The following is an 86,746-nucleotide window of genomic DNA, read 5'->3' on the forward strand; positions in this document are numbered from 1 at the left end:
TAATTCTTAAGTGGGTCCCCTGGCTTGGAGGGGGTAGTGGTGCATCTGGAATCCGTGCTCTCGCACCTTTAGCGTCAGTGACAAAGGAGTCATCAGCTCCCACTCCGCACTGCGTGCGTCGCGGATGGGTCTGCCAGGGAAACCAAGGGCTTCGTTCATGGGCGGTGGGAGCCATCGGCTTTGCCTCGGCGAGGCGTCTCTGCACTCATGGGCGAGTCCCGCTTCAATGGAGATCTCGATCTGTCACACTCGCAGTGGCGATGCAATGACGAGTTACGGTGCGGGTCAAAACTCGACAGCCCAAACGCAGCGGGCGGTTTTAAGATTTGCTCTTCGGCGCGCGCAGCGCCGCCGGAAGTATGACTGCTTTGTCACGTGCGCCGAATGTGCAAGGGCACAGATTCCAGATGCTCCACTATCCCCTCCAAGCCAGGGGACCCGCTTAAGAGTTAGCGGTTTGAGCCGCTTTCTTTTGCCTACTTTTCTTTGCGGCAGGCAAAGAAAAGTAGGTGCCCGCCCCGCACAGGGGCAACGCTAATAGACCACTAAGAAAACAAGGAAAGGCCAACGCCATAGGCATACAGACAGAAAGCGCCGAGCAGGCAAAAAAACCTTCATCAACTACCCGCGGCAGCCGTCGTAACAGCAGCTGGACATGCCGGCACAACAAAACCAGCCCCTTTCCCGGCGGAGCCACCCTTAGGAGCGGCAGCGGCCATTGCCTGCACAGCAGTTGCAACCTGCAAAGCAATCCGCTGCAACGCGACCCGATGCCCATCAACAAGCGCATCATAGCCGCCGCTAACGGGCTGACTCACCACACTCCGACAGGTCATCACAGCCGTACTGCGCACAGCCCGCACACTCCAAACCGCATCGATCAACGCATGCGACCCCGGCCATGACTCGAACCGCTGCACGTTCATGCTGACCCGGTACACCGGCGTCGTATCCGGATACGACGTGCCATACACATCGATCGTGCCCAGTTGCTGCGTCAGACTGGTCGACAACGCCCGGCGAATCTCGTCACCCGGCAACGAAGCCCAACGCTCATCTTCGAGCACCTTGACCTGTGTTGGTCCCGTCTGCACCACAAGCTGATTCTTCGCCACCTGCGGCGGCACATCGATCGGCGCGACTTCGATCAGCCACGCCGGCGCAGCCGACGTCCGGGCGCTAACCGGCGCCGCGGAGCCAGCAGGCGCACCATCCGCGCCGAGCGTATAAAAGCGGCTGCTCGGCGACGAACACGCCGCCAGCGCCACCAGTCCGGCCAGAGCGCCGACATAAACAGCGCCACGAACAAGCCCGCGCGGCGGGCGGGGGAGCCGGGCAAACATCATGGTTTATCTCCTGGTTTACCGCGCAACAACGATTCCGGATGACGCTCCAGATAATCCGACAGCGCATTCAGCGACTGCAACGTGCGTGTCAGTTCCTGCAACGCCTGATGAACGTCCGACTGCAACGGCGAGTCCTGCTGCAACGTCGCCTCGGCCGAACCAAAGGTCTGCTTCGCCGCGGCCAGAGTGTCGCGCGCCTCCGGCACGACTTCCTTGTCGAGTCGCGTGAACAGCTGGTCGGCATTCTCCAACGCGCTGTTCAGGTTCGAACCGATCTGGTCGAACGGCACCTTGTCGAGTTTCTTCGCAATGTCGGCAACCTGCACCTGCAGTTCGTCGAGCGAGTTCGGAATGGTCGGCAACTCGAGCGGATCGCCCGTTACGTCCACCGTGGCCGGCGGCGCTTTCGGGAAGATATCGAGCGCCACGTACAACTGGCTCGTAATCAGATTGCCGGTGCGCAACTGGCCGCGCAGGCCATGCTTGACGAGCTGTTGCAGCAGGACTTGACCCGCCATGCTGCCCGGCGTCGGTGCGGTTTCGCGGAAGCGCTTGCCGAGGCGGTCCGGATACAGGTTCATCGTCACCGGCATCGTGAAGCTGCGCGTCTTCGGATCGTAGTCGATGCCGATGTTGGTCACCTGGCCCAGCACGATGCCGCGGAAATCGACCGTCGCGCCGACCGACAACCCACGCAGCGACTGATTGAAGTTCATGACCACACGCAACGGCACGCCGTCCGGTTCGCGCATCGCGTCCTGTTCATCCGAGCCGAGGCGGAACGTCATGTTGTTCGGCGCCTGCGCGCCCACGCCCTGGCCCGGCGGGGACTGGAACGACAGGCCGCCGACAATCACCGTCGCAAGCGACTGCGTATTCAGCTTGAAGCCGCTCGAGTCGAGCCGCAAGTCGACGCCGCTCGCATGCCACCAGCGCGAATTGGTGCCGACGTACTGGTCGAATGGCGCCGATACGAACACCTGCATCGTCACGCCGGTGCCGTCCTTGTCGAGCGAAAAGCCGACCACCTGGCCGACCTGCACGCGCCGGTAGAAAATCGGTGAGCCGATGTCGATCGAGCCGAGCGAATCGCCATGCAGGATGAACTGGTGGCCCTTCTGGTCGCCCGTAATAGGCGGCGGCGTTTCGAGGCCGACGAAGTTTTTCTCGGTGTCCGGGGAATGGCCGGCGTCCGCGCCAATGTATGCACCCGAGAGCAGCGTAGTCAGTCCGGATACGCCGCTCGCGCCGATGCGCGGGCGCACCACCCAGAAGCGCGAATCCTTGACGGCGAAGTCTTCGCCTTCCTTGGTCAACTGCACCTGAACCAGCACGTGCGACAGATCCTTCGACAGCGTGATGGTCTTCACCGAGCCGACGTCGACGTCCTTGTACTTGACCTTGGTCTTGCCGGGCTCGAGGCCTTCGGCGCTGGTGAACGTGATTGTGATGGTCGGGCCTCGTTCGGTCACCGACTTGACCACGAGCGCGATGCCGATCAGCGCGGCGATCAGCGGAATCACCCAGACGAGCGAGGGCAGCCAGCGGCGGCGCGGCTCGATGTCGGGGTCTGGCAGTTGGGGCGGCAGCTTCGGTCCGTTCGAATCGTTGCGCGGCGCATCGGATGCGGGCGTCGGTCCTTGCGGGCTAGTCATGGTCGAGGTCCTGAGGTTTTTGAGTACTGCCTTCCACGTTGTCCCAGATGAGCCGTGGATCGAATTGCATGGATGCCATCATCGTCAGAATCACCACTGAGCCGAAGGCAATTGCGCCCGGGCCGGCCGTGATCACAGCAAGCGATTTGAAACGCACCAGCGCGACGGTCAGCGTGACGACGAACACGTCGAGCATCGACCAGCGCCCGATCTTTTCGACCATCCGGTACAGCGTGGTGCGCTGATCCGGCCGCCAGCGCGAGCGGCGCTGCGCGGTGGCGGTGAGCAGCACCAGCACGCTGAGCTTGAGCATCGGCACCATGATGCTGGCGATGAACACGATCACGGCCAAGGGCCAGTCGCCCGAGGTCCAGAAGTACACGACACCGCTCATGATGGTGTCGTCTTCCGAACCGAGCAACGAGGACGTATGCATCACCGGCAGCAGATTCGCGGGAATATACAGCAAGGCTGCGGCGATCAGGAGTGCCCACGTGCGCATCAGGCTATCGGGGTGGCGCGAGTGAAGGGTTGCGCCGCAGCGTCCGCAGTGCTGCGGCGTAACGGAGCGGATACGCGGCTCGACACGTCCGCACGCATGGCAAGCGACCAGACCCGCGCGCTTCGCGGTCACGTATTTCATCGTGCGCTCATCCCTGATGCGGCGCCGGTGGTGCGCCCGGCGGCAATGCGGATTGGGCCGCGCCTTGCACGTCAGGCGGCGGGGGAGGCTCGAGCAGCGAGTTGACGGCCACCGCCGCACTGTCCGCGGAGGTGCGCGGCAGCGGTTTCTGGCTGGGATCGGCCATTTCGTCGGCGAGGTCCCACAGCACGCGCGGATCGAACGTGAGGACCACCGCGATCATCAGCGTCAGCACGCCGAACGCGAATAGCGCTGCTTCGGGAATCACGCGCGCGAGACTCACCATCTTCACGATGGTGATCAGCACGCCGAGCATGAACACTTCGATCATGCCCCACGGCCGCACGAATTGAATCGCGCGCAATACGCGGTTGAAGGCGGGCGGCACGTACCCGGCGCGCAGCGGGATCAGCACGTAGAGCAGCGCGACCAGCTCGGTCAGCGGGAACAGAATGGTCGAGCAGAACACCATGACCGCGACGATCTGCATGTCCTCACCCCACAGCGCGATGAGCGCGCCGAACAGTGTGGTTTGCGAGGTGATGCCGCTGGTTTCGAGTTCGACGATCGGGAAGGCCTGGGCGATCACGAAGGTGATCAGCGCGGCCAGCGTCATCGCACAGATATTGTCGAGCTTGCGGGAGATGCCGCGATAGAGCGTCGCGCCGCAGCGCGGACAGCGTGCGACCGCCCGCCCGACAAGCCGGGGCTTGCGGAACAGCGCATCGCATTCATGGCACGCGATCAGGTTGTCATGTTCCATACGGCAGAAGGGCGAACGACGTGAGGGGAAGCATGCAATGCCGGTTTCAGGGCAGGCCGCGAGAAAGCGTGGAGCAATAGTACCAAACGCGCTTCGCCGCCGGGCCGGCCATTGCACCCGGCGCAACCGGTGAACCGGGCGGCGTCGGAATCAGGACTAGTCTTACACAAAAATGCTCACTTCTGACACCATTCGTCCCCAATTGTTCAATACCATTCTGTGCGCATAAAAACTTTCGGCCGGGCGGCATTCCGGGCAAGCGCTGCCAGCTTTTTCCGCTTGCGGTAGCATGGCGGCCTTGGCGTGTGCCGCAGCCACCACGCTTTCTATCGAGTCGCACGATGCGGCCTGCATGGGCAGCGTGGAATAGCAGGGCCGGCTGCGCCGTTAACCTCTCTTAGCTTGCGTTGACCTGTCATGGCACTCAATCCTTCATTCGGTGGCCGCGAGTCGTATACGCGGACTGCCATCGCCTTTCACTGGCTGATCGCGCTGCTGATCGTGTGCGGCTTCGCGCTCGGTTGGGTGATGACCGACATCCCCGGCTTCACGCCCACCAAGCTGCGCTACTTTTCGTACCACAAGTGGATCGGCGTGACGGTGTTCGCGCTCGCCGTGCTGCGCATTCTGTGGCGCGCCACCCATGCGGGTCCGCCGATGCCGCGCCGCATGCCGGCCTGGCAGCGCGGCGCCGCGCATCTCACACATCTGCTGCTCTACGTGCTGATGATCGTGATTCCCGCCTCGGGCTATCTGTATAGCTCGGCGGCCAACGTGCCGGTGGTGTACCTCGGCCTGATTCCGCTGCCGCGCCTGATCGCACCGGACCCGCATCTCAAGGAACTGCTGAAGAACGTGCATATCGCGTTGAATTACACCTTGCTCGTGCTGGTCGCGCTGCATGTCGCGGCGGCGCTCAAGCATCAATGGCTGGACCGCGACGGCCTGCTGTCGCGCATGCTCCCTTTCATCAAATAAGGACAACCATGAAAATTTCGTTTTATCGCTACATGCTCGCCGCGTTCGCGGCGGCCTCGCTGACCGCGGCCGGCAGCGCGCTCGCGCAGGTCGACGTCACGAAGAGCTCGGTGACGGCAACGTCGAAGCAGATGAACGTGCCGGTGGAAGGCAAGTTCGGTAAATTCACCGCACAGGTGAAATTCGATCCGGCAAAACCGGCCGACGGCAGCGCGCAGTTCAGTATCGACGTCGGCAGCTACGATCTCGGCGACGATAGCTACAACGACCAGGTGCGCGGGAAGGACTGGTTCGACGCGAAGACCTATCCGACTGCCAACTTCGTGTCGAGCGCGATTGCGCCGGCCGGCGGTAATCAGTTCAAGGTCACCGGCAAGCTGACCATCAAGGGTAAATCGCAGACCGTCGTGGTGCCGGTCACGGTCACCCAGCAGGGCGCGACTCAGACCTTCGACGGGTCGTTGCCGATCAAGCGCTCGCAATTCGACATCGGCACCGGCGAATGGAAAGACACCTCGGTGGTCGCCGATGAAGTGGTGATCAAGTTTCATATCGTTGCAGCACACAGGTGACGTTCGCTGCGCGCTTTGGGCGCAGCCGCTTTCCTTCAGGTATTGCAGAAACATAAGGAGCATGAATTGAAAACATCCCTATTGATCGCCGTCGGCGCATTGGCTGCTTCTTTCTCGCTCGGCGCGTTTGCCGCAGCGGACACCTATCAGCTCGACCCGACCCACACGTATCCGAGCTTCGAGGCGGATCACTTCGGTGGCCTCTCGGTGTGGCGCGGCAAGTTCACCAAGAGTTCGGGCTCGGTCACGCTCGACCGCGCGGCGAAAACCGGCACGGTGGACGTCACGGTCGACCCGGCTTCGGTCATAACCGGCAACAGCAAGCTCGACGAGCATCTGAAGACGGACGCGTTCTTCGACGTGACCAAGTATCCGACGGTGACGTATAAGGGCACAGATATCAAGTTCGACGGCGATAAGCCGGTCGAAGTGATCGGCAGCCTGACGATCCGCGGCGTGACCAAGCCGCTGAACCTGACGATCGAATCGTTCAAGTGCATGCAGCACCCGGTGCTCAAGCGCGAAGTGTGCGGCGTGGAAGCGAGCGCGCATTTCAACCGCAACGATTACGGCATGGATTTCGGTGCGAAGTACGGCTTCAACATGGATACCAAGCTGCATATTCAAGCTGAAGGCATCAAGCAATAAGCGCTTTAGCGAGCCTTCTGCATACTCGTATTTCATGCCGCTCATGGCGCGGCCGTTGCGTTGCAACAAAAAAACCGCTTCGTTCGCTTTTGCGATGAAGCGGTTTTTTATTGCGTGCTTGAAGCGCCGGAAGCCCTATGCTGTAGCCATTGCCTATTTGCCGCTCGCCTCGTTTTTATTTTTCAGGTACATAGAGCGCTGACCCCGTATTGGTTGTGCGCGCAACCAGTTCGGCAAAGTCGGGGCGCAAAGCCTACATTAATAATATTTCGCGCGCATTGGAGATCTGCATGAATGCAACGACAGCGGCAAGCCTGGCGGGAAGCCGGCGCAATTCGTGGCGCGCGGTGGTCGCCGCCTCGATCGGCAACGCGCTGGAATGGTTCGATCTGGTGGTGTACGGCTTTTTCGCGGTCATCATCGCGAAGCTGTTTTTCCCGGCGGGCAACGACACCGTCTCGCTGCTGCTGACGCTCGGCACCTTCGGCGTGTCGTTCTTCATGCGGCCGCTCGGCGCGATCGTGATCGGCGCCTACGCCGACCGCGCCGGACGCAAAGCGGCGCTCACGCTGTCGATCCTGCTGATGATGTGCGGCACGCTGATCATCGCGGTTCTGCCGACGTATCGGAGCATTGGCATTGCCGCGCCCGTGATTCTCGTGATGGCGCGTCTGATGCAAGGCTTTTCGGCGGGCGGCGAGTTCGGCAGTGCCACAGCTTTTCTCGCGGAACACGTGCCGGGGCGGCGTGGTTTCTTCGCCAGCTGGCAGGTCGCAAGCCAGGGGCTCACCACGCTGCTCGCGGCCGTCTTCGGTGTGGTGCTGACCGGCAAGCTGTCCCCGGAGCAGATGGCCTCGTGGGGCTGGCGCGTGCCGTTCTTCTTTGGTCTTCTGATCGGGCCGGTTGCGTGGTACATCCGCACCAAACTCGACGAAACGCCTGAGTTCCTCGCGGCGGAAACGACCACCACGCCGCTGCGCGACACCTTCACCAGCCAGAAGCTGCGCCTCGTGATTGCGATTGGCGTGGTGGTGCTCGGTACCGTGTCGACGTATCTGGTGCTGTTCATGCCGACTTACGGCGTGAAGCAATTGGGGCTGGCGCCGTCGGTCGCGTTCGCCGCGATTGCGTTGACCGGTGTGATTCAGATGGTGTTTTCTCCGCTGGTCGGCCATCTGTCGGACCGCCACGGGCGCACCACGATCATGCTGGTATCGGCGCTGTTGCTTCTCGTGCTGATCAATCCGGCGTTCGTGTATCTGGTCGCGCATCCGACCTTCGGCACGCTAATTGCGCTGCAGATCGTGTTCGGCTTTTTGATGACAGGCTACTTCGCGGCGCTCCCGGGTTTGCTCTCGGAGATGTTCCCGGTGCAAACGCGCACGACCGGCATGTCGCTCGCCTATAACATCGCCGTGACGATCTTCGGCGGCTTTGGGCCGTTCATCATCGCGTGGCTGATCAGCTTCACGGGGTCGAAGGCCGCGCCGAGCTACTACATGATTTTTGCGGCGGCCATCAGTCTCGTGGCGCTGATGGCGGCGCGGCGTAAGCTTGGGTTCCGCTAACGCGTTGCCGCGTGGTCCTGCTGTACCTGCTGAGCGATAGCGTTCGGCGAGTGTGTAGGGCGCGCGGAGAGCGCAACAGCGCAGCACGGCAAAGGCGGTAAACGTAAAAGGCCGGTTCGTGAGAACCGGCCTTTTTCATTGCGAGGTCTGCCTACAGCAAGCTCAAACTTGCGCGCCTGCGTTCGGGTCGTCCGGGTCGGTACGTTCCTTCTTGTCCTTTATCAGATCTTCGCGCTTCACGCCGAGCCACATGGCGAGCGCCGCCGCGACGAACACTGACGAGTAGATGCCGAACAGAATACCGACCGTCAGCGCCAGCGCGAAGTAATGCAGTGTCGGGCCGCCGAAGAGGAACATCGACAGCACCATCATCTGCGTACAGCCGTGGGTGATGATGGTTCGCGACATCGTGCTGGTGATCGCGTGGTTGATCACCTCGGTCACGGTCATCTTGCGTTCGCGACGGAAGGTCTCGCGAATCCGGTCGAAAATAACGACGGATTCGTTCACCGAATAGCCGAGCACCGCGAGCACCGCCGCCAGCACCGACAGCGAGAACTCCCACTGGAAGAACGCGAAGAAGCCGAGAATGATGATCACGTCGTGCAAGTTCGCGATCACGCCGGCCACGGCGTACTTCCATTCGAAGCGGAACGACAGGTAGATCACGATACCGATCACCACGCACGCCAGCGCCATCAGGCCGTCGGTCGCGAGTTCCTTGCCGACCTGCGGGCCGACGAACTCGACGCGTTGCAACTGCACCTGCGGATCCTGCCCCTTCAGCGCACCCATTACCTGGTCGCTCTGTTGCGCCGAGGTATAGCCTTGCTTGAGCGGCAGACGGATCAGCACGTCGCGCGAGGTGCCGAAGTTCTGCACTTGCGCGTCGGGATAGCCGAGCTTGTTGAGCGTGTTACGCACCGGATCGAGCGGCGCGGCACCCGGATACTGCACTTCGACGACGGTACCGCCGGTGAATTCCACCGACAGATGCAGCCCGCGGTGCAGCAGGAAAAACACAGCAGCGACGAACGTCAGCAGCGAGATTACGTTGAAAATCAACGCATGCCGCATGAACGGAATGTCTTTGCGAAAACGGAAAAATTCCATGGTCTTGTTCTCCGGGACTCAGCGGGATGAACCCGGTTTCTGCGGCGTATTAGACGCGTCGCGACGGCGCACGGTCGGTTTGGCACGCGCCTGGCCAGCAGCCGCTTTTGCAGCTTTTGCCTTCGGCTTGGCGCTCGCGGCAGCGACGGCTCGTGCGGTGTCGGTCGCAGCGTCGTCGTTACCGAGGTAGGCGGCAGCGCCGTCGATACCTTCCGGTTGCGGACGCCACACCTGACCGATGGCCAGCGACTTGAGCTTCTTCTTGCCGCCGTACCAGAAGTTGACGATACCGCGCGAGAAGAACACAGCCGAGAACATCGACGTCAAGATGCCGATACAGTGGACCATCGCGAAGCCGCGCACCGGGCCGGAGCCGAAGGCGAGCAGCGCGAGGCCGGCGATCAGCGTGGTGACGTTCGAGTCGAGAATCGTCGCCCATGCATGCGCGTAGCCGTTCTGGATCGCCAGTTGCGGCGGTGCGCCGTGGCGCAGTTCTTCCCGAATACGTTCGTTGATCAGCACGTTCGCGTCGATCGCCATACCGAGCGCGAGCGCGATAGCGGCGATACCCGGCAAGGTGAGCGTGGCCTGCAACATGGACAGCACGGCGATCAGCAGCAGCAGATTGACCGACAGGCCGATCATCGAGATCACACCGAACAGCATGTAGTACGCGATCATGAACACGGCGATCGCCACGAAGCCCCACACCACCGAATGGAAGCCCTTATTGATGTTGTCCGCGCCGAGGCTCGGACCGATCGTGCGTTCTTCGATGATGTCCATTGGCGCTGCCAGCGAACCGGCGCGCAGCAGCAGCGCGAGGTCGGCGGCGCCTTGCGGCGTGGCCTGGCCGGTGATCTGGAAGCGGTCGCCCAATTCAGACTGGATGGTCGCCACCGTCAGCACTTCGCCGTTGCCCTTTTCGAACAGCACCATTGCCATCGGCTTGCCGATGTTGTCGCGCGACACGCTGCGCACCGCGCGGCCACCCGCCGAATCCAGGCGGATGTTGACCGACGGACGCTGATGTTCGTCGAAGCCCGCAGACGCGTCGATGATGCGGTCACCCGTGAAGATGATCTGCTTGCGCAGTAGTACCGGCGTCTGGTTGCCCTGCGTGAACAGTTCGTCGCCCGGCGGTACCGGATCCGATGGGTTCGGATGCGTGTTGACCGGATCGGCGAGGCGCGCTTCGAGCGTTGCCGTGCGGCCGATGATGTCCTTCGCCTTCGCCGTGTCCTGCACACCCGGCAGTTCTACGACGATACGGTCCGAGCCTTGCTGCTGGATCACCGGCTCGGCCACGCCGAGTTCGTTCACGCGGTTATGCAGCGTGGTGATGTTCTGCTTGAGCGCGGCGTCCTGCACGGCTTTCTGCACCGCCGGCGTGAACGTGCCGACCAGTTGAACACCGCCGTCCGGGTTGGTTTGCGAGGCCCACTGGAGTTCACTGATGCCGCGGCTCAGTTGCTTGGTTGCCGCGTCTGCCGTCGCCTGGTCGGCGAAATTGATCACCACCGTCTGGTTGACGCGGTTCACGCCGCCGTCGCGGATGTTGTTGTCACGCAGCATGGTGCGTGCATCCGATGCGTCGGAGTCGAGCTTCTTGTTCAGCGCGCCGGCCATGTCGACCTGCAGCAGGAAGTGCACGCCACCGCGCAAGTCCAGACCGAGGTACATCGGCAACGCATGCAGGGCAGTCAGCCAGCGTGGCGACGCGCTTTGCAGATTCAGTGCAACGACGTATTGCGGATCGGTCGGATCGCTGTCCAGCGACTTCTGCAGCAGGTCCTTCACGCGCAATTGCGTGTCGGTGTCAGGCACGCGCACGCGGATGTTCGCGTTGAGCGACGAATTGTCGAACGTGACTTCGTCAGGCTTGATCTGATTGGCAGCGAGCGTCGCTTCGACTGCCGACAGCGTGGTCGAGTCGAGCTTGACCGTTGCCTTGCCGCTCGACACCTGCACCGCCGGCGCTTCGCCGTACAGATTGGGCAGCGTGTACACGAGGCCGATGACCAGAGCCACCAGCATCACGGCATATTTCCAGAGGGGGTAACGATTCATGAGTGGTCCAACGGGAAGGTTGGCTTGGAAGCGATGCGTCCGGCGATGAGCGCGGGCGATTCAGCGTTGTTCTGCGAGAATCGCCGGCGAGGCCGCGCCGGACGCGAGAGAGCAGGCCTTACAGCGACTTGATCGTGCCCTTCGGGAGAATCGTCGTGACCGACGCCTTTTGCACGGTAATTTCCGTGCCTTCCGAGATTTCGACGCCGACGTAAGCTTCACCCACCTTGGTCACCTTGCCGACGATGCCGCCGTTCGTCACCACTTCATCGCCCTTGGCCATCGCGGCGAGCATGTTGCGATGTTCCTTCTGGCGCTTCATTTGCGGGCGAATCATGATGAAGTACAGCACGCCGAACATCAGGATCAGCGGCAAGAAGCTCATCAGGTTCGATTCAATGCCACCTGCTGCTGTGCCTTGGGCGAAGGCATTGGAAATGAACGACACGTTGGTCTCTCCGTTATAAGTCAAAACGATCAAAAAAATCAGCCGGTTATTCTACCACCGGCCAGGCAGGGGTCGGCGCGGCGAATCGGCTTTGCGATCAACCGTTTAAAGCCTTTTTCGCCGTCAACGAAAGTTAATTGTAAGGTTTTCCGCGCGAAGCTGACGGATTCCTCCAGCAAATTCGTCAGCTGATTGCCGACCGCCGTCTAATCGATACCGCGCGCGCGATTCTCGTGGAAGCGCTTGCGGAAGGGCTCGAACAGCTTCGCGTCGATCGCGTCGCGCATTTCCTGCATCAGTTCGAGGTAGTAGTGCAGGTTGTGGATCGTGTTCAATTGCGCACCGAGGATTTCCCCTACACGATGCAGATGGTGCAGGTAGCCGCGGGTGAAATTTCGGCAGGTGTAGCAGCCGCATTGCTCGTCGAGCGGGCGCAGCGAATTCTTGTGCGCGGCATTGCGGATCTTGATGTCGCCGAAACGCGTGAAGAGCCAGCCGTTGCGGGCGTTGCGGGTCGGCATCACGCAGTCGAACATGTCGACGCCGGCGGCGACGCCCGCCACCAGATCTTCCGGCGTGCCGACGCCCATCAGGTAGTGCGGCTTGTCGGCCGGCAGCTTCGGGCCGATATGGTTCAGCACGCGCATCATGTCTTCTTTCGGCTCGCCGACGGACAGGCCGCCAATGGCGAGACCGTGGAAATCCATCTCCGCGAGCCCGGCCAGCGACTCGTCGCGCAGGTCTTCGAACATGCCGCCCTGGACGATGCCGAACAACGCGTTCGGATTGCCGAGGCGGTTGAATTCATCGATGGAGCGCCGGGCCCAGCGCATCGACATGCGCATCGAATCGGCGGCCTCCTGGTGCGAAGTCGGCACGTTGTTGGTCGCGTACGGCGTGCATTCGTCGAACTGCATGACGATGTCCGAGTTCAGCACCTTCTGGATCTGCATGGACACTTCGGGCGACAGGAAGAGCTTGTCGCCGTTGATAGGCGATGCGAACGTGACGCCATCTTCGGTTATCTTGCGCAGATCGCCGAGCGAAAATACCTGAAAACCACCCGAGTCCGTCAGGATCGGTTTCTTCCAGCCCATGAAGCTGTGCAGGCCGCCGTGCGCCTCGATCGTTTCCAGACCCGGGCGCAGCCACAGGTGGAACGTGTTGCCGAGGATGATCTGCGCGTGCATTTCTTCGAGCTCGCGCGGCTGGACGGCCTTCACCGTGCCGTAGGTGCCGACCGGCATGAAGATCGGCGTTTCGACCACACCGTGATTCAGCGTGACGCGACCGCGCCGCGCCTGGCCGTCGGTGCCGAGCAGTTCGAATTTGAGGCCGTTTTCAGGGCGCGAGTGGACGCTGGTGCCGTGGCTGTCGCAGGTATTGCAGGTACCGGTTGTATCGTGAGTATGACCGTCGGTCATGGGTTTACTCCTGTGCTACCGGAAAACAGTCCGGCGCGAATTATGAACGCCGCCGGGTAAGCCACGGCGGCTGGGTCAAGAAAAATCGAGCTGCAGCGCGGATCTGCCGCTGCACGCGGATGCAGGAGGGCAGCAACGGCTGCCGTTACATCAACGCGGCAAGGAGCGGCAGACTACCGCGCGCGCTGCCGGCGCGCAACGCTATCGCACCCTATATCGCCGTGCGACACGGCACGTTTCAGACGTCGCGGCGCGTCAGCAGCATCGCGTCGCCGTAGCTGAAGAATCGGTAACGCTGTTCGATCGCGTGGCGATACGCTTCGCGAATCGTTTCGACGCCGGCGAATGCCGACACCAGCATTAGCAACGTCGACTTCGGCAAATGGAAATTGGTCACCAGCCGGTCGACCACGCGGAATTGATAGCCCGGCGTGATGAAGATGTCGGTTTCCGTGCTGGCGGCGCCGAGCGGGCGTCCTGCGGCGTCCGCGTCGCGCGCGGCGGCTTCGAGCGCGCGCATGGACGTCGTGCCCACCGCGATCACGCGGTTGCCGCGTGCCCGCGTCGCCGCAATCTTGTCGGCGAGCGATTGCGGCAGGTGATACCACTCGCTGTGCATCTTGTGCTCGGCCAGGTTCTCCACCCGCACCGGCTGGAAGGTGCCCGCGCCGACGTGCAGCGTCAGCGTCGCGCGTTCCACACCTTTCGCGTCGAGCCGCGCGAGCAGCGCGTCGTCGAAATGCAGACCGGCGGTGGGCGCGGCCACCGCGCCCGGGTTTTGCGCGAACACCGTCTGGTAGCGGGTTTCGTCAGTCGAGTCGGGATCGTGCTCGATGTACGGCGGTAGCGGCAGGCGGCCGAATTGCTCGATCAGCGTCAGGCAGTCGTCCGGAAAATGCAGCGTGTAGAACGGCTCGACGCGTTCGCCGACCGTCACGTCGAACGCGTCTGCGAGACGAATTGTGGTGCCCGGCTGCGGGCTCTTGCTCGCGCGGATCTGCGCAAGCGCGGTGCGCTCGCCGGTGAGGCGCTCTACCAGCACTTCGATCTTGCCGCCACTGGCCTTCTGGCCGAGGAAGCGCGCTTTCAGGACTTTGGTATCGTTGAAGACCAGCAGATCGCCGGCCGCGATGCACTCGGGCAGCTCGCCAAAACGGCGGTCGATCAGGCGCGCAGCGTCGGTGGCATCGGCCGTATTGGCTACTTCGAGCAGACGGCTGGCGCTGCGCTCGGGCAGCGCCACTTGCGCGATCAGCTCGGGTGGCAGATCGAAATCGAAATCGGAAAGCGTAAACATTGCGGACGACTGGGAGCGAATTGGGACGGAATTGAGCCGAAGCCGGAGCCGGGCGGCTATGATTGCGGGACGCCTGAGCGGCCCGCGAGCCCGCGCGCTATATGGCGGCGACACCTTTGACAGCCGATATTGTACTTGCGAAGCAACCCATGCCTTTGTCCGAACGCCGATTGCCCTCCGTTACCGATGAAGTGAGCGCCGAGCCCAAGCGCCGCGTCTCGCGGGGCAAAGCAGCGGCGGCGGACGTGAACGACCTTGGCGCGGGTGTCGCGCCGGAGAGCGACAAGGCCGCACGCGAAGGTGAAATGGTTGATCCATTCGGTGACAGGCCTGCCGGCAAACCGGGGGGCAAAGCCACCAGGAAGCCTGCGGCCGAAGCCGGCGCCAAGCCCGCCGCCAAACCCGTCGACAAGCTCGCCAAACTCGGTCTCACACGCGACATCGATCTGGTGCTGCATCTGCCGATGCGCTATGAAGACGAGACCTCGCTGACGCCGATCGGGCATCTGCTGCCGGGCGGCATCGCGCAGACGGAAGGCGTGGTGTTCGACAACGAGATCGCCTATCGCCCGCGCCGCCAGTTGCTGGTGAAACTGCGCGACGACGCCGGCGACGAGCTTGTACTGCGCTTTCTGAATTTCTACGGCTCGCAGGTCAAGCAGATGGCGATCGGCGCGCGGTTGCGGGTGCGCGGCGACGTGCGCGGCGGGTTTTTCGGTATGGAAATGGTGCATCCGGCGGTACGCGTAGTCGACGAAGACACGCCGCTGCCGCAGGCGCTGACACCGGTGTATCCGAGCACCGCGGGCGTGACGCAGGCGTATCTGCGCAAATCGATCGACAACGCGTTGTCACGCACCGCCCTGCCGGAGTTGCTGCCGGAGCCGATTGCGCAGGCGTATATGCAGCCGCTCGGGGTGCCGGCGCTGATGGACGCGGTGCGCACGCTGCATCATCCGGGCGTGCAGGCCGATGAAAACGCGCTGATGGACGGCACGCATCCGGCGTGGGTGCGCATCAAGTTCGAAGAACTGCTGGCGCAGCAAATGTCGCTGAAGCGCGCACATGACGAGCGCCGCACGCGTGCGGCGCCCGCCATGCAGCGTCGCAAGGAAGGCGATGAGTCCGCGCTGGTGGCGCGTTTGCTGAAGGCGCTGCCGTTTTCGCTGACGGCCGCGCAGGAGCGCGTGGGCGGCGAGATCGCGCTCGACCTCACGCAGCCTCATCCAATGCAGCGGCTCTTGCAGGGCGACGTCGGTAGCGGCAAGACGATCGTGGCCGCGCTGGCCGCTGCGCAAGCAATCGACGCCGGCTACCAGGCGGCGCTGATGGCGCCGACCGAAATTCTCGCCGAACAGCACGCTCGCAAATTGCGCGGCTGGCTGGAGCCGCTGGGCGTGAGCGTCGCGTGGCTGGCCGGCAGTCTGAAGACCAAGGAAAAGCGCGCTGCGATCGAAGCGGCCGCGCTCGGCACGGCCCAACTCGTGATCGGCACGCACGCGATCATTCAGGACGCGGTCGAGTTTGCGCGGCTGGGGCTGGTGATCGTCGACGAACAGCACCGCTTTGGCGTGGCGCAGCGGCTTGCCTTGCGCGGCAAGGCGCGCAACGCCGCCGACGGCGCGCGCGATTTCCAGCCGCATCAATTGATGATGTCCGCCACGCCGATTCCGCGCACGCTCGCGATGACCTATTACGCCGACCTCGACGTCTCGACCATTGATGAACTACCGCCCGGGCGCACGCCGATTCTGACCAAGCTGGTCTCCGACGCGCGCCGCGAAGAGGTGATCGGGCGTGTGCGTGAGGCGGCGTTGACGGGACGGCAGGTGTACTGGGTGTGTCCGCTGATCGAGGAAAGCGAGACCTTGCAGTTGCAGACGGCGGTGGAGACGTACGAAACGCTGGTGGCCGCGTTGCCCGAACTGAACGTCGGACTGGTGCACGGGCGTCTCGCGCCGGCCGAGAAGGCGGCGGTGATGGATGCGTTCACGCGCAACGAGGTGCAGTTGCTGGTCGCGACCACGGTGATTGAAGTGGGGGTCGATGTGCCGAACGCGTCGTTGATGGTGATCGAACACGCGGAGCGGTTCGGGTTGGCGCAATTGCACCAGCTGCGGGGGCGGGTGGGGCGCGGCAGTGCGGCGTCGGTTTGCGTGCTGCTCTATACCGGGCCGTTGTCGATGACTGCACGGGCGCGCTTGCAGACCATGCGGGAGACGACTGACGGGTTTGAAATCGCGCGTAGGGACCTAGAAATTCGCGGCCCAGGGGAGTTTCTGGGCGCGCGGCAGTCGGGTGCGGCCATGCTGCGCTTTGCCGACCTCCAGAATGATCAGTGGCTGATCGAGCCTGCCAGAGAGGCCGCCGCAGCTCTGCTCGAGAAGTATCCCGAGGTCGTGATGCAGCACCTCGCCCGGTGGCTTGGGGCGCGGGAGCAGTATCTGAAGGCTTGAGGCTGCGTAGCCGGCGGGACGTCCCGCCGGGTGCGCGCCGCGAAGAAGACCAAAAGGTTGGCGAACCGACCCTATAGGTGTATAACTAGAACCTATCAATATCATTGCTCTGATTGGTCCCCCAATGACGCTCACCGAATTGAAATACATCGTCGCGGTAGCGCGCGAACGGCACTTCGGCCGGGCCGCCGAAGCGTGTTTCGTCAGCCAGCCGACCCTGTCGGTGGCCATCAAAAAGCTCGAAGACGAACTCAACGTCCAGATCTTCGAACGCGGCACCAGCGAAGTCAGCGTGACACCGATCGGCGAGCAGATCGTCACGCAAGCTCAACGCGTCCTCGAACAAACGCTCGCCATCAAGGAAATTGCCAAGCAAGGCAAAGATCCGCTGGTCGGGCCGCTGCGCCTTGGCGTCATCTATACGATCGGGCCGTATCTGCTGCCTACGCTCGTCAAACAGATGATCAAGCGCGTCCCGCAGATGCCGCTGATGCTGCAGGAAAACTACACGGTCAAGCTGATCGAACTGCTCAAGCAAGGCGAAATCGACGTCGCCATCATGGCGCTGCCGTTCCCGGAAACGGGTCTGATGCAGCGCCCGCTCTATGACGAGCCGTTTGTTGTCGCGCTGCCGTCCGGTCACGAGTGGGAAAACCGCCCGAAGATCGACGCTGAAGATCTGAAGCAGGAAACCATGCTGTTGCTCGGCAGCGGCCACTGCTTCCGCGACCATGTGCTGGGCGTCTGCCCTGAATTGATGCGTTTCTCGCAAAATGCGGACGGCATCCAGAAGACCTTTGAAGGTTCGTCGCTGGAAACCATTCGCCATATGGTGGCGAGCGGCGTTGGGATTACCGTGCTGCCGCGCATGTCGGTGCAAGAAGTCAAGCCGCACGCCGGCGGCATCGACGCGGGCCTGCTCAGCTATGTCGCTTTCGGTGAGCCGGTGCCGGATCGCCGCGTCGTGCTCGCCTGGCGCAAGAGCTTCACGCGCATGCCGGCCATCGAGGCCATCTGCGACGCCATCAATGCCTGCGATCTGACGGGCGTCAAAAAGCTCGATCTGCCTGTCGCCGTCAACTAGGCGGCACGCTGCACCCAGGCCGACCGTCGCACACCCCGGCGGTCGGCCGGGCGACCGCCCAAAGTGGCGATAGTCGCCGTCCCTATCGAATAGATAAAATTAATCAAACACGTTAATTCGATAGGATTGTTATAGTTTCCTCCATGGATCGCCCGATCCCATAAGACCTGGAGGAAATCATGACGCAATCGAACTCGCAGCAAGTCCAAACCGTCGTCACTCAATCCGCTCGCGTGACCGCCGGCTCCTTCGCAGCCTCGGTGCAGAGCATGCGTACGGTCGCGTTTTCCTTGCTGGTCGATCGGGCCTTGTCCGCATGAGCTGCGGGCATCAGCGCGCCGCGCCTCTCCCCACAATCTGTTTCCGATAAAAGCCAACCAGGAGTCACGCATGTCCGAACGTAAGCTCACCAATGCAGCCGGCGCACCCATCGCCGACAACCAGAACTCGATGACCGCCGGCGCGCGCGGTCCGGTCGTCCTGCAAGACGTCTGGCTGCTCGAAAAACTCGCTCACTTCGATCGCGAAGTGATTCCGGAACGCCGCGTTCACGCCAAGGGTTCGGGTGCATTTGGCACGCTGAAGGTCACCCACGATATCTCGCGTTTCACGAAGGCGAAAGTGTTCGCCCAGGTCGGCAAGGACACGCCGCTCTTCATGCGCTTTTCGACGGTGGCCGGCGAGCGCGGCGCCGCCGATGCGGAACGCGACGTGCGCGGTTTCTCGATCAAGTTCTACACGGAAGAAGGTAATTGGGACGTGGTCGGCAACAACACGCCGGTATTCTTTATCCGTGATCCGCTGAAGTTCCCGGACTTCATCCACACGCAAAAGCGCGACCCGTACACCAACATGCGCAGCAATGTCGCGGCATGGGATTTCTGGTCGCGTCATCCGGAGTCGTTGCATCAGGTCACCATCCTGATGAGCGATCGCGGCATTCCGCAGAACTACCGTCAGATGCATGGCTTCGGCTCGCACACGTACTCGTTCATCAACGCGAACAACGAGCGCTTCTGGGTGAAGTTCCACTTCAAGTCGATGCAAGGCATTGAGAACTTTACCGATGCCGAAGCGGCGCAAGTGGTGGCACAGAACCGTGAAAGCGCGCAAAACGATTTGCTCACGAACATCGAAGCAGGCAATTTCCCCAAATGGCGTTTCGCCATCCAGGTGATGCCGGAGGCGGAAGCAGCGAACTATCGCTTCAATCCGTTCGACATCACGAAAGTGTGGTCGCAGAAGGATTACCCGCTGATCGACGTCGGCACGATAGAGTTGAACCGCAACGCTGCGAACTATTTCTCGGATGTGGAGCAGGCCGCGTTCACGCCAGCCAACGTGGTGCCGGGTATCAGCTTCTCGCCGGACCGTCTGTTGCAAGGCCGTTTGTTCTCGTATGGCGACACGCAGCGCTACCGCCTCGGTATCAATCACCATCAGATTCCGGTGAATGCACCGCGCTGCCCGGTCCATCATTCGTTCCATCGCGATGGCGCGATGCGCACGGACGGCAACCTCGGCGGTAACGTGAACTACGAGCCGAACCGCTTCGGTGACTTCGCGCAGGACAGCAACGCAGTGGAGCCCGCGCTCGCAGCAGGTACGGTCGATCGTTACGATCATCGCGTGGACGAGGACTACTACACGCAGCCGGGTATGTTGTTTGCGCTCTTCGATACGGCGCAACGCCAGCGTCTGTTCGGCAACATCGCACGCCATATCAACGGTGTGCCGCACGAGATCGTTGCGCGTCAGATCGAGCATTTCCGCCGTGCCGATCCGGCCTATGCGGAAGGCGTGATCGCCGCGCTGGCCGAGCTCGCTGAAGGCGGCAAGAAGTAAGCAGTTGAAGTGAAATGATGCAGCAAAGCGGGGCGCATCTGCGCCCCGCTGGTTTAGATACGAATCAAGGGAGCTCGATCATGATCCAGATGATGATGTCCGCCATCGGCGGATCGTCGGCCACACGCCGCGCGCAACAGCAGCAAGCATTGATGCTGCGCAAGGTCGTGGGATTTGCGATCGTCTCGAGCGGCCTGACAGTGATCGTTGCGCAAGCGCTGCAACACTTGCTTGGTGTGTGATTGAGCGCGAGGCCGTGGGTGCGGCAAGTGACCACGCGTCACACGAACGCAGCTATTTTCTAAGCTAAACTGTCGAGCGTTCGATGTGCAGGGTCTGCTACCCGCACGCCGTCACCTTATCGACCGGTTCGTATCACTCTTCAAAGGAGTCATCATGGCCAAGAAAGAAGCCGTACAACACGTCAACATCGGGATCAGTGACAAGGACCGCAAGAAGATTGCGGAAGGTCTGTCGCGATTGCTCGCCGACACCTACACGCTGTACCTGAAGACCCACAACTTCCACTGGAACGTGACGGGTCCGATGTTCAACACGCTGCACCTGATGTTCGAAACGCAGTACAACGAACTGGCGCTCGCGGTCGATTCGATCGCTGAACGTATCCGCGCGCTGGGCGTGCATGCGCCGGGCAGCTACAAGGAATTCGCGAAGCTGTCGTCGATTCCGGAAGCGGACGGCGTGCCGGCCGCGGAAGACATGATCCGCCAACTGGTGGAAGGTCAGGAAGCGGTGGTGCGTACCGCGCGCGCGATTTTCCCGTCGACGGAAGCTGCCAACGACGAGCCGACCGCCGACCTGCTGACGCAACGCATGCAAACGCATGAAAAGACGGCGTGGATGCTGCGTTCGATGCTGGCTTAAATAGTTTGCGTGTTCCGGACGTTGAGTCGGGATTTCAGCGCGGTGCTTCGGTGCTGGCGTTGAACTGAATACAAACACGGCCTCCCTTTTCGGGAGGCTTTGTTTTTTGCGGCACCAGCGTGCGGACGCTGCGTTGGTTCAGGACCCGGCTGCAGTCGTGGCCTCGGTTTTGCGCCCAGCATGATTGCCTCGCCGGCCTGAAGGATGACTGTCGCCCGCATCCCGTAAAATAGCGGCACCGCCTGCACTTCACCGAATCCGCCCATGTTCGCCCGACTACCTCTATATCTGCGCCTCGTCCGCATGGACAAGCCGATCGGCAGCCTGCTGCTGCTGTGGCCGACGCTCAATGCGCTGTGGATTGCGTCCGACGGCCACCCTTCATGGCCGCTACTGGTGATCTTCACGGTGGGTACGGTGCTGATGCGCTCGGCCGGCTGTGCGATCAACGACTACGCGGATCGTGATTTCGACCGCTACGTGAAGCGCACGGAAAACCGGCCGATCACGTCGGGCAAGATCAAGGCATGGGAAGCGGTGGCGCTGGCGGCCGGTTTGTCGCTGCTGGCCTTTCTGCTGATCTTGCCGCTGAATACGCTGACCAAGGAGCTATCGGTGGCCGCGCTGTTCGTCGCCGGGTCGTATCCGTTCACGAAGCGCTTCTTCGCGATTCCGCAGGCTTATCTCGGCATCGCGTTCGGCTTCGGCATTCCGATGGCGTTCGCCGCGATCCAGGATCACGTGCCGATGCTCGCCTGGGTCATGCTGCTGGCCAACGTGTTCTGGTCGGTGGCGTACGACACGGAATACGCGATGGTCGATCGCGACGACGACATCAAGATCGGCATCCGCACCTCGGCGCTGACCTTCGGCCGCTTCGACGTGGCGGCGATCATGCTCTGCTATGCGGTGACGCTGGGGATCTACGTCGGCATCGGCGTGATGCTGGGTTTTGGCGTGTTGTACTGGCTGGGATGGGCGGCAGCGGTGGGTTGCGCGATCTATCACTACACGCTGATCCGCAACCGCGAACGGATGGCGTGCTTTGCGGCGTTCCGTCATAACAACTGGCTGGGTGGCGCGCTGTTTGTCGGCATCGCCGCGCATTACGCAGTGGCTTCGTTTTAATTCTTCCGCGCAAACCCACCCGCCAGACCGCGCTTACAGCTTGCCGAACTCGTCGCCCATTTCCTTGGCGCGCGCATCGGCGGCGAGCACGCCGCGCACGATCGCATCCTTGATCCCACTTGCGTCGAACGACGCCAGCGCGGCCGCCGTGGTGCCGCCCTTCGACGTCACACGTTCGCGCAACAGACCCGGCGGCTCGTCAGAGTTCGCCGCCAGTTGCGCCGCGCCGGTGAAGGTTGCGACAGCCAGCGCACGGCCTTGGGCTTCATCCATGCCGAGTTGGCGCGCGGCTTCCTGCAACGCTTCGATGAAATAGAACACATACGCCGGCCCGCTGCCCGAGATCGCGGTGACGGCGTCGATCTTCGCTTCGTCGTCGAACCAGACGGTTTCGCCGACGGCGCCGAGCACCTGCGACGCGAGCGCGCGGCCTGCTTCGTCGACGCTGCCGGTTGCAACGAGGCCCGTCACGCCCATACCGATCAGCGCCGGCGTATTCGGCATCACGCGCACGATGCGGGCGTGGCCGTTCAGCCAGCGCGACATGTCGTCCATGCGAATGCCCGCGACGATGCTGATTGCCAGTTGCGTCGCCTTCAGATGCGGCGCCAGTGTCTCGGCGACGCTCTTCAGGATCTGCGGCTTCACTGCCAGCACGACAGCGTCGTACGACGCGAGCGCGGCGTCCGCGGCCGCGCCGGTCTTGATGCCGAATTGCTGCTCATTGCGCTTGCGCGCCTCTTCGTTGGGGTCGATCGCGTACAGGTCGGTGGGCGCGATGCCGCGCTTGATGAGGCCGCCGATCAACGCGGCGGCCATATTGCCACCGCCGATAAAAGCAATTTTCATGATGTTCCGTGAGGCGTCAAGAAAGGAAAGGTCTGAAACGGTCAGTGAGAGTAATCTCGTGCGCCGAAGATCGCCGTGCCGACGCGCACGATCGTCGCGCCTTCCAGCACGGCGGCTTCGAGGTCGCTCGACATGCCCATCGAGAGCGTATCGAGTTCGAGGCCGTCATTGCGCAGACGCTCGAACAGTTCACGGAGTTGCCGATGCGGCACGCGTTGATCTTCGATGCTGCCGGCGGGTTCGGGAATCGCCATCAGGCCGCGCAGATTCAGCTTCGGCAGCGCGGCGATTGCCTGCGCGACTTCCACCGCCTCGGGAATGCCCACGCCGCTTTTCGACGCTTCGCCGCTAATGTTGACCTGCAGGCACACGTTCAACGGCGGCAGGTTGTCCGGACGCTGCTCCGACAGCCGCTGCGCGATCTTCAGCCGGTCGACCGAATGCACCCAGTCGAAACTTTCGGCAACCGGCCGCGTTTTGTTCGATTGCAATGGTCCGATGAAATGCCATTCGAGCGACGCGCGCAGATCGGCCAGCGCTTCGATCTTGGTGATGGATTCCTGCACGTAGTTCTCACCGAACGCGTGTTGACCGGCTGCGTAGGCGGCGCGCACGTCTTCGGCGGGGAAGGTCTTCGAGACCGCGAGCAGGGTGATCGAACGCGGGTCGCGTCCGGCCACCTGCGCGGCGAGGGCGATGCGCTGCTGCACCGCTTCGAGATTGTGAATCAGATCGGGCATGGAACGGATCCGGAAGTCCAGCGAAAGGCGATGGTCCGGATTATACGGACAGCATGTGCTCGACCAGTTCGATCCAATGCGCGACCGGCGTCGACGTGCCGCTTTGCAGATGCGCAATGCAGCCGACGTTCGCCGACACGATTACTTGTGGCTCCTGCGCCTGTAGCCGATCGAGCTTCTGATCGCGCAGTGCGTACGAGAGCTTGGGCTGTGTCAGCGAATAGGTGCCGGCCGAGCCGCAGCACAGATGGCTGTCGGCGGGCAGGCGGACTTCGACGCCGAGCGCCGCCAGCAGATGTTCGACTTTGCCGCGCACCTGCTGACCATGCTGCAACGTGCACGGTGGATGGAATGCCACCGTATGGATCGCGCGGCGGCGGCTCACGGCGACGAGCGCCTCTTCGAACTCCGGCAGGATCTCCGCGATGTCGCGCGTCAGTTCGGTTACGCGGCGCGCCTTCTCCGCATACGCGGGATCGTTGCGCAGCAGATGCGCGTATTCCTTGACCGTCGCGCCGCAGCCCGACGCGTTCATCACGATCGCTTCCGCACCTTCTTCGATATACGGCCACCACGCGTCGATGTTGGCGCGCAGGTCGTCGAGCGCTTCGTCGTTGTAGCCCAGGTGCAGACGGATCGCACCGCAACAGCCTGCTTCGGGCGCGATCAACGTTTCCACGCCGATCGCGTCCAGCACCCGCGCCGTAGCGACGTTGACATTCGGCATCATCGACGGTTGCACGCAGCCCGCAAGCATCAGCATTTTGCGCGGATGTTTCGCGGTCGGCCATTCGAGCGGACGCTGACGCGCGGGCACCTTGTCGCGCAGTTTTTTAGGCAGCAACGGGCGGATATGCTGACCGATACGCATGGCCGGCGTGAACAGCGCGCTATTCGGCACGAAGCTCGCGAGCAGTCGGCGCACCATCCGCTGACCGAGCGGACGCGTGACTTTTTCCTCGGTGATCTTGCGGCCGATCTCGACCAGCCGGCCGTATTGCACGCCGGATGGGCAGGTGGTTTCGCAGTTGCGGCAGGTGAGGCAGCGGTCGAGATGGACCTGGGTGCTGCGCGTGACCTCGGCGCCTTCCACCATCTGCTTGATCAGATAGATGCGGCCACGCGGGCCGTCGAGTTCGTCGCCGAGTATCTGATAGGTCGGACAGGTCGCCGTGCAGAAACCGCAATGCACGCAATTGCGCAGAATGGCATCGGCTTCGTCGCCATCAGGCGTGTTGCGAATGAAGTCCGCGAGGTTGGTTTGCATCGCGTTGCTCAGAAATCGGGGTAGAGACGGCCGCGATTGAAAATGCGCGCGGGGTCGAAGGCGGCTTTCAGGCCACGATGGATTTTCATCAGCGGTGCGGGCAGCGGCGTGAAGACACCGGCGCTGCGGTCGTAGCCATGGCCTGTGCGGAAGATGGTGGCGTGGCCACCGGCCTGCTTCGCGCTCATGCGCACGGTTTGCGCGTCGGTGTCGGTGATCCACCAGCGCTGGCCGCCGCCCCATTCCATCAGTTGCGCGCCGGGCAATTGCAGCGGCTCGGTGATCGACGGTAGCGCGAGGCGCCACAGCGCGGCCTTCGGCGGGATGGCCGCAAAGAACGAATCGGTCTGTTCGCGCAACCCGGCCCAGAAGCGCTCTGCCTCGACCGCATCGACGACTTCGCCGCCGAGCGCCGTGCGCGCCGCTTTGACCGCGGCTTCCGCGCCGGCCATCCGCACGGCCAGCGTCCCGTGACGCCATGCGCTTGCCGTGATCGGCAGCGGTCGGCCACCCCATTCGTTGAGCTTGCGGACCGCGTCTGTGCCGTTCATTTCAAATTTGAGCGTGGTTTCGGCCTGCGGCAGCGGCAGCACTTTGATCGACAGTTCGAGGATCAGCCCGAGGGTGCCCAGCGAGCCCGCCATCAAACGCGATACGTCGTAACCGGCGACGTTTTTCACCACCTGGCCGCCGAAATGCAGCGTCTGGCCCTGGCCGTTCATGATGACCGTACCGAGCACGAAGTCGCGCGCCGCACCGGCGGACGGGCGGCGCGGACCGGCGATGCCCGCTGCGACACAGCCGCCGAAGGTGGCCTGGGGCCCGAAGTGGGGCGGTTCGAAGGCGAGCATCTGATCGTGTTCGGCCAGCGCGGCCTCGATCTCCAGCAAGGGTGTGCCCGCACGCGCGGTTATGACCAGTTCGGCCGGATCGTAGGCGATGATGCCGCGATAAGCGCGCGTGTCGAGGATGTCACCTTCCAGCGTCTGACCGTACCAGTCTTTGGTGCCGCCGCCACGGATGCGCAATGTGCGCCCTTCGGCGCTGGCTGAACGCACGCGTTCAGACCAAACGGCGACGATGTCGTCCTCTTCCATGGTGCCCTGCTTCGTTGTGTTTCGATTGATTGTACCGGGCGGGGGCTCGCTGGCAACCCGGAGCGGACCCGCATCGGGTAATCAGGGTGGGAACTGGGAAGCGCTGTGGGCGCGGGCCATGCGGAATGCGTCGGCGACGAGGAGTCGTGCGGGGTGGCGGGTTGGGAAGCGGGCGGCTGGAGTGTGGGCGTCCCGCTATGTAGGCAAGCTGAGCCGCATGGCGGCCGCGCCATGTAACGCTGCATGCCCGCCGTGGGCGAGCAGCGTCACAAGCCGCCTTAAAACCGCGGCAGATCCGGATGGGGCAACAAGCCGCCGCGCACATGCATCTTGCCGTACTCGGCGCAACGCGCGCGGGTGGGAATACCCTTGTCGGGGTTCAGTAAGCCGGGCGGGTCGAAGGCGCGCTTGACCGCGTGAAACGCGTCGCGCTCTTCAGGCGAGAACTGCACGCACATTGAATTGATTTTCTCGATGCCGACGCCATGCTCGCCCGTCACCGTGCCGCCCAGTTCGACGCACGTTTCGAGAATGTCGCAACCGAACGCTTCAGCCCGATGCCACTCGTCCTTATCGTTGCCGTTGAACAGGATCAGCGGATGCATGTTGCCATCGCCGGCGTGGAACACGTTGATGCAGCGCAGGCCGTATTTCTTCTCCATCACTTCGATGCGCGCCAGCAGCGGTCCGATACTGCGGCGCGGCACAGTGCCGTCCATGCAGTAGTAGTCAGGCGAAATCCGGCCTGCCGCCGGAAACGCGTTCTTGCGCCCGGACCAGAAGCGCAGGCGTTCGTTTTCCGAACGTGAAATCTGGATGCGGGTTGCGCCCTGTTCGCGCAGCACCGCGGTCATGCGCACGATTTCGTCGGCGACTTCTTCCGGCGTGCCGTCCGATTCGCACAGCAGGATCGCCGCGGCGTCGAGGTCGTAACCCGCGTTGACGAATTCTTCGACGGCGCGTGTGGCCGGTTTGTCCATCATTTCCAGACCCGCTGGAATGATGCCCGCTGCGATGATGCCGGCGACCGCGTCGCCGCCTTTCACGACGTCGTCGAAACTGGCCATGATGACCTGGGCCGTTTGCGGTTTCGGAATCAGCTTGACGGTGACTTCGGTGACGATGGCGAACATGCCTTCGCTGCCGATCAACACCGCGAGCAGATCGAGGCCTGGCGCGTCCGGTGCGAGTGAACCGAATTCGACGATTTCGCCTTCCATCGTCACGGCGCGCACACGCAGCACGTTGTGTACGGTGAGGCCGTATTTGAGGCAGTGCACGCCGCCCGAGTTCTCGGAGACGTTGCCGCCGATCGTGCAGGCAATCTGCGACGATGGATCGGGCGCGTAGTAAAGGCCATACGGCACGGCGGCTTCGGAAATCGACAGATTGCGCACCCCCGGCTGGACCGTTGCGGTTCGGGCATACGAGTCCACTTCGACGATTTTCCGGAAGCGCGCAAGCGATACCACCACGCCGTGACGAATCGGCATCGCCCCACCGGACAAACCTGTGCCCGCACCGCGTGGCACGATCGGCACGTCAAGCCGGTGACAGATCTGCACGATGCGCTGCACCTGCGATTCCGTCTCGGGCAATGCGACCGCTAGCGGCAGACGCCGATAAGCGGCGAGGCCGTCGCACTCATAGGCGACGGTGTCTTCTTCGCGATACAGCAAACAGTGGGTTGGCAGCACGGCCATCAGCGCCTGCACGACTTCGCGCTGGCGCTGGGCGAGAACTTCGGCCGTCAGTTCGACGGGTGCGTTCATATGACTTGTCTCCTCGTGTCTTTCACCGTGCGTGCCAGGTCAAGCCTGGTTGTGCGGCAGCAGGCGTTGCCGCTGCTGCCGCCTCTGTCGCAACTGAGTTAAGCTTAGCGGAGCGCCGATGACGCCTCAAGCCGCCCAGGAAAAGATCTTGCCCGGGTTCATCAGATTGTGCGGATCAAGCGCGTGCTTGATGGAGCGCATCGTGTCGACAGCGACTTCACCGTGTTCTTCGAGCAGGAAGTTCATCTTGTGCAGACCGACACCGTGCTCGCCCGTACAGGTGCCGTCCATGCGCAGCGCGCGTTGCACGATGCGCTGGTTCAGACGCTCGGCTTCGGCGAGCTCTTCCGGCTTGTTCGGATCGATCAGGATCGCGACGTGGAAGTTGCCGTCGCCGACGTGGCCGACGATCGGGCAGGGCAGCGGCGACGCCTTCAGATCCTGCTCCGTTTCCACCACACATTCCGCGAGGCGCGAGATCGGCACGCAGACATCGGTCGTGACGGCGCGGCAGCCGGGCTTCAGTTGCAGCATCGCGAAATAGGCGTTGTGGCGCGCGTTCCATAGACGGCTGCGATCTTCCGGGCGGGTCGCCCATTCGAAGCCTTCGCCGGCATTCTGCGCGGCGATTTCCTGCACCAGCTCGGCTTGCTCCTTCACACCGGCTTCGGTGCCGTGGAATTCGAAGAAGAGCGTGGGCGCTTCACGCAGCGTTAGATTCGAATGGCGATTGATCGAGCGGATCGCGAGCGAGTCAACGAACTCGACGCGCGCAATCGGCACGCCCATCTGAATCGTTTCGATGACGGCGCGCACCGCGTCGCCCATCGACGGGAACGTGCAGACCGCAGCCGAGACCGCCTCCGGCTGCGGATACAGCCGAACGGTGATTTCGGTAATGACGCCGAGCGTGCCTTCAGAGCCGACGAACAGACGCGTGAGGTCATAACCCGCGGACGACTTGCGTGCGCGCGTGCCGGTTTTGATCACGCGGCCGTCGGCGAGCACCACCGTCAGTCCAAGTACGTTTTCGCGCATCGTGCCGTAGCGCACGGCATTGGTGCCCGAGGCGCGCGTGGCCGACATGCCGCCGATGCTCGCGTCAGCACCCGGGTCGATCGGGAAAAACAGGCCGGTGTCGCGCAGCGCTTCGTTCAACTGCTTGCGCGAAATGCCGGGTTCGACCGTGACGGTCAGGTCTTCGGCGTTGATCGACAGCACGCGGTTCATTTCCGACAGGTCGATCGACACGCCGCCTTGCACCGCCAGCAGATGTCCTTCGAGCGACGAACCGTTGCCGTAGGGGATGATCGGTACGTTGTACTGGCCGCACAGCTTGACGATGGTTTGCACGTCTTCCGTATTGCGCGCGAATACGACAGCATCGGGCAGTTGGGGATCGAACGGCGATTCATCGCGGCCATGGTGCGCGCGTACAGCCTCTGCTGTGGACACGCGTTCGCCGAAAGCGGCTTTGAGTCCGGTCAGCAACTCGGCGGGAAACGGCCGGCGCAGTGGGGCCGGCGGCACGGGATGGTTCACGCATGTCTCCTGATATTGGGACGGAACTGTTCTACAGCTTGTGCTTCATTTTACGCCGATCACCCGCGGACCGGCGTCGGGAGCGGCTGTCGGTCCCCGCCGCTCCCTGCCGCTCCTATAATGGCGGCGACCTCACGATGCGCGCAATATGGGCAAACGCGGTGATCAACCGGGTGGCTCACGTACCGGATTCGCCGGACGGACTCACCGGCGTCGCGCTAACGCATCGTCACTGAATGAATGCATGGGAGACATCATGGGCAACCGCTTGAGCAAGATCGCCACCCGCACGGGCGATGACGGCACCACAGGTCTCGGCGACGGCCGGCGCGTGCGCAAAGACAGCGCGCGCATTGCCGCAATTGGCGACGTCGATGAACTCAATTCGAATCTCGGCGTGTTGCTGTGTGAAGCGCTGCCCGACAACGTGCGGGCGGGGCTGGTCGCGATTCAGCACGACCTGTTCGATCTTGGCGGCGAGCTCTGCATCCCAGGCCATACGATGATTACCGATAAGCACCTTGGCCAACTCGACGATTGGCTGGTCGACTACAACGCGACCCTGCCACCATTGAAGGAATTCATTCTGCCCGCTGGCTCGCGCGCGGCAGCGCTTGCGCATGTGTGCCGTACGGTGTGCCGGCGCGCCGAGCGGTCGATCGTCGCCCTGGGTGAAGGCGAGGCGGTCAATGAGGCGCCGCGCCAGTATGTGAACCGGTTGTCAGACTTGTTGTTCGTGCTCGCGCGCGTGCTCAATCGCGCGGACGGCGGCAGCGACGTGTTATGGCGGCACGATCGTAGCGCCGGCTAACAGCGCGCTTCAGTCCCCGCTTCGGTCCCTTTTAGCACTGTGACAATCTGTCAGGTGCAAGACTTCTCCTTAAAGATGTATTGTAAATGCATCTTTAAGGAGAAGTTGTTATGCCCGCTCTCACCGCCGACCAGATCGCTCGCGTCAAAGCCACCGTTCCCGTGCTCGCCGTACACGGCACGACCATCACCCGACACTTCTACAAGCGCATGTTCGCGCACCATCCTGAGTTGAAGAACGTGTTCAACCAGACGCACCAGAAAAGCGGCAGTCAGCCGGAAACGCTGGCGAAGGCGGTGTATGCGTATGCTGCCAATATCGATAATCTCGGCGCGCTGGGTCCGACCGTCTCGCGAATTGCGCACAAGCACGCGAGTCTGAATATCCGGCCGGAACAGTATCCGATCGTGGGGCGCCATCTGTTGGGCGCAATCGTCGATGTGCTCGGCGACGCAGTCGATCAGGAGACGCTCGGCGCATGGGAGCTCGCGTATGGGCAACTCGCGGATATCTTCATCGGCGCGGAGGCAAAGCTCTACGAAGGTGCGGCGTGGAGCGGTTTTCGGCCGTTCAAGGTGGCGCGCAAGGAAGTGGAGAGCGATGAGATTACGTCGTTCTATCTGACGCCAGCCGACGGCTCGCCGGCCTGTGGCTTCGAACCCGGTCAATATCTGAGCGTGAAGCGTTTCGTGGATCAACTCGGCGTCGATCAGCCACGGCAGTACAGCTTGTCGGATGCGCCGAACGGTAACTGGCTGCGCATTTCGGTGAAGCGCGAGGCCGGCCGTGAAGACACTGCGCCCGGCCATGTATCGAACCTCATGCACGACGGTGTGGAAGTGGGCGCGGTGGTGCATGTCAGCGCGCCAATGGGCGAATTCACGCTGGACCGCAAGAAGGCGACACCTGTGGTGCTGATGAGCGGCGGCGTAGGCGTGACCCCGATGACGTCAATGCTGTCCACGTTACTCGCCGAGCAGAGTGACCGCAGCGTGACCTTTGTACATGCCTGCCGCAATAGCCGCGTGCATGCGTTCCGGCAGTGGCTTAACGATACGCTCGCAGCGCATCCCAACGTTACGCGTGCGGTGTTCTACGAGGCCGCTGACGCGTGCGATCGCGCCGGCATCGACTACGATTTCGAAGGCCGCCTCGACCTCGCGAAAATCGCCGACAAGGTGATCGTTCCCGACGCGGATTACTACATCTGCGGGCCGGTGCCGTTCATGCACGCGCAATGCGAGGCGTTGGCCGCGCTCGGTGTGGATGCGGCGCGGATTCACACCGAAGTGTTCGGTTCAGGCGTGGTGCAGTGAAGCGAGGGCGCATGGCAAGCCGGGTGTGAAAGCACGCGAGGGGCGTGCGCCTTACCCAACCGCCAGGGTGACCGGCTTGCCGATCCGGCTCATCATTTCGACCAGGGTATCGATAGTGAACTTGGTGGTCTTCTTGTTGACCACATCCGACACGCGCGGGCGCGACACCATCAGAATCTCGGCCGCCTCGGCCTGCTTCAGATGATGCTGTTCGATCCAACTGGACAGCTCGGTCATCAACTGTTCCTTGAGTTGCCGCGTGTCGTTGATCTGTTTCTGCGACGCGGCGTGCAAGCGCTTCGCTTCTTCGGCGGAGAAACCGAGTTCGAGGAACAGGTTTGCGCCAGGTTTTGTTACGTGACGGATTTTTGTGTCGATCGTCATTTGTTAAGTTTTCCTCATCATTGATGATGGCGCGGTACCGCATCTCGGCAATCTTTCTATCCTGCGGCCCTAGCTTCTGCGTTTTCTTCTGGAAGCAATGCAGTACATACAACGCTTCTACAAACTTGGTGACATACATCACGCGGTAAATACCGTCAGCTTCCCTGATGCGAATCTCGCGCGTACCGGCGCCGATCGAATCGAATGGCTTCCAGTCGTCAGGGTCCAGTCCTGCCTGAATCTTGCCAAGCTGAAATCCGGCCCTGCGACGCGGCTCTTCGGGAAAGGCGAGTAAATCGTGATAGCTGGAGCCCATCCAGCGAATTTCTTTTTCCTGCTCCATAGCCGTCTTTCATGTACAAAATCTTATACGCAACACCCAACCAGGTCAAGTCGTATCCGACCCGGCAAACGAGTTGTTACGGTACAGAGGCGGCGCGTGGCGCACCATTCGTCCGTTTGGCTAACAAAAAACCCGGCTGAATGAGCCGGGTTTTCGTTGAGCCAACTACAGCAATCGCGCAGAGGCGCGTCGCGATTGTTTAGTTGCCGCTGCCGCGCGCCACACGCCGTTGCTTGACCGCGTCGGCGAGACCCTCGAGCACGCCGACGCTTTCATCCCAGCCGATGCACGCATCGGTGATGCTCTGGCCGTACGTCAGTGTGCAGCCTTCCTGCAGGTCCTGACGACCCGCGACCAGATGCGATTCCACCATCACGCCGACAATCCGTTCGTCGCCCGAAGCAATCTGGCGGCCGATATCCGCGCACACCGGAATCTGGTTCTCGTGTTTCTTGGAGCTGTTTGCGTGGCTTGCGTCGATCATCAGACGTGCCGCGAGACCGGCCTTGCCGATGTCGGCGCAGGCCGCATTGACACTGTCCCCGTCGTAGTTCGGTGTCTTGCCGCCGCGCAGGATGATGTGGCAGTCCTCATTGCCGGCGGTCGAGACGATCGCCGAGTGGCCGCCCTTCGTGACGGACAGGAAATGGTGCGGCTGCGAGGCGGCCTTGATCGCGTCGACGGCGATCTTGACGTTGCCGTCCGTGCCGTTCTTGAAGCCGACCGGGCACGACAGTCCCGAAGCCAGTTCGCGATGCACTTGCGATTCCGTAGTCCGCGCGCCAATTGCGCCCCACGAGATCAGATCGGCGATGTATTGCGGGCTGATCATGTCGAGGTATTCGGTGCCGGCCGGCAGGCCGAGTTCGTTGATACGCAGCAGCAGTTCGCGCGCGGTGCGCAGGCCGTCGTTGATCTTGAAGCTGTTGTCCATGTGCGGGTCGTTGATGAGACCCTTCCAGCCTACCGTCGTACGCGGCTTCTCGAAGTACACCCGCATCACGATTTCGAGCTCGCCGGCGAAGCGCTTGCGCTGCTCGACCAGACGCCCGGCGTATTCCATCGCGGCCTTCGTATCGTGAATCGAGCACGGTCCGATGATGACGATCAGACGGTCTTCCATGCCGTGCAGGATGCGATGCATTGCATTGCGCGAGTGGTAGATCACGTCGGACACCGTTTCGTCGCAGGCGAATTCGCGGATCAGGTGAGCGGGCGGCGTGAGTTCTTTCAATTCGCGGATGCGGACATCGTCGGTGTTGTGCGGGGGCATGCTTGTTCTCCTGAATCGGGTCGTAGCGTGTTCGCGCGGGCAACGAAGGCTGCGATCGGACAGCAATCAGGCAGCGATGCCAGGGCGGACAACAATCAAAAAGATTTCAACGGCAAAGGTTTCAAAGGCGTGAGGCGAAAAAAAACCGCCAGGCTAGCTGGCGGTTTTCGTGAATTCTGGGTGTCTTGCGTGCACTAACACCCCTCTCGATCCGCCAGCGGTCTGAGATGCCAAAAAAAGTAAAAGTAAAACTTGGCGGACATGGCGAAATAGGTCGCTGGTCAAAAAGGGTGAGTGACTTTATAACCCGTGCTGGCGTGGCTGACAAGCTGCGGGGTATAAAAATGCGGCAAATCCGCATACTTCGCGCTTTGCATGCACGAAGTATGCGTCTGCATCAAAATCAGGCCGTGCCGCCAACCGTCATCCGGTCGATACGCAGCGTCGGCTGACCGACACCGACCGGCACGCTCTGGCCTTCCTTGCCGCATACGCCGACGCCCGAATCGAGCTTCATGTCGTTGCCGATCATGCTGACGTACTTGAGCGATTCCGGGCCGCTGCCGATCAGCGTCGCGCCCTTGACCGGGTAGGTGACCTTGCCGTTTTCGATCATGTACGCCTCGGAGGCCGAGAACACGAACTTGCCATTGGTAATGTCGACCTGGCCGCCGCCGAAGTTCACGGCGTACAAGCCGTTCTTCACCGAAGCGATGATTTCCTGCGGGTCTTTGTCGCCGTTGAGCATGTACGTGTTGGTCATACGCGGCATCGGCAGCGCGGCGTACGATTCGCGGCGCGCGTTGCCGGTGATCGGCATCTTCATCAGGCGCGCGTTCAGCGTGTCCTGGATGTAGCCCTTCAGGATGCCATCTTCGATCAGCGTCGTGCACTGAGTCGGATTGCCTTCGTCGTCGATATTCAGCGAGCCGCGGCGATTCGGCAGCGTGCCGTCGTCGACCACCGTCACGCCCTTCGCCGCAACCCGCTCGCCGATTTGACCCGCAAACGCCGAGGATCCCTTGCGGTTGAAGTCACCTTCGAGGCCGTGGCCGATTGCTTCGTGCAGCAGCACGCCAGGCCAGCCCGGTCCGAGTACCACGGACATCGCGCCGGCCGGAGCCGGACGGGCGTCGAGGTTCACCAGTGCCGCATGCACGGCGTCGTCGACGTAGCGCGACAGCACTTCGTCAGTGAAATAGCCATAGTCGAAGCGGCCACCGCCGCCGCCGCTGCCGATTTCGCGGCGGCCGTTCTGCTCGGCGATCACGGTGACGGACACGCGCACGAGCGGACGGATATCGGCCGCAAAGCCGCCGTCGCTGCGCGCGACCAGCACCACGTCGTATTCACCGGCGAGGCCAGCCATCACCTGCTGGATGCGCGGATCGCGGCCGCGCGCCATCTTTTCGATGCGCTCGAGCAGCTTGACCTTGGCGGTTGCGTCGAGGGAGTGCAGCGGATCGGACGGCAGGTACAGATCGCGTCCGGCGATGCCGGTCAGCGACGAGGCCACCTTGATCTTCTGCTTGCCGCCGCCCACCTTGGCAATCGAGCGGGTGGCGAGCGCTGCCTGGCGAATCGCTTCGGGCGACAGATCGTCCGAATAGGCGAAAGCCGTGCGGTCGCCCGACACGGCGCGCACGCCGACGCCCTGGTCGATGCTGAAGCTGCCCGACTTCACGATGCCTTCTTCTAGACTCCACGCTTCGCTGCGCGTGTACTGGAAGTACAGGTCGGCGTAGTCGATCTTGTGCGTGAAGATTTCGGCGAGCGTGCGGGTGAGCAGGGCTTCGTCGAGACCGTAGGGCGTCAGGAGGATGTCCTTGGCGGTGGCGAGATTACGGATACCGGGTTCGATGATGTTCATGCGAAGTATGTTCTGCTCGATACGAAGGATTCGGTTAGCGCCTGCGTCACTATATGAGTGACAGACGCCGCACTTTCAATGTCAGGTAACAAATCAGCAACTCAGCACGCGGTGACGCCAGGCGGGCAGGCTCTGCCGCACTTCGTCGATACGCGCGCGCTCGAGATTGCCGGCCACCACGCCGGCGCCTTCGTCGCGTACCGCGACGACTTCGCCCCACGGGTCGATCAGCATGCTGTGGCCCCATGTCCGGCGGCCGTTTTCATGTTTGCCGCCTTGCGCGGCGGCCAGCACGTAACACTGGTTTTCGACCGCCCGGGCGCGCAGCAGCATTTCCCAATGCGCGCGGCCGGTGGTGTAAGTGAACGCCGATGGCACCACGATCAGCGCGCAGTCGCCCATGCGCCGGTACAGCTCTGGAAAGCGCAGATCGTAGCAGACCGACAGGCCGACCCGGCCGAACGGCGCTTCGAAGGTACGGACCTCGCCGCCGGGGCAGATGGTGCGTGCCTCGTCGAACGACTCCTCGCCCTTTTCGAAGTTGAACAGGTGGATCTTGTCGTAGCGCGCGGCCTCGTTGCCCCGCGGGTCGAACACCAGCGTGGTGTTGAGCACGCGCGACGGTTCCTGCGACATCAACGGCAGCGTACCGCCGATCAACCACACCTTGTGGCGGCGCGCGGCGTCGGCGAGAAAGCGCTGGATCGGGCCGTCCTGGTAGGGCTCGCGCATGGCGAGCTTGTCCGTGTCCTTGAAGCCCATGAAGCAGAAGTACTCGGGCAGCAGGACAAGTTGCGCGCCGTCGGCGGCGGCTTCGGCGATCAGGCGTTCCGCTTCGGCCAGATTGCGTTCGCGGTCCGGCGTGGTCACCATTTGCAGCGCGGCAACGCGGAAGGCGCTTTCGAAAGACCCGCTGGACGCCGCGGTGGGCGAGGCAGGGGACGAAGCGGTGGACGAAGATGAAGAGACGTGTGTTTCGCTCATGAGCGTTTCGAAAAACTCCCGGCAAGGCGGCGGCTCGAACCGCTGGGCGCCGCATACGTCGTTCAAGGCTGGCTTGGCCCGGCGGTGCGGCACTCCGCTTTTGCGGTCAAACAAAGGGGCGAATCAAGCTCAGTGCGCTTCCACGGTCGAAGCCGGAGCGTCCATCTTACCGCGATCGCTCTTCACCCGCTCGATGTGCGGTTTCGACCACGGACCGGTGATTGCGTACTCGCGTGCAAACGCCGTCGAGACCGATTTGCTGAACGCCAGATCGGCCACCAGCGCGCCCAGCCCGAGCAGCGGATTGATCACGGTCGCGGCGATCACGGCAGCGCCGGCGCTGACGGTCGGCACGATCTGCACGTGCAGATCCTGGGTTTCCTGCGCCAGATCGACCGAACCCTTCATTTCAGCGCGGGCCGGCGCCGTCACCATCTCGAAGTTCTCGGTGCGGCCAATGCCATTGTTGATCTGGCCCGTGCCGGTGACATGTTCGAACGGTAGTCCTTCGCCGATCACATCGCGGAAATTGAGCGTGGCGAAACGCGCGAGGCTTTGCAGGCTGAGCACGCCCAGCAGTTTCGCGACGCCCGGGTCGACCTTGAGAATCTGCCCATGGCGCAGATCGACGGCCAGATTGCCGTTGAGCGTCGGATAGTCGATCGTAGTCGGGCCGCCGCGCCACACCACCTTGCCCGACAGCGTACCGTTGCCGGCCTTGATCGTGTGCGGCTGGCCGAAGCGCTCCAGCAGCGCGCCGGCGTCCTTGATGTCGAGTTTGAAATCGAACACCGTACGGCGCGGCGTCGCTTCGTCGGCGGTATTGCCGAGACCCGTCGACGTGCGCCAGTTCGCGGTCGCGGTCAGCGTGGCGGCGGGGTTGGTGATGTCCAGCTTGTCGAGTTGCCAGACCGGCACACCGTCTTCGTCGAAGTTGTGCGCGTCGACTTCGAGCCGGCCAATGTCGCGATCGCGCACGATCAACTCATTGACCACCAGATCGATCGACGGCATGTTCTGCGCCGGCGCGGAAATGGCCTGGCCAAGCAGGTTCTTGTCGGTGGCCGACGGAATCACCACGCGGGCAAAGCGCGCCTGCAGCGTGCCGGGCGACTCCTTGTTGGCGCCCGGCAACCATGAAACGTGACCCGACACCTGGTTCGACGCGATGTTGGCCTGCCATTTGCCGTCCGCATGCGACGCGCCGACGATCACGCTGTCCCAGTGCCGCTTGAGGAGCGTCAGCGTACCGATGTGCAGCGCGAAGCGGTTCGGCAGGAGTTGTGCGAGGGTCGGATTCGGCGTAGCCGGCGCGGCGGCGGGCGCAGGCGATGGCGCGTCCTTGTTGCGCATCTGCGTGACGAGCGCGCGCCAGGCGTCGGCGTCGAACGCCTCGACGTCGACGGCGGCGATCACGCCATCGGACGGCAAGTCGGCGGGCTTGTTGACGCCGATCGCGCCGCGTATGACCGTCGGCGGCGTTTTCGGCTCGTAGCGCAGCACATAGGTGGCGGCAATCGGACCGAAGGTGAGGTCGGCGCGTTCCAGACCGGCTTCGCCCGCGTCGTTGGAGGGGCTGACCGCGAAGCGCAGCGGCATCGGTGTGCCGACCGGTTTGTTGAAGGGCGCGGGGAAGTCGAGCGCGAGGCCGGTCAGATCGGAGTTCGCCGTGACTTCCGGCAACCGCCCTTTGGCGCCGCGGACGTTGAGCGCGTAGGGCGCGCTGCCGCTCATGCGCGTCAGTACCTGCGCGGCCGGTCCATGCAGATTCAGGCCGCGCGCGGCATCGACAGCAATGTGGCCGCCAAGGTTGAGTGCATACGTGCCGTCCTGCTTCAGGCCGCCATTCGCGTGCACATCGCCGCCGAGAAACTGGCCCGAGAGCCGGTCGACCTGCGCAGTATGTTCGGTAAAGCGCACCTTGCCGTTCAGTTGCGACAGCGGCGGCACGTTATCGACCGTCAAACGATTGTTCTGGAAGCCCACCGCGCCTTCTACGCCGATATGCGGCTTCGGCGTGCGTGGCACGGTCAGTTTGAGCGCCAGCGCGGCGGGCCCTTCGGCGCGCACTTTCGCGGTCGCATGTTTGGACATGATACCGAGCGAGCTCTCGTCGACGTAGTCGAGCATGTCGGCAAGCGGCCCACGGCCGTTGCCCGTAATGATGAGGTCGGACGCTTTGGTGCCGAGATCGTCGATCCTGCCGTTCACCTTGTTTAAAGCGACCCGCTTGTAATGGGCGCGGTCGATATCGAAGCGCAGCACGTTCTGCTTGAGTTCGAACACACCGTCGATGCCGTCCAGCGGCGGCCACACGTTCGGCGTGCCGTTCTTCATGTTGCGCGGCGGGTACGGCGAAGGGTCGAACTTGCCGCCCTTGAAGGGCGCGACGATATGAAAGATCCCGGCCTCCGGGGCGCGGGAGTAGGGGAATTTGGTCAGATCGCCGTGTATTTCGATCGATCCGCCGCGCGAGACGCCCGCTTGCAACCCATGGCCGAGGTAGATGCGCAGCTTTTCGCTGATGCTGGTCGGCAAATAGCGGACGATGCGCGTGACCTGCGCGCGCTGGAACTCGGCTTTGAGGTCGAGCGAGCCGCGCCCATGGCCGGGGTTGCTGTAATCGGCCGTGGCGGTGGCGTCCGCGTCCGCGTTCGAGATGCCGAAGTCGGCCAGTTTGACGGCGAAGGCACGGTGATTCTCGCCCGGCGCTTTCGGCGAGATGGTCCAGTCTGCCCGGCCATGCAGGCGGTCGAGTTTCAGGCGCGGGTCGTCGAACACGCCCGGCAGCGTAATGGCGACATTGGATGTGTTGAGCGTAGCGGTGCCGTGGTTTTCGTCGGCGTCGACACTGCCCCACAGGTTTTCGATACCGGGAATGCCCGCGCGCGGGTGATTCAGCGGGGTGAGACCCGGTGGCGGTTCCTGAGCGGCGAAGCTGATGCCTTGCAGGTCACCCTTGAAGCGATAGCGTTCGATCGGTTCGGCGCCGCTCGGCCGGTGGTCGCTGCCCGCTTCGCCGGATTCGGGTTTGCCGCGCTCCATTTCGATCACATAGTTCGCCACCATGCCGCGCGGATTGAAGCGCACCAGATTGTTCAGCAACGGCCGCGGCAACGGCAGCGCGCGGCTGAATTCGGCGAGGATGCCCAGGTCGACGCGGTCGCCGCTGACGCTGACGAGTTGTCCATGTTGTAGCGAGGCCGTCCGGAAGCGTCCGTTCAGCGTGGATAGCGCCAGGGTGCGGGTGAGCGGCGTGCCGTCGTCGAGCGGCGGCTGGCCGAGTTCGGCGCGCAAGTCGTTCAGTTGCAGCGTGTAGTTGCCCGGGTCGGCTTCGACGCGCCACGAGAAATTGGCGATCGGCACGTCCAGCTTGGGTTGGGTCGGGCGCACCCGCATGGAAACATCCGTGCCGGCCAGTTGCCCGCTCGCGGACGTCATACGACCATCGGCGAAGTCGGCCCAGATCGCATTGTCGATGCGGCCGGCGAACATCTCGATCGGGAAATTGATATAGCCCGCGAGAGTCGGCAGATCGACCGGACCGGTCGACATATAGACCTCGCCGGCCCAGTTGACCGGCTTGCCGATCGCGGAGAGGCGGGCGTGTTTGAAATGCGTACGGAAGTCGATCGGGCCGTGCAGGACATGGCCGTCGGCGGGCGCTTGCAACGCGAGCCGGTGATCGTAGCCGTCGTTGAGAATCGCGATCCGGATGTCGCGCAGGGCAAGCTCAGGCGCGTTATGCTGCGCGTCGCGCCAGCGCAGCACGCCGCCGCGCACCACGATTGCCTGTTGCCGCAATAGCCAGGTGGACAAGGTGTCGTTGCCGCTGTGCCGGGTTGGCACCGGGACGCCCGCCACCGAAATGACGCCGTCGCTGCTGCGCGACACCAGCACGTCGGGTTGGTCGACGATCAGGCTGGAAAGCGCGGGATGGAACTGCCAGAGTGACTTCCACGAGAGCGTGGCGGTGGCGTGCGGAATGGTCAGCGCCGCTTTGCCTTCAGGGTCGCGGATGACGATATCGGTGACATCGAGCCCTGGCTGAAAACCGCTCCAATGCGGCGCCAGCTTGCCGATGGTGAACTGCGTGTGCAGCTTCTCGGAGACGGTGGCTTCGATGCGCGGCCGGAACGAGTCGACACGCGGCAGCAGCACGTAACGCAAACCGAGAAACAGGCCAGCCGCGATGAAGTAGAAGGCGAGTGCGAGCGCCAGCAACACGTGCGACGTCCGATGCAGCACCACATGGGCGCTTCCGCTCGCGGGCCGGACCTGCCTGGTTTCGTGCGGGTCGGCGGATTCGTTTCGCTCGGACATGCTGCGGCGGGTGGGCGTATGGTAGTTTTGCGAATTAACGACGAAATGTAACACACGGGAAAGCGTCGGCGAACTTCCGGCAAACCCTTTCTCCATGCCGTCTCGCGACCTGCGCGAGGCTGCCGGATTCCCGCAGGGACCCGTGTGCTGCAGCGAACTGAACAACGCTGATCAAGCAACGAGCGAGCCAGACCCTTGATGACTGACGCCATACTCCTGAGTTCCAGCTATTCACATTACGCGGCGCGCGCCGCGGCGGCTCGTCCGCACATCGTGGCGCAGGTGGCGGCGCTCGCGTCCGCGCCGCTCACACGCGAGCGGATCGACGCGCGTTTTGACGTGTTGTGTGCCGAGGCTGCCGGCGCGGGCGGCGGCCCGTTGAGCGAGGATGCACTCAAACGAGCCTTGCGCCAATTGCGCACCGAGGTATTTTGCGCCGTGATGGAGCGTGATCTCGCAGGGGAGGCGGATGTCGCCGAAGTCACCGGCGCGATGACCGATCTCGCGGAGACGACGATCCAGCGTGCGCTCGCGGTCGTGTCCGCCGAGCTCGAAATCCTCTACGGCGAACCGCGCGGACCGCAGGGCGAGCGGCTCGCGCTCGGCGTGGTCGGAATGGGCAAGCTGGGTGGCCGCGAGCTGAATGTGTCGTCGGATATCGACCTGATCTTCGTCTATGAAGAGGACGGTGAGACCGCAGGCGCCCAGCGTTCGCCGATCGCGACGCAGGACTTTTTCACGCGTCTGGGTAAGCGCCTGATCGGCGCATTGGCCGAGGTGACCGCCGACGGGTACGTGTTCCGGGTCGATATGCGCTTGCGGCCGAACGGCGATTCGGGACCGCTCGTGTGCAGCCTTGGCATGCTCGAAGAGTATTTCTACGTGCAGGGCCGCGAGTGGGAGCGCTATGCGTGGATCAAGGGCCGGCTCGTGTCCGAAGGCGCGAGCGAGGCGGCACAGCGGCTGCAGAAGCAGTTGGACGCGATCGTCACGCCGTTCGTCTACCGGCGGTATCTCGACTTCGGCGTGATCAGTGCGATTCGCGCGCTGCATTTGCAGATTCGCCAGGAAGCGCAGCGGCGCGCCTCGATGCGGCCCGACAAGGCCGACGACATCAAGCTCGGCCGCGGTGGCATCCGCGAAATCGAATTCAGCGCTCAGGTTTTTCAACTGATCCGGGGCGGCCAGGACGCCGGCTTCCGGGTGCGGCCGACGCTCGCCGTCTTGCGGCACGCGGCCACGCACGGGCTGATCGATACCTCGGTCTGCGTGAAGCTTTCGCAGGCGTACCGCTTCCTGCGCGAACTCGAGCACCGTCTGCAATACCGCAACGACGCGCAAACCCACGCGATGCCGGTTGATCCTGAGGAGCGGGTGGCGCTTGCGCGCGCCATGGGTTGCGACGACTATGCCGCGCTGATGCTCAAGCTCGACGTGCATCGCGAGTTCGTCGAGCAGCAGTTCGACCAGATTTTTGCCGACAAGGTGAGTGGCCGCGATGGTTGCGGCGCACCGGAAGACGGTGCGGCGGCGTGGGTCTGGAGTAGCGCCCTCGCCGACGACAGTGCTGACGACGCACTGCGCGCGCGCCTGATCGAACTGGGCGTGCCCGAGCCAGACGAGCTGGTGGCGCGCTTGCGCGCGGTGTGGCAGTCATCGCGTTATGCGGGGCTCGCCGAGCGGAGCCGCCAACGCTTCGATATCGTCGCGCAGCGTGCGCTGGAAGCCGCGCGGACGTTGGAGCCGCCCGAACGGCGCGGCGATACGGTGGCGCGTTTCTTCGACCTGCTCGAAGCCGTGAGCCGGCGCGGCGCGTACCTCGCGCTGCTGACCGAATATCCGCAAGCGCTGCATCGGGTGCTCTCGGTGCTGGGCGGTTCGCGTTGGGCCGCCGGCTATCTGATTCGCCACCCGCAATTGCTCGATGAACTGCTCGACGACGAGGCGATGGACAGCCCGTTCGACTGGCCTGAATTCAAGCGCACGCTGCGCTTGCGTCTGGCCGCGGCGGATGGCGTCGAGCAACAGATGGACCTGCTGCGCCACGCGCACCAGGCCGAGGTGTTCCGCATCCTGCTGATCGATCTGGCTGGCAGGCTGAGTGTCGAGCATGTGAGCGACCGCCTGTCCGAGCTCGCCGACGCCGTGCTCGACGTCACGCTCGAAGCGGTCTGGAAGCAACTGGCCAAGCGCCATCGCGAGGTGCCGAAGTTTGCGGTGATCGCATACGGCAAGCTGGGCGGCAAGGAACTCGGTTACGCGTCTGACCTCGACGTGATCTTCCTTTACGACGATCCGGACGATGCCGCCGCGGACGTCTATGCCACCTACACCCGCCGCCTCATCACCTGGCTGACGACGGCGACCGGCGCGGGCACCTTGTTCGATGTCGACTTGCGGCTGCGGCCGAACGGCGAGTCGGGCCTGCTCGTTACCGATCTGGACGCGTTCCGCCGTTATCAACTGCGCGAAGGCGATGCCGCTAATACCGCATGGGTGTGGGAGCATCAGGCACTGAGCCGCGCGCGCTACTGCGCGGGCGACCCCGAAATCGGCGCGAAATTCGAGCAGATCCGCGAACAGGTGCTGACCACGCCGCGCGAAGCCGCGCCGCTCGCGAAGGAAATTGTCGAGATGCGCGAGCGCGTCGAGGCGGGGCATCCGAACCATACGGCGCTGTTCGACCTGAAGCACGATCGCGGCGGCATGGTCGATATCGAATTCACCGTGCAGTACTGGGTGCTGCTGCATGCGGCGAGCGATCCTGAACTGATCCGCAATACCGGCAACATCGCGCTGCTGCGTGAAGTGTCGCGCTTTGGCTTGATGAGCGAGGCGGAAGCGGAGACGGTCGGCGCGGCTTACCGTATCTACCGGAAGTTGCAGCACAAGCTGCGGCTGGACGGGATGGAGAAGGCGCGGGTCGATCCGGCGCTGGTAGTGAATCAGCGTGAAGTCGTGCTGCGGCTTTGGGAGCGGGTGTTTGGGGAAGGCTAAATAGTGCCGGGTGCGAGGTGCGTTGCGCACCTCGCGTTCGCCGATGGTCGCGATGATTTCCAGCCCGAGTTCCTACGCCGCCAGCATTTCCTTCGCATGCTTGCGCGTCGTCGCAGTGATCTCCAGTCCGCCGAGCATCCGCGCAACTTCTTCGACGCGGCTTACGCGGTCCAGCGAGGTCACGCTGCTGACCGTGCCGCCCTTGCCGTTGCCTGCCTTCGCGACCTGGAAATGATGGTCGCCGCGGGCGGCGACCTGCGGCAAGTGCGTGACGCACAGCACCTGACGCGCCTGTCCCAGTTGATGCAGCAGGCGTCCAACCACTTCAGCGACGCCACCGCCGATCCCCGTATCCACTTCGTCGAAAATCAGGGTGGGTGTCGGGCTCGCGGCGCTCGCAATGACAGCCAACGCGAGACTGATCCGCGCCAGTTCGCCGCCTGATGCGACCTTCGCGAGCGGCCGCAGCGGCACGCCGGCATGGCCGGCAACGCGGAATTCGACCTGTTCGAGCCCATGCGCGCCGCCTTCTGGTAGCGGCACCAGCGCCACTTCGAAGCTGCCGCCTTTCATCGACAGTTCCTGCATGCCGGTGGTCACGGCAGCGCCCAACGCCTTGCCGGCCTTGGCGCGCGCCTTCGAGAGTTTTTTCGCTTCGGTGAGGAAGGCTTCTTTAGCTTGAGCGGCGGCCGCGTGCAGGCTGTTGAGATCGGCTGCGGCGTCGAGCGCGGCAAGTTGCGCGCGACGCGCTTCGTGTTCTTCCGGCAGCGTCTCCGGCTGCAGGCGGAATTTGCGCGCGGCCGAGTGCAGCGCGTCGAGACGCTTTTCGACCTGGGCGAGCCGGTCAGGATCGAGTTCGAGCTTTTGCGCATAGTGACTGAGCGAATAGGCCGCTTCCTGCAACTGGATCTCGGCCGGCTCCAGCGCCGCCAGCACGTCGTTCAGCGCCGGGTCGATCTCAGCCAGATCGCGCACCTTCGACACGATCGAGGCGAGATGCGTGATCATCGCCTCGTCCGACTCGGACAGCGCGCCGAGCGCTCCCTGAACGCCGTCGATCAGATTGGCTGAATGCGACAGGCGCCGGTGCTCGGTGTTGACCTCTTCCCATTCGCCCGGTTGAGGCGAAAGTTTGTCCAGCTCGGTGAGCTGCCAGGCGAGGCGCTCGCGCTCCAGTTGCAGCTCGCGGTCGCGCGTTTGCGCATGCTCGACGGCCTGGATCTTTTCGCGCCACGACCGCCATGCACGGGAGACGGTTGCCGCGGTTTCCGTGAGGCCGGCATGGGTGTCGAACAGTTCGCGTTGCGCGTCCGGGCGCATCAGCAACTGGTGCGCATGCTGCCCGTGGATATCCACCAGCATCTCGCCGACTTCGCGCAACTGCGTGAGCGTCGCCGCCGTGCCGTTGATGAACGCCCGCGAGCGGCCGTTCGCATCCACCACGCGACGGAGCATGACGGTGCTGCCGTGATGGCCGTCGTCGGCTGTCGTGCTGAGCGCCTGGTCGTCGAGCCATTGCTCGACTTGCGCATGCGCCTCGAACTCCGCGGTGATGTCGGCACGGCTTTCGCCGGTGCGCACCACGTTCGCATCGGCGCGGGCGCCGAGCGCGAGGGCCAGCGCGTCGATCAGGATCGACTTGCCGGCGCCTGTTTCGCCTGAGAAAACGGTAAAGCCGCTGTCGAATTCGAGATCGAGCGCGGCGACGATGACGAAGTCGCGTATCGAGAGGTGGCGAAGCATGGAGGTCGTCTGATGAGCTTGATAGTCAGGGTTCGGCAGCGGCGGCGTTCGCGGTCCGGGGCCGGTGTTCCGGAGGCCCGGCGTTCCGGCCGCTCAGGGCTTGGTATCTTCTTCGTGTGACGGGTATTCGTTCCAGTGCAGCTTCTTGCGCAGCGTGGCGAAGTGGCTGTAGCCGACCGGGTGCAGCATCGGCACCGTATGACGAGAGCGGCGCACTTCGATCGTGTCGCCCAATTCCAGCGAAGTGAACGACTGCATGTCGAAATTGACGTTCACTTCGCGGCCCGAGACGATCTGGATGCTCACCTTCGAGTCGTCCGGCAGCACGATGGGCCGGTTCGACAGCGCATGCGGCGCGATCGGCACCAGCACGATGCCTTGAAGTTGCGGATGCAGGATCGGTCCCTGCGAGGACAGCGCGTAGGCGGTCGAACCCGTGGGGGTGGCGACAATCAGGCCGTCCGAGCGCTGGTTGTACATGAAGCGCCCGTCCACCGAGACATGCAGCTCCGCCATCCCCGAGAAACCGCTACGGTTGACCACCACGTCGTTGAAGGCCAGCGCGTGATAGATCGGCGTGCCGCCGCGCATGATGCGCGCTTCGAGCAGCATGCGTTCTTCCCGCTCGAAGTTGCCGGCAAGCATTTGCGGCACGATCTCGCGCATGTCGGAGATCGGAATGTCGGTAATGAAGCCAAGCCGCCCGTGGTTGATGCCGATCAGCGGTGTGCGGTAGGGCGCGAGCTGGCGGCCAATGCCTAGCATCGTGCCGTCGCCGCCCAGCACCACGGCAACGTCGGCACGCGCGCCGATCTCGGCGGGACGCAGCGCCGGATAGTCGGTGACACCGATTTCGGCAGCGGTGTCGGCTTCGAACACGACCTCGAAGCCGCGTCTGGCGATGCACGAGGCGAGCGCGGTCAGCGGCTCGCCGATGCCCGGCGTATTGTTGCGCCCGACGAGCGCGACGGTCTTGAACTGGCTGGTCACTTGCATGCCGGCATTACACCATAGGTAGGGGCTGAAAAGAACCGCAGACAGACCCGGTAGCGGGCCTGCGCAAGCGGGCTGCCAGCACATGGGGCGATTATCGTTAGAATGGTGAAGCCTTGATGACACGCGCGCCGGTTGTTGTCCGGCGGCGTGCCGCCAGCGGACTCGCAGCAATGGTGGCAGGCGAGGCGCAGGGCGCGAGCCTGGACGGCGCGCTGGCAATGACGCTGAATACGGCGCCAGTCATGGCGTCGCATAGAAAACCAGGCGCCACCTTGCCAACCGCCGGTGCGATAGTCAGGGATTGGCGCCGTTAGCGCTCGCTGTAGACGCCTCATTGAGCTAAAATTTTCCGTCATGCTAGATCCCCGCGCACAAACCCTCCTCAAAACGCTGATCGAGCGCTATATCGCCGAAGGTCAGCCGGTCGGCTCGCGCACGTTGTCACGCTATTCCGGCCTCGAACTGAGTCCGGCGACGATCCGCAACGTGATGTCCGATCTCGAGGACCTGGGGCTCGTGATCAGTCCGCATACTTCAGCGGGCCGCATCCCGACGCCGCGTGGCTACCGGCTGTTCGTCGATACCATGCTGACGGTGGAATCCGCGGCAGACGAAGAAGCAGTGATGCGTGCCGTCAAGACTACGCTGCAGGCGGGCGAACCGCAGAAAATCGTCGCTGCGGCGGCCAGCGTGCTGTCCAATCTGTCGCAGTTCGCCGGCGTGGTGCTCACGCCGCGGCGCAGCCACGTGTTCAAGCAGATCGAGTTCATGCGCCTGTCGGACAAGCGCATCCTGCTGATCATCGTGACGCCCGAGGGCGACGTGCAGAACCGCATCATGGCGACCCAGCGTGACTTTTCGCCGTCGCAACTGGTGGAAGCCTCCAATTACATCAACGCGCACTTCGCGGGCCTCTCGTTCGACGACGTGCGCCGGCGCCTGCGCGAAGAAATCGACGAGCTGCGCGGCGACATGACCACGCTGATGCACGCCGCGGTCACCGCCAGCACGGATGAAACCGACACCGGCGAGACCGTGTTGATTTCCGGCGAGCGCAACCTGCTCGAAGTCGCCGACCTTTCGTCGGATATGGCGCGTTTGCGCAAGCTGTTCGATGTGTTTGACCAAAAGACCAGTCTCCTTCAGTTGCTCGACGTGTCGAGTCACGCCGCGGGTGTGCAGATTTTCATCGGCGGCGAGTCGAATCTCGTGCCGATCGAGGAAATGAGCGTGGTGACCGCGCCTTATGAGGTGAACGGCAAGATCGTCGGCACGCTCGGCGTGATCGGGCCGACCCGCATGGCCTACAACCGCGTGATTCCGATTGTCGATATCACCGCGCGGCTGCTTTCCATCACGCTCAGCCAGCAGTAACTCCTGGCATCTGCGAACTGCGGCACCGCATGCAGCACATGATGCGGGACGGCGCGCGGCTTGCCAATTGGCCGAATGGCCAGGGGGCCCTGGCGGACCTTGCCATGGACCGCGCCGCTATAATGAATCCCACCTGAACCGATTCCCCGCCTAAAGCGGTTATCTCTGCTGCCTATGCGCTTTGACCTCGAGCGGCCATCACAGAACGCCACGTCACACCGTGTCGCCGTGTTGCTGATCAATCTCGGCACGCCCGACGCGCCGACGCCGCGTGCGGTCCGTCGCTATCTTGCGCAGTTCCTGTCCGATCCCCGCGTGGTCGAAATTCCGGCGCTGCTCTGGCAGGTGATCCTGCGGGTGTTGATTTTGCCGGTCCGCAGCCGTGCGTCAGCGAAGAAGTACGCGGCCGTGTGGATGCCGGAAGGCTCGCCGCTGCGTGTCTTCACGGAAAAGCAGGTAGAAGGATTGCGCCACTTGCTGCAATTGAACGACTACACGGTGCTGGTCGATTACGCCATGCGTTACGGCACGCCAGGCATTCCGGCCATGCTGAACCAGCTCAAGCTGGCGGGCGCCGAGCGCGTGCTGCTGATGCCCATGTATCCGCAATACTCTTCGTCGACCACGGCCACGGCTTTCGACGACGCCTTTTCGGCCCTCAAGCGCATGCGCAATCAGCCGGAAGTCCGCACGGTGCGCCAGTACGCTGATCATCCGGCATATATCGCCGCGCTCGCTGCGCAGGTGCATCATTACTGGCATCAGCACGGCCGGCCGGACTTCGCGGCGGGCGACAAGCTGGTGCTCAGCTTTCACGGCGTGCCTAGGCGCACGATGAATCTCGGCGATCCATATCACGAGCAATGCCAGCAGACCGGCGCGCTGTTGACGCAGGCGCTGGGATTGACGCAGGTGGAATGCCGCATCACGTTTCAGTCGCGCTTCGGCAAGGCCGAATGGCTGCAGCCGTACACCGCCCCCACGCTGAAGGAATTGGGCTCGGCGGGCGTGCGGCGTGCCGACGTATTCTGTCCGGGCTTTACCGCCGATTGCCTTGAAACGATTGAAGAAATCGGCATGGAAGTGCGCGACGAGTTCCTGCACGCGGGCGGCAAGGAGTTTCATCGGATTCCCTGCTTGAACGCTTCGCAGCCGTGGATCGCCGCGCTTGGCGAAATCGTCGCGCAGAATCTTCAGGGCTGGCCCGTGCAAGCGGTGCCGGTGCCGCACACGACCGGGGCTTGAGCAGGCTCATGAATTACAGGATTTCAACCGAACCGGGCGCGAAGCTGCGCATCGACAAATGGCTTTGGGCGGCGCGCTTCTTCAAGACCCGCTCGCTGGCGGCGGACGCCGTCGACAAAGGGCATGTGCGCATCGGCGGCGCCAGCATCAAGCCGGCCAAAGATGTGCGGGTCGGCGACCTGGTCGAGATCGAGATCGAACGGATTGTGTGGCAGGTGGAAGTGCTGGGCGTGTGCGACGTGCGTGGCCCAGCCAGCGTCGCGCAGACGCTTTATACGGAAACCGAAGAGAGCAAGGCGAAGCGGCAGGTCGAGCAGGAGCGGCGCAAGACGTACCGCGAGCCAGCCGCCGCTTTACACGGCAGGCCGACCAAGCGCGACCGGCGCACTATCGACAAACTTTCAGGTGGGGATTGAACAATTGTTCCATCGCCGCGTGCACACCGCCGTACTCGGTGGTGTGATCGTTGACGGCCCCGGACATGCAGATGGTCGTGGTGCCCGCGATCAGTACCAATGCGACCACCGATATTGCAAAGGTCAGTTTCACGGTACTCCCCTTGGGAAGATTCAGAACGGAAACAGGCAAATAAGGTGTAATTGCAAGAAATCGGTAAGGCGCACGTCAGATTAGGGTTAACGTGTCTTTTCCGATGCTTTATTGGAGCATAGGCCAGTTGGCTAGAGCACTCAATCTCCATCTGATTGCGACGCAATAATGGTTGTAACCGGGCATTTCTGCCGCACGTCCGTGGTGCGAAAAGTTCCGGGAGAGGCGCTTGAAATGGACCTTTCCGGCCCCATCTGCCGTTTCGATACGCGTTAATGCACCAAGTTGTCTGTCGCAATTTTGCAACGCACAAACTGTGCTAGCTTTGACGCGTTGCCGCCACCGTTAGCTTTAACTTTTTTAACGACTTTCAGCGACATGGAAAACACGCAAGAAAACCCGACGAGCCAGAATCCCACGCCCGCCGACGAAACCGCGCGCCAGGCCGCGGAGGCCGCGGCATCCCAGCAGGACGTGGCTGCAAACGCGGCGCCTGAAGCGCCGGCAGCCGGCGCGGACGCCGCCTTGGCCGAAGCTGAGGCGAAAATTGTCGAGCTGCAGGAGAGCTTCCTGCGGGCGAAGGCTGAGACTGAGAACGTGCGCCGCCGCGCCCAGGAAGATGTCGCCAAGGCCCACAAGTTTGCGATCGAAAGCTTTGCTGAGCATTTGCTGCCGGTGGTCGACAGCCTCGAGGCAGCGGTTGCCCACTCGTCCGACGACCTGCAAAAGGTCCGTGAAGGTGTCGAGCTCACGCTGCGCCAGCTCTCCGGCGCGCTGGAGAAGGGCCGCGTCGTCGCGCTGAACCCGGTCGGCGAGAAGTTCGATCCGCATCGCCACCAGGCCATCTCGATGGTGCCGGCCGAACAGGAGCCGAACACCGTTGTTGCTGTGCTGCAAAAAGGCTTCGTGATCGCCGACCGCGTGCTGCGTCCGGCCCTCGTGACCGTCGCGGCGCCGAAGTAAGCATAAAAGGTCGCATCGAAAGCCGTTCGTCAGCCGTCTGTTCCGGCTGACAGGTACCGTCATGGCCAACCTTCCCGTCGATGCCGCCGCGTTCGCCGTCAGGTGGTTTCACAGCAACGTCTACGAGCATCGAGAACCAGGCCGGCGTTGCATGCTTCACGGCGTGCCCACCTGGTTCTTCTTTTACCGCGGCAAGCGGCTCGGCCGGGCAACCGGCCGGCACGGCCTCGGGCATTTCGAGGCGGCGATCGCTGCCTCGCGGGAAAAGATCCGGGTGGCCAATGCGGCCGGCAGCACGGTCAATGGTGAAAAAAGCGGCAAAAGTTCGGCCGATTGAAAAAAATTAAAGACCGCATCGTAAAAGAGGTCTTGAAAACGATGCGGACGCACTTATGTTGAGTGCAGGTGGGAATTGAGAGCGGATCGCCTTACCGCCAACTGGGCAAAAAAGGCGATTCCCGCAGCGATCAAAGTCAGGAGATTAGTAAAAATGGGCAAAATCATCGGCATCGACCTCGGCACGACCAATTCGTGCGTGGCGATCATGGAAGGCAATTCGGTCAAAGTGATCGAGAACTCGGAAGGTGCGCGCACCACGCCGTCGATCATCGCTTACATGGAAGACGGCGAAATTCTCGTCGGCGCACCGGCTAAGCGTCAGTCGGTCACGAACCCGCGCAACACGCTGTACGCTGTCAAGCGCCTGATCGGCCGCCGTTTCGAAGAAAAGGAAGTGCAAAAAGACATCGGTCTGATGCCGTACAAGATCATGAAGGCCGACAACGGCGACGCATGGGTCGATGTGCGCGATCAGAAGCTGGCACCGCCGCAAATCTCGGCTGAAGTGCTGCGCAAGATGAAGAAGACCGCTGAAGACTACCTCGGCGAGCCGGTCACGGAAGCTGTGATTACGGTTCCCGCGTACTTCAACGACAGCCAGCGTCAGGCGACCAAAGATGCAGGCCGCATCGCCGGTCTGGAAGTGAAACGGATCATCAACGAACCGACCGCAGCCGCTTTGGCATTCGGTCTGGACAAGGCCGAAAAGGGCGACCGCAAGATCGCGGTGTATGACCTGGGCGGCGGTACGTTCGACGTGTCGATCATCGAGATCGCAGACGTTGACGGTGAAATGCAGTTCGAAGTGCTGTCCACGAACGGCGACACGTTCCTCGGCGGTGAAGACTTCGACCAGCGCATCATCGATTACATCATCGGCGAGTTCAAGAAGGAACAGGGCGTCGACCTGTCGAAAGACGTGCTCGCGCTGCAACGCCTGAAGGAATCGGCTGAAAAGGCGAAGATCGAACTGTCGTCGAGCCAGCAAACCGAAATCAACCTGCCGTACATCACGGCCGACGCGTCGGGTCCGAAGCACTTGAACCTGAAAATTACGCGCGCCAAGCTGGAAGCGCTGGTTGAAGAGCTGATCGACCGCACGATCGAACCGTGCCGCACGGCGATCAAGGACGCAGGCGTGAAGGTCGGCGAAATCGACGACGTGATTCTGGTCGGCGGTATGACCCGCATGCCGAAGGTGCAGGAAAAGGTTAAGGAATTCTTCGGCAAGGATCCGCGCCGTGACGTGAACCCGGACGAAGCCGTGGCTGTTGGTGCCGCGATTCAAGGCCAGGTTCTGTCGGGCGACCGCACGGACGTTCTGCTGCTCGACGTGACCCCGCTGTCGCTCGGCATCGAAACGCTCGGCGGCGTGATGACGAAGATGATCAACAAGAACACCACGATCCCGACCAAGCACGCACAGGTCTACTCGACGGCTGACGACAATCAGGGCGCCGTGACGATCAAGGTGTTCCAGGGCGAACGCGAAATGGCAGCGGGCAACAAACTGCTGGGCGAGTTCAACCTCGAAGGCATTCCGCCGGCACCGCGCGGCACGCCGCAGATCGAAGTGAGCTTTGACATCGACGCGAACGGCATTCTGCACGTCGGCGCGAAAGACAAGGCGACCGGCAAGGAAAACCGCATCACGATCAAGGCGAACTCGGGTCTGTCCGAAGCCGAAATCGAAAAGATGGTGAAGGACGCCGAAGCGAACGCGGAAGAAGATCACAAGCTGCGCGAGCTGGCCGATGCCCGCAACCAGGGCGACGCGCTGGTCCACAGCACGAAGAAGGCGCTCACCGAGTACGGCGACAAGCTGGACGCCGGCGAGAAGGAAGCGATCGAAACCGCGCTGAAGGACCTCGAAGAAACGCTGAAGAGCAATTCGAGCGACAAGGCCGCGATCGAAGCCAAGATCGAAGTGGTGGCGACCGCCTCGCAGAAGATGGGCGAGAAGATGTACGCCGACATGCAGGCTGCGCAAGGTGCCGAAGCTGCGGCAGCGGGCGCGGCAGGTGCGGGCGCGTCGGCGGCTGGCGCGAGCCAGCAGCAGGACGACGTGGTCGACGCTGAGTTCAAGGAAGTGAAGAAAGACTAAAGCCGGGTCGCAATTCGACCGTAAAGCCGCACACAGCACTGTGTGCGGCCTGGCTGCAAAACGGTTTGCTCCCGTCCGGGTGCATGAACCTGCAAAGCGGTTATCGCGCCTGGTGAGCCTTTTGGGGCTCTCCGGGCACATTTGTTTTATGGAGGGCGTTGTCTGAGCCGCGTAGAAAACGGTTTGAACAGCGGCCGGACGAGTCGCAAGACTCCAGCATTCAAGAGGAGCCACCGCGCCCCATTGCGCGAGTGGCGTTGAACCGATATGGCGAAACGGGATTACTACGAGGTTCTGGGCGTCGCAAAGAACGCGAGCGACGACGAAATCAAGAAGGCTTATCGCAAGCTTGCGATGAAGCACCACCCTGACCGCAATCCGGGCAACAAGGATGCGGAAGGGCATTTCAAAGAGGTGAAGGAAGCCTATGAAATGCTGTCGGACTCGCAAAAGCGTGCTGCGTACGACCAGTACGGCCACGCGGGCGTCGATCCGAACATGGGTGGAGCCGGCGCGCAAGGTTTCGGCGGGTTTGCCGATGCGTTCGGCGATATTTTTGGCGACATTTTCGGCCAGGCAGCGGGCGGTGCCGCACGCGGCGGCCAAGGCCGTGCCGGCCCGCAGGTGTATCGCGGCGCCGATCTGCGCTACAGCATGGAAATCACGCTGGAACAGGCCGCACACGGCTACGACACGCAGATTCGCGTGCCGAGCTGGGTGTCGTGCGAAATCTGTCACGGTTCGGGCGCGAAGCCCGGCACCAAGCCGGAAACCTGCCCGACCTGTAGCGGTTCGGGTTCGGTGCGGATGTCGCAGGGCTTCTTCAGTATCCAGCAGACCTGCCCGAAGTGCCACGGCACGGGCACCTATATCCCTGAACCGTGTGGCCACTGCCACGGCGCGGGCAAGGTGAAGGAAACCAAGACGCTGGAAGTGAAGATCCCGGCAGGTATCGACGACGGCATGCGCATCCGCTCGGCCGGCAACGGTGAGCCGGGTATCAACGGCGGTCCGTCGGGCGATCTGTACGTCGAGATTCACATCAAGCAACACTCGGTGTTCGAGCGCGACGGCGACGACCTGCACTGCCAGATGCCGATTCCGTTCACCACGGCGGCGCTTGGCGGCGAAATCGAAGTGCCGACCCTGGCGGGCCGCGCGAGCTTCACGGTGCCGGAAGGCACGCAGTCGGGCAAGACGTTCCGTCTGCGTGGCAAGGGTATCAAGGGGCTGCGTTCGAGCATTGCCGGCGATCTGTACGTGCATGTGCAAGTCGAAACGCCGGTCAAGCTCACCGAGCCGCAGCGCGAGTTGCTTCAGCAATTCGAGAAGGCACTCGTGGAAGGCGGCGCGAGGCATAGCCCGCAAAGCAAGAGCTGGTTCGATCGGGTGAAGAGCTTCTTCGATTAATAGCAGTTTGATTTGGCGGCAAGCATGACGGCAGATGAGCGCGACGCAGTTTTCGCGTTGCTCGACGATTGCGACGCGACGGCGGCGCGCCGTTCGAGTCGTCTGTACACGGGTTTTGTGCAGGAACGGGTTTGCGCGGACGCCGCGCAACTTGAAACGGTGTGCGAGACCGTGGCTGCGGATACACGGCGTGGGTTGCATGCCGTCGTGCTCGCCGACTACGAGTTTGGCCGATGTCTTCTCGACGGCGGCCGAACTCACCGGGCATTGAAAGAAACGCAGCGTGGCGATGCCACGCTGCGTTTTTTATTGTTTGAACGTTGCGAGAAACTGTCGCGTGACGACGTCGATACGTGGCTCGTGGAACGCGACGGCGGCGCGGCCGAGGCGTCGGTGGCGGGCACGGCGAACGTGCGCGCGAGTGTCGATCCGAAGCAATTCAACGCAGCGATTGACGCAATCCATGCCGCCCTGCGCGCGGGCGATACTTATCAGGTGAACTACACGTATCGACTCGGTTTCGATGTATTCGGCTCGCCGACAGCGCTATATCGGCGCCTGCGGGCACGTCAGCCGGTGCCCTACGGCGCGCTTATCGCCTTGCCGGGCGACGCATGGGTGCTGTCGTGCTCGCCGGAGTTGTTCATCGAGAAGGAGGGCGCCATGTTGCGCGCCCGGCCGATGAAAGGTACTGCGCCGCGCTCAGCCGACCCCGTGGTCGATCGTCATGCCGCCGAGTTCCTCGCAAACGATCCGAAAAATCGCGCTGAGAACGTGATGATCGTCGACCTGTTGCGCAACGATCTGTCGCGCGTGGCGCAGACGGGTTCGGTCAATGTGCCGGCGCTGTTTTCGGTCGAACCGTATGCGTCGGTCTGGCAGATGACGTCAACGGTGCATTCGACATTGCGCGCTGGCACGTCGTTCGCCGGGATCATGCGCGCGCTGTTTCCATGCGGCTCGATCACCGGTGCGCCGAAGCACCGCACGATGCAATTGATTGACGAGCTCGAAAGCGCGCCGCGTGGGCTCTACACTGGCGCGATCGGTTGGCTCGATGCGCCTGCGCCTGCTGCTGAAGTCGCCGCCACTTCCAGTGGCAACACTGCTGTTGACGCCGCTGGCGTCACCACTGTCGCTGCTGCATCTTTAGGCGCCACGCCCTCGGTCACTGCAAGCAACATCGCCTGCGGCGACTTCTGCCTGTCCGTCGCGATTCGCACTTTGACCTTAAGTCCGACCACGCAGCCGGGTGAGCTACAAGGCAGGATGGGCGTTGGCGCGGGCATCGTGCTCGACAGCGTTGCCGCCGATGAATATGCGGAGTGCCAATTGAAGGCCAGCTTCCTGACCGGCGCCGAACCGGGTTTCGAGCTGTTCGAAACGATGTATGCGACGCGGGAGGAGGGTGTGCGGCACCTGCCGCGCCATCTCGCGCGCCTCTCGGCGAGTGCCGCGACGCTCGGTTTCAAACTCGACGACGAAAACGAAGTTCGCGCGCAAATCGCAGGGAAATGTGCGGCGTTGCCAGCGCAAACCCCGCACCGTGTGCGGCTCGCGCTGAGTAAAAACGGCACCGTACACATCACTGCGGCAGTACTCATGCCGCTGGCTGACTCGACGGTCGGCGTGCTGCTCGGGCCGGACCACGCGTTCTCCGCGACGAACGCCGATGATCCGCTGCTGCGCCACAAAACCACGTATCGCGCCGAATACGATCGCGGCTGGCGCGAAGCGGAAGCGAAGGGTGCTTTCGACACGCTGTTTTTCAACGAGCGGGGCGAATTGACCGAAGGCGGCCGATCGAATGTGTTTGTGAAAGTGGCCGGGCGGTGGTGGACGCCGCCATTAAAGTCGGGCGTGCTGCCCGGGATCATGCGGGGTGTGCTGCTGGAGGATACGAGCCTTCAAGCGGCTGAACGCGTGCTGACGCGGGTCGATGTGCAGAATGCCGAAGCGCTTCTGGTGTGCAACGCACTACGAGGCGCGGTACAGGCACACGTGCTGGGCTAAGGTAGGGTCTATAAGGCTAAGGCAGCCGCGCTGCCAGTTTTGGGCGCCGCGTGCGGCCGCAGCCGCTCAACGGTGGCGAACGAGGAGTAGACGGGCGACCCATCGGGACAGGCGTGCGTGCCATGTGGATCTCCGCGCTTTACGCGGTGTGGTGCCATTGTCGCGGATTCCCGCTACGTCGATCAGGCAAAAGGGGCTCATGGTCATCTCTCTTCGGCAAGCGGCAAAGCCGCGTTAACAAGGTAGACGAAGATAGACGACCAGGTTCTCAAGCGATATCAGACTGGTCCCAAATAGGCACAACCAGACACAACCGCGGGTGTGGCCCGCTATCAGACATGCGCGTTCAGAACGTGTGCTCCGGCCCCGGGAACGAGCCGTCCTTCACGGCACGCACATACGCTTCCACGGCAGCCTGGATGTTCGGCTGCCCCTGCATGAAATCCTTCACGAAGCGCGGCCGCTTGCCGGGGAAAATGCCCAGCATGTCGTGCAGCACCAGCACCTGACCCGAGCAGTCCACGCCTGCACCGATGCCGATCGTCGGAATCCGCAATTGCTTCGTGGCTTCACTCGCGAGTAGCGTTGGGATCGCTTCCATGACGATCAGTTGAGCACCCGCATTCTGCACGGCGAGCGAGTCGCGCAACAACTGGCTCGCGCCTGCCTCGGTCTTGCCCTGCACCTTGAAGCCGCCAAACGCATGCACCGATTGCGGCGTCAGACCGACGTGCGCGCACACCGGAACCGCCCGTTCGACCAGAAACCGCACCGTGTCCGCGAGCCACTCACCACCCTCGAGCTTCACCATTTGCGCGCCTGCACGCATGAGTTCCACCGAGCTCCTGAAGGCGTCCTCCGGCGTGCCGTACGTGCCGAACGGCAGGTCGGCGACCACCAGCGCTGAGGGCCGCGCCCGCGCCACGCTTGCCGTGTGATACGCGATCTCACTGAGCGTCACCGGCAGCGTGGTCGTCTGGCCTTGCAGCACGTTGCCGAGCGAGTCGCCGATCAACAGCACGTCGACGCCCGCGCGATCCAGCAGCGCGGCGAAGCTCGCGTCGTAACAGGTCAGCATGGCGATCCTTTCGCCGGCGTCGCGCATCGCCTGCAGTTTCGGCACGGTGATGGCGTTCCGGCTCGCTTCCTGCAAATAGGTCATGGGGAAGATCCGTTGAAAAAAGAGGAGGCGCGCCGCTTAAAGCGACGTGCCTTTGACAAAGAATTCCTTGCGGCCGCGCATGGTTTCGATGCGTTCGGCGAGTAGCGCAAGGTCCGCGTCCGAGTCGAGCGGATTGAGATGTTCGGCGTTGACCGTCAGCACGGGCGTGCGGTCGTAGTGATAGAAAAACTCGTTGTAGGCGTCGCAGAGCGCGTGCAGATAGGCATCGGAAATCTGCAACTCCATGGGCACGGCGCGCTTCTGGATCCGCGCGAACAGCACCTCAGGACTGGCTTGCAGATAGACCACGAAATCCGGCGCAGGTCCGCTTACGTCGAGTCGTGCAGCGAGTTCGCGATAAAGCTGCCACTCGTCTTCCTGCAGCGTCAGACGCGCGAAGATGTCGTTCTTCTGCGTCATGAAATCGGTGATCAGCGGTATGCCCGCCACATTCGCGGCCACCACTTCCTGGACCTGCTGCGCGCGCTGCAAAGCGAAGTGCAATTGCGTCGGCAGCGCATAACGCGCGGTGTCGCGATAAAAGCGTTCGAGAAAGGGATTGTCCTGCGGCCGCTCGAACAGTTCCTGCATCGACCAGCGCTGTGCGAGCCGCCGTGCGAGCGAAGTCTTGCCGACGCCGATTGGCCCTTCGATCGCGAGATAGCCGAAGGGCGGCCGCAATTGCGGTGCGGTGACTGTGAGCGGTGGCGAACTCATTCGCAACGGCCCTTGTCTGCGGCAGGGGCGCCGGCGTTCAATGCATTAAGCATTGGGCATTGGCAAGCCCCCTTCACCTTTTCGATCCGTTGGTCGCTCACGCCGTCAAGCAACGCCTCGGCACGGCCGTGTTGCGGGATGATCAGCGCTGCGTCGATCTCGACGAGCGGCACGAGTGCAAAGGCGCGTTCGATCAAACGCGGATGCGGCACGATCAGATCGGCTTCGTCGATCGATTGATCGCCGTAGAGCAGAATGTCCAGATCGAGCGTGCGCGGTGCGTTGCGAAACGGCCGCTCGCGGCCGAACTGATGTTCGATCTTGTGGCACAGCGCAAGCAGATGCCGCACGGGGAGCGTCGTTTCGACCTTCACGACGCAGTTGAAATAGTCGTCACCGCCCGCGTCGATGGGGGCAGTGCGATACAGGCTCGACTTGGCGAGCACGGAGATGGTGTGCTGTTGTGCCAGGCACACCACCGCGTCTTTCAGGGTCTGGCGCGCGTCCCCGAGATTCGCGCCGAGGCCGAGATAGGCAACCGTCATGGCATAACTTCCTGCAACTATCGTTCGACGGTAACCGCCAACGCTGTGTCAGTCTTCGTGCGGGCCGTCATGGCCCGCGTCGTTGGCTGTGCGTTCTGGCGAACCGCCCTCCATTCCGTCGCCCGGTTTGCGGGTTCTGGCGCCACTGCTGCGCCTCCGTCGTTTTCTGGGGCTTCGGTCCTTCCCGCCTTGCGTGAGTAATGTCTCACGCGCAGCGACGTCTCCTTCGATGAACTCCGTCCACCACGCACCGACCGACTCTTCGAGTTCGCCCGATTCGCAGCGTAACAGGAGGAAATCATACCCCGCTCTAAATCTTTGGTGTTCCAGCAGCTTCAGCGCGCTTCTTCCCGAGCGTTTCTCGAGGCGCAGCTGCAGGCCCCAGATCTCGCGCATATCCGACGAAAAGCGTTTGTGGATTGCGAGCTTCTCGGTTTGCATGTCGAGGACTTCGTCCATCGCGCGATGCAGGGCCGGTACCGGATACTCACCGTTCGCTTCAAATTGCTGCCAGCGCGTCTGGACGTCGTGCCACAGCAGCGTAGCGAACAGGAAGCCCGGCGAAACCGGCTTGCCGGCACGCACGCGGCTGTCCGTGTTGGTCAGCGCGAGCGTGATGAATTTCTCGCCGATCGGCTGCTCCAGCACCACGTCGAGCAACGGGAGCAGGCCGTGATGCAGGCCTTCCTGGCGCAGACGTTTCAAGCAGGCGAGCGCGTGTCCCGACAGCATCAGCTTGAGCATCTCGTCGAACAGACGCGCGGCCGGCACGTTGTTGATAAGATCGGCCATGTTGGCGATCGGCGCGCGGGTCGTGTCTTCGATCTCGAACTCGAGCTTGGCGGCAAAGCGCACCACGCGCAGCATGCGCACCGGATCCTCGCGATAGCGGGTCGCCGGGTCGCCGATCATGCGCAACAGACGCGCGCGCATGTCGGCCATGCCGTTGTGATAGTCCAGCACGGTTTGCGTGGCCGGATCGTAGTACATCGCGTTGATCGTGAAGTCGCGGCGCGTGGCGTCTTCATGCTGCTCGCCCCAGACGTTGTCCCGCAGCACGCGGCCGCTCGCGTCCACCGCATGCGTGCGGCGGTCGAGCTCGTCGCGCTTGAGGCGGCGCGGGGGCGCTGCGTCGGCCGCGGGCGGATCGACCAGCGCGCGGAACGTCGAGGTTTCGATGATTTCCTGGCCGAACTGCACGTGCACGATCTGGAACCGGCGGCCGATAATGCGCGCGCGGCGGAACAGCTTCTGCACCTGTTCGGGCGTGGCGTCGGTCGCGACGTCGAAGTCTTTCGGCTTGATGCCGAGCAGCAGATCGCGCACCGCACCGCCGACGATAAACGCGCGATGCCCGGCCTCCTGCAGACCTTCGGTGACGCGAATCGCGTTCCTCGAGATCAGCGACTGATCGATGCCGTGCACGTCGTGCGGAATGATGACCGGCACGTCGGGGTCCCGCACGGCTGGGGCGGCGGGGCGCACCGGCTTACGGCGCGCTTTGCTGGCGCTGGACGCGTTGCGTGCCGGTGCCTCGCCGGTTTCGTCTGCTTCGGCGGGCGGGGTGTCGTCAGCGGGCGCCGAATCCTGGCCGAATAGCTTGCGGATAAGTTTTTTGATCACGAGGGTTGGAAGAGTTCGAGGATGCGCCAGCCTTTGGCCTGCGCATGGGCGCGCAATGTGTCGTCGGGATTGGTCGCGATCGGATCGGTGACCTTGTCGAGCAGCGGGATGTCGTTGTGCGAGTCGCTATAGAAATAGCTGTGCTCGAAGTCGCTCCAGGTCTTGCCAAGCGATGCCAGCCATGCCTCGGTACGGACGATCTTGCCTTCTTTGTAGCTCGGCGTGCCGGTGGGACGGCCGGTGTACGGCGAGTGCGGCTGGCCGTCGACGGTTTCCGCTTCGCAGGCGATCAGCGCATCCACACCGAACGCCTGAGCGATCGGGCGGGTGATGAATTCGTTGGTTGCGGTGACCACGCAGCAGAGATCGCCGGCTTCGCGGTGCTCCCTGACCAACTCCAGCGCGACCGGAAAGATCGCCGGCTTGATCACTTCATGCATGTACTGCGCGTGAAGGTCGGCAAGCTGGGCGCGCGTGTATTTCGCGAGCGGCGTGAGCATGGCGATCAGATAAGCGTGAATGTCCAGCTTGCCGGCCTTGTAGTCGGCGAAAAAGCGGTCGTTTTCACGAGCGAAATTATCGGCGTCGACCATGCCTTGCTTCACCATGAAGCGGCCCCATTCGTGGTCGCTGTCGGTGGGGATGAGGGTGTGGTCGAGGTCGAAGAGTGCGAGGTTAGCCATGGGGGCCTATTTTACTTGAAGCGGCGGCGGGGGACGCGGATGAAGCGGACGAGGCGGGTGCCGTCCGCCGGTCATCGGCGTCGGGCGAGGCCAGCATGGTGCGTAGAAGCGGCAGCGTGACCGCGCGTTTCTGCTCGAGCGAGAAGCGATCGAGCGCGTCGAGCAACGCCATCAGGCTGGGCATGTCGCGACGGAAATGCGTGAGCAGGTAGGCGGGGACGTCGTCGGCGAGCATGAGGCCGCGCTCGCGGGCAGCGTGTTTCAGCACGGCGGCCTTGCCTTCGTCCGGCAGCGGCGCAAGGTGAAACACGAGGCCCCAGCCGAGGCGCGTGCGCAAATCTTCGCGCACCGTCATGCCGATCGGCGGCGCATTGCCCGCCGCGACGAGCGCGCTGGTCGGATGCGCGCGCACTTCGTTGAACAGGTTGAACACGGCAATCTGCTGCGCTGCGGACAGGCCGTCGCAATCGTCGATCGCATACAGGGCGACGCGCGGGTCGAACGTGAAGGCGGCAAGGCTGCTCTGCGGGCCGGCAAAGCGTGCATGACCCGGGGGCGCTTCGTGGACCAGCGCCTGCAGCAGGTGCGTGCGGCCACTGCCCGCTTCACCCCAGACGTAGAAGGTGCGATCGGCCACCGGCCCGGCAGCGAGCGCGTTGTCGATCTCGCGCAACCGTGTGACCAGCTCTGCGTTGGCGCCGGCGAAGAAATTGTCGAATGTCGATGGCGGCGGGGTGCCGAGATCGAGCGTCAGTTGACGAAGCACAGTAGGTTAATGCCGAAAATGAGGCTTAGGCCGCAAATGGCCCGAACTTCGGGCCCTGAAACGTCAAGGAACAGTCAATGAGCAGTCAATGACTCAGTTGTTGTAAAGCGTGCTCGCCAGATAGCTTTGACGCAACTCGCGCATCGCTACCGACAGAATGGCGCTGACCGGCAGCGCCAGCAACACGCCGAAAAAGCCGAACAGTTGACCGAACGCGAGCAACGCGAAGATGACCGCGAGCGGGTGCAGGCCGATCCGTTCGCCGACCAGGCGAGGCGTGAGATAAAAACTCTCCACGATCTGGCCGACGCCATAAATCAATGCGACCGCGCCGAAGCCGTACCAGTCGCCGAACTGTAGCAGCGCCGCGAGCAGCGCCAGGGCGAGTCCGGTTGCAAAACCGATGTACGGGATGAACACGGCAAGGCCCGTGAAAATACCCACCGGCAGCGCGATCTCGAAGCCGGCGATGGTCAGCGCAATCGCGTAATAGACCGCGAGCACCCCCATCACGAGTAACTGGCCGCGCAGGTATTGCGACAGCATCTGATCCATGTCGCGCGCGAGTTGCAGCGTCTTTTCGAGCCAGCGGCGCGGCACCGTGATCTGCATGCGAGCGAGCATGCGGTTCCAGTCGTACAGCAGATAAAACAGCACGAGCGGCACCATCACGAGGTTGCCGACCACCGTCATCATCACGTTGCCGCTGGTGCGGATCGAGGTCCATGCATACAACGCGACCTGCTGCGCGCTGCCTTCGAGCTGCCCCATCACGAGGTCGCGAATGCTGGCGAAATCGAGCGAGTCGGCGAGGCCCAGCATGGCCAGCTTGGGTTGCAGCCAGGCGCTCACGTGCGCAAACAGCACGGGCACCTGTTGCTTCAACTGCGGACCTTCTTTCTGGATGACGGCCAGCACCAGCAGCACGAGCATCGTCATCAGCAACGAAAACAGCAGCATCATCAGCAAGGCGGCGAGTCCGCGCGGCACCCGGCGGCGCACCATCCACGCAACGCCCGGTTGCAGAATGTACGCGAGAATGGCGCCTAGCAGGAACGGCGTGAGGACGGGACTCAGTAGCCAGAGCAGAATGCCGACAACCAATGCGATCGCCAGCCAGATGAAGGCACGGCGTTGCACAGGCGTCAGGATCGAGGGGTTCTGTTGCAAAAGTTGTTTCCCTGGTGTCGTCGCGACAGGATGATTCAAATTCCAGCCAGACGGCCGGCAACTCTGTATGGGACCAGAGTAAGCGCTGAAGCGCCAACTCTGGTCGGCATCGGGTAAAATCGCATTTTACCGACCTTCGAGCACTTCCCCATGAATCAACCGAAATCCGACCAGCATTCAACTGATTCGGCCCAAGGGTTGTCGTATCGCGACGCCGGCGTGGACATCGACGCGGGCGACGCCCTAGTTGACGCGATCAAGCCCTTTGCCAAAAAGACGATGCGCGACGGCGTGCTGGGCGGCATCGGCGGGTTTGGCGCGCTGTTTGAAGTGCCGAAGAAGTATAAGGAACCGGTGCTGGTGTCGGGCACGGACGGTGTCGGCACCAAGCTGCGCCTCGCGTTTCAACTGAACAAACACGACACCGTCGGCCAGGATCTGGTGGCGATGAGCGTCAACGACATTCTGGTTCAGGGCGCTGAGCCGCTGTTTTTCCTCGATTATTTCGCTTGCGGCAAGCTGGACGTCGGTACGGCGGCAACGGTTGTGAAGGGTATCGCGCATGGCTGCGAACTGTCCGGCTGCGCGCTGATCGGCGGCGAGACGGCTGAAATGCCGGGCATGTATCCGGACGGTGAATACGATCTGGCCGGTTTTGCGGTCGGCGCGGTGGAAAAGAGCAAGATTATCGACGGCAGCACGATCGCCCCGGGCGATGTGGTGCTGGGCTTGGCTTCCAGCGGTATCCATTCGAACGGTTTTTCGCTGGTGCGCAAGATCATCGAGCGCGCGCAGCCGGATTTGAACGCGGATTTTGACGGCCGAACGCTGGCCGACGCGCTGATGGCGCCTACGCACATCTATGTGAAGCCTTTGCTGGCCTTGATGCAGCAGATAGCAGTGAAGGGCATGGCGCACATCACCGGCGGCGGGCTGGTCGAGAATATTCCGCGCGTTCTGCGTGAAGGCTTGACGGCTGAGCTGGATCACCGTAGCTGGCCGATGCCGCCGCTGTTCTCGTGGCTGCAGAAGCACGGCGGCGTGGCGGATGCGGAAATGCACCGCGTGTTTAACTGCGGGATCGGGATGGCGGTGGTGGTTTCTGCTGCTGATGCCGACGCTGCGATCGCGTCTTTGTCGGCGGCTGGCGAACAGGTTTGGAAGATTGGCGTGATTCGCGAAAGCGCGGCCGGTGAAGCCCAGACGGTAGTGATCTAAGCAGCCAGTCCGACCCAAGGCTGGTTTGCCTGCGCGGCGCGCAGAAAGAAAGTGCCGCGCGGGCAAAAACCTCAAATCAGTTCTTCAATCAAGCTGACGACCTGCGCAGTCGCGCTGGGATCGCAGCAATCAACCACAACCCGCTCTGTTATGCTGCGCAGCCACGTGAGTTGCCGCTTGCACAATTGCCGGGTAGCAAAGACCCCCTTATCCCGCATGGTCGAATAGTCGACCGCCCCGTCGAGATATTCCCAAGCCTGCCGATATCCCACGCAGCGCATGGACGGCATCTCGGGCGACAAATCCCCGCGCGCGCGCAATTTCACCACTTCGTCGATAAAGCCGTCGGCCAGCATGGCATCGAAACGTTTTTCGATGCGCGCATGCAGCACGCTCCGGTCGGAAGGCTCCAGCGCAAGCGGTACGAAACGCCACGCCAAAGCGGCGTCGTCCGTTCGAGCGGGCGCGGCCAGCAAAGTGGACATCGCTTGCCCAGTCAGCGTGAAAACTTCGAGCGCCCGCTGAATCCGCTGCGAATCGTTCGGCGCCAGACGCGCGGCCGTCACGGGATCGACCGCGGCAAGCCGTGCATGCATCGCCGGCCAGCCGTCACGTGCGGCGTCGGCATCGAGCGTCGCACGTACGTCGGCATCGGCGGCGGGCAGGTCATTCAGGCCCTGAGTGAGCGCCTTGTAGTACAGCATGGTCCCACCGACCAATAACGGCAGGCGCCCGCGCGCACTGATCTCGCCGATCAGGCGCAACGCGTCGCTGCGAAATTCCGCGGCCGAATACGCGTCCGCCGGATCGACGATATCGATCAGATGATGTGGGGCCACCGCGCGTTCTTCCGGCGTCGGCTTGGCGGTGCCGATATCCATCTCGCGATAGACCAGCGCCGAATCGACACTGATGATTTCCACCGGCCGCCGAGCGGCCAGCGCCAGCGCGGCGGCGGTTTTACCGGATGCGGTGGGGCCGAGCAGGCAAGGGATCGGCGTGGGGGTACGTGAAGTCATCGGCAAGGCGGCGCGCGCCGGATAAGCGGTCTCAGGCGCACCGTCATTGCCCACGCATGAACAACCGATCGAGATCGGACAGCGTCAACTGATACCATGTCGGACGCCCGTGGTTGCATTGGTCGGCGCGCTCGGTCGCCTCCATCTGGCGCAGTAGCGCGTTCATTTCATCGAGCGTCAGACGCCGGTTCGCGCGCACCGCGTGATGGCAGGCGAGCGTGCCGAGCAGTTCGTGCTGACGCTCGGTCAGCACGCGTGAACCGCCGAAGGCATGCAGGTCGGAGAGAACCGCGCGCGCCAGCGCCTGCAGATCGGCATCTTTCAGCAAGGCAGGTACGGCGCGGATCGCGAGCGTGGTCGGCGACAGCACGGCGAGGTCGAAACCCAGTGCGTCCAGCGTGTCGCGCTCTTCTTCGACCGTGCCGATTTCGATGGGATCGGCCTGCATGGTCTGCGGGATCAGCAGCGGCTGCACGGCGATCGCACGATCGGCCAGCGCATTCTTGAACTGCTCGTACAGGATGCGCTCGTGCGCGGCATGCATGTCGACAATCACGAGTCCATGCGCGTTCTGCGCGAGCACGTAGATGCCGTGAATCTGGCCGAGGGCGAAGCCGAGCGGTTGTTCGTCTGAGGCATTGAACGCAGGCGATGCGTATGGTCCCGAGGTGTTGTACGGGGACGGCCCTTCTGTAGCCGAGTCGCGCGCTTCGAACAACGTCGCGCCTTCCGCCGTGCCGGTGTTTGTGTCTCTACGGCCGAAAAGCGCGTCGTAGAACGCCAGCGGTTGCGCAACCGGCAGCGTGCCTTGCGTCATGCGCGCCTGGCGCATCCAGGTATTGCCTGGCTGCGAGGATCCGAATCCGCTTCCCAGCCCGCTACCCATCCCACCGCCGAGGCCGCCTGCGCCTGCGCCGAAGCCACCGCCGCCAAAGCCGCTGCCGCCCACACCCGCACCGCCCAGCGGCGTAGCGCCGAACGAAGCCGGTCCACCCGGCGACGCCTCCAGATGCGCTGCATGTCCGCCGGCGGTCGTTTCCGGCGAGGCGCCCGCGTGCCGCGCCAACGCGCGCTGTACCGCGTGGAACACGAACTGGTGGATCGAACGCGAATCGCGAAACCGCACTTCGATTTTCGACGGATGCACGTTCACATCGACCGCTTCTGGCGGCAGATCGAGAAACAGCACGTAGGACGGGTAACGGTCGCCATGCAGCACGTCTTCGTAGGCGGCGCGCACGGCGTGCGTGAGCAGCTTGTCGCGCACGAATCGGCCATTGACGAAGAAATACTGCTGATCGGCACGCCCGCGGCTCGCGGTTGGCAACCCCGCGCAGCCATAGACGGCGAGCGGTCCCGCGGATTCGTCGAGCGGCAGATGAGCCGTCGCGAACGTTTCACCAAGAATCTTCGCGACCCGCGCGGGCGGTTCGCTGGCATTCCAGTGTTCGACCGCCTTACCGTTGTGCAGGACCGAAATCGCCACATCCGGCCGTGCCAACGCAGCGCGGCGAATCTGTTCGAGGCAATGGCCGAGTTCGGTCTGCTCGCTTTTCAGGAATTTGCGGCGTGCGGGCGTGTTGAAGTACAGCTCGCGGACCTCGATCGTGGTGCCTTGGGTACCGGCAGCGGGGCTCAGCACACCGGTTTGCGCGTCGACGCGAACAGCGTGCGGCGCGTCAGCGGTGCGGCTCGTGATGGCCATCTGCGCGACCGACGCAATCGACGCCAGCGCTTCGCCGCGAAACCCCAGCGTGGCGACCGCTTCCAGTTCGGCGAGCGAGCGGATCTTGCTGGTCGCGTGACGCATCAGCGCGAGCGCGAGTTCGTTTTCGGGGATGCCGCAGCCGTCGTCGGTGATCGAGATACGTTTGACGCCACCTTCGTCGAGCAGGATGCGCAGCGTCTGCGCGCCGGCGTCGAGCGCGTTTTCCAGCAATTCCTTGACCACCGAGGCCGGCCGCTCGACCACTTCGCCGGCGGCAATCTGGCTGATCAACTGATCGGGAAGGGGCTGGATCGCCCGCAACGGGCGTGGGACGGGCGCGGCGGCGGAAACTGCGGCCGCGTCGGCGGTGCCGGCAGGCGTTTCGGAGAATTCTGACATTGCGAAATTATAGCGATTTGGCGCGAGCAGTTTTTTTATCGCAGCGGGGCACTTTCGGTATCATGGCGCGGTCAATTTCCGGCGGCGAACACGCGTTCGCTGCGCGTCGCCCGTAAGGCTGCAGACGCCGCCGTTCCCGCCACGCTCACATTCGCTTACATAAAGGACGCTTTTTGGACACGCTGCTACAGTTCGCCAATCTTGTCTTGCACATCGACAAGTTTCTGGGCGTCTTTATTCACGAGTACGGTGCCTGGGTCTATGCGGTGCTGTTTCTGATCGTGTTCTGCGAAACCGGGCTGGTTATCCTGCCGTTTCTGCCGGGTGACTCGTTGCTGTTCATCGGCGGCGCTTTTTGCGCGACCGGCGAAATGAATCTCGGTTTGCTGATCGTGCTGTTGCTCGTCGCCGCGGTTGTCGGTAACACGGTTAACTATATGGTCGGGCGGTCCATCGGGCCTCGGGTGTTCAATTCGCACATTCCTTTCCTTGAGCGCTTCCTCGACCGCTCCGCGCTGCAGAAGACGCATAACTTCTACGAAAAACACGGCGGCAAGACCATCGTGCTGGCGCGTTTCATTCCGGTGGTGCGGACTTTCGCCCCGTTCGTGGCCGGCGCATCGGAGATGACGGTTAGCCGGTTCCAGTTGTTCAACATCCTGGGTGCGCTGTTTTGGGTATTGCTGCTGGTGTTGCTGGGTTACTTCTTCGGCAACATTCCGTTCATCCGGCAGTATTTGAACCTGATCGTGCTGGTGGGTATCGGCGCGGCCGTGGTGCCGGTTGTGCTTGGCGCGCTGTGGAAAGTGACGCGTAAGAACGCCGCGGCCAAGTCGGGTAGCCGCTGACGCCTCGCGTAGTACGAAGCTAGACGAACAAACGGCGTCGCGAGTCTCGCGACGCCGTTTTCGTTTGTGCGGCCTGGTTTCTGGTGACTGGGACCGCTGAGGCAGCGAAACAACGCTTCACCTCAGCGAACGCCAACCTCAGTCCAGAGCGCTAAGCCCCGATCAGTGCTCAACTGACAATACGCGGCGCAATCGGCGTTTCCGGTGTCGGGTAGCCTGCATCCTTGAAGGTCTGGATGATCGCGCGGTTGGTGTCGAAATAGACCTGCCAGTAATGGTCGGTGTGCGTGTAGGGTCGCACGCACAGCAACGGTCCTTCCGGCGTGAAGCTCAACACTTCGATATCCGGTGCGGGACTCTCGGCCACGTTAGGGATCTGCGTAACGGCTGCCTTCAACCGGACCATCGCATCCGTCGGGTCGACGCCATTCGCAATCTTCGCGGTCAGCTCGACGCGCCGCACCGGCAAGGCGCTGTAGTTCGAGATTGTGTCCGAAAAGATCTTGTTGTTGCCCACAATGGTTACCACATTGTCGGGCGTCACGATGGTCGTGCCGAACAGCCCGAGTTCCGAAACCGTGCCCGTGACACCGCCCGCCATCACAAAATCCCCCACCTTGAACGGCCGCAATACCTGCATGAAGATGCCTGCCGCGAAGTGGGCGAGCAAGCCGCCCCAGGCAGTGCCGATCGCAAGGCCGAGGCCGGCGAGCAAGGCGGCGAACGAGGTAGTCTGGACGCCGAACACTTGCAGGATCGCGAGGATCAGCAGCAGGTTCAGCAGCGCGCCGAGAATCGAACCGAGGTAGTGGGCGAGGGTTGGATCGACGCGGCCGTTTTTAGCCAGCAGTTTGCGAAGCAGGCCGGTGATCAGGCCAATGACCCAACGACCGACGACCCACAGGACAATTGCGCCGAGTACCTTGGTGCCGAGGTCGATGCCTCGGGTCATGATGAACACGCGTACGGTTTCGAGATCCAAGATGTTCCTCGCTGGTTAAGTTGCCTTCGACTGATTGAACGACGGTAGTGCAATACAGGGGCAAATGCCCGGCAGCGGGCGCAGACGGTAACTCTCAATCTCCGGAAGTTATACGCGACGGCGCGCGCAGACGCAAGGTCCGTTCCTGTTGATGATGCGCAATGCGTGAAGGGAGAAAACGGGCCGCGTGAGACTACATCGGCAGATGCGATTCGGAATACGGGGACGTGCGAATCACCAGCGTGTTTTTGTTGGTTTTGGCGGCGCGCGTGCGACGTGCCACGTACCGCCACGCCAACGCGGCCATGGCTGCCAGCACGTACGCGCCGGCGCGTTCGAAGAATGCGCTCGACGTGCTGAACTGGCCATAGCGGCTCTGCGCATCGGCGAACACGAGAAAAGTCAGCGCGGCATCGAGCAGCAACGCAGCCAGGGCCAGCGCGACGAAAATATGCGCGCCATTGAGCGCGGCGCCGGGTGCGAGCCGGTTGCACAGATGACACACGCTCAGCACGATAGCGAGAAAGCCAAGGTTCGAGACGAGGCCGAACAGAAAATTGGTCACGTTGACGGAATGAAGGCGCAGGAATCTGCGGTGTTGCCAAAGCGTCTGCTCACACAGCGTTGCAGCGTGATTCGCAGAATCGGCGGCGATCATTGCACGTCTTTACATCTCAATAAATATCAATGTTCGGAGTCCGTTGTATCTGATCAGAATCGAAGAGGCGTGATGTAGGAATGTCTTGGTCCTTGCATGCGTTCTGATGATTGGCGCTGTGAGAATGTTTCACGCCTGTGCGGAAGACCAGGGCGATATTGCTTCGATTCCGTCGGTGTCGCGTGTCACATCAGAAGTGGTACGAAAGGCCAATTTGCAGCGTCGGATACCACTGATAGGGCGAGGCTTTGTCTCTCAGTTGTTGCAGACCGGTCGCGATAATCTCCTGGCTCATGGCAGGACCCGCGGCCTGAGTCAGCGCCGGCGACAACGTATAGGACTAGCGCGGTACGCCATAAGCGACGCCGAGATCGACCACCAGGCCGAATCCTTTGCCTGCGGGTTGCAAGCCGTAGCCCACGCCCAGATAAGGCATCACGGTCGGGTACTTGACGGTGGCGGTCGCATACTCGCCCGGAAAGGCCGGCGTGGTCGTGCCTTTGAATGTGTAGGTGCCGTTCGTGGGAACGGAACTGCCACTGACCTCGTCATCCGTGAAGCGAAGGCCGGCGGTGACGCGAAAGCCGCTGTTCGACCACGGGAACAGATCGCCGTAGAGACCGCCCTGGCGAAGACGCACGCTGTCGTCATAGCGATTTCCGCCTACCGTAAAGTCATGCGAGAGGTTGATCGCGTTGAAGTCCGCGTGTATGCCTGACCAGGACGTGACGCTCAGCGCCGCGCCGATGCCAACCCCGAGCGTCCCGCCCTCGATGAATACTTCCTGCGCGTGCGACGTTTCGATCGTGATCGCCAAACCTACTACCCAGATTACTTTTGCAGTTTTCATGGGCGCCCCCCTGGGCGGTTGGGCAACGGGGTCGTATGGCCTGGCAGCCCTGTCTTGTGGTTTTTCTTGGGGCGCTCTTCCGGCACCGTGGAGCGATCATGCTTGCGCAAGATGTGAGTGGTCTGTGGGGTGCCGAACTATTCGGACAGTCGTACCTTTCCGTTTGCTTGCCACAAATCTTTAACGATCCGCAGCGAGAATGGCGCTCGTGCCCTGAGTGGCATTCTTTTTCAGTCTGCCTTGCACACGTGTGCAACGCGCAATGACGACTCCGCCAATCCAATGAGATCTCGCATGAAACTGTTCAGCAGCCTGCGCGCCGTATCCGTCGCCGTCGCCCTATCCGTCGTGACGTTGAGCGTCAGCGCGGCAGATCTCGTGATTGCCGGCCGCGACGACATCTATGGTCGCGGCCTCACGGAGGCGGTCGCCGGTTTCACGAAGCTGCATCCCGGTGCCGACATCGAGTTGCTGAAGCTGCCGAATGCGAATCTCTATCAGAAGCTGAAGCTGTCGATGCGCGAAGGGAGCGGCGCATACGACCTCGTCATGATGGACGACACCTGGTCGCCTGAATTCATCGCGAACGGCTGGCTCAAGCCGCTGCCCGCCACGCTGGCCGATGCGGATATGGTCGCGTCGACCGTCGCGCTCGGCCGCGCGCCCTCGGGTGGCCTGTACGCGTTGCCGGTGGTCGGCAACGTCGAAATGTTCGCCTACCGCCGCGACCTGCTCGCGAAATACAAGCTGCAGCCGCCGCGCAACTGGGACGAGGTGCTGAAGATCGCACAGGTCGCCGGCGGTGCGGATGCGACCGTGTCCGGCGTGGTGTTTCGCGGAACCAAGGGCAACCCCGTCGTGACGGGTTTCCTGCCGATTCTGTGGGCGTACGGCGGTGACGTGATCGATCAGGGTGGCAAAGTCACGATCGACTCCCCGCAAGCGCTGGCGGCATTGAAGATGTTCGTCGCGCTGAAAGCCTATGCGCCGAAGGACGTTGCGGTCTACGGCGCAGCCGAAGTGCGCGACGCCTTGCAAAAGGGTGCGGCGGTGCAGGCACTCGAAGTGTGGCCGGCATGGATCCCGGCGCTCGACGATCCGAAGCAGTCGCGCGTGGTGGGCGAGGTTGCGCTGCAGGCGCCGCCCGGACAAGTGAAAGGACCGTCGCCGATGCTAGGTATCTGGCAGATGGCCATTCCGAAAGACGCGCCGCATGCGACGCTTGCGCAGGAGTTCCTCACCTATCTGACCGCGCGCGACACGCAGACGCGGCTCGCCGTGATGGGCATTCCGCCGACCCGCAAGAGCGTGTTCGAGGACCCGGCTCTTGTGCAGCAATTCCGCTGGTATCCGGATCAGCTCAAGGCGCTCGGGGCAGGCCGTGCCCGCCCGCGTGTGAAGGACTGGCAGCAGATCGAGAGCATTCTGGGGGACGCTTTGCAACTCGTGCTGACAGGGCAGCTCGCACCTGACGCAGCACTGCATCAGGCTGCCCAGAAGATCACGCCGGCGATGGCCGCAGTTGCCAAATAACGACGCTACGTTGAACTATCCCATGAACGCCGTGCGTCGATCTTTGCCATTGGTCTTGCTGGTCGGGCCGTCTGTGCTGGTACTCGGCGTACTGGCGCTGTACCCGATCCTGCGAGTGCTGGTCGATTCATTTTTCAACGTCGACTATGCGTCGGGACACCGCGCATTTACCGGGCTGGAAAATTATCGTGCGGTGCTCGGAGACAGTGAATTTACGGCCAGTTTTGTCAATACGCTCCAATTCACGGTTGTGGCATCGGTTTGCGAGGTCGTGCTGGGAGGCGCTTTGGCGCTGCTGTTTTTTCGTGCGTTTCGTGGCCGCCGCTTCGTCATACCGCTCCTTATTCTGCCGATGATGCTGTCGACGCTGGTGTGCTCGGCAATCTGGCGCAACTGGCTGAATTACAGTGGGTTTCTGAACGCCTTGCTCGCGGTGTTCGGTCTGCCGGGCGTGCAATGGCTGTCCGACCATAACCTGGCGATCTGGTCGCTCATTCTGGTGGACGTCTGGCAATGGACACCGATGGCATTCCTGATCATTCTTGCCGGTTTGCAGTCCATCGCGCCCGAGCTGTATGAAGCGGCCCGTACCGACGGTGCGAGCGAGTGGCAATGCCTGCGCCACATCACGCTGCCGCTCATCGTTCCGCAGATCGTGCTGGCGATGCTGCTGCGCTCGATCGACACCTTCAAACTGTTCGACAAGGTCTATGCACTCACGGGCGGTGGTCCTGGGAACGCGACTCAGACGCTGTCGACCTACATCTATGACACGGGTTTCCGCTTCTTCAATATGGGGCCGGCCAGTGCGGCTTCGGTGATGATGCTGCTGGTATCGGCTGTGCTTGTTTCGGCGAACGTATGGTTGTCGATCCGCAAGGCAGGCGCATGATGAATTCCGCCACGCCATCCCCTGCCTTCCGTCTGACGGGCCAGCATGCGGTCCTTTGGCTCCTGCGAGCCGCCGCACTGGTTCTGTTGCTGCTGCCCTGCGTCTGGATGCTTGGCGCCGCGTTCACGCCGACCCTCGAGCGTCTCGATCATCCGCTCGCGCTGTGGCCGCACGAGCCGACGCTGCAGCACTTCGAGTCGGTATGGGCAAGCGGCATCGGCCGCCAGTTGCTGATTTCGCTGCTCGTCAGTTGCGGCACCACGCTGCTTTCGCTGACGCTCGCGTTTCCGGCCGCCTATGCACTCGTGCGCCTGCGGTTTCCGGGGCGCCTCGACCTGCTGTTCCTGATGCTGGTGCTCGCGGTCAAGCTGATGCCGCCGATCACGGTGGCGGTGCCGTTGTTCACGCTCGCGAAAAACCTGCACCTGCTCGATTCCGAGCTCGGACTGATGCTCGCCTACCAGGTGTACACGCTGCCGCTGTCGATCTGGATGCTGCTTTCGTTCGTGCGCGAAGTGCCCATCGAGTATGAAGAGGCGGCCTGCCTCGATGGCGCCGACCTCACCCGGCGGCTCGTGCATATCGTGCTGCCGCTGTGCGCGCCAGGGCTCGTCGCCACCGCGATCTTCGTGCTGATTACCGCCTGGAATGAATTCCTGCTTGCACTGCTGTTTCTCTCCACGCCGAGCCGCTTCACGCTGCCGCTCGCCGTGGCGGGCTATGTCACGGAAAACGGTATCGATTGGGGCGATCTGATGAGCGTCGGGATGATCGCCTCGTTGCCGACACTGGCCGTCGCGGGATACGTGCAGCGTTACCTGTTGCGCGGTTTTCTAGGCGGGCTGAAGTAGATCGAATAAAGCAGGCGGCACGCGCTGCTCGATGGCGCCTGCGTCAGGTGACATTGTCAATGTGTCGGGTGCCTGCGCGCCCGTCTACCTACCACACCGGAGATCCATTCAAATGAAGAAGCACTTGGTGGTCGCGATGGCGGCTGCAGGCCTTGCAGCAACCACGACGGCCCAGGCTCAGAGCAGCGTCACGCTCTATGGGGTTATCGATAACGGCATCGTCTATCAGAGCAGCAGTACGTCGCGCGGCTCGACGACGGGTGGCCACTCGGCCGTTACGATGTCGAACGGCGCATGGGCCGGCAGCCGGTTCGGCCTGAAGGGCGGGGAAGATCTTGGTGGCGGTACGAAGGCGATTTTCCAGCTCGAAGCCGGCGTGAACAGCGCAAACGGTCAGTCGCAATTCACGGGCGGGATGTTTACGCGCCAGGAATGGGTGGGCTTGACGAATCCTGCCTACGGTACGCTCACTGCGGGGCGCCAGTACACTTCGTACTACTCGCTGCTTTCGCCGTACAGCCCGACGACCTATCTGACGGGTTTCTTCGGCGCACACCCGGGCGATATCGATTCGCTCGACACGACGATCCGCGCGAACAATTCGCTGGTCTATACGTCGCCGAAGGTCTACGGCTTTACGGTGAGCGGTTCGTATGCGCTCGGCGGCGTAGCGGGCAGCACCAATGCCGGTTCGACCTGGAGCGCGGCGATCCAGTATCTGAACGGCCCGTTCGGCATCGCAGCTGGCTTCCAGCGCGTCAACAATTCGACGCCCGGCGGTGGTGCATGGGGGACGGCCTCGACGACGAACTCGGGCGGCCAGCCTGGGGTCTCGGCCATCAACAATGGCTACCAGACCGCGCAAGGACAGCAGCGCGTCGCGGTGACGGCCGGCTACAGGTTCTCGCCGGCATGGGACATGTCGGTGTCGTACTCGAACGTTCAGTACATCCCGGGCGTGGGCTCGTCGTTCCGCAGCACGGCGACCTTCAACACGGCGGGGGCCGCATTGCACTGGAAGCCGACGGTGAGCTGGGATTTCGCGGGCGGCTACAGCTACACGCGCGCGACACAGTCGAATGGCATCACGAGCGTTGCGCAATACCAGCAGATCTCGCTGACGCAGTACTACAGCCTGTCGACGCGTACTGGCCTGTATCTGGGTGAGGCGTACCAGCACGCGAGCGGCAAGACGATCGGCTCGAACGGCGTGAGCATCATCAACGCCACAGCGTCGATCGGCGACGGCTTCAACGGCACCCCGTCGTCGACGGGGAGTCAGGTCGCCGCGGGTGTCGGCATCCTGCACCGGTTCTGACAATCGCCGCCGCCGCTGCAAGGCGGCGTGCGGCGCTCAGATCCGCAGTTGGTTGGGCTTCCCCTCGCCGCGTGCAAGGCAGGGGAGGCCGCCATGTGCAGCGGCATTGCTCCGTGGCTGGAATCGACGGTAATACGACAAGGAATACAGGGTGGCTACACTCACACTCCGTGCAGTCTGCAAGACGCGGCACGGTCGGCAACAGGTTTTGCGCGACATCGATCTTGATGTGGCGGACGGCGAATTTGTTGTGCTGGTCGGTCCGTCGGGTTGCGGCAAATCGACCCTGTTGAGGATGACGGCCGGACTCGAGACCATCACGTCCGGCGACATCAAGATCGGCTCGCGCATCGTGAATCAGATTGAGCCGCAGGACCGGAATGTCGCGATGGTATTTCAAAGCTACGCACTCTATCCCCACATGACGGTCGCGCAGAACATCGCATTCGGTCTGCGGATGCGCGGCATGACGCCGGAGAAGGTTCGCGAGCGCGTCGCGGCAACGGCACAGATGCTTTCGCTCGACGCCTTGCTTGAGCGCAAGCCGCATGCGTTATCGGGCGGACAACGGCAGCGGGTCGCCATGGGGCGCGCGATCGTGCGCGAACCCGCGCTCTTTCTGTTCGACGAACCCTTGTCCAACCTCGATGCCAAGCTACGTAGTCAGATGCGCGCTGAGATCCGCAACCTGCACACGCGGCTCGGCACGACGACGCTCTATGTCACGCACGATCAGGTTGAGGCGATGACGCTCGCGCAACGCATTGTCGTGCTGAATCAAGGGAGCATCGAGCAGATCGGGACTCCGGAGCAAATCTACGAACGCCCGCAGAGTACCTTTGTAGCCAGCTTCATGGGCGCGCCCGCGATGAATCTGCTGCGTGGCCGCCTGTCTGATGACCGGTTGCATTTCCACGTCAACGATGGACCGAGGATTTCCATTGCCGGTGCGAGCGAATCCAGCGATTCCGGCGCGGCCATCGTGGCCGGCGGCGAGTATGTGCTTGGCGTTCGCCCCGAGCATGTGATGGTTGCGGTCGGCGGAGAAGAATCCAATCAACCGGTACGGCTGTCCGTCGATGCGTGTGAGATGTTGGGCGTCGACAATCTCGCGTTCGGCCGACTGGGCAAGCAGAGTCTGGTGTTGCGTCTGCCGTATCACCGGCGACCCGCGCCGGGTGAGCTGCTCGGCGTAACGTTGCCGGCCGGGCAGCTCCATTTTTTCGATGCGCAGAGCGGTCGGCGCATCGCTTGAGTGGCGTTCAGGTGCAGCTTTTTCGCACCACGCCCGCTACCGGCACTACGTGAGTACGGGAAGCGCCGGAGAACGCGTTCATGCGGTCGACCAGCATCCCGGTCGCGGCATTTGCCAGACCGAACGTGTCCTGCTGGATGGTGGTGAGTTGGTAGTTTTCATAGCTGGCGGCAGGGATGTCATCGAAACCCACTACCCGAAGCTCATCAGGCACGCGGATCGTAAAGTGTTGCCGTGCGGCATCGATAAAACCCAGTGCGAGCAAATCGGACGAGCAGAACACGCCGTCGGGCCGCGCTTTCTGTTTCAGCAGCGCATGCGCGGCCGCGATGCCGCATTCGTAGGTATCGGCCGCCGTGACGTGCGTCTCGACCGGATGGGCGACGTGGGGGTTTTGCTTCGCAATGCGCTGGATTGCGCGAGCAAACCCGGTGCCGCGCGCTTTTCCGTTGTAGCTGGTCTTGGTCGGTCCAACGAATGCAAGCCGCGTAGCCCCGGCATCGACCAGCATTTGCGCGGCCAGCGCGGAGCCCGCCATGTTATCGCTCACCACGACGTCCGCACCGGACAGATTCGATGCGCGGTTGATCATCACCACAGGAATCTCGCCTTCGAGGTACTGGCGAGCGAGGCCGAGTGGAGGAGAGGCGGAAGTCATGATGATGCCGGCGATCCGGTAGCTCAGCAGCATGTCGAGCGAGTGCTTGATTTGCACGGGATCTTCCGCGTTCATCACGAGCGGTGTGAGCTTGTGGCGCCCGAGCGCCGCGATGATCTGCGAAAGCAGCTTCGCGCGAAACGGGTTTTCGAAACCCGCGGTCACGACGCCGACCATGCTGCTGCGCTGCATGATCATTTCGCGCGCTATCAGGTTGACTTGATAGCCGAGCGTGCGGGCAGCTTCCATGACGCGTTCCCGAGTCTCGGGGGCGATGCTGGCGGTAGGCGAGAAGGCGCGCGACACGGCAGAACGCGACACACCGGCGCGGCGCGCCACATCGGCGGCAGTAACCCAAAGCGTTTGTTTCTTCGGCATGTATTAACGAGTGAAGGGACGCGAAGCCAGCTTCCTGCAGCTTGCCCGATCAAGAGGACAAGAAGATGACCGTCAAACAATATACAACGGAAGAAAGTGATTTCCAGGCCACTTAACCCATTACAGCCCATGAACACTGACATTGCCGCCCCGGCGCTGGCTCGCTGGATGTCGAACCTTTCCGACGATGCCGCGTTGAACCAACTGACTTTGCCGGGCAGCCACGACAGCTGCGCCTATACCGTCGAGGATGCGCTTGCGAAGACCCAGGGCGCAACCCTGGCGGAACAGTTGAAGAGTGGGGTGCGGGTACTCGATATTCGCTGCCGGCATGAGGGCGATGTATTTCACATCAATCACGCGCGTATTCCGCTTGGCCTGATGTTCGACGATGTCATCGCCGTGTGCGCGGGTTTTCTGGCGCAGCATCCTGGCGAATGCATTGTGATGTCGGTCAAGGACGAATGCGGCACCCAGGGCTGCACGCGCAGCTTCGCCCAGACGTTCGAGTCGTATATCGAGCGCTATGCAGAGGTACGCTGGTATCTGGGCGACACCATTCCGCGTCTGGGCGAAGTGCGCGGCTCGATCGTGCTATTGCGCAGATTCGCAAGCGAGTCTGCGCTGGGGATCGATCTGTCAATGTGGCCTGACAACGCCACATTTGAACTCGACCAGCCGGGGGCGGCCTTTGCCATTCAGGACGAATTCCGCGTGCCGGTAGAGGCGTCGATCGACTATAAATACCGTGCGATTGAGGCCCTACTGGTTCTCACCGCGCAGAGCACGACGGAGCGCTGGGTCGTCAATTTCTGCAGCGGCACCGGGATGGGCGCCAACCCACGCAGGGTGGCCTGCGGGCGCGGCCGGTGTCGCGGTATCAATGACATGCTGGTCGAGCGCCTCGTGACTCACGACGGACCGTGCGGAACCATGATGATCGACTTCTGCGAATACGCGGACTGGGCGCTGGTTCGTGCGCTGGTGGCACGCAATGTGAGCCGGCTTCGTACTTAGACGTAGCTCGACACTATCCGGAACTTGACGCGTCATGTGCAACAGACGCTACCGCGAGACCTCTACGAAGGGATTGCGGACGGGTCCAGATAACCCTTGATGTCGCGTTGTTTCGCCATTGTTTCCACTCAATTTTGCTACCGGACGGTTGCCGTACCCGTTCGCAAAAGGATTCAGGTTCATGCATCCCATGCTCAATATCGCCGTCAACGCCGCACGCCGCGCAGCACAGATCATTACCCGCGCGTCGTTCGATCTCGATCTGCTCCAGGTCAGCAAGAAGCAGCACAACGATTTCGTCACGGAGGTCGATAAGGCGTCGGAAGCTGCGATCATCGATACGCTCAAGACCGCCTACCCCGATCACGCCATTCTTGCCGAAGAATCCGGCCAGTCGGATAACGAGTCCGAATACCAATGGATCATCGATCCACTCGATGGCACGACGAATTTCATCCACGGCTTTCCGTACTACTGCGTATCGATCGCCCTCGCGCACAAAGGTACCGTCACGCAGGCCGTGGTCTACGACCCGACCCGCAACGATCTGTTCACGGCCACGCGCGGTTGCGGTGCATTCCTTAACGATCGTCGCATTCGTGTGGCGGAACGTGACCGTCTTGCCGACGATCTGATCGGCACTGGTTTCCCGTTCCGCGACACGGCCGACCTCGACGCCTACACACGTCTGTTCGCCGAAATGGCCGGGGCCTGCGCCGGCCTGCGCCGTCCCGGCGCAGGCGCGCTCGATCTCGCGAATGTCGCGGCCGGCCGCCTCGACGGCTTCTTCGAACAGGGCTCCAGCGCATGGGACATGGCGGCAGGCAGCCTGCTGATCACGGAGGCAGGCGGTCTCGTTGGCGACTATGTCGGCGGCGCCGACTTCCTGCAACTCGGTGAAATCGTTGCGGGGAATCCGAAGGTGTACGCGCAGATGGTGCCCATGCTTACGGGCTACAGTCGCACGAAACAGCGCGTGTCCTGAAGCCTGTCGAGCAGAGGAGGGAGCGTTCTTTTTGCCCCTTCTTTTCAGGCGTTTTTCACGTGGCTGCATTGGCTATTGCGGCTGCTACAACGGGTCAGCGAAGCAGGCCAACGAAGCAGGTTAGCGAAACAGGTCAGCTCGACACATAGCGCGAAGGCAGCGGCGGCGCGTTGGGCGGAATCGTCACGAGCGATGTATTCAGCCAGCTTTGCGGCGTACCGTTTGAATTGGCGTACGCGCCGACGTACGGCATCATCAGCGTCGTCTGATACACCTGCGGTGTCCAGCCGGCCGGTGCGAGGAAGATCGACGTTGCGCGCTTCTCGCTATAGGCGGAAGCACCGTGCGTCGAGATGTTCCAGAGCGTCTGCTGATACGTATCGTAGTCTGCGTTGTGGCGCGAGCCGCCTGCCTGCCAACCCTCCAGTTGAATGAAGGTGTTGTATGTGCCGCTGCCGGCGAGCAGGTTATTGACCGTGCGGCCATACAGGAATGAGAGGATGAGCCCGCAGTTCTCAGGCGCGAAATCGCTGCCGACGCTAAGGTAGTACCTGCCTGTCGTATTGAGAAGCGATGTGTAGTGCGAATTGCCGACGTCGACGGCGGTTGTGAGGCCACTTGCACCCATATAGGTGTCGAAAGCCTGCATCGACACGCCGGCTGGCAGGTCGCTCGTTGCGCAGATCGCAACGAGGTGTGACCCTGCCGCGAGCAAGGTCAGGAACGCCGAGATGCTCGCTGCATTCCAGTTACCCGCTGCGTCGGCAAAGGCGAATGGCTGATAACCCGTGAGATTGAACACGGCCGGGTTCGAGCCGGCCTGATAGGTCATCTGCGGGACCCACATCGTCAGCGGGCCATTGTTCGCGGCGTTCGTCACGTAGCTGCTTAAGCTGTCGATCAACTGCGCGTCGGCGGCTGGCAGCGTCGTGTACGACGCGCCGTTCAACCAGCGCTGCACCCATTGCGTGACGAATCCCGCTAACTGGCTGCCCGTGAAATCGGCGGGCGGCACATAGCCGTTCGGTCCCGTACTCTGGTAAGCCGACTGGATGACGGCGGCACTGCGAATGCCGGAGCCGAACATGCTGTTTGCGAAGTCCTGGCAGTTATTGCGTGGCGGCGTCCCGAGCAAGACGAGCGGCGCGACCCAGGCACCGCTGCTCGTGGCGACGCCCCGGTACAGATTGACGTTCGCGACCGCATCGTGGCCGGGGAAAGTCGCTGCGTTCGCACCTGACACGTAGCCCGATGAGGGTGCAACGGTAACTGTCGTCGGCGACGAGCCGAACGGGTGAACGTAGGACACGGCGAAGCTGGCATCGCCTCCCGCAAGGCTGAACGAGCCCGTACAGTCGCCCCAACTGTTCGATGCGCTGACCGCTGTCGACTGACCGACAGCAATTTGGGCCGCCGACGCTTGCGGCTGCGAGCCGCTTTGGCTCGCAGCGTTGCCGTAGGCGAGCGCGAGGTCGGGAATCCAGTTGGTGAGATTGATCGTCATCGAGCGACCCGCCAGACTGCGATTGGTCGCTGCATCCTTCGCGGAGATCGGGGCCGCTGCCGGAGAGCCCCCATCGCCGCCGCAGGCGGACAGCGCAGTCACCAGCGGCGAGAGGGCGAGTGCCGCACTGCCTTTGATGAAATGACGGCGCTGCGCGGGCATCGACAGCTTCGGTTTTGTTCGAGTCATGAGAGATCCTGTCCAGGTTCAAAGAGAAAGTCCGCGACGTGCCCTGAACTTTGCACACGTGTGCAACGGTGGCCGCTATGACAGCAAGCAGGGACAGCGCCGACGGTATTTATGCTCGAATTGTGCGAAAGGATGACGACATCCCGTCGACTTGTGTCAGAAGCTGGGCGGTATCAGGTGTTGCTGGCCGAGGGGAGGGCGATCAAAAATCATTTCGATGATCAGGCGATCAAAGCGGCATTGGGGCCGTCGTTTTTTGCTCTTGGGTGTTTCGATCGGCTGAGGGACATGCGAACCCTTGGTCAAAAGCCGACAATTGGCGATTTGCTTGGGAGTTGGCGTGGAGCGCCATCAAGGAGACGGATTTGAGGATGTGCGTTGACGGAATCTGCGGGAGAGAATGGCGAACAGCGAGCGGCTCGTGGAGAGCGCGACATTGTTCGCGAAGCAAAGAAAAAGGGCTCAGCTTGCGCTGAGCCCTTTAAATCTTCGGTAGGCCGTACGGGATCCGAACCTGTGACCATGCTCTCTGGACTCGATCCGAGCATGACAGGTTTGGCAAAGGCATTGGCGTTTCCTGTCCCACCGCCTGCCGTATTACCGCCTTTGGCCACGCCCGCCTTGCTGTGCTGGGTCGCCTTCGCGAATTGTGAAAGCGCTTCGCGGCCAGGCTTCATATCCTCGGCCTTGGCGGTCGAACTTGCGGAGGACAACAACTCGACCAGCAGATCCGCACGCGCCAGGATCTCACGCGGCGCGGTGGTATCGAGCGGCTAACCGTCGGCGCTGATTTGATGTGTGCTGAAATACAGGCCCTCGCCCGCATGGACGGCACCTGCATTGTCGGTGCGCAGGGTGAACCCGCTGCCGGTGTACGCGCCACGTGAATTACCGTCCTGGATGATCTGGTAGCCGAGATGGAGACCGCTCATGCCGTGGCTGCTCATGATCCGCATGCGAGGCTGCCCCGTGGAATCATCCATGACGTGCTGGTTATAGCCGCCGCCACCGCCATACTCCAGGGACTGATAGCCGGAAAGCAGGCCGTTCGAATGCCACTGCGGTTTCGCCGCGCCGTTGTACACGCGATGAAGCGCGATCGGGCGGTCGATGTCATTGCCTATGTGGCCGATCAGCAGTTCTTCACCCGCACGCGGCATGTGGACGCCGCCGTAACCATCGCCGGTATCGGACTGCGCGACGCGTACCCAGCACGATGCACGCTCATCGCCTTCATTGAGCCGGTCCCAGATGAAGAGCACCTTCACCCGGTTCAGTTCATCGGTGTAGCACTCCTGTCCCTTCGGCCCGGCCACAATCGCAGATTCCAGTTTTGCTTCGGGCTTGCGATGTTCGAAGGGGCTCCGGTACGGCACCTTCGTACGCTGCGCTTCGACGGCGACCCGGTAGAACCCCGTGGAGCCGTCCGCGTGGCTCGCGCTGAAAATCTGACCCGGGTCGTCGGCGCGGGCCTGTGTGAGCTGATGATTCAGGCTGTGTGGGTAGTTCGCTTCGTGCCCGGCGAGCGGAAGATTGTTCTCGATGACCCACTCAACCTCGATGCTCGCGAATTCGTTCTGGTCCGCGGCGTCCTGATCGTGCTCCGGATGGCCGGTCAGCGTGAAGCGACGGCCCGCGTCCATCGCGCGCAGGCTACCCACGCCGTGAAAGCGCTTGGCCTGCGACTCCCATTCCTCCATGCGAATCTTCGACAGGTGATCGCCACGTTCCTGTTCCGGATACGTATAGCCGCCGGTGTATTCATAGACTTCTGTTTGTGAGGGCAACGCTCCCTGGTTCTCCATCGTCGGAACCGACGTCCCTTTCGGATTGGAGGGCGTCGAAGGACTCTTATAGTCGAAAGTACGCGTCGACAGCATCACGGATTGCAGTGTCCGTGTGCCCGACCATTGGGTGAGTGCATCGGCCTCACTGCTCACGCCTGCACGATAAAAGTTGATCGTCGCAGGAGAGAGTGGCTCGAGCGTTTCGAGGCGGTCGGTAATGACCAGTGTGTGCGATTTGCCGTCGGCAGCCTGTTGCCAGATTCCAAACAGGCCTTCAGACTCCAGGAGCCGGTGCACGAAATTCCAGTCGGTCTCGTTCTGCCGGCAATATGAGCGAGTCGGCAGCGATTTCGACAGCGCGAAACGGTACATCCCCTTCGCCTGTGGGTGCTGGTTGAACACATCCGAGATGATTTCGTCCGCTGCCTTGTCCTGCCAGTGTCGCTGGTCGCGGCGGAACTTCAGGAAGTGCATCCACGAGGAAAAGCCCAACTGGTAGCTTGTAAGATTTCCGTCTGCTCCCAGCCGACGAGCCGTGTGCACATAGCCGTGATGGGGCAGATAAGACCCATCAGTCTGTTCGATCCAGAGGGTAACGGCTTGGGAGATCAGCGTTTTGAGCTGAACGTCGCCCGAGGTAGCTACGCAGTCGAGTAGGAAGAAATAATCGCGGCCGATCCGTGAGCGCCCGGTGACACGGTGGGGCAACAATACGTTGTTGCCAGCCGGAGTATCCAGTTTTAGAAGACGGCCCTGCTGCGACAGTCCGCCCGTTATTGCCCCGATTATGTCCTGGGTGCTCATACCGCCTCTCGATTATTTCTGTTTTCTCGCGCGAATTTACGTATGACGATACTGCCAAAGCAATCAGATTATTATGAGTAATTGAAAAATCGGAAATTGATTTAATGCGAATTGAATATAAAGGTGAATGCCGGACTGCAAAAGCATTCACTCAGACAAGCGTGCATCGGCTGGAAATTATGGCCGCGACGCACTCGCGCGCGGCGTCGTCAATGCATCGACCGTAAGGGCGATGCCGCGGCCCGTGCTGCCCGAGGCGGTGACGCCGGATGGCGAGCCGGGAACGGGCACCGATGGCCGGCCCGCGACCGCGGTTTGCATTTCTTCGGGCGGTTATCGCTTACGGAACAACGGGTCTCACCATTCCTTGCGAGTCGAGACAATAGCTGGTGCGACTCGAATTTACTCGAAAGACCGGCGAGACAAAGGGCTGCACCGATAGCGATGGCCGCTTTCCTTGAGGACATACAGGCGGCCAAATGGCAAATTGTCAGGTGATTTGGACGAGAGTTTGATCGGATCAGCACGCCTGAACGGCCTTGATCCCGAGGCCTACCTGGTCGGACCTGAACAATCTTCAAAGCCTTGCGGGGTGAGGCTTTGAGTCTGAAATACGGTTGTGGAAATTGCAGGAACCGATAGCGCGCTGACGCGAGCCTGTCGAGATCGAATCGCGTTGCATCCGGTGACGAAATCCGTGAGGCGCCTTCCCCGATAGTCCCGCGACATTGAAAGATGGTAGTGCGCATGGCGCCCATAACCGGCGCAAGCCTATCCTGCAATACCGTGTTTTCATTGCGGTTTTTGTCGCCCGGAGTAAACGTTTTGCGTAGAGATCGCGGCTTTCACGCAAATGACAGTCCAGGCCCTATAGAAACGTTGCGTAACTCCGCGCGAAGAAATGGCGTAACGGTCGCCGTGAAAGCGTAAACGCCGTGCGTATACCGGTGCGTAAAAAATGCGTTTACCGTGCGTCATACTTTCCCGCCTTACGTTAAACCGCGTGCGAGAAAGTTGCGAACCTCGTGCGTACAGAAGTGAGCATCGGTATGTGTATCTCGTGCATACAGGCGTGCGTCAAGGTGGTTACATGTAGTGCAAACCGCGTGCGTTAAAAATGCGTTTTGGTGAAATAGTAAAATGCGCTCCACCTGCGAGCCGGAGAACAGGCGAAATCGCATGGCCTGCGCACGGTGGATACAGAACTCGCCCAGTGCCGTGCGTAACCCAAAGCGCAAGGTGAGCGTGATGCGCGCGCGGAAATGGCGAACCGCTGGCAAACCTCGCGCCTTGAGGGTGTCGGGAGGACGTGCAAACCCGTTGCGCTAACGGTGCCGAACTCGCGACGTCAAGCTTTCGGTGTGCAACGGCGGCGGCAACCTTTCCGCGACTAGCGCAAACTGCCTGAGCAATGGTGGTGAAGGCAATGAGGACATTGAGCGCCGTCTACCGGCGCTCGCCGCGACCTTCATCCTGACCAATCCCGATGATCGACGGGTATTCAATGTGCGTCGCGCGGGTAGCCAACGCCGAGCCGTCGCGCGAGTGTGGTGAGCCGGTTGTCCAGCGTCCAGATCTGGGCGCCAGGGGTCATCAAGGTCGAGGCCAGCAGCGTCAGATCAACGCCGCCACAACCTTGGCCATATAGCTGCTCGGTTTCGATGAACTGCATGACCTCGCTCCATGTCGCCTGCTGTGCACGCCGCAGCAGGCCAATATCGTGGAGGGAGCGTGCCCGCGGCGCCGGCGGAGTTCCGCACGCGAGTTCAACGAGCACGAGCGGATGAGTAAGCGCCTGATCGGTGGTGATCAGATGAACCAGGGACTCGTTGCGTCGGCGGAAATGGTCGATCCACACCGAGGTATCGATCAGTACGTTCACAGTCCGTCGTCCTCGGATCGACGCCGTGGGACATCAGCCATTTCGGGGACGGTGCCGCCGAGCGCGGCGAGGCGCTTGGCTGCCTGGACGCGGATGAACGTCTGTATCGCGGCCCGGAACAGATCGGTCTTGTCCGTGCCAGGATCGGCGAGGTCCAGCGCCTCCTGATAGAGTGTGTCGTCGATCGTAACGGTGGTCCGCATGGCAGTTTGCTCCTAAATTGATGCATATGAGAATCAATTATAGCATCAAGCGGGGTAGCCTCTGATTACCTGCCGAGTGGGCGGGGGGCGCGAGGGTTGCTCAAATCGAGAGGCTGACCCTGCGGATGTTCTTCAGTGGGTTCAAGAGACCTTCTAGTCCCCACTCCTTCCGGGCGATTTCGAAAAGATGGCTGACAAGCTGAAGCTCAAGCCGGATTGTGTTTTCGGCTCGACCCGCGGCGCGGCGTGCGTCCCGATATTTAGCGAAGTCAACGCCGCGCAGGCTAGTCAGAGTCCGATAAGCCAGGTCATGCTGCTGCCATCGGATAATTCGGGTGCGCTCCTGCTTTGGGTAACGCTTTGTTGGCACAACTTCACGCGCATAGCGATCTAGCGCCTCCCGGAGCGTCGTCCTTTCGGCTTCTGTGCGGTCGATATAGATGCCCGCATCGATCTCCGATTCGATTCGTCGGGCCCACTGCTGAGCCTGTTGATTTGTGTCGAAGGTGCGGTAAGTCGGCTTGTACCCGCGGCGACGGATTTCTACTCGCCAGTACGCGCCGCGTTGACTGATGTATGCCATTCCAGACTCCCATGCGAAGTAATAAATCGCTTGGTCTGGATTCTTCCGTTCCGGCGGAATTCCGGCAAAGGCCAGTTTTTGACGACCGGCACACGTTTCCTGTAGGCGAAAAAAAAGCACCGCGATTGCTCGCAAGTGCTTGATTTTCCTTTCAGAAAAAGGGCTTAGCCGAAGCTAAGCCCTTAAATCTTTTTGGTAGGCCGTACGGGATTCGAACCTGTGACCAACGGATTAAAAGTCCGCTGCTCTACCAGCTGAGCTAACGACCCAAAAGAGAAGCGAGATTATAGCGATAGCGCCGATGGGCTGTCAACCCATGGCAGTTGGTCGAG

Annotated in this window: 70 protein-coding genes, 1 tRNA gene and 3 pseudogenes; 31 read left to right on the plus strand and 43 right to left on the minus strand. The window is 62.4% G+C overall.

The window, feature by feature from the left end:
- Window positions 1–617: 617 nt before the first annotated feature.
- Genes PQQ96_RS18240 through PQQ96_RS18255 form a run of 4 tightly spaced genes read right to left on the minus strand, consistent with a single transcriptional unit; the run spans window position 618 to window position 4,407 of the window.
- The gene (locus PQQ96_RS18240) at window positions 618–1,346 is read right to left on the minus strand and encodes a PqiC family protein (RefSeq protein ID WP_408294542.1); all 729 of its coding nucleotides are present in this window, start codon (window positions 1,344–1,346) and stop codon (window positions 618–620) included.
- Window positions 1,343–3,001 (minus strand): PqiB family protein, encoded by a 1,659-nt coding sequence (locus tag PQQ96_RS18245; RefSeq protein WP_408294545.1) that lies wholly within the window; start codon window positions 2,999–3,001, stop codon window positions 1,343–1,345. Before PQQ96_RS18245 ends, PQQ96_RS18240 begins: the two co-directional genes overlap by 4 nt.
- Entirely contained in the window at window positions 2,994–3,644 is a 651-nt protein-coding gene (locus tag PQQ96_RS18250; protein ID WP_408294548.1) for a paraquat-inducible protein A, read from the minus strand. Before PQQ96_RS18250 ends, PQQ96_RS18245 begins: the two co-directional genes overlap by 8 nt.
- Before the next feature lie 7 nt (window positions 3,645–3,651).
- Window positions 3,652–4,407 (minus strand): paraquat-inducible protein A, encoded by a 756-nt coding sequence (locus tag PQQ96_RS18255; RefSeq protein ID WP_408294551.1) that lies wholly within the window; start codon window positions 4,405–4,407, stop codon window positions 3,652–3,654.
- A 417-nt stretch (window positions 4,408–4,824) separates the two neighbouring features.
- Between PQQ96_RS18255 and PQQ96_RS18260 the strand changes: the two genes are divergently transcribed.
- The 4 genes from PQQ96_RS18260 (at window position 4,825) to PQQ96_RS18275 (ending at window position 8,173) form a co-directional block, all read left to right on the plus strand.
- A complete protein-coding gene (locus PQQ96_RS18260) occupies window positions 4,825–5,385 on the plus strand; it encodes a cytochrome b (RefSeq protein WP_408294553.1) in 561 nt (186 codons plus the stop codon).
- 8 nt (window positions 5,386–5,393) lie between these two features.
- Entirely contained in the window at window positions 5,394–5,957 is a 564-nt protein-coding gene (locus tag PQQ96_RS18265; RefSeq protein WP_408294555.1) for a YceI family protein, read from the plus strand.
- A 66-nt stretch (window positions 5,958–6,023) separates the two neighbouring features.
- Window positions 6,024–6,605: a YceI family protein gene (locus PQQ96_RS18270; protein WP_408294558.1), complete on the plus strand. Its 582-nt coding sequence runs from the start codon at window positions 6,024–6,026 to the stop codon at window positions 6,603–6,605.
- Between the two features lie 290 nt (window positions 6,606–6,895).
- Window positions 6,896–8,173 (plus strand): MFS transporter, encoded by a 1,278-nt coding sequence (locus PQQ96_RS18275; protein ID WP_408294561.1) that lies wholly within the window; start codon window positions 6,896–6,898, stop codon window positions 8,171–8,173.
- Between the two features lie 162 nt (window positions 8,174–8,335).
- On the opposite strand, the gene secF is transcribed toward PQQ96_RS18275, so the two are convergent.
- From secF to queA, 5 genes are all read right to left on the minus strand, one after another.
- Window positions 8,336–9,286, minus strand: coding sequence for a protein translocase subunit SecF (gene secF / locus PQQ96_RS18280; protein ID WP_408294563.1), 951 nt, complete (start codon window positions 9,284–9,286; stop codon window positions 8,336–8,338).
- Between the two features lie 18 nt (window positions 9,287–9,304).
- A complete protein-coding gene (gene secD, locus PQQ96_RS18285) occupies window positions 9,305–11,356 on the minus strand; it encodes a protein translocase subunit SecD (RefSeq protein ID WP_408294566.1) in 2,052 nt (683 codons plus the stop codon).
- Between the two features lie 118 nt (window positions 11,357–11,474).
- Window positions 11,475–11,804, minus strand: coding sequence for a preprotein translocase subunit YajC (gene yajC, locus PQQ96_RS18290; protein WP_020069679.1), 330 nt, complete (start codon window positions 11,802–11,804; stop codon window positions 11,475–11,477).
- 206 nt (window positions 11,805–12,010) lie between these two features.
- Entirely contained in the window at window positions 12,011–13,228 is a 1,218-nt protein-coding gene (gene tgt, locus PQQ96_RS18295; protein ID WP_408294568.1) for a tRNA guanosine(34) transglycosylase Tgt, read from the minus strand.
- A gap of 238 nt (window positions 13,229–13,466) precedes the next feature.
- Window positions 13,467–14,525, minus strand: a complete 1,059-nt coding sequence (queA, locus tag PQQ96_RS18300; protein WP_408294570.1) for a tRNA preQ1(34) S-adenosylmethionine ribosyltransferase-isomerase QueA — start codon at window positions 14,523–14,525, stop codon at window positions 13,467–13,469.
- Between the two features lie 149 nt (window positions 14,526–14,674).
- On the opposite strand from queA, the gene recG reads away from it, so the two are divergent.
- The 7 genes from recG to ubiA all read left to right on the plus strand — a co-directional run bounded on the left by recG (window position 14,675) and on the right by ubiA (window position 21,923).
- Window positions 14,675–16,981, plus strand: coding sequence for an ATP-dependent DNA helicase RecG (recG, locus tag PQQ96_RS18305; RefSeq protein ID WP_408294573.1), 2,307 nt, complete (start codon window positions 14,675–14,677; stop codon window positions 16,979–16,981).
- Between the two features lie 124 nt (window positions 16,982–17,105).
- Entirely contained in the window at window positions 17,106–18,065 is a 960-nt protein-coding gene (locus PQQ96_RS18310) for a hydrogen peroxide-inducible genes activator (RefSeq protein ID WP_408294576.1), read from the plus strand.
- Between the two features lie 179 nt (window positions 18,066–18,244).
- Window positions 18,245–18,385: a hypothetical protein gene (locus PQQ96_RS18315; protein WP_408294579.1), complete on the plus strand. Its 141-nt coding sequence runs from the start codon at window positions 18,245–18,247 to the stop codon at window positions 18,383–18,385.
- Between the two features lie 70 nt (window positions 18,386–18,455).
- Entirely contained in the window at window positions 18,456–19,910 is a 1,455-nt protein-coding gene (locus tag PQQ96_RS18320) for a catalase (RefSeq protein ID WP_408294582.1), read from the plus strand.
- An 80-nt stretch (window positions 19,911–19,990) separates the two neighbouring features.
- Window positions 19,991–20,152 carry a hypothetical protein gene (locus PQQ96_RS18325; protein WP_408294584.1) on the plus strand — a complete coding sequence of 54 codons (162 nt, stop codon included), beginning with the start codon at window positions 19,991–19,993 and terminating at the stop codon, window positions 20,150–20,152.
- 154 nt (window positions 20,153–20,306) lie between these two features.
- Entirely contained in the window at window positions 20,307–20,795 is a 489-nt protein-coding gene (locus PQQ96_RS18330; RefSeq protein ID WP_054037764.1) for a Dps family protein, read from the plus strand.
- Window positions 20,796–21,059: 264 nt separating this feature from the next.
- Complete coding sequence (gene ubiA, locus PQQ96_RS18335) at window positions 21,060–21,923, plus strand: 4-hydroxybenzoate octaprenyltransferase (RefSeq protein ID WP_408294587.1); 864 nt, start codon at window positions 21,060–21,062, stop codon at window positions 21,921–21,923.
- A 33-nt stretch (window positions 21,924–21,956) separates the two neighbouring features.
- On the opposite strand, the gene proC is transcribed toward ubiA, so the two are convergent.
- The 6 genes from proC to PQQ96_RS18365 form a co-directional block, all read right to left on the minus strand.
- Complete coding sequence (proC, locus tag PQQ96_RS18340) at window positions 21,957–22,772, minus strand: pyrroline-5-carboxylate reductase (protein ID WP_408294589.1); 816 nt, start codon at window positions 22,770–22,772, stop codon at window positions 21,957–21,959.
- A 41-nt stretch (window positions 22,773–22,813) separates the two neighbouring features.
- Entirely contained in the window at window positions 22,814–23,512 is a 699-nt protein-coding gene (locus tag PQQ96_RS18345) for a YggS family pyridoxal phosphate-dependent enzyme (RefSeq protein WP_408294593.1), read from the minus strand.
- A gap of 40 nt (window positions 23,513–23,552) precedes the next feature.
- A complete protein-coding gene (gene glcF / locus PQQ96_RS18350) occupies window positions 23,553–24,779 on the minus strand; it encodes a glycolate oxidase subunit GlcF (protein WP_408294596.1) in 1,227 nt (408 codons plus the stop codon).
- Window positions 24,780–24,787: 8 nt separating this feature from the next.
- Window positions 24,788–25,876: a glycolate oxidase subunit GlcE gene (gene glcE, locus PQQ96_RS18355; RefSeq protein WP_408294599.1), complete on the minus strand. Its 1,089-nt coding sequence runs from the start codon at window positions 25,874–25,876 to the stop codon at window positions 24,788–24,790.
- Window positions 25,877–26,154: 278 nt separating this feature from the next.
- Window positions 26,155–27,648, minus strand: a complete 1,494-nt coding sequence (locus PQQ96_RS18360; protein ID WP_408294602.1) for an FAD-linked oxidase C-terminal domain-containing protein — start codon at window positions 27,646–27,648, stop codon at window positions 26,155–26,157.
- A gap of 126 nt (window positions 27,649–27,774) precedes the next feature.
- Window positions 27,775–29,190, minus strand: coding sequence for an FAD-linked oxidase C-terminal domain-containing protein (locus tag PQQ96_RS18365; RefSeq protein WP_408294605.1), 1,416 nt, complete (start codon window positions 29,188–29,190; stop codon window positions 27,775–27,777).
- Window positions 29,191–29,446: 256 nt separating this feature from the next.
- On the opposite strand from PQQ96_RS18365, the gene PQQ96_RS18370 reads away from it, so the two are divergent.
- On the plus strand, window positions 29,447–30,001 hold the full coding sequence (locus PQQ96_RS18370) for a cob(I)yrinic acid a,c-diamide adenosyltransferase (RefSeq protein WP_408294716.1): 555 nt from the start codon (window positions 29,447–29,449) through the stop codon (window positions 29,999–30,001).
- Between the two features lie 110 nt (window positions 30,002–30,111).
- The gene (gene hmpA, locus PQQ96_RS18375) at window positions 30,112–31,317 is read left to right on the plus strand and encodes an NO-inducible flavohemoprotein (protein WP_408294607.1); all 1,206 of its coding nucleotides are present in this window, start codon (window positions 30,112–30,114) and stop codon (window positions 31,315–31,317) included.
- Between the two features lie 51 nt (window positions 31,318–31,368).
- On the opposite strand, the gene PQQ96_RS18380 is transcribed toward hmpA, so the two are convergent.
- The 6 genes and pseudogenes from PQQ96_RS18380 to PQQ96_RS18405 form a co-directional block, all read right to left on the minus strand.
- A complete protein-coding gene (locus PQQ96_RS18380; RefSeq protein WP_408294609.1) occupies window positions 31,369–31,701 on the minus strand; it encodes a helix-turn-helix domain-containing protein in 333 nt (110 codons plus the stop codon).
- Window positions 31,702–31,720: 19 nt separating this feature from the next.
- Window positions 31,721–32,044, minus strand: a pseudogene (locus tag PQQ96_RS18385) (type II toxin-antitoxin system RelE/ParE family toxin); the annotation flags it as partial.
- A 199-nt stretch (window positions 32,045–32,243) separates the two neighbouring features.
- Window positions 32,244–33,317, minus strand: a complete 1,074-nt coding sequence (gene aroG / locus PQQ96_RS18390; RefSeq protein ID WP_408294611.1) for a 3-deoxy-7-phosphoheptulonate synthase AroG — start codon at window positions 33,315–33,317, stop codon at window positions 32,244–32,246.
- A gap of 403 nt (window positions 33,318–33,720) precedes the next feature.
- Window positions 33,721–35,187 (minus strand): metalloprotease TldD, encoded by a 1,467-nt coding sequence (gene tldD / locus PQQ96_RS18395; protein WP_408294614.1) that lies wholly within the window; start codon window positions 35,185–35,187, stop codon window positions 33,721–33,723.
- A gap of 93 nt (window positions 35,188–35,280) precedes the next feature.
- Window positions 35,281–36,171 carry a carbon-nitrogen hydrolase family protein gene (locus PQQ96_RS18400; protein ID WP_408294617.1) on the minus strand — a complete coding sequence of 297 codons (891 nt, stop codon included), beginning with the start codon at window positions 36,169–36,171 and terminating at the stop codon, window positions 35,281–35,283.
- Between the two features lie 129 nt (window positions 36,172–36,300).
- The gene (locus PQQ96_RS18405) at window positions 36,301–40,494 is read right to left on the minus strand and encodes a YhdP family protein (protein WP_408294619.1); all 4,194 of its coding nucleotides are present in this window, start codon (window positions 40,492–40,494) and stop codon (window positions 36,301–36,303) included.
- Between the two features lie 198 nt (window positions 40,495–40,692).
- On the opposite strand from PQQ96_RS18405, the gene glnE reads away from it, so the two are divergent.
- The gene (gene glnE, locus PQQ96_RS18410; RefSeq protein ID WP_408294622.1) at window positions 40,693–43,491 is read left to right on the plus strand and encodes a bifunctional [glutamate--ammonia ligase]-adenylyl-L-tyrosine phosphorylase/[glutamate--ammonia-ligase] adenylyltransferase; all 2,799 of its coding nucleotides are present in this window, start codon (window positions 40,693–40,695) and stop codon (window positions 43,489–43,491) included.
- Between the two features lie 72 nt (window positions 43,492–43,563).
- Here glnE and recN read toward each other — a convergent pair whose 3' ends face one another.
- Complete coding sequence (recN, locus tag PQQ96_RS18415; protein WP_408294625.1) at window positions 43,564–45,234, minus strand: DNA repair protein RecN; 1,671 nt, start codon at window positions 45,232–45,234, stop codon at window positions 43,564–43,566.
- A gap of 93 nt (window positions 45,235–45,327) precedes the next feature.
- A complete protein-coding gene (locus tag PQQ96_RS18420) occupies window positions 45,328–46,230 on the minus strand; it encodes an NAD kinase (protein WP_408294628.1) in 903 nt (300 codons plus the stop codon).
- 354 nt (window positions 46,231–46,584) lie between these two features.
- Between PQQ96_RS18420 and hrcA the strand changes: the two genes are divergently transcribed.
- The 3 genes from hrcA (at window position 46,585) to PQQ96_RS18435 (ending at window position 49,265) form a co-directional block, all read left to right on the plus strand.
- Window positions 46,585–47,604 (plus strand): heat-inducible transcriptional repressor HrcA, encoded by a 1,020-nt coding sequence (gene hrcA, locus PQQ96_RS18425; protein ID WP_408294630.1) that lies wholly within the window; start codon window positions 46,585–46,587, stop codon window positions 47,602–47,604.
- Window positions 47,605–47,778: 174 nt separating this feature from the next.
- Entirely contained in the window at window positions 47,779–48,849 is a 1,071-nt protein-coding gene (hemH, locus tag PQQ96_RS18430; protein ID WP_408294633.1) for a ferrochelatase, read from the plus strand.
- 8 nt (window positions 48,850–48,857) lie between these two features.
- Window positions 48,858–49,265, plus strand: a complete 408-nt coding sequence (locus PQQ96_RS18435) for an RNA-binding S4 domain-containing protein (RefSeq protein ID WP_408294636.1) — start codon at window positions 48,858–48,860, stop codon at window positions 49,263–49,265.
- Here the strand turns inward: PQQ96_RS18435 and PQQ96_RS18440 are convergent.
- The gene (locus PQQ96_RS18440) at window positions 49,237–49,398 is read right to left on the minus strand and encodes a hypothetical protein (RefSeq protein ID WP_172316196.1); all 162 of its coding nucleotides are present in this window, start codon (window positions 49,396–49,398) and stop codon (window positions 49,237–49,239) included. The two genes, PQQ96_RS18435 and PQQ96_RS18440, sit on opposite strands and share 29 nt — an antisense overlap.
- A gap of 378 nt (window positions 49,399–49,776) precedes the next feature.
- On the opposite strand from PQQ96_RS18440, the gene grpE reads away from it, so the two are divergent.
- From grpE to PQQ96_RS18465, 5 genes and pseudogenes are all read left to right on the plus strand, one after another.
- The gene (gene grpE, locus PQQ96_RS18445; protein WP_408294639.1) at window positions 49,777–50,361 is read left to right on the plus strand and encodes a nucleotide exchange factor GrpE; all 585 of its coding nucleotides are present in this window, start codon (window positions 49,777–49,779) and stop codon (window positions 50,359–50,361) included.
- 88 nt (window positions 50,362–50,449) lie between these two features.
- A pseudogene (locus PQQ96_RS18450) lies at window positions 50,450–50,698 on the plus strand (thioredoxin domain-containing protein); the annotation flags it as partial.
- Window positions 50,699–50,851: 153 nt separating this feature from the next.
- Window positions 50,852–52,804 (plus strand): molecular chaperone DnaK, encoded by a 1,953-nt coding sequence (dnaK, locus tag PQQ96_RS18455; protein ID WP_408294642.1) that lies wholly within the window; start codon window positions 50,852–50,854, stop codon window positions 52,802–52,804.
- A gap of 267 nt (window positions 52,805–53,071) precedes the next feature.
- On the plus strand, window positions 53,072–54,214 hold the full coding sequence (gene dnaJ, locus PQQ96_RS18460) for a molecular chaperone DnaJ (protein WP_408294645.1): 1,143 nt from the start codon (window positions 53,072–53,074) through the stop codon (window positions 54,212–54,214).
- A 24-nt stretch (window positions 54,215–54,238) separates the two neighbouring features.
- A complete protein-coding gene (locus PQQ96_RS18465; protein WP_408294648.1) occupies window positions 54,239–56,227 on the plus strand; it encodes a chorismate-binding protein in 1,989 nt (662 codons plus the stop codon).
- A gap of 346 nt (window positions 56,228–56,573) precedes the next feature.
- On the opposite strand, the gene panB is transcribed toward PQQ96_RS18465, so the two are convergent.
- The 7 genes from panB to PQQ96_RS18500 all read right to left on the minus strand — a co-directional run bounded on the left by panB (window position 56,574) and on the right by PQQ96_RS18500 (window position 62,893).
- Window positions 56,574–57,389 (minus strand): 3-methyl-2-oxobutanoate hydroxymethyltransferase, encoded by an 816-nt coding sequence (gene panB / locus PQQ96_RS18470; protein WP_408294651.1) that lies wholly within the window; start codon window positions 57,387–57,389, stop codon window positions 56,574–56,576.
- Between the two features lie 36 nt (window positions 57,390–57,425).
- Window positions 57,426–58,106 carry a deoxynucleoside kinase gene (locus PQQ96_RS18475; protein WP_408294654.1) on the minus strand — a complete coding sequence of 227 codons (681 nt, stop codon included), beginning with the start codon at window positions 58,104–58,106 and terminating at the stop codon, window positions 57,426–57,428.
- Complete coding sequence (gene folK, locus PQQ96_RS18480; protein ID WP_408294657.1) at window positions 58,103–58,651, minus strand: 2-amino-4-hydroxy-6-hydroxymethyldihydropteridine diphosphokinase; 549 nt, start codon at window positions 58,649–58,651, stop codon at window positions 58,103–58,105. Before folK ends, PQQ96_RS18475 begins: the two co-directional genes overlap by 4 nt.
- Before the next feature lie 48 nt (window positions 58,652–58,699).
- Window positions 58,700–60,274, minus strand: coding sequence for a polynucleotide adenylyltransferase PcnB (gene pcnB, locus PQQ96_RS18485; RefSeq protein WP_408294660.1), 1,575 nt, complete (start codon window positions 60,272–60,274; stop codon window positions 58,700–58,702).
- Window positions 60,271–60,957 (minus strand): histidinol-phosphatase, encoded by a 687-nt coding sequence (locus PQQ96_RS18490; RefSeq protein WP_408294663.1) that lies wholly within the window; start codon window positions 60,955–60,957, stop codon window positions 60,271–60,273. Before PQQ96_RS18490 ends, pcnB begins: the two co-directional genes overlap by 4 nt.
- The gene (gene hda, locus PQQ96_RS18495; protein ID WP_408294666.1) at window positions 60,950–61,723 is read right to left on the minus strand and encodes a DnaA regulatory inactivator Hda; all 774 of its coding nucleotides are present in this window, start codon (window positions 61,721–61,723) and stop codon (window positions 60,950–60,952) included. The genes PQQ96_RS18490 and hda overlap by 8 nt, the downstream gene beginning before the upstream one ends.
- A 93-nt stretch (window positions 61,724–61,816) precedes the next feature.
- A complete protein-coding gene (locus PQQ96_RS18500; protein ID WP_408294668.1) occupies window positions 61,817–62,893 on the minus strand; it encodes an AI-2E family transporter in 1,077 nt (358 codons plus the stop codon).
- Window positions 62,894–63,043: 150 nt separating this feature from the next.
- Between PQQ96_RS18500 and purM the strand changes: the two genes are divergently transcribed.
- Window positions 63,044–64,111, plus strand: a complete 1,068-nt coding sequence (gene purM, locus PQQ96_RS18505; RefSeq protein ID WP_408294671.1) for a phosphoribosylformylglycinamidine cyclo-ligase — start codon at window positions 63,044–63,046, stop codon at window positions 64,109–64,111.
- 71 nt (window positions 64,112–64,182) lie between these two features.
- Here the strand turns inward: purM and miaA are convergent, their stop codons facing one another.
- Both miaA and mutL read right to left on the minus strand, forming a co-directional pair.
- Window positions 64,183–65,130 (minus strand): tRNA (adenosine(37)-N6)-dimethylallyltransferase MiaA, encoded by a 948-nt coding sequence (miaA, locus tag PQQ96_RS18510; protein WP_408294674.1) that lies wholly within the window; start codon window positions 65,128–65,130, stop codon window positions 64,183–64,185.
- Window positions 65,131–65,173: 43 nt separating this feature from the next.
- A complete protein-coding gene (gene mutL, locus PQQ96_RS18515; protein ID WP_408294677.1) occupies window positions 65,174–67,237 on the minus strand; it encodes a DNA mismatch repair endonuclease MutL in 2,064 nt (687 codons plus the stop codon).
- 173 nt (window positions 67,238–67,410) lie between these two features.
- Here mutL and PQQ96_RS18520 point away from each other — a divergent pair, with 173 nt between their 5' ends.
- A complete protein-coding gene (locus tag PQQ96_RS18520; protein ID WP_408294680.1) occupies window positions 67,411–68,085 on the plus strand; it encodes a DedA family protein in 675 nt (224 codons plus the stop codon).
- A gap of 169 nt (window positions 68,086–68,254) precedes the next feature.
- On the opposite strand, the gene PQQ96_RS18525 is transcribed toward PQQ96_RS18520, so the two are convergent.
- The 3 genes from PQQ96_RS18525 to PQQ96_RS18535 all read right to left on the minus strand — a co-directional run bounded on the left by PQQ96_RS18525 (window position 68,255) and on the right by PQQ96_RS18535 (window position 70,575).
- Window positions 68,255–69,067, minus strand: a complete 813-nt coding sequence (locus PQQ96_RS18525) for a mechanosensitive ion channel family protein (RefSeq protein WP_408294682.1) — start codon at window positions 69,065–69,067, stop codon at window positions 68,255–68,257.
- Between the two features lie 193 nt (window positions 69,068–69,260).
- Window positions 69,261–69,725 carry a hypothetical protein gene (locus PQQ96_RS18530; protein WP_408294685.1) on the minus strand — a complete coding sequence of 155 codons (465 nt, stop codon included), beginning with the start codon at window positions 69,723–69,725 and terminating at the stop codon, window positions 69,261–69,263.
- A 340-nt stretch (window positions 69,726–70,065) separates the two neighbouring features.
- Complete coding sequence (locus tag PQQ96_RS18535) at window positions 70,066–70,575, minus strand: hypothetical protein (RefSeq protein ID WP_408294688.1); 510 nt, start codon at window positions 70,573–70,575, stop codon at window positions 70,066–70,068.
- A 294-nt stretch (window positions 70,576–70,869) separates the two neighbouring features.
- Here PQQ96_RS18535 and PQQ96_RS18540 point away from each other — a divergent pair, with 294 nt between their 5' ends.
- The 5 genes from PQQ96_RS18540 to ugpC all read left to right on the plus strand — a co-directional run bounded on the left by PQQ96_RS18540 (window position 70,870) and on the right by ugpC (window position 76,424).
- Window positions 70,870–72,108, plus strand: a complete 1,239-nt coding sequence (locus PQQ96_RS18540; RefSeq protein ID WP_408294691.1) for an ABC transporter substrate-binding protein — start codon at window positions 70,870–70,872, stop codon at window positions 72,106–72,108.
- Window positions 72,109–72,130: 22 nt separating this feature from the next.
- Window positions 72,131–73,000: a carbohydrate ABC transporter permease gene (locus PQQ96_RS18545; protein ID WP_408294717.1), complete on the plus strand. Its 870-nt coding sequence runs from the start codon at window positions 72,131–72,133 to the stop codon at window positions 72,998–73,000.
- Window positions 73,000–73,851: a carbohydrate ABC transporter permease gene (locus tag PQQ96_RS18550; protein ID WP_408294720.1), complete on the plus strand. Its 852-nt coding sequence runs from the start codon at window positions 73,000–73,002 to the stop codon at window positions 73,849–73,851. The genes PQQ96_RS18545 and PQQ96_RS18550 overlap by 1 nt, the downstream gene beginning before the upstream one ends.
- A gap of 112 nt (window positions 73,852–73,963) precedes the next feature.
- Entirely contained in the window at window positions 73,964–75,169 is a 1,206-nt protein-coding gene (locus tag PQQ96_RS18555; RefSeq protein WP_408294693.1) for a porin, read from the plus strand.
- Window positions 75,170–75,320: 151 nt separating this feature from the next.
- Window positions 75,321–76,424 (plus strand): sn-glycerol-3-phosphate ABC transporter ATP-binding protein UgpC, encoded by a 1,104-nt coding sequence (gene ugpC, locus PQQ96_RS18560; protein ID WP_408294695.1) that lies wholly within the window; start codon window positions 75,321–75,323, stop codon window positions 76,422–76,424.
- Window positions 76,425–76,431: 7 nt separating this feature from the next.
- On the opposite strand, the gene PQQ96_RS18565 is transcribed toward ugpC, so the two are convergent.
- Window positions 76,432–77,460 (minus strand): LacI family DNA-binding transcriptional regulator, encoded by a 1,029-nt coding sequence (locus PQQ96_RS18565; protein WP_408294698.1) that lies wholly within the window; start codon window positions 77,458–77,460, stop codon window positions 76,432–76,434.
- Window positions 77,461–77,589: 129 nt separating this feature from the next.
- Here PQQ96_RS18565 and PQQ96_RS18570 point away from each other — a divergent pair, with 129 nt between their 5' ends.
- Together PQQ96_RS18570 and PQQ96_RS18575 are read left to right on the plus strand one after the other, a co-directional pair.
- Window positions 77,590–78,477, plus strand: coding sequence for a phosphatidylinositol-specific phospholipase C (locus PQQ96_RS18570; protein ID WP_408294701.1), 888 nt, complete (start codon window positions 77,590–77,592; stop codon window positions 78,475–78,477).
- A 181-nt stretch (window positions 78,478–78,658) separates the two neighbouring features.
- Complete coding sequence (locus PQQ96_RS18575) at window positions 78,659–79,462, plus strand: inositol monophosphatase family protein (protein ID WP_408294703.1); 804 nt, start codon at window positions 78,659–78,661, stop codon at window positions 79,460–79,462.
- A 133-nt stretch (window positions 79,463–79,595) separates the two neighbouring features.
- On the opposite strand, the gene PQQ96_RS18580 is transcribed toward PQQ96_RS18575, so the two are convergent.
- The 6 genes and pseudogenes from PQQ96_RS18580 to PQQ96_RS18605 all read right to left on the minus strand — a co-directional run bounded on the left by PQQ96_RS18580 (window position 79,596) and on the right by PQQ96_RS18605 (window position 86,683).
- Window positions 79,596–81,155: a hypothetical protein gene (locus PQQ96_RS18580; protein ID WP_408294706.1), complete on the minus strand. Its 1,560-nt coding sequence runs from the start codon at window positions 81,153–81,155 to the stop codon at window positions 79,596–79,598.
- 521 nt (window positions 81,156–81,676) lie between these two features.
- Window positions 81,677–83,746, minus strand: a pseudogene (locus PQQ96_RS18585) (type VI secretion system Vgr family protein); the annotation flags it as partial.
- A 1,501-nt stretch (window positions 83,747–85,247) separates the two neighbouring features.
- Window positions 85,248–85,628 (minus strand): type II toxin-antitoxin system VapC family toxin, encoded by a 381-nt coding sequence (locus PQQ96_RS18590; RefSeq protein ID WP_408294708.1) that lies wholly within the window; start codon window positions 85,626–85,628, stop codon window positions 85,248–85,250.
- Window positions 85,625–85,831 (minus strand): type II toxin-antitoxin system VapB family antitoxin, encoded by a 207-nt coding sequence (locus tag PQQ96_RS18595; RefSeq protein ID WP_408294711.1) that lies wholly within the window; start codon window positions 85,829–85,831, stop codon window positions 85,625–85,627. Before PQQ96_RS18595 ends, PQQ96_RS18590 begins: the two co-directional genes overlap by 4 nt.
- A 100-nt stretch (window positions 85,832–85,931) precedes the next feature.
- Window positions 85,932–86,549 carry a hypothetical protein gene (locus PQQ96_RS18600; protein ID WP_408294713.1) on the minus strand — a complete coding sequence of 206 codons (618 nt, stop codon included), beginning with the start codon at window positions 86,547–86,549 and terminating at the stop codon, window positions 85,932–85,934.
- A gap of 58 nt (window positions 86,550–86,607) precedes the next feature.
- A tRNA-Lys gene (locus PQQ96_RS18605) sits at window positions 86,608–86,683 on the minus strand.
- Window positions 86,684–86,746 lie beyond the last annotated feature (63 nt).

Origin of the sequence: Paraburkholderia sediminicola (assembly GCF_046027825.1) — a bacterium.
Classification (GTDB): Bacteria; Pseudomonadota; Gammaproteobacteria; order Burkholderiales; family Burkholderiaceae; genus Paraburkholderia; species Paraburkholderia sediminicola_D.

What these genes read in the sequence shown, in the direction of transcription:
- PQQ96_RS18400 (WP_408294617.1), bottom strand. Translation starts at nt 36,171, where the DNA reads ATGAGCGAAACACACGTCTCTTCATCTTCGTCCACCGCTTCGTCCCCT.
- PQQ96_RS18345 (WP_408294593.1), bottom strand. Translation starts at nt 23,512, where the DNA reads ATGCCCGATCTGATTCACAATCTCGAAGCGGTGCAGCAGCGCATCGCC.
- recN (WP_408294625.1), bottom strand. Translation starts at nt 45,234, where the DNA reads ATGCTTCGCCACCTCTCGATACGCGACTTCGTCATCGTCGCCGCGCTC.
- PQQ96_RS18360 (WP_408294602.1), bottom strand. Translation starts at nt 27,648, where the DNA reads ATGAACGCACCCGTCGAACTGACGGCCGAAGTTCTCGCCCAGCGCCAG.
- PQQ96_RS18530 (WP_408294685.1), bottom strand. Translation starts at nt 69,725, where the DNA reads ATGATCGCCGCCGATTCTGCGAATCACGCTGCAACGCTGTGTGAGCAG.
- recG (WP_408294573.1), top strand. Translation starts at nt 14,675, where the DNA reads ATGCCTTTGTCCGAACGCCGATTGCCCTCCGTTACCGATGAAGTGAGC.
- glcE (WP_408294599.1), bottom strand. Translation starts at nt 25,876, where the DNA reads ATGGAAGAGGACGACATCGTCGCCGTTTGGTCTGAACGCGTGCGTTCA.
- PQQ96_RS18245 (WP_408294545.1), bottom strand. Translation starts at nt 3,001, where the DNA reads ATGACTAGCCCGCAAGGACCGACGCCCGCATCCGATGCGCCGCGCAAC.
- grpE (WP_408294639.1), top strand. Translation starts at nt 49,777, where the DNA reads ATGGAAAACACGCAAGAAAACCCGACGAGCCAGAATCCCACGCCCGCC.
- PQQ96_RS18580 (WP_408294706.1), bottom strand. Translation starts at nt 81,155, where the DNA reads ATGACTCGAACAAAACCGAAGCTGTCGATGCCCGCGCAGCGCCGTCAT.
- PQQ96_RS18575 (WP_408294703.1), top strand. Translation starts at nt 78,659, where the DNA reads ATGCATCCCATGCTCAATATCGCCGTCAACGCCGCACGCCGCGCAGCA.
- ubiA (WP_408294587.1), top strand. Translation starts at nt 21,060, where the DNA reads ATGTTCGCCCGACTACCTCTATATCTGCGCCTCGTCCGCATGGACAAG.
- PQQ96_RS18260 (WP_408294553.1), top strand. Translation starts at nt 4,825, where the DNA reads ATGGCACTCAATCCTTCATTCGGTGGCCGCGAGTCGTATACGCGGACT.
- secF (WP_408294563.1), bottom strand. Translation starts at nt 9,286, where the DNA reads ATGGAATTTTTCCGTTTTCGCAAAGACATTCCGTTCATGCGGCATGCG.
- PQQ96_RS18595 (WP_408294711.1), bottom strand. Translation starts at nt 85,831, where the DNA reads ATGCGGACCACCGTTACGATCGACGACACACTCTATCAGGAGGCGCTG.
- PQQ96_RS18325 (WP_408294584.1), top strand. Translation starts at nt 19,991, where the DNA reads ATGATCCAGATGATGATGTCCGCCATCGGCGGATCGTCGGCCACACGC.
- mutL (WP_408294677.1), bottom strand. Translation starts at nt 67,237, where the DNA reads ATGTCAGAATTCTCCGAAACGCCTGCCGGCACCGCCGACGCGGCCGCA.
- dnaJ (WP_408294645.1), top strand. Translation starts at nt 53,072, where the DNA reads ATGGCGAAACGGGATTACTACGAGGTTCTGGGCGTCGCAAAGAACGCG.
- PQQ96_RS18490 (WP_408294663.1), bottom strand. Translation starts at nt 60,957, where the DNA reads ATGGCTAACCTCGCACTCTTCGACCTCGACCACACCCTCATCCCCACC.
- PQQ96_RS18310 (WP_408294576.1), top strand. Translation starts at nt 17,106, where the DNA reads ATGACGCTCACCGAATTGAAATACATCGTCGCGGTAGCGCGCGAACGG.
- secD (WP_408294566.1), bottom strand. Translation starts at nt 11,356, where the DNA reads ATGAATCGTTACCCCCTCTGGAAATATGCCGTGATGCTGGTGGCTCTG.
- PQQ96_RS18370 (WP_408294716.1), top strand. Translation starts at nt 29,447, where the DNA reads ATGGGCAACCGCTTGAGCAAGATCGCCACCCGCACGGGCGATGACGGC.
- dnaK (WP_408294642.1), top strand. Translation starts at nt 50,852, where the DNA reads ATGGGCAAAATCATCGGCATCGACCTCGGCACGACCAATTCGTGCGTG.
- PQQ96_RS18405 (WP_408294619.1), bottom strand. Translation starts at nt 40,494, where the DNA reads ATGTCCGAGCGAAACGAATCCGCCGACCCGCACGAAACCAGGCAGGTC.
- glnE (WP_408294622.1), top strand. Translation starts at nt 40,693, where the DNA reads ATGACTGACGCCATACTCCTGAGTTCCAGCTATTCACATTACGCGGCG.
- PQQ96_RS18420 (WP_408294628.1), bottom strand. Translation starts at nt 46,230, where the DNA reads ATGCAAGTGACCAGCCAGTTCAAGACCGTCGCGCTCGTCGGGCGCAAC.
- tgt (WP_408294568.1), bottom strand. Translation starts at nt 13,228, where the DNA reads ATGACCGACGGTCATACTCACGATACAACCGGTACCTGCAATACCTGC.
- hemH (WP_408294633.1), top strand. Translation starts at nt 47,779, where the DNA reads ATGCGCTTTGACCTCGAGCGGCCATCACAGAACGCCACGTCACACCGT.
- PQQ96_RS18550 (WP_408294720.1), top strand. Translation starts at nt 73,000, where the DNA reads ATGAATTCCGCCACGCCATCCCCTGCCTTCCGTCTGACGGGCCAGCAT.
- PQQ96_RS18435 (WP_408294636.1), top strand. Translation starts at nt 48,858, where the DNA reads ATGAATTACAGGATTTCAACCGAACCGGGCGCGAAGCTGCGCATCGAC.
- panB (WP_408294651.1), bottom strand. Translation starts at nt 57,389, where the DNA reads ATGACCTATTTGCAGGAAGCGAGCCGGAACGCCATCACCGTGCCGAAA.
- hmpA (WP_408294607.1), top strand. Translation starts at nt 30,112, where the DNA reads ATGCCCGCTCTCACCGCCGACCAGATCGCTCGCGTCAAAGCCACCGTT.
- hrcA (WP_408294630.1), top strand. Translation starts at nt 46,585, where the DNA reads ATGCTAGATCCCCGCGCACAAACCCTCCTCAAAACGCTGATCGAGCGC.
- PQQ96_RS18330 (WP_054037764.1), top strand. Translation starts at nt 20,307, where the DNA reads ATGGCCAAGAAAGAAGCCGTACAACACGTCAACATCGGGATCAGTGAC.
- queA (WP_408294570.1), bottom strand. Translation starts at nt 14,525, where the DNA reads ATGTTTACGCTTTCCGATTTCGATTTCGATCTGCCACCCGAGCTGATC.
- miaA (WP_408294674.1), bottom strand. Translation starts at nt 65,130, where the DNA reads ATGACTTCACGTACCCCCACGCCGATCCCTTGCCTGCTCGGCCCCACC.
- folK (WP_408294657.1), bottom strand. Translation starts at nt 58,651, where the DNA reads ATGACGGTTGCCTATCTCGGCCTCGGCGCGAATCTCGGGGACGCGCGC.
- PQQ96_RS18465 (WP_408294648.1), top strand. Translation starts at nt 54,239, where the DNA reads ATGACGGCAGATGAGCGCGACGCAGTTTTCGCGTTGCTCGACGATTGC.
- PQQ96_RS18320 (WP_408294582.1), top strand. Translation starts at nt 18,456, where the DNA reads ATGTCCGAACGTAAGCTCACCAATGCAGCCGGCGCACCCATCGCCGAC.
- purM (WP_408294671.1), top strand. Translation starts at nt 63,044, where the DNA reads ATGAATCAACCGAAATCCGACCAGCATTCAACTGATTCGGCCCAAGGG.
- PQQ96_RS18255 (WP_408294551.1), bottom strand. Translation starts at nt 4,407, where the DNA reads ATGGAACATGACAACCTGATCGCGTGCCATGAATGCGATGCGCTGTTC.
- PQQ96_RS18315 (WP_408294579.1), top strand. Translation starts at nt 18,245, where the DNA reads ATGACGCAATCGAACTCGCAGCAAGTCCAAACCGTCGTCACTCAATCC.
- PQQ96_RS18540 (WP_408294691.1), top strand. Translation starts at nt 70,870, where the DNA reads ATGAAACTGTTCAGCAGCCTGCGCGCCGTATCCGTCGCCGTCGCCCTA.
- proC (WP_408294589.1), bottom strand. Translation starts at nt 22,772, where the DNA reads ATGAAAATTGCTTTTATCGGCGGTGGCAATATGGCCGCCGCGTTGATC.
- PQQ96_RS18240 (WP_408294542.1), bottom strand. Translation starts at nt 1,346, where the DNA reads ATGATGTTTGCCCGGCTCCCCCGCCCGCCGCGCGGGCTTGTTCGTGGC.
- PQQ96_RS18555 (WP_408294693.1), top strand. Translation starts at nt 73,964, where the DNA reads ATGAAGAAGCACTTGGTGGTCGCGATGGCGGCTGCAGGCCTTGCAGCA.
- PQQ96_RS18265 (WP_408294555.1), top strand. Translation starts at nt 5,394, where the DNA reads ATGAAAATTTCGTTTTATCGCTACATGCTCGCCGCGTTCGCGGCGGCC.
- PQQ96_RS18380 (WP_408294609.1), bottom strand. Translation starts at nt 31,701, where the DNA reads ATGACGATCGACACAAAAATCCGTCACGTAACAAAACCTGGCGCAAAC.
- PQQ96_RS18545 (WP_408294717.1), top strand. Translation starts at nt 72,131, where the DNA reads ATGAACGCCGTGCGTCGATCTTTGCCATTGGTCTTGCTGGTCGGGCCG.
- PQQ96_RS18570 (WP_408294701.1), top strand. Translation starts at nt 77,590, where the DNA reads ATGAACACTGACATTGCCGCCCCGGCGCTGGCTCGCTGGATGTCGAAC.
- PQQ96_RS18275 (WP_408294561.1), top strand. Translation starts at nt 6,896, where the DNA reads ATGAATGCAACGACAGCGGCAAGCCTGGCGGGAAGCCGGCGCAATTCG.
- PQQ96_RS18565 (WP_408294698.1), bottom strand. Translation starts at nt 77,460, where the DNA reads ATGCCGAAGAAACAAACGCTTTGGGTTACTGCCGCCGATGTGGCGCGC.
- glcF (WP_408294596.1), bottom strand. Translation starts at nt 24,779, where the DNA reads ATGCAAACCAACCTCGCGGACTTCATTCGCAACACGCCTGATGGCGAC.
- PQQ96_RS18475 (WP_408294654.1), bottom strand. Translation starts at nt 58,106, where the DNA reads ATGAGTTCGCCACCGCTCACAGTCACCGCACCGCAATTGCGGCCGCCC.
- PQQ96_RS18250 (WP_408294548.1), bottom strand. Translation starts at nt 3,644, where the DNA reads ATGAAATACGTGACCGCGAAGCGCGCGGGTCTGGTCGCTTGCCATGCG.
- PQQ96_RS18535 (WP_408294688.1), bottom strand. Translation starts at nt 70,575, where the DNA reads ATGAAAACTGCAAAAGTAATCTGGGTAGTAGGTTTGGCGATCACGATC.
- aroG (WP_408294611.1), bottom strand. Translation starts at nt 33,317, where the DNA reads ATGCCCCCGCACAACACCGACGATGTCCGCATCCGCGAATTGAAAGAA.
- tldD (WP_408294614.1), bottom strand. Translation starts at nt 35,187, where the DNA reads ATGAACATCATCGAACCCGGTATCCGTAATCTCGCCACCGCCAAGGAC.